This is a genomic window from Streptomyces sp. NPDC085866, assembly GCF_044541035.1.
Lineage (GTDB): Bacteria > Actinomycetota > Actinomycetes > Streptomycetales > Streptomycetaceae > Streptomyces.
Map to the genome: position 1 here is coordinate 177,613 of NZ_JBITSQ010000006.1, position 114,366 is coordinate 291,978.

A 114,366-nucleotide genomic window follows, 5' to 3' on the forward strand; every position below is an offset into this window, starting at 1 on the left:
CCCTGACCACCCGCAACAACCTCGCCTCCTGGCGGGGGGAGGCGGGAGACGCGGCCGGCGCCGCAGCCGCGTTCGAGGAGCTGCTGGCCGACCGAGTCCGGGTGCTGGGTGAAGACCACCCCGAAACCCTGGCCGCCCGCCACAACCTCGCCTCGTGGCGGGGGGAGGCGGGAGACGCGGCCGGCGCCGCAGCCGCCTACGAGCAGCTGCTGGCCGACCAGGTTCGGGTGCAGGGTGAGAACCACCCCGCCACCCTGACCACCCGCAACAACCTCGCCTCCTGGCGGGGGGAGGCGGGAGACGCGGCCGGCGCCGCAGCCGCGTTCGAGGAGCTGCTGGCCGACCGAGTTCAGGTGCAGGGTGAGAACCACCCTGCCACGCTGGGCACCCGCAACAACCTCGCCTACTGGCGGGGGGAGGCGGGAGACGCGGCCGGCGCCGCAGCCGCATTTGAGGAGCTGCTGGCCGACCGGCTGCGGGTGCAGGGTGAGGACCACCCCGACACCCTGACCACCCGCCGCAACCTCGCCTACTGGCGGGGGAAGACGGGAGAGACAGCCCTCGCCTGAAGGCCGACGGGATCCAACGCCGTCCCCGAGCATGACGGGCTGGTCCCATGGGTTGCCGGGTATCGGCGTACGCCTACGGTCCCGTTGCCCTCCACGGATGCCACTCCTCACCGTTCTGGCGGTGCCTTGCGCTACGACGGTTTTCAAGAGCGTTTGCGGTATCGGACTGCAGGCTTTGAGGTCTGGACGCCGGTAGCCGCCTACATGCGCCGCCGTTGGTGTCAGCCGCTGATGTCACCCGAGTGATCTCACTGGCGCGTCTGGTTCGCGCGCTCCTGGGCGAACTCCTCTTCGGTCTTGCTGAGCGCATAGGCCCGCTTGGCGAGGTGCACCAGTTCCTTCGCCTTTGGTTTGACCTCGTCCGGAGTCGTCTCGATCAACAGATCTGTGACCTTGAGCAGCCTCTCAAAGCCAAGCATCAGCGCCCGTACGTTGTCCTGGAGGGAGTCGATTCGCTGCTGCATGGCCTGCTCTTTGGAGCTTCGCATGGCGAGATCGTAGGCAGCCGCTGGAGATGCAAGGTCGGTGAAGTTCGACCACAGGTTCGCCCACGGGGAGCTGTAGGAGCGCCGTAGAAGGCCCGGTACCCACCCCCACGGCCGGGAAGGCCCCGGAAGGCACTCGCCTCGACGCGGCTCACGGTTTGTGTCTACCGAGCCGCTTGAGCGGAGCGCGCGGCCCCACGACGGTGCCGTGCCCGCGCAACGACGTCACCGGACTCTCAGCCTTCAGGGCTTTGCAGGCCTGATGAACCGTGGACTTCGAGCCTTCCACAGCCTCGTGACACGGCCATGACGGCTCGGCCGACGTGTGAGCCGTCATGGCCGTTTTGTCGTTCCGGCGTGGCGCCGCCGCGCGGGACTGCTACTGGCCGCTGCCGCCGGTGTACGTCGCGATCAGCTTGCCCAGCAGCTTGCCCAGAACGCTGTCGCTGAGCGCCTTCTTGTGGACCTTGAACCGCCACTTCCCGGAGGTGGTGCGCTCCAACTCCAGGTCGGTCTGCAAGGCCAGCACCACCAGCGCGCCCACCCCGACCGTCACCGGGTCGAACCGCGACGGGGCACTGATGCCCTGCCGCGTCATCGCGATCGCCCGCTCCACCACCGGGGCCACGTCAGGCCTCTCGGCGACCAGATACACCAGGGTGTCCCGCGCCAACTCGCCCGGGGCCACTGCCCCGTCGGCCGCGGCGATGCTCGGCCCGGTCGCCCCCTCGACCTCGACGGGTTCCCCGGCGGCCTCGCTGATCTGGGCGTCCAGCTGCCGTGCCCGGGGCAGGTCGGGCAGGCGCCGGTCGCGGTCCAGGACCAGGGCGAGCACGGCAATCGCCTGCTCGTCGGTGAGTGCGTCAACCTCGGACACGTGCATCGGGGTCCTCCTGTGCGGGGGTTCAGGGCTTGGATCTGGAACTGATCAAGGAGAGAGGGCGGGACGCAGCGGCTCAGTCCGCCAGCGTCGACAGCACTGCATCGACCAGCGGACGCACGTCAGGGTCCAGTCCGGCGGTCAGCGTCGGGCTGCGATCACCATCGAGGATCGCCCGCAGGGCACCGACCAACGCCGCCCACTCGGGATGCTCGCTCATCTGATCAAGGATCGGGCCGACGATCTCCGCGGCCTGCTCATTTCCCTGGGCGGCGGCCACCACGGTAGCGAGGAACTCCTGCGTCGCCGCGCCGTCGCTCTCGTCGGCGGTGTCGCGGTTTCCGGAAGTGGCCCAGAGCGTGGGGTCGATCGGGTCGGTGCCGTCCAGCGCGGCCAGGGTCCGGGTCAGGATCGCGGTGTCGATGCCATCCAGGCCCGCGGCCAGCGCGGCCCGATCGCGGTCCCCGGCCCGCACTCCCCGCAGAACGGCGGCCAGACCGGCCCAGTCGCGGGTGTTCGCGAAGTGCCCCAAAACGTGATCCAAGAACACGGCGGCCTGCTGGTGTTGGTCGCCCTCGGCGCCGCCCGATTCGCCGTCCGTATTCCCGCGAGTGTCGGAGGTGGCGACCAAAGCTGAGATGACCGGCTCCCACATCCGCAGGTACCGAGGCAGGCCGAGCACCACCTGCTCGACTGGGATGGCACGGGCCAGGGCCAGCACTTCGTCCAGCGCGACCTGCTCACCCGATGCGCGACGGGGAAGCCGAGCCAACAGGGCAGCCAGGTGCACCCCGTCGATCTGGTCCACGATCGCACATACCTGGTCGAAGGAGGCAGGCGGTGGTGGCGCATCGGGCATGTGCAACAGGCTCGCGATGGCGGAGAGCTGTCCGTGCAACAGGCCCGAGTTGGTCTGGTAGGAAATAATGGCGGCGGCGAGTCGGTGCGCCCACACCTGGTCGGCCTGTTGGGTGTATCTGTAGAGGTAGTTGGCCAGGTTGTGGTGACTGACCGCGATATTGGTGATGTCATCGGCCGTGTATGTCAAGCGCAGAGCGTCGCGTTGCAGGGCGATTGAGGCTTGACCGCGGCCCAGGTTGTCTTCGATGTCGGCCAAGGCGCCGAGGTCCCTGGCGAGGCCGGAGATGTCGTGGTGTGCCTCGTCGACGTCCCGGCGCCACAGCAGCAGAACACGGGCCTCGTTCAAGCGATCGAGGGACCTTAGCGGGGCGTAGTCATTGAATGCGGTATGGGCCACTTCCCATTCGGTGGCGCCTCGTTCCTTCATGACGCGCAACTGTTCGGCGTTGAGGTCCAGGGCCAGCTGCCACTCCTTCAGGTCGCTGGCTGCGGCGCGGCCGGTGTCAAGGATGGCCTCGCGGATGTTCCATGGCTGGGCAGTCTCGGTTTGGTCAGACGGGTCGGGCAGGGTGGCCATGTGGGCCCGGATGCGGTCGACGGCGTCCAGAACCCGCCGACTGTGCCCCTGCAGCATATGGATCTGCAGCTGCCGACCCTCAATGGATAGTTGACTCCACGGCCCGTATCCGGCGGCGCGGCTGTCTTCCTGCATCTGATCGAGCAGGGTGAGCGCCTCCTCGAACCGGGCTGTATTCCGATACCGGTTGGCCAGTTCGCCCGCGATGACCGCAGCGACGGAGTGGTCGCCGCGTTTGCGGGCCAGGTCGATCAGGCGACGCAGCTCGGGTTCGGCATCGGCCGGCCGTAGCCGGACCAGGGCGCGGGCATGGATGAACCCACACCGGATCTCCAGGTCATGGGCGGTGCCGGTGGCGGCCTCGGCCGCGGCCTGCAAGTACGGCAGCAGCGCAGCCGCAGTGTCCGGTGATGAGTCGCGTATCAGCACCTCGTCCAGGACTTCGGCGAGAGTGCCCCAGTCGCTCTGGCGGGCCAGGTACGGGGCTGCGGCCTTGGCCGCGTGCAGGATCAGCTCCCCCATTCCCTCCCGCTCCCGCTCCCGGCCCCCGTCGAGAACGGCCTGCCAGAGCAGGGCGGCGTGGCTGTCGATCAGGCGGATGGTGTCGGGTGGGGTGTGGCTGCGGGCGGTTTCGGCGACCCCGGGATGGATCCGATACCGCGCCACCTCGTTCGTGTCGGGGTTGGTGTCGACGACGACCAGGGCCTGCTCCAGCAAGGGACCCACCGCCACGTCGATGGGCGGGGGCGGGTCGGGATGCCCCAGCTCACTCCAGAGGAGCGGCCACAAGACGTCGACGACGACCGGGTTCCGGTCGTCGTCCTCCAGCCCGGCCAACAGCGTGAACAACGCCCCCGACGCGGCCGGCAGCCGCTGAGCGGTGGCCCGGGTCCAGGTGGACAACACCTGGTAGTAGTCCTGATCACTGCCCTGGGGTTGGCCGGTGTCCAGGAAGTCCTGCAGCCGGACACCGCGGGTCAGCCAGGCGGTATCGATCTCGTCCAGCCGGGCCGCCAACGCTTCCGGGTCGGCGGCCTGCCCGTCGGCCAGTTCGATCAGCTTCGGGTGCCCCTGCACCACCGCCAGGACCCGAGCGGCCAGGCCGCGCCCGGACCTCGGGTCGTGCCGGCCCCGGCCGGGGGTGTCGATCAGGGCTTTGAGGTGGGGCCACTCGCGGGCCAGAAGTACCGACTCCTGCAACGCCAGCGCATGCACCGGCTCGGTCCGCACTCCCGCCGGCAGGCTGGCAGGGCAGGTCCGGGAGGTCAGGATCACCCGGGACAGGCCGCTCGGGACCGTGGCCGCCTCGATGAGCAGGCGCCACCGCTCGTCCCGCCATTTCCCATCGCTGGTGAGCAGGGACTCCAGGTTGTCCAACACCAGCAACACCCGGTTCCGTTCGAGGAACTCGGTCAGCGTGGGCAGGAACGCCGTCAGGCGGGGAATGCTGTCGGCCAGGTGCAGCAGCTGCAGGCCGGGGATCTGCGCCTCCAGGTCCGCCGCCAGGGTGGTGAACGCCGCCGCGATGTCCTGATCCTGCTGTGGGGCCTGATGCCAGACCAGCACACCGAAGGTGTCCTGGTGGGCGTAGGCCAACTCCACCGCACAGGCGGTCTTGCCCGCTCCGGCCATCCCGTGGAACAACACCCCCGCCACCTGCGAGCGCGGGGCCAGGGCGGTGGAGGCCCGGGTCATCGGCCCGACCCGGCCCACGAACCGGGCAGGCTGGCCCGGGAACCGCGCCAGCTTTTCCCGCTCTGCCTGGAACACCAGCGGCTCGCCCTCGGGGGCGATCAGCTCCAGGCCCAGCGCACGGTTCCCGAACAACGCCGGAGTGGCCGCCGACAACGCCGGCGCTCCAGCCGTCGGTTCCCGGGGCACCACTCGGGTCAGGGTCAGCCCGAGCGCCCGATCGACCGGCTGGCCCTTGCCCAGAACCAGGTCGTAGAACTTCTCCGCCAGTCCGATCGCGAAGTCGTCCACGACCGGGTAGCGCATCGCCAACACCGCGGCATCGACCCGGTCCACCAACGAGGTGGCCAGCACCGACAACCCCGCGCCTTCACCATGCCAGGGGTTCTCCCCAGGACCCTCGGCGGGAGGCGTCGGGGGCACGGACCCGGTCAGACCATGTCCGGGGACACCCCAACTACGCTCCGCACCGCCACCCGAAGGCGTCCCGTCCGAGCCCCGCCCCGGCTCGTCACCCGCAGGGGGCGTCAGGCCGAGGAGGCGCAGATGATCCTCAGCGGTCAGCGCCGCCGACTCGCACGCCGACAAGGTGATCAACTTCAGATGGTCACTCGCCGCGTCGATCAGATCGACCAGGTCGTCCGTGTCGATCACATCACGGCGGCCGGTGTCGTCTTCGAGCACCAGCCCGGCGGGCAGGCCGTGCCCGGACATGTGCAGGACGTCCCACCCTTCCGCTTCGAGCAGGGCCTCCTCCAGCCGGTGACGGGTGGCGCCGTACTGCAGCACCCGTAACTCAACCGCCCGGTTGTTCACCTTCGCGATGTCGTTGACCAACCGAGCCAGGGCATGCCGCTCCCGCCGCAGATTCAACGCGGTGGTGTCCTCGGGCAGGCTGAACACGGCCAGCATCCGCAGCTTCTCCCCGACGGGGCGCTTCATCGTCGGCGGCCGTCCGAGCGGATCGGTCACGAACGTCACCTTCGACTCCGCCAACGTCCGACCGTGCAGCCGGGCGGCCTGCCACGGCCGATACGCCAGCATCTGCCCCGGCCCCTGCGGCACCACCAGGTGCACCGGTCCCGGACGCCGCGCCAGCTCCTGTGCCACGCTTCGGCCGAGTGCCCACTCCGTGATCCACTCCCCGACCTCGGTCAGCAGCTCGGCCTCGTGCTCCAGCCGCCGATCGATCGCGGCCCGCCACCGCAGGAACCACTCCAGGTCCGTGAACCCCTCCCACCCCGGCGCATCCCGCCCTCCCGGCGCATCCAGATCCACCTCGTGGTCCGCCAGGAACTCGCCCCCCGGTCCCGACAGCAGCCACCGCCACCGCGACGGCCCCGCCCAGTCCTTGACCTCCAGCCGCAGGGCCTGCCAGCCCCTGGCACCCGATGCCGGCATGTGCCACCCCTCCCTCACCCCCGGCGCGTCCGACATCACAGAGCTGACGGTTCGCCACTTCGTATTGTCTCGTGGCGATTCGTCCCTGAGCAAGGAGCGCGCCCCCATGGACCCATGAGAGCCGATCCTGCGGGTTGACCATGTCCTGTAGCTGCATACGCCGGGTTTCGCCACCCCACCGCCTCCACCGCCTGGGGCTTTGCGATTCGCCGCTCGAACGCAAGCACGTCCGCCAACGTCTCCGTTCGGACAACAATCGGCAACTCCGGCCACAGGAGCCCCGCAGCCGCCTACAGTTCCTCTACGACGCATTTTTGAACGCGTTCAACGGGGAAAACGGGGAGGAATCGCGCGATGCGCAGGGGAGTCAAGGGTGCCGTCATAGGCGGCGTGTGTGCGGTCATGCTGGGCGGGGCCGGGTACGGCGCGTACAACTTCGTGTCCGCGCTGAACGGCGACGGGGGGACGGGCGGCGGCCCGGCCGTCGTGAAGAGCGGTCCGCCCAGTGGCGCAGAGGCCAAGGAGACGGCCGTGAAGTTCTTCGCCGCCTGGGAGAAGGGGGACGCCTCCACCGCGGCGGCGTACACCAACTTTCCGGAGGCGGCGCGGGAGTTGCTGACGGCGTACGGGGGCGACGCGCACATCACCAAGGTGCACATCACGCCCGGTACGGCCACCGGCACGACCGTGCCTTTCACGGTCAAGGCAACGGTGTCGTACGGAGGGAAGTCCCAACCGCTCAACTACGAGAGCCGCTTGAGCGTCGTGCGCGGGGAGACTTCGTACCGGCCGCTGGTCGACTGGCAGCCCTCCGTCGTGCATCCGCGGCTGCAGAAGGGGGACACGCTGATGACGGGCGAGTCCGCGACCCCGCCGATCGAGGCCGTCGACCGGGACGGGAAGGTGCTGACGCCGGAGAAGTACCCGTCCCTCGGCCCGATCCTGGACGAGCTGCGCAAACGGTACGGCGACAAGGCGGGCGGCCGGGCCGGCGTGGAGCTGGTGATACGCCATGGCGGCGCGGAAGCGGGAGGAACGGCGGACACGGGGGATGACGCTGCCGACACCACCCTCCTGACTCTCGCAAAGGGCCGGCCCGGCAAGCTGCACACGACGCTCAGCGCGAGCGCGCAGACGGCGGCCGAGGCCGCTGTGGGGAAGTACGCCGATTCGTCCCTCGTGGCCGTCAAGCCGAGCACGGGCGAGATCCTGGCCGTCGCCAACCACCGCGACGACGGATTCGACGCGGCCCTCCTGGGTGAGCGCCCGCCCGGCTCCACCATGAAGATCATCAGCGCGGCGGCCCTGATCGACAACGGCCTGACCACCGCGAACGGCCCGGCGCCCTGTCCGCCGTCCGCCGTCTCCGAGAGCCAGACCTTCCACAACCTCAAGGACCTCACCCCGGACGAGCACGCCACCCTCTCCGACAGCTTCGCGCGCTCCTGCAACACGGCGTTCGTGAAGTTCGCGGACGAGGTCAAGGTGGACACCCTCACCAAGGAGGCCCAGGAGCGGTTCGGGCTGGGGCAGAACAACTGGCAGATCGGCGTCCCGTCCTTCGACGGCCGGGTCCCCGCCGCCGGCGGCCCGGACACCGCCGCCGCCCTGATCGGCCAGGGCCAGGTCCAGATGAGCCCGCTGAACATGGCCTCCGTGACGGCCACCGCGATGACCGGCGCCTTCCGGCAGCCGGTGATCGTGCCGCTGGGCCTGGACCACCGCGAACCGGCACGCGCGCGCGGGCTGTCCCAGAGCACCGTCCAGCAGCTGCGCGCCATGATGAATCGCACAGCGACCAGTGGCACCGCGGCCGGGGTCATGTCCGGGCTCGGCGTGAACATCGGCGCGAAGACCGGCTCGGCGGAGGCCGACGGGCAGGCGAAGTCGGACAGTTGGTTCACCGGGTACCGGGGCGACGTCGCCGCCGCGGCCATGGTCCAGGACGGCGGACACGGCATCGACGCGGCCGGGCCGATTGTCGCAAGCGTGCTACGGAGTGTGGGCTGACATCACCCGCAAAGGCGGGGACCTTAGTGTGGGTGCCGTCGTTGGGGAGTGTGAGGGCTGCGGGGACCCTGCGGAAGGTGCGGAGGAACTGAGGCTGTGGGCAAGAGAAGGCGCGTCGCCGAGCGACGGAAGACCAACCCCGCCGTGGTGGGCGGGATGATCGCCGTGGTCGTCGGCGGCGCCGGGTTCGGCGTCTACGCGCTCACCGACGGCGGCGCGGCCGCCGACGAGCGGACGTCCACGTCCGACCACAAGGCCGTCAAGACCGGCCCGCTCACCGCCGCCGAGGTCCGCACGGCCTCCACCCGCTTCCTCACCGCCTGGCGGCAGGGCCGGACCACCGAGGCGGCGGCCGCCACCGACGACCCGTCCGCCGCCGCCGCACTGCTCACCGGCTACACCAAGGACGCCCACCTGAAGGACGTCACACTCACCGCCGGCACCGCCACCGGCGCCAAGGTGCCGTTCTCCGTCAAGGCGACGGTGTCGTACCAGAGCCTCAGCAAGCCGCTCGCGTACGGCAGTACCCTCACCGTGGTGCGGCGGGCGAGCGACGGGAAGCCGCTGGTCGACTGGCACTCCTCGGTGGTCCACCCGGACCTGAAGGACGGCGACACGCTCGTCACCGGGGAGTCCGGCACCCCGCCGATCAAGGCGCTGGACCGCGACGGCGGGGAGGTGACGACCGCCGAGTACCCGTCGCTGGGCACGGTCCTGGACGGGCTGCGGGAGAAGTACGGCAAGAAGGCGGGCGGCAAGGCGGGCGTGGAGCTGCGCGTGGTGCGCGGCAAGGCGTCGGAGGCGGCCAAGCTGTCCGACAAGACGCTCGTGGAGCTGAGCAAGGGCACGCCGGGCACGGTGAGGACGACGCTGAGCCCGAAGCTTCAGGCGGCCGCCGAGCAGCAGGTCGGCAAGCGGCCGCGGGCCTCGGTGGTGGTCCTGCGGCCGTCGACCGGTGAGATCCTCGCGGTCGCCAACAGCGGGCACGGCTTCAACACCGCCTTCCAGGGTTCCCTGGCGCCCGGCTCCACGATGAAGATCGTGACGTCGACGATGCTGTTCGAGAAGAAGCTCGTCACGCCCGACGCGTCGCACCCCTGCCCCAAGACGTACAAGCTCGCCGGCTGGACGTTCCACAACGACGCCGACTCCGAGATCAAGAAGGGCACGTTCAAGCTGAGCTTCGGGGCCTCCTGCAACAACGCCTTCATCAATTTCGCGCCGAAGCTGTCCAACAGCGACCTGACGAAGGAGGCCCAGGAGGTCTACGGTCTCGGCCTGAACAACTGGGCCATCGGCGTCCCGTCGTTCGACGGCTCCGTCCCGGTGCAGAGCGGCGCGCAGATGGGCGCCTCGCTGATCGGGCAGGGCGGGGTGCGCATGAACCCGCTGAACATGGCGTCGGTGGCGGCGACTGTGGAGTCGGGCGTCTTCCGCCAGCCGTACCTGGTGGCCCCGACGGTGGACCACCGCACCCTGGCGAAGGCCTCGCGCACCATGTCGTCGAAGACGCAGGCCCAGCTGAAGGACGTCATGCAGTACACGGCGGCGTACGGCACGGCGGCCAAGGCGATGTCGGGCCTCGGCCCGAACTACGGTGCGAAGACGGGCTCCGCCGAGGTCGACGGCCAGAAGAAGCCGAACGGCTGGCTCACCGCGTACCGGGGCGACCTCGCCGCGGCGGGCGTGGTCCAGGCGGGCGGCCACGGCGGCGACACGGCGGGGCCTATCGTCGCTGCGCTGCTGAAGATGGGCGGCTGAGGCAAGGCGGTCGAGCAGGACGGCTGAGCTGGACGGCTGAGCTGGACGGCTGAGCGGTCCGGGAGGGGTCAGCGGCCGATGGGCTCGGCGGTGTACGTCCGGCGCAGGAACCGGAGCAGCGCCTTCGACTCGAACTGCACCACCTCCACGCCGTGTGCGGAGTGGAACTCCACGACGGCCTGGACGCGCCCGCAGGGCCACACGCGTACGTCGCCGCTCTCGGCCGGCGTCCGCAGTCCCTGTTCGAGCAGCGCGCGCGAGAAGGTCCACTCGTGGTGCGGTCCGGGCAGGTCGACCCGGACCGATCGTGGATCGGTGTCGGGGTCGTACCGCAGCATTACGGGTACGGCCCCCGGGTCCTCCTCGTCCGTGACGATGTGGGCGCGCGCGTACTGCTCGACTACAGACATCGGACCGCCCTCTCACGTTCTGTGACCTACACGAAAGCTGTGAATCCGCTTTCCATCCAATGTGCCATATTTTTCGGTTCCTGCCCGGCGAGGAAGCGAGACCACCTCTCTCTTGCAAAAGGTTCGCAACAAGCCTCTAAAATCGTACGGTGCATGTACCTGACGGATTCATCAACGCCCCCGCCTCCGCGGTCACCGGAGTGGTCGCCGCCGGCGCCCTCGCAGTGAGCCTGCGCGGCGCCCGCCGCGAACTCGACGAGCGGACTGCCCCGCTGGCCGGCCTGGTGGCGGCGTTCATCTTCGCCGTACAGATGCTGAACTTCCCGGTGGCGGCCGGCACCAGCGGCCACCTGCTGGGCGGTGCGCTCGCCGCGATCCTGGTCGGCCCGTACACGGGCGTGCTGTGCGTGTCGGTCGTGCTGCTCATGCAGGGCGTGCTGTTCGCCGACGGCGGGCTGACCGCGCTCGGCGTGAACATCACCGACATGGCGATCGTCACGACCGTGGTGTCGTACGCCGTCTTCCGCGCGCTGCTCGCCGTGCTGCCCCGCAAGCGGCGCTCGGTCACCATCGCCTCCTTCGTCGCCGCGCTGGTCTCCGTGCCGGCCGCCGCCGTCGCCTTCACGCTCATGTACACGATCGGCGGCACCACGGACGTGGCCATCGGCAAGGTGGCGACCGCGATGATCGGCGTCCATGTGCTGATCGGCATCGGCGAGGCCGTGATCACCGCGCTCACGGTCGGCGCCGTCATCGCCGTACGCCCGGACCTGGTGCACGGCGCGCGCGGCCTGCAGCAGCGGCTCAAGCTGCGCGTGAACGGCACGCTCGTGGACGCCCCAGCTCCCCCACGCTCGAATGCGCTCGCGCGGGAGGTACCCCCATCGGCACCCGTCGCGGCGCGCACCTCCCGGCGCACTCTGTGGATCTCCGGACTGGTCGCGTCGCTGGTGCTCGCCGGCTTCGTGAGCTTCTACGCCTCCGCCGACCCCGACGGCCTGGAGAAGATCGCGCACGACCAGGGCATCGACAAGAAGACCGAGCAGCACGCTGCGGCCGACTCCCCGCTCGCCGACTACGGCGTCAAGGACGTCTCGAACGCCCGGCTGTCCGGCGGCCTCGCGGGCGTGATCGGCGTCGGCGTCACGGTCGTCGCGGGCAGCGCGGTGTTCTGGGCCGTGCGCAGACGCCGCGGCGCGGACGTCTCGCCCGTGAACACGGGCGTGTGACGTGGGAGCGGGACACGCGCACCGGCTCTACCGGCACGGGCACTCCCCCGTGCACGCCCTGCCGCCGCACACCAAACTGGCGGCCGCGTTCGCCTTCGTCGTGGTCGTGGTGTCCACCCCGCGCGAGGCGATGTGGGCGTTCGCGGCTTACGCCGTCCTGCTCGCGTACGTCGCGTACCGCGCGCGCGTGCCCGCCGGTTTCCTGCTCGGACGGCTGCTGATCGAGGTGCCGTTCGTGGCGTTCGCGGTCCTCATGCCGTTCGTGGCGGAGGGCGAGCGGGTGCACGTGCTGGGCCTCTCGCTCAGCGTGAACGGGCTGTGGGGTGCCTGGAACGTGCTCGCCAAGGGCACGCTCGGCGTCGCAGCCTCCGTGCTGCTGGCCGCCACCACCGAGCTGCGCGAGCTGCTGCTCGGGCTGCAGCGGCTGAAGCTGCCGCCGCTGCTCGTGCAGATCGCCTCGTTCATGATCCGTTACGGCGACGTCATCACCGACGAGATGCGCCGGATGCGGATCGCCCGCGAGTCGCGCGGCTTCGAGGCGCGGGGCGTCCGGCACTGGGGCGTGCTCGCCAAGTCCGCCGGCGCGCTGTTCATCCGCTCCTACGAGCGCGGGGAGCGCGTCCACCTGGCCATGGTGAGCCGGGGGTACGCCGGCTCGATGCCGGTCATCGACGAGGTGACCGCGTCCCGGGCGCAGTGGTCGTACGCCCTCGCACTCCCCTGCGCCGCCCTCGTCGTCCGTCTGCTGGGATGGGTCCTGTGAGTACTGCTTCCCTGGAGGTCTCCGGCCTCGCCTTCGCCTATCCCGACGGCCATCAGGCCCTGTTCGGCGTGGACTTCTCGATCGGGCGCGGCGAACGGGTCGCGCTGCTCGGCCCGAACGGCGCCGGCAAGACCACCCTCGTCCTGCATCTGAACGGCATCCTGGGCGGCGGCACCGGCACGGTGACCGTGGCCGGACTGCCGGTCGGCAGGCAGCACATGGCGGCGATCCGGCAGAAGGTCGGCATCGTCTTCCAGGACCCCGACGACCAGCTGTTCATGCCGACCGTGCGGGAGGACGTGGCGTTCGGGCCGGCCGCCGCCGGGATCAAGGGCGCGGCGCTGGAGGAGCGGGTGCGCACGGCCCTGGAGCGGGTCGGCATGCAGGACTTCGCCGACCGGCCACCGCACCATCTGTCCTTCGGGCAGCGCCGCCGGGTCGCCGTCGCGACCGTGCTCGCGATGGAGCCGGAGATCCTGGTCCTGGACGAGCCGTCCTCCAATCTCGACCCGGCCTCCCGGCGCGAACTCGCCGACATCCTGCGCTCCCTGGACGTGACGGTCCTCATGGTCACGCACGACCTGCCGTACGCCCTGGAGCTGTGCCCGCGCTCGCTGATCCTGAGCGACGGCGTGATCGCGGCGGACGGCCCGACCGGCGAGTTGCTCTCCGACGACGCCCTGATGCGGGCGCACCGTCTGGAGCTGCCGTTCGGCTTCGACCCGAAGTCCGTGACAATGGGCGCGTGACGCGTCAAGACGACCGAGACGACAAAGGGGCCGCCGGGTCGCTGCTGCTGGACGACCAGCTGTGCTTCGCGCTGTACGCGGCACAGCGCGCCGTGACCGCCGCGTACCGCCCGCTCCTCGACGACCTGGGGCTCACCTACCCGCAGTACCTCGTGCTGCTGGTCCTCTGGGAGCGCGGTGAGACCAGCGTGAAGGAGCTGGCGGGCGCCCTGCGCCTGGACTACGGCACCGTCTCGCCGCTGCTGAAGCGGCTGGAGGGGGCGGGTCTGGTGCGCAGGGAGCGTGCGGCGGACGACGAGCGCTCGGTGCTCGTCGCGTGCACCGGGCGCGGGGAGCAGCTCAGGGAGCGCGCGGCTCGCGTACCCGGCGCACTGCTCACGACCACGGGGCTGGAAACGCAGGAGATCGCGCGGTTGCGCGAGGAGCTGTGGAAGCTCACCGAGCGCGCCGACGCAGCGGCCGACCGGCGCTGATCTCGCGTTACCGGCGGTTGCCACCCCTGCCGCAGCAGGCTGACGTACCGGCCAGTACCTTGTGCACAATGTACTTGTGCGCCACTTGTCCCGGGGGAGGCCACCCTTGACCGATGTCACCGCTGACGCCGCTGTCGACACCCGTCCGACGAAGATCATGTACGTCGCCGAGGCCACCGCCCACGGTGGCCGGGACGGCTTTGTCACCAGCCAGGACGGCCGGATCGAGCTGAAGGTCGCGATGCCCCCGGAGCTGGGCGGAGACGGCAACGGCACCAACCCGGAGCAGCTGTTCGCGGCCGGCTACAGCTCCTGCTTCCACAACGCGCTGATCCTGGTCGGCAACCGCGCGGGCTACGACCTGACCGGTTCCACGGTGGCCGCGAAGGTCGGCATCGGCCCGAACAAGCATCGCGGGTACGGCCTCGCGGTCGCCCTCAGCGTCTCCCTGCCGGTCCTGGACCGGGAGATGGCGGAGAAGCTGGTGGACGCGGCGCACGAGGTGTGCCCGTACTCGAACGCGACGCGCGGGAACATCGACGTGACGATCCTGCTGGGCTGAGCCCCACGCCCGGGTGACGGCACCCCGTCCCGGGTGCAACGCCGGTGTCGCCCGTCCGGGCGGGGCAGGGGGGTGCCGTGCACTGGTTGATGCCGCGCAAGGTGACCGCACTCGCCTGGAACCGGGGCGCGCTCTACCGATTCCGCCGGGGCGTCGTGCTTCTGGTCCTACCGCGCCTACACCTGGGCCGAGCTGACCACCGAGACACACGGGTACTGGACGGACGAGGGCGACAGGTTCGAGTACCGGGTCTGGCGCGAGGAGCTGGAGCTGCGCACCCTCGACGGGTCCGTGTCCACCGGTACGAACGGAACCCGTCCGGGGTCGAGGAGCTCATCCGGTCGGCGTGCGAGCCGCAGGACGCGGTCCCGGCCGGGTACGAGGACGGGCCGGAGGGCGCCGGACCGTAGCGGATATCACCATCTACCGAGGAATCCAAGGCCACACGCCCGTGTTTCACTCATGGTCGCAAGCGAGTGGAGGGACCGGGCGTGGATGTGGATGTGAACGGCACGGTGGCCGAGGGCTTCGAGCCGGTCAGGGAGGCGTTCGCAGCGAACTTCGCGCTGCTCGGGGAGCGTGGTGCGGCCGTCGCCGTGTACCGGGACGGCCGGAAGGTCGTCGACCTCTGGGGCGGCACCAGGGATGTGGACGGTACGGCCCCCTGGGAGCACGGCACCGCGCAGATCGTGCGCTCCGCGACCAAGGGTGTCGCCGCGGCCGCGCTCCTGCTGCTGCACCAGCGCGGCGAACTGGACCTGGACGCCCCGGTCGGCACGTACTGGCCCGAGTACAAGGCCGCCGGCAAGGAGCGCACGCTCGTCCGGCACCTGCTCGCGCACCGGGCCGGCGTGCCCGTGCTGGACCGCCCGCTGACCCCCGAGGAGGCGACCGACCCCGACCTCGGGGCCGCGGCCGTCGCCGCGCAGGCGCCGGTGTGGGAGCCGGGCACGGACCACGGTTACCACGCGCAGACCTACAGCTGGCTCACCGGCGAGCTGGTCCGGCGGATCACCGGGCGGCCGGTGGGCGCGTGGGTGGCCGACGAGATGGCCGCGCCGGCCGGCGCCGACCTGTGGCTCGGCCTGCCCGCGGCGGAGCAGGCGCGCGTGGGCCGCGTCGGACCCGTGGAGACACCCCAGGCGTCGGGCGCACTGAAGACCCGCCCGAAGCGGTCCGTGTCCGAGGCCTACGCCGACCCGGACTCCCTCACCCGGCGCGCCTTCGCCGCGATCACCCCGCTCCCGGACGAGAACGCACCCGCCTACCGCGCGGCCGCCCTGCCCGCCTCCAACGGCATCGCCACCGCCGACGGCCTGGCGCGCTTCTACGGCTCGCTCATCGGTGAAGTGGACGGCGGCACACGTCTGTTGACCCCCCGGACCATGGAACTGGCCCGCGCCGAGCAGTCCGCCGGACCGGACCGGATCCTCGTCGTGGGCACCAGGTTCGGCCTCGGCTACATGCTGCACGGCAGCGCGTCCCCGCTGCTCTCCCCCGGTTCCTTCGGCCACCCGGGCCGGGGCGGCGCCCTCGCGTTCGCCGACCCGGAGACGGGCGTCGCGTTCGGTTATGTCACCAACGGTTTCAGGAAGAGCGTGACGGCGGACCCGAGGGCGCAGGCGCTGGTGCGGGCGGTGCGTAGGGCGCTCGCGTAGGGCACTTGCTCAGGGCGCGTGCGTCGCCGCACGCGCCCCTTGGGCGTCACACGTTGATCGGGTGCGAGGTCCGGCCGGACGCCGCGTCGATCTCCCCATGGGCCTTGGTCAGCAACTCCATGGCCAGTTCGTTGAGCGCGCGGGCGCCCGCTATCTCCTCGCCGACCCGTGGCTGGTTCGAGTCGACGCGGTGACGGCTCGCGCTCCCATGGGCCCGGACCTCGCTGCCGTCGGGCAACCGCACCAGGGCGACGGCGCGCGTGTGCGTGTCGTCTTCCCGGAATTCCAGCTCCACGTGCCAACCCACAGCGGTGTGCATCATGTCGACCACCTCCGGAGAACCACTGATACCAGGGTGCTCCCGCGCGCGCGGAACGTCATGCGGAGGCCCGGTCGCGGCCTTTGGGCCGGTTCAGCCGGCCGGCTTCTCGTCGAAGCTGGCGAAGTAGGCGGCGGCCATGTCCTCGTCGGCGTGCCCCTGCGCGGCGGCCCGGGCGAGCCGTTCGGCCGTCGCGGCGGCGACGTCGAGCCGGACCCCGCCCCGCTCGGCCGCCTGCACGATGAGCCGGGCGTCCTTCGCGGCGGTGGCCACGGCGAACGACGCCGGGGTCAGCTTCCCGTCGAGCACCAAAGTGGCCTTGGCCCGCAGGTACCCCATGTCGAGCGGCCCGCCCCGGATCAGTTCGAAGAAGTCCTGCGGGTCGACGCCGAGGGCCTGGGAGAGGGCCAGCACCTCACCCGCCGCCGCGGTGGCCGTGAGGACCCAACTGTTGGCGACCAGCTTCAGCCGGCTGGCGCTGCCCGCCGCCCCGTCCGTACCGGTCCACACGGTCCTGGCGCCGACCGCGTCGAACACGGGCGTGACCGTCTCCCGGCCCTCCTCGGGCCCGGCGGCCAGCACGGTCAGCTGACCGGCCTCGGCGGGCTGGCGGGTGCCGAGGACGGGAGCGTCGTAGAACACCAGCCCGTGCTCGTCGGCGAAGGCGGCCAGGTCGGCGACCAGTTCGACCCCGGCGGTGGTGCACTGCGCCCACACCGTGCCCGGACGCAGCGCCGGGGCGGCCTCGCGCATGACCTCCAGCACGGCGTTGCCGTCGTACAGCATGGTCAGCACGACGTCGGCGCCCTCGACGGCCTCGGCGGGCGTTTCCGTGACCCGGATCGCGTTCGCGGCCAGCGGCTGGGCCTTCTCACGGGTACGGTTCCACGCCCGGACCCCGCATCCGGTGCGAGCGAGGTTGCGGGCCATGGCGGCGCCCATGATGCCGGTGCCCAGGACACTGACGGTCGGCTTGTCGGTCATTGACGGCTCCCTGTCGTACGGTTCCTGCCCTCGTGGTCCGCGATCATCTTCGTACGGACGACCCTCAGGACCGTTCCTTTCCGGCGGCGGCGCGGACCAGTCCGTCGAGCCAGGCCCCGCACGACGGCCTCGTCGGAGACGGATTGTCGCCGGTTCCGGGGAGCCGGCGGTCGGGCCAGTCAATGGCGCTCTGCGTGCTCATGGGCGGTTTCCTTCCTGGTTGTGTCGGATGTCCTCGACCGTAGGCCGCTCGACCATCGGGAAACCAATAGGAGCGCCGATATCCGCCATCGATACTCCGATATGAGTCGCCGCTACGCTGGCCGCATGGACACCCGGACGACGGCCGCCGGCTCCGCGCCCGCCGACCTGAACCTGCTGCGCACGTTCCTGGCGGTGTACCGCGCCGGCTCCCTCACCGCCGCGGCGCCCTTGCTGAGCCTGTCCCAGCCGACCGTGACGGCCCAGATCCGCACCCTGGAGCAACAGACCGGCCGGGAGCTGTTCACCCGGCTGCCCCGCGGGGTCGAGCCCACGCCGTACGCCCATGAGCTGGCCGGCGAGGTCGCGGGTCCGCTCGACGCGCTCGCCGCACTGGAGGGCGGTGCGGGCCCGCTGACCGGCCACACCGCGCCCGTCCACCTGGCGGGCCCCTCCGAGCTGCTGTGCGTACGGGTGCTGCCGGCACTCGCCCCGCTCATCGCGCGGGGCGTGCAGGTACGGGTCGCGCAGGGGCTGACCGAGCCGCTGCTGGAGGAGATGCGGGCGGGCCGGCACGATCTGGTCGTCGCCACGCGCCGCCCCCGGGGCCGCGCGCTCCCCTCCGCACCGCTGGCCGACGAGGAGTACCTGCTCGTGGCCTCGCCGGTCTGGGCCGGCCGGCTCGCCGACGGCGACCCCTGCACGGCCCTGCGCGAGGTCCCGCTGGTCACCTACGCCGAGGATCTGCCCATCGCCCGCCGCTACTGGCGCACGGTCTTCGGCCGACCGCTCACCGCGCGCGCGGCGCTCACCGTCCCGAACCTGTACGCCGTCCTGTCGGCGGTCACCGCGGGCGCCGGGTACAGCGTGCTCCCCCGCTCCCTGTGCCAGGACCACCTGGACACCGGCCGCCTGGCCCTCCTCCACGACCCGCAGGAGCCGCCGCTCAACACCCTTTTCCTGGTGCAGCGTCCGGGAGCGGAGGCCAATCCGGACGTGGTCCGCGTACGGGAGGCGCTCCAGCGGGCGGCGCGCGCCTGGTAGTTGTCAGCTCCGCTGGAAGAACTCCACCTCCGCCATGGCCAGGTGACGGCCCCGGGTCAGACCGACGGGCGAGCGGAGCACCAGGCGTACCGTCTTCGCGTCGCTGATCCCGGTGGAGATCGTCTGCGGGCCCGGTTTGTCGCTCAGGGTGACCTCCTTGTGGTGCTTCTCGCCGTCCTGTGTCGTCACCTCCATGTCCAGCTGGAGTGCGCGTGCCTGGCGGGCGTACTCCTCCGGGGACGAGGACGCGCCGTTGGTGATGATCACGTCGACCAGCCGGAACGGCTTGCCGAAGGTGTAGGTCACCGAGGCGCCCGGCCCGGGCGCGCCCCAGTAGCGGTTGCTCAGCCCGTCCGTGGTGTCCGTCGCCGGATGCCCGCGCACCTCTGCGCTCGCCCTGACGGCGGCCGGGGTCACGGGCCTGGCCTTGCCCAGCTTGTCCCGGGTGTCCTCGAACAGGGCGCGTCCGGCCGGCAGCAGCAGGAAGCCGCCCGCGCACAGCGCCAGCACCACGGCCAGGATCACGAAGAACCGGAACGCGCGGCCCGAGCCCGCCCGGGTCCGGCGGTGGAACGGCCACACCGTCCGCCACCACGGCAGCGGTGCGGGCTTCGCGGCGGGGGTCAGCTCGGCCGCGCAGCGTCGGCAGAACCGGCGTTCCGGCTGGTTGAGGGTCCCGCAGGCGGGGCAGGGCCGCCCCGTCCCCTCGTCCGGCGCCGCGACAGGTCGTACGACGGGGCGGGGGGCCACCGGTTTTGCGGGGCGTACGGGTCCGATCGGGTCCGGTGTCGGCGCCTGCGGCGTGCGGGGCGGGATGGTCGGAGCAGGTGGGGTGGGGGGTACGGCGGCCTCGGCTTCGCCTTCGGCCGGGTTGTTCCCACCCGCACCACCCGTGCGGCTTTCGTCGTCGGGTGCGGGTGGCCCCTGTGGGGCGTCCTCGCCGTCGGCGGCCACCGGTTCGTCCGCCGGGGCAGCGGCAGGGCCGCGGGCTGCGGTCGGTTCGTCCGTAGCGGCCGGGGGCGGAGGGGTCGTCTCGGTCCGGACCGGGTCGGCGCCGGAGCCCGAGCCCGAGCCCCCGGTGTCCGTTGCGCTCGGCTCCCTCGCCTCACCGCGGCCGCGGCCGGTCAGCCGGCCGCGCAACGATGAGGTGCGGGTACGCGCGGCGGGCGCCGGCTCCTGCGCCGAACGCGCGGCGGGCGCCGGGGCGGTGGCGGGCGCGGACGGAGGCTCCGAGGACGGGGCCGACGGCTCCGTCGCCGCAGGTGTGCCCGGGGCCGGCGGCTGTGCTGCCGGAGATGTGCTCGGTGCGGGCCGCCCCGGCACCGGAGACGTGCCCCGCGCCGACAGCCCTGGCGCCGGAGACGTGCCCGGGGCCGACGGCTCCGGGGCCGGAGACGTGCTCGGTGCGGGCGGCTCCGGTGTCGTGGGCGAGGGCGTGTTCGAGGTCGGTGTGGAGTCGGACCAGCCCAGGTACGCGCCGCAGTTGCCGCAGAAGTCGTCCGTGGGGTCGTTGGACGCCCCGCAGGCGGGACACGCGCGCATGACGTCACCTCCCTTCGTCGGCGGGCGGGGCGGGCAGGACCTCCACCCGGAAGGCCGTGTGCACCGGGCACATCGCCCGGACGATCTCGCGGACCCTGACCACGTCCACCCGCACCTCGCGGGCCGGCCACACCCGGACCAGGAACTCGGCGCCCGGCTCCGGAGGCAGCTCGGCACCCGCGGTGCTCGACCACGTCGCGCCGCCGTCACCGGTCACCTCCGCGTGCACGCCCAGCGCGAGGTGCAGGGCCTCGACCAGGCCACGCCTGGTGCCGCGCCACCGGTGCAGTTCCACCGCGCGGAGGACCGCCTCGCGGCGCAGTTCCACGGGCCACTTCGGGTCGTCCGCGACGCCCACCCACGACGCCAGCCAGGCCAGGAAGTCGGTCGGGGTCACCCGGGGGTCGAGGTAGGCGGGCAGGTTGTCGAGGGTCGCGAACACCGGGGCGAGGACGGTGTCGAGACCGGCGGTGAAGCGTTGCGCGAAGTCGTCGTCGGCGTACAGGGCGGGCAGCTGCTCGCCGATCGGGTACCTGCTCGGCAGGCCGGGCACGGCGGCGCGGCTCATCCCCGCGCCTCCGGATCGACGGCCGTGACGACCACCTGGTGCTGGTAGGAGAAGACCAGCGCGCCCGGGGCCACGTCGATACGGTCCGACGGGGCACCGCGCCGGCCGGTGATCGGGTCGGCGGGGAACAGCCGGATCTCCTCCACCAGCGCGTTGCCGGTGGCGCGCTGCAGGACGCCGAAGACGTCGCCGTACTGCACCGGCCGCCCGAACGGCCAACCGGTGCCGTCCGGACCGCCGTTCAGCGGGTTGAGGTGCCGGAACAGCGCGTCGAGCGCCGCGTCGCGCACCCGGTCGGTGTCGCCCGGCGCCGCCGCGAGCCGGGCCACCACGGTGACGCCCTGGTACACCGGCGGCTCCACCACGAGGCGGGTGCCGATCAGGCGCCGCTCGTCGAGGCTCGTGGTGATCGCTTCGAGCACCTGGTCCGAGGGGATCAGCTGCTCGAAGCGGAGCCGGTCGTCGCCCTCGTCGGCCACCGCGTCCGGCACCACCAGAACCCGTACCGTGCCCGGACCGTCCGCGGCGGGCAGACAGCGGACCCGGCGTACCGAGGGCGCGGCCTGGCGGCTGATGATCTCGTAGTCCTCGGCGGTCACCGCGCGCTCCTGCATCCGCAGCACCTCCGGCGCCCGCAACTTGGCGTTGGCGACGGTCTCCCCGGCGACGCCGCCCCGGGCCGCCTCCCGGTTGGTGACCCGGGCGACGTACGGGACGGAACTGCGCAGCACCGAGATCGCGCCGCGGGCGACGTTGCCCGCCGGACCGCCTCCGGTGCGGTAGCGGGCCACCCGTATCTGGGCGCCCTTGGGCGGTACGGCACCGCACTGCCGCAGCGTGCCGTCCGGTTCCCGCAGCGCCGGAGGGAAGGTGAACTCCCCGGTCGTGGCGTCCACACGGACGTGCGGGTCGGTGGGACCGGAGCGGCCGAAGTGCTCCACCGCCTCCCAGCGCTGCCACCCCTCGGCCGAGGACACCTCGACCACGGGGGGCTCGCCGTCGAGGAGTACCGGCGGGCGGCCGATCCGGAACGTCTGCCCCGAGACCCCTTCCGAGGTGCCGAGCGGCACATCGGTCACGGTCTCCGCGTGCTCGACGGACATGGTGCCGCCCACGGTGAACACCGCCGCCTCGCGCACCGTCGGGGACTCCGAGTAGAACGGCTGCCCCGGCTCCGCCTCGGTCACCCGGCAGCGCAGCCAGCCGGCCCGGATTCCGCCGATCACCGACGCCGTGTGCCCGGCCGGTACGTACACGACGACCTCGCCGGGCCGGTTCAGCCCGCCGGTGGTGTCGGTGCCGGTCTCGCACCGCTGCCAGCCGCCGCCGTCCCAGGCCTCCCACACGAGCGGGGGCTGGCGCGGGTCCACGCCGACGCCCTCCACGCGGCTGTCCAGGCGCACCGCGACGACACAGCGCGGCACCGCCGTCGGCAGGCCGAACAGCACCGCGTCGCCCGGCTCCGGTGCCGCCTGGAAGCAGGGGATGTCGTGGCCCTCGGTGAGCACGGCCGTCCGGTCGGTCTGCTGACCGGACCGGGATGCGGTCAGCAGGCGCATCAACTCGCTGGGGACGATGCGCAGTTCGTCCGTGGTCGTGAACACCACGGCCTCGTCGTTCTCGCCGCGCGCGGTGGTCACCTCGGTGCCCGCAGGCAGCGCGACCGTGTCGGGCTGCGGCGCCGAGAGCCAGAAGTCGACGTCGGCGTGGGCCGCGGTCGGCGGGAACAGCCGGATGTCCAACAGGTCGAGGAACGCGGAGTAGTTCTTGTCCGGAACCCGGTTCAGCCGGTACAGCAGCTGGTCCACGAGGTAGGCGAACGTCTCGATCAGGGTGACGCCCGGGTCGGAGACGTTGTGGTCGGTCCACTCCGGGGCGCGTTGCTGCACGTACCGCTTCGCCTCGTCGACGAGTTGCTGGAACCGCCGGTCGTCCAGGTTCGGGGAGGGCAGGGCCATCAGTGAGCGCCCGCTTCCTCGGCCCCCTCCTCGGAGGGGATCGTGTAGAAGGGAAAGACCAGGTTGCGCCGGTCGTTGGTGGAACGCACCGTGTAGTGCACGTCGATGTAGAGGGTGCCGTCCTCGACCGCGTCGAAGGCGACCACCACGTCGTCCACCGCGATCCGCGGCTCCCACCGCTCCAGGGCCTCGCGCACCTGCTGCGCGATGCGTCCGGCGGTGGCGCCGTCACCGGGGGCGAAGACGTAGTCGTGGATGCCGCAGCCGAACTCGGGGCGCATGGGGCGCTCGCCGGGCGCGGTGCCGAGCACCAGGCGGATCGCCTCCTCGATCTCCCGCTCCCGTTCGACCATGGCGATCCCGCCGGTCGGCCCGACCCGCAGCGGGAACGCCCAGCCACGGCCGATGAACCGCTCGCTCATCACACACCGCCGATCAGGACGTTCGGGGCGCCGGTCACGATCATGGCGCCGCACGCCGTCTGATCGCGTGCCTTGGCTGCGGGCAACCCGCCGATCAGGACGGTGCCGGCCGCGAGCCCGGCCGGGTTGGGCACGACCACGTTGGCCGGTCCCAGGGCGGCGTGCGGTGGCATCGGGCAGGCGTGCAGGCTGCCCACGACGGCGGCGGGTCGGCCGCCGATCAGCACTGTCGCCACCGCCGTGGCGGCGCCGGGCGGCGGGGTGGCGATCACCCCGCCGTGGTTGGTGGGGTCGCCGGTACGGGCTGCGGCGGGCATGCGGCGCTCCTTTCGAAATCCCGGGGGACGGGGGTCAGTTGATCCGGATGAGCTTGGCCTTGAGGACGCCCAGGAGACCGCCGTCGACGGTGACGTCCGACTTGCCGTTGACGCCCACCGAACGGCCGTCGATCTGCACCTTGTTCGTCCCGGTGATGTCCACCTGCCGGCCCTTCACGGTCACGTTGCCCTGCTTCGCGTCCAGCGTGATGCCGCTCCCATCGAGCACGACGGAGGTGACGGGTCTGGCCTTCCCGGCGTACACCGTCAGCTCGATCCGGTTCTGCCGGTCGTCGAGGAACACTTCGAGGCGCTCGTCGCCGGTCATCAGCCGCACCCCGGAGCGTCCCGGGGCCCGCGCGTCCAGCAGCTCCACCCGGTGCCCCGAACGCGACACGATGGAACGGCGGTTGACCTTTCCGCTGGTCTTGTCGATCAGTGGCACGTCGTGCTTCGACGGCTTGTCGACCCCGTTGTAGAGCCCTCCGATGACGTACGGGCTGTCCAGCAGGCCTTGTTCGAAGCCCACCAGGACCTCGTCGTTGACCTCCGGGCTCACCACGCCACCGCCGCCCTTGCCGCCCCACTGCACGGTGCGCACCCAGTCGGTGACGTAGGTGTCGTCCAGCCAGGGGAACTTGAGTTTCACCGCGCCGCGCTCGGAGCCGCCCGGTTCACGTACGTCCGTCACCACGCCGATCGCCAGTCCCGGCATGCGCGGGCCGCGGGACGGCGCGTTGGCGCCGGTCACCAGGCCGGTGAGCGAGCGGTCCGGGCTGGCGCTGACCCACACCGTGGTCCGGTACCCGCCCTGCGGTTCGAGGACGTGCTGCACCGCCGTCGCCGTGTACTTGCCGGAGAACGCCTGCCCGACGTTGCCGAGCGCCACGGGTTTGCCCGCCCGCAGCCTGGGGTTGCCCTCGGCCACCACTTCCAGCTCGCCGAAGCCCGCACTGACCTGGGCGGCCACCGCGTCGGCGACCGCGGTCGTCTCGGCCTGGGTGCGGTACGGGGTGTCGGTGACGGTCAGCTTCGACGACTTGCCGAGCCGGGCGGCGGACGCCGGGCTCAGGCCGGGTACCACCGTGTCACTGTTCACCGACGGCTGCCGGGACACCAGCGGCCGCTTCGTGGTGACGTCCCAGCCGCGCACCTCCACCTGCTGCGCGCCGTCCGCGGCCGACAGCGAGGCCCGCAGCGCCAGCAGGTTCCGCCCGTACTCCAGCACCATCGGGTTCCGGGTGGCCGAGGTCGACGGCGCGGGCGCGCCGGAGGCCTTCTCCGGCTTGGTGAACTGGAGCAGACCCTTGTCGTCGACGCGCACCCGCGCGCCGCTCTCGGCCGCCAGGAACTGCAGGAAGTCCCAGTCGGACACGTTCGCCTGCGAGAGCTGCTGGTACGTGACGGGCGCGGCCTGCACGGTTCCGCAGGCCAGCCCGGCCCCGGCGGCCACCTTGCGGACGATCGCCGCCGCCGTCATGTTCCGGTACGCCACCACCTTCCGGCCGCGCTGCAGGCGGTGCGCCTTGGAATAGGCGCGCACCACCGTGAACGAGCCCGTGCGGTCCCGGTCCACCTCCAGGGCCGTCACCTCGCCGTCGAAGAGCCGCTCGCGTGCCTGTCCGCTCACGGTCACGACCGACACCCTCAGCGGGGTGCCGATGGTGATGCCGGTCGCCGTCAGGAACTCGTGGTCGGGGTCGCGGAAGGTGAGCACCGCCGCGTCCGGCAGGCCCACGTTCTCGTCCACCACGCAACTGACCAGCTGGGCGGCCCAGATCGGCGGAAGTTCGCCGGGTGCCTCCACGATCGGGTCCGCCGCGAACGACCGGCCGCCCTGTTCCCCGGATGTGCTCACCGCTCCTCCTCACCGCCCGCGTCCCGCAGCGCCGGCACCACCAGTTCGGTGCCGGGTACGAGCGCCATCGGGTCGTCGATCTCGTTCGCCTCCGCTATGGCCCGCCAGGCCGTCGCGTCGCCGTACTCCCGCCAGGCCAGCAGGGCCAGGCTGTCGCCCGCCACGACGGTGTGCGTACTGCGGGCGGTGCGCGCGCCGGACGTCGGGTTCTGGCCCGGCGGGTCGACGCTCGCCTCCTCGATCGACAGCGCGCAGGTGGCCCGCAGCGGCTTGCCGTCCACGTCGAAGAGCGTGTACGTCACCGACAGGCTGGAGAGCACCCCGTCGAACGAGGTCGTCCGCGCGGTGCCCCACTCGAACCGCACCCACGGACTGGCCGGCTTCTTGCGGCCCAGGCTGGCCGGAGTCGGCACGCACGCCTTCATCAGCTTCTCCACCGCCAGTTCCACGGAGTTGTCGTGGGTGGCGGTGGCGTCCAGGAACACCTCGAGGCTCAGCTCGCGCGGGCCGCTGCCGACGAACTCGGGCAGCGCCGACTGCCCCGCCATCCGGGACGGGGAGCGCCGCCACTCGGTGGTCTTGCGCAGCTCCAGGGTGGAGGGGTTGAACTGGAGGTTCAGCTGCGCGATCGTCCCGCCGGGCTTCGCGCCGACGGAGGCCGGGGGCTCCTTCAGCGTCAGCTGGGCCCTGGCCCGACTGGAGCGGGACGCTGGGGACATGCCGGGACTTCCTTTCCGGGACGAAGGGCGAAAACCGAGGAGCGGGGCGGTGGTCGAGGGTGGGTCAGGAAGGGCGAAGCCCCTCGTGGGCGATCTCCAGGGTCTCCACCGCGGCCTGCGAGCTGTTGGGGTCGAAGGAGGGGCCCTGCCAGCGCACCGGGACGATCCCGAACACCTGCCAGCTGATGATCCGGCTCAGGTCCGGCCTCAGCGCCACGATCTCGCCGTCCTTGGGCTCCACCCGCCTCAGCGTCTCGTCGAGCCAGCGGGCGATCTTCGCCGTGTCGGCGGTGACCGGCCGGGTGAGCGTGATGTTCGACCAGGTCACGCGGCCGGGGAGCTGCCAGGTGAAGTCGTTGTTGCCGCCCTCCGCGTAGCTCTCCATCTCGACCTCGGCGCCCATGCCGGAGCAGGTGTGGAAGGCGCCCAGGTCGTTGCCGCCGATCGCGAGCCGGAAGAACACGCTCGTCGCGAAGATGTTGTCCGTCATTCGTCCGTCATCCGTCCGATCCGTTCCGTGCCCTCAGCGGCGTCCGTCGTAGGGGCGGCCCGTGCGTTCCCGGCCGCGCCGCAGTTCGGTGCGCAGCAGCCGGGCCATCGGGTCCAGCAGGCGGCGCGCCAGGTCGTCCAGGTCGAGGCCGGGGTCCTGCGGTGCCTCGGTGCGGTGGGGCGTGCGCTTGCCCGAGGCGGAGGACGCAGTGGACGTCGAGGACGTGGTGGACGTGCCGGACGGCTGCTGCCTGCCGCGCGCCGGCGACGCCTTGCCCGGTACGCCCTTGGGCACGGTCTTCCCGGCGCCGGAGACCTCGCGCTGGACCGGGGGTGCCGCCGGGCCGGTCCCGCCGCCGCCCGCCGTCGATCGGGGGCCCGGCGCGACGTTCCTCGGCCGGACCACGGGAACGGTCCCGTCCGGTGCCGGTGCCGACGTGGCCGACGGGCGGTCCGTGAGCGGCGGCGCCAGCGGGGCGCTCACCGGCAGCGGGCGCCCCGGTACCGCGGCGGCCCGGGCGAACGCCCCGGAGGTCTCCGGCCCCGGCGGTGCAGGGCGTACGACCGGGACGCGCTGGACGTTCCCCGGGGAACCGGTGCCTCGTACCCCCGAGTTCTCCGGTCCGTACGCGGTCACGGCCCGCTGTACCTGAGGCGTCGCCGGGGAACCGGTGCTTCGTGCCCCCGAGTTGTCCGGTCCGTACGCGGTCACGGCCCGCTGTACCTGCGGCGTTGCCGGGGCGCCTGCGGACGGGCTCGGGTTCCGGGACGGCCGCGCGGACGCCCCGGTGGGCGGCGCGGGCTCGCCCTGCGGGGCGGCCGCCGCGCCCGGCCAGCGCGCGGCCACCACGGGACGGCCGCCGGTGCGCGAGGCAGCGGGCTGTGCCACCCCCTCCGGAGCGCGGGTGTTCACGGTGAGCGGGCGCGCGTGGAGCAACTGGAGTGTGCGGGGTGCCGCAGGGACGGCGTGCGCTCCGGAGCCGGTCGCGGTGAGCACGCGCGGGTCGGCCGCGCCGCGGGGCCGGTCGCCCGCGGTGCCGAGGGAGCGGGGTGCCGTCGGTGCGGACGGCGGGGCGGCGGCAGGGGTCCGGCTGCGCTCGGTGCGCTCGGTGTGTTCGGTGCGTTCGGTGCCTGCTTCGGCCAGGGCCCGGGCCACGACGACCGGGCCCGGGGCGCCGGGGGCCTGGGGCCGTTGCCCGCTCGGGCCCGGCCCACCGGGGGTCCCATCGGAGCGTGACGCATTCCCTCCCGGGCCTGCCGGGCCCGCCGCGCTTTCCGGCGCTGCGACCGGAGACGGCGTCACCAGCGGTGTGGCCGGCCCGTCTCCATGGCCCGTGGAGCCCGGTGACGTGGTGCCCGCGGTGGTGGGCCGGCCCGCGAGGCTGCGCTGGACGTCGACGGCCCCCAGCAGCGGCGCGTCCGCTCCGCCCTCATCCCGCCGGAGGGGCGCGGCCTCGCCGGGCGTCCGGTCGCGACCCGTCGCGAACGGTGCCGGAGCGGCTCCGGCACCCCGGTCCTGGTGGGCCGGGGCGCGCTGGATGTCCGGGCCGGCCGTACGAGCGGCGCGGGAGCCGGACGCGGCTGAACCGGGCAGGTCGGCGCTCGCCGGCAACGCGGGCAGCGGCGCGCCCAGGCCGCCTCGCACACGTGCGCCGCTCCGGCCCGGGCCGTGGGTCCGGCGTGACTTGTCGGTGCCGTCCGGGGTGCCGGGGGCCGCCCCCTTCCCGCCGCCGTCGGCCGGGCGCGGGGCGCCAAGCCTCGTCCCGCTCACACCGCCGTCGGCCGGGCGCGGGGCGCCATGCCCAGTCCCGCTCGCACCGCCGTCAGCCGACCGCGAGGCACCAAGCCTCGTCCCGCTCGCACCACCATCGGCCGGGCGCGGGGCGCCATGCCCAGTCCCGCTCGCACCGCCGTCGGCCGACCGCGAGACGCCAACTCCGCCTGCCGCTGTGCCTTCGGCGTGCCGCTGGACGACGGGAAGCGCCCGACCGGACCCGGATCCGGCGCCGGGCGGGGACTGCGGGGCGGGGGCTGCCTGCGTCGGCGCGACGGCCGTGGCGGGCAGCTCGCTCAGGGGGGCGCCGAGAGGTGCGCGGCTCCCCGTGCGGGTGGCGGCACGTTGTTCGGGGGCGGTCGAGGGCACCGCCGTACCGGCCGGTTCGGTCGTGGCGGGGGCGGGACCGCGTGCCTCAGGGGCGGTGCCGCCTGCGGTCGCCGGGGTGGCGGCGGGCCGCAGGGCGGGGATGCGGCGCGCGGGTCCGGCCGGGCGCCGGGCGACGGTCAGCCGAGCCCCGACCGGTCGGAGTCGGACGGCAGGGTGGGACGCCTCGGGGCCGGAGGCGCGGGATGCCTGCGGCTGTCCGCCTCCCCGGGCGGACTGTGACCCTGTCGTGCCCGTCGCGCCGGGCCGGGCGACGGGGCCGGAGGGCGTACGGCCTCCTGAACCTGCCGTCGGCCGGGATGCGTTTGCCGAGTCCCGCTCGGGCGCGCCGGCCCGTGTCGCCGGGGCGGACCCTTCGGACGCGGAGCGGGCCATGCCCCCGCCGGCTGCCGTGCCCGGGAGCACCGCCACACGTCGTACCAGCGGAATCTCCCGAGCGGCCGGCGGCCTGCCGGTGTCGGTGGGAGTCACGACCGGGGCCGTGCCCGGCGCCGTGGCGCGTTGGACCGGGGGAGGTGACGAGGAGAGCACGGCCGGGGAATCGCCGGGCGTGAGGCCACGGGTCCGCGGAGCGCCGCTCGAACGCCCCTTCCTCGCCATGCTGTTGCCGCCGGCGGTGGGCCGTACGGCGGAGGCGGAGGGCGTCGGGCCGGACGGGACCGGACCGGACGGCGCTGAACCGGACAGCGCTGAACCGGACGGTTCCGAGACGGACGGCGCGGGACCTGACGCCCGCTCCCCCGTACGCGCCCGGCGCCGGACCGGCGGTGTCCGGCCGTCCGGCGTCCGGGCCGTGCCGTCCGGGGTCCTGGCATCCGGAGCCCCCTCGCCCTGCGGCCCCTCCGCCCCTTCAGGGCGCAGCGCCCGGAGCAGCAGCGGCCCCCCGCCGGTGTGGGTGGGCCGGGCGGCGGCCGGCCGCGCAACACCCCGCACGAGGCCGGTCGGGGCGGTGGGCTGCAGGGCGTGCCCGAGGCCGTTGTCGAACGACGGGTTCTGCCAGGCGGCGAGGCCCGCGCGGAAGGCGAGGCCGTCACTGACGCCGAGCGGACCGCGGGAGAGGGTCAGTTCGGGCGCGGCGGTACGGCGCCAGCCGCCGTCCCAGTCGTGCGGCACGGCGGGAACCGGCGCGGCGGAACCCGAGCCGCCGGGCGCGCTCGGGACCGGGCCCTCGCCGGACGGACCGGCCGTCGGGGCGCCGGTGCGCCCCGCACGCCGCGGACGCTCCGCGGTGTCCGGTCCTCCGGCGGCCCGGCGGCGCAGCCTGTCCCGCCATGCCATGTGCTCAACCGCCTTCGTTCATGCGGGTGTTGATGCGGGCGATCTCGGCCACCCACTGCCGGCGCTCGCCGTGGGTCAGGTCGAGGATCTCCTTGCGTTGCCAGTGGAAGTGGTAGGCGATGTACGCGATCTCCTCCCGGAGCCGGGGAAGGGCGTACGTCACGATTCCCCCAGGCGCCCACCCGAGAGGTCGACCTCGAAGCCGCCGTCGCAGTGCGGGCAGGTCACCGCCGCACGGGTGTGGCCCTCGCTGTTGACGCGGCGGTAGAAGTCCTGGAGGAAGGCGACGTCGGTGGCGTACATCCGTTCCACGATCCCGGCGTGCACGTCGGTGATGTTCCCGAGCCTGGTGATCACCTGGCTCAGCAGCACGACGCTCAGGTAGGCCGGGTTCTCCTTGACCCGCAGATCGATCTGGGGCCGCAGCTCGTCCCGGGCCGTGGCCAGGCGCATCGTGCCGTGGCGATGCACCGTGCCCGCCTCGTCGACGTACCCGCGCGGCAGCTCGAACTCGAACTCGGTGCGCAGCCCGTGGTCCTCCCGGGGCGCCGGGGCGGCGGCCGGGGCGGCCACCGCCTGTTCCGGCGCCGCGGCGGGTGCCGTCGCCTGGAGGATCTCCTCCAGGTTGCCCGCCGTGACCGTACGACGCCTCATTCGACGACGATCTCCTCGAACACGATCGTGACGGACTCGGTGGCCGGAGACGACTCGCCCGCCTTCAGGGACGGGCCCTCCCACCTGGAGGCCCAGCCCTGCATCAGTTGGATGCGGCGGACCGTGCTGCCCTCGGAGTCCTTGATCTCGATGGTGAGGTTCTGCCGCGCGGAGTTCACGGCGCCCTTGTTCAGCGTCTCCTTGATCCACTTGGTGAACTCGCTGCTCTTGTCGAGTCCCCGGGTGATCGTGATCTCGCCGGCCTGCCGGGCGCCGGGCTGCTTGCGGATGATCTGCTTGCCGTCCGAGCTGACCTGCTTGACCTCGACGACCTCCTCCTCGACGGTCAGTCCGCTGATCTCCTGGATCGATTCGACCAGGTAGCCGCCGAGCTGCACGCCGAAGACGTGGGTGGAAAGAGCATCGCCCGTTGCCATGACTGTCTGTCACCTTTTCCTTGCGGACCCGCGGGTCACTCGTCGATGAGGCTGGTGCTGTCGGAGAACTGGGCCAGCCGGAACACCACGAACTCGGCAGGCTTGACCGGCGCGACGCCGATCTCACAGATGACCCGGCCCTGGTCGATGGATTCCTGCGGGTTGTTGTCGCGGTCGCACTTCACGTAGAAGGCCTCTTCGGCGGTACGGCCGAACAGCGCGCCCTGGCGCCACTCCTCGCTGAGGAACGCCGTGACGTTGCGCCGGATGCTCGACCACAGCCGGTCGTCGTTCGGCTCGAAGACGACCCACTGGGTGCCCAGGAGGATCGATTCCTCCAGGTAGTTGAAGAGACGGCGCACGTTCAGGTAGCGCCAGGCCGGGTCGGAGGAGAGGGTGCGTGCACCCCAGATCCGGATGCCCCGGCCGGGGAAGGCCCGAATGCAGTTCACGCCGATCGGGTTCAGCAGGTCCTGCTCGCCCTTGCTGAGCCGGAGTTCCAGGTCCACCGCGCCACGGATCACTTCGTTGGCGGGCGCCTTGTGCACGCCGCGCTCGACGTCGCTGCGCGCCCACACACCGGCGACGTGACCGCTCGGCGGAACGACGGTGTTGCGTCCCGCGGCCGGGTCGAAGACCCGCACCCACGGGTAGTAGAGGGTGGCGTACCGGGAGTCGTAGCCCGCCTCGTCGTTGCGCCAGGCGCGCACCTGCTGGGCGGAGAGCCCGGGCGGGGCGTCCAGGACGGCGACCCGGTCGCCCATCTGCTCGCAGTGCGAGATCACGGCGAGCTGCACGGTGCGCACGCCCTCGGCGTCGATGTCGCCGCGCTGGTAGGCGCTCATCAGGTCCGGCACCGCGACCATGGTGATCTCGTCGATGGTCTCCAGGCCGCCGAACCCGGTGCGGGCCCCGGCGTCACCGACGTACTCGGCCGGGTCGAGGCGGGACACCGCGCCGGAGCCGGGCACGGCCGGCGCGGCCGGGGCGTCGGCCAGCGCCACGGTCTGGTTGGCGGGCCTGCTCTGGGTGGCACCGCGCTGCTCGGTGACCTCGATCAGCTTGGAGGCCCGGGCCTGGCTGACCAGGTACCCCTTGACGTTCTTGCGGGCGGAGGCCTCGTACGTCTCCGCCACCTGGTCGCCCTGGCGGACCAGGATCTTGAAGCGGTCCTCCGGCGGGTTCTCGCCGTCCGCGTCGGCGACCTCCACCGACACCCCGGAGACACCCGGCCTGGCCGCGAGCAGGAAACCGCCGAGCTCCGCCGGCTCCACGGCCTTGGTGTCCTGGCGCTTGGCGCCCTGGGCCGCCGGCGCGGAGGCGTCCTCGGCGGATCCGCCGATCCGCACGATGTACGCGGCGCCGCCGCCGTTGGCGAAGTAGCCGTAAACCGCGTGCGGCAGGTAGGCGCCCTCGGTGAAGCCACCGAACAGCTGGGTGTACTGGTCCCATCCGGTGACCAGCGTCGGCGCGTGGAACGGGCCGTTCTCGGCGAAGCCCACGAACGCGGCGACGGCGGTGCCGACCCCTTCGATCGGGCGGGCACCGGACTGCACCTCCTCCACGTACACGCCCGGGGTGAGGTACGTCGGCATGCTCGCTCCTTCGCGTCCTTACGGGTCAGTCACCTGTGTCCAGGCCGAGTCTGGGCGGCGGCCGAACGGGACGACAGGGACCCACGGACCTGGGCAAGGGCAAGGCCGCTGCCCTTTGCGGACGCCTGCGCGGACCGCCCGGGCGTCGCCCGGTGTTGCCCTCACGCTGCCCGCACGGACCTGGACTCGACGGCTGCCCGCGCGGTCCACTGGGCGGCCCAGGGGTGCGCCGACGAGGAGGCAACAGGTGCAGACAGGCAAGCCGCGCACCGAGCGGACCGAGACCCGGCAGCCGACGCGGCACCAGGCCGCCGCCCGACGGGAGACGTCCGGGGGCGGTGCCGCCGCGCCGCCTCCGCTCACCGCCGACGTGCTCCGGGCGGCACAGAGCGGGGCGGGCAACGCCGCGGTGACCGGCATGATCGCCCGCCGTGCGCGCACCACGGACGCCACGGACGCCCCGGAGCAGTCCGACACCGGAGTGCACGAGGACCCTCGCTCGGAGCATCAGCACGGCGCGGAACACGGCCGGGAAGCCGCGGCGCAGCCACACGCCGCCGACGCGGTGAACTCCGTGGTGCGGTCCACCGGCAGCCGACTGCCCGCCTCGCTGCAGCGGGAGATGGAAGCCCGCTTCTCGGGCGAGGACTTCTCCGACGTCGCGGTCCACACCGGCACCGCTGCCCGGCGTTCCGCCGAGGCGGTCGGGGCCGAGGCGTACACCACCGGCGCCCGTCACATCGTGTTCCGCGGCGCGATCGACAAGAAGACCCTCGCGCACGAACTGGAGCACGTCCGCCAGCAGCGTGCGGGGGCTGTGGCCGGTACCGACGACGGCAGCGGCCTGAGAATCAGCGACCCTTCCGACCGGTTCGAAAGGTCGGCCGAGCGCAAGGCCGAGCAGGTGATGCGGGACGGAACGGACTCCCGGCGGTCGGTCGCGGACCACACCGCCGACGCCGCACACCAGGCGACCGGGGCGTCGGCCGGGGTGCAGCGCATGCCCAAGAAGAAGCCGACGAAGAAGTCCGGGCAGGACAACCCTCCCGCAGCGGCGCCCGCTGCCTCGAAGACCACTTTTGAGGAAATAATGGAGTACTTCGAGGGGTGCAGCGAAGAGTTCAAGGCGAAGAAGCAGAACGAGAAGGAGTTCATCCTCGAACAGATCGGAATCGTGCCCGACAGCGATCTTTACACGCTCGACGACGTGAAAAGCGACGACTCGATGCTGAGCAACCTCCTCGAGGAGATCGAGATTGCGAAGCACGCATCCGGGTTCGCGGGTCCGGGCGGTGGCAGCAGTGACTGGGCGGCGAGCGCGGTCACTTCGGCACATGCGGGGATGCGGGCGGACTATCCGTTCTGGGGCGACAAGACAACCCTCCATCACAAGATATCCCGTAGCGAGTTGGACGCTGTACTCGCCTCGGCCGAGAAGGACGGGGCGAACGCGAAACCGCTGTTCGAGTTCCTGGACGACATACGGACGGTACTCGGCTCGACCGCGGCGAACAAAAAAGCCCTGCACAACATGCCGGCCAACCTGGAAATGGGACCGGCGAGTGACACGAGGACGGGCGACCCGGGATCCGGAACCGACTTCAACTACACGTCTTCGGGCGCGATGACGCCACGGTCGAGCGATCTGAAGGAAGCACTGAGCTTGGCGAACGCGCCCACCGTCGACTGGGAGGCCGTCGCGGACAAGCTGAGGGAGGCGCAGCGCCTTCACGAAGAGAAGTACGGAGGCGCGATACTCTCCCCGCCCGCCCTCGAACGGTGGAAGCAAGTGGGCGCCAAGTGGAAGAAGGCCTCCGACTGAGGTCTTCCGTGTCGAGACCCGGGGGGAAAAACGGTTGCGTCGTCCGCGGGCCGCGCCGCCCGCGTCTCAGGCGTCGAAGACGTCCGCCAGGTAGGGCCCGAACTCGCCCTCCAGAACCAGCCGTCCCAGCTTGCGGTACTCCTGCGCGACCGCCGTCACCAGTTGCCGCATGGTGAGCGGGCTTCCGGACTCGGCCGCGAGGTAGGCCGCGGTCACCGCGCAGGCGCGGATGGAGCCGCCGGCGAGTTCGAAGCGGTCGGCGCAGAAGGCGAGGTCCAGGTCCTCGGCGCGGGGCAGCCGGTCGCCCAGGCAGCGCTCCCACAGGGCGAGGCGCTGGCCGGAGTCGGGCACCGGGAAGTCGGCGACCACGTCCAGCCGTCGGGTGAACGCCTCGTCGAGGTTGGCCCGCAGGTTGGTGGTCAGCACCGCGATCCCGTCGAAGGACTCCATGCGCTGCAGCAGGTACGCCGACTCGATGTTGGCGTGCCGGTCGTGCGCGTCCTTCACCTCCGAGCGCTTGCCGAAGATGGCGTCGGCCTCGTCGAAGAGCAGCACCGCGTTGACCGCCGACGCCTCGGTGAAGATCCGCTCCAGGTTCTTCTCGGTCTCCCCCACGTACTTGTCCACAACTGTGGACAGGTCGACCACGTACAGGTCCATGCCCAGCTCGGCGGCGACGACCTCGGCGGACATGGTCTTGCCGGTGCCCGACTCCCCTGCGAAGAGCGCGATCACGCCGCGTCCCCGGCCGCCGCCGGGCCGCATCCCCCACTGCCCGAGCACCTGCTCGCGGTGGCGGGCGCGCAGCGCGAGTTCGCGCAGCCGCCGGTGGGTGGCCGGCGGCAGCACCAGGTCGTCCCAGCCGACGCCCGGCTCCACCCGGCGGGCGAGCCGCTCGAGCCCCGCGCCGTTCTGGGCCCGTACGGCCGTGCGCAGGTCGTCGGGGCGGACCGGACGCCCCGCGAGGGCGGCCGTGCGCACCGCCACGTCGGCAGCGCGGTGCAACTGCCCGGAGTCCAGGCGGTGCGCGGCGACCGCCTCGGCGAGCGCTTCCACGTCACCGGTCGCGAGGTCGTCACCCGAGATGTTGTCGGCCGCCCCTTCGAGGGCGTGCCGCCAGCGCGCGGCCTGCCGTTCGGGCGAAGGCGCCGGCACGGTCAGGGCGACGGGGGTGTCGGCTGCCCACTCCGGGGCCCAGCCGACCGTGCCGTGTGTGATCAGGGGGATCCCCCGCAGCGTCGCGCACAACGCCCCCAGTGTGCCGGCCCGTTCGGCGGGTTCCCCGGGGAGCGCCTCCAGGGGGCCGAGGACGACTCCGGCGCCGGTGAGGCGGGCTTCGAGGGCGGCGATCCGGGCGAGTTCCGGTACGTCGGCCGAGCGCCGGGCGAGGGCCGCCGCGTCCAGGACGAGCGGTTGCAGCCCGGCCGCGCGCAGGGCGGCGACGGCGAGACCCGCCGCATCGCCGCCCCGGCTGCGCAGATGGACGAGGCCGACGCCGGTGCCGGCCGCGGCCGCCGTGCGGTGGACGTCGGCCGCCTCGGCGGTCGGGTCCACGCGGGCCTCGCCGAGCATCCCGGCGAGCCGGGCATCGGGCCGAGCACTGCCCAGCAGATGCCCGGTGACCCGATCGGAGACCGCCAACCCCCTTGACAGTGGCGGCCGTTCGGGCTCGGTGACCTCCACCAGACCCCCCGCGATCAGCGGGGCGCCCGGAGCGAGCCGGAACCGGGCGGACGCCGCCCCGGCGAGCCCGCACAGTTCCAGGGCGAGCCCGACGGTGGGGCGCCGTCGTGTCAGGTCGTCGTTGAGGTAGCCGTAGAGCCGCTCGAACCGTGCGTCGAGGTCGGGTGCCAGCGCGACCAGGAGCAGGTCCAGGTCGAGCGGGGACAGCCCGAACCGCCGGGCGAGGCCGTCGAGGACGGAACCGGCGGGCGACTGCCTCGGCTCGTGCGCGGGTACGTCGAGACCGCCCGGCTCGTCCAGGATGCGGGCCGCCGCCTCGGGGGTGAGGTACTGGCCCCGGTACGGGTCGTCGGGGTCGGGGTCGCCGGCCCGGCGGGCCGCCACCGCGTGCCGCACGCGCTCCTCGACCACGCGAAGCCGCGTCCACAGGTGGTCCACGTCGGCAAGGACGGCTTCGGCATCGGGGCGGACGTCCGTTCGGGCGGCCGTCGCAGGTTCGGCGGTGTGCTCCAAGTCGTCCGGGACGGCCTCGGCGCCGAGTCGGACAGCGCTTCGGGCAGCCACGTCGGCTTCGGTGCCGGAGGGGCCGGCCACCTCGGCCTCGCTTTCGGCTCGGGCGTCCGCGACGTCTTCGGCGGTGTGCGTCATGGCTGGCGGTCTCCCCTGCGGCGGCGTCGGGCGGGGGCGGGCGGCCGTTCACGCGGGCCGGTGAAGCCCTCCGGGCCAGGATCGTCGAGCTCCGTGTAGCGCAGCCGGCGCCCGGACGTCACGGCTTCGCCCTCGCGCCCGGCCGCGGAACGGACGACCAGGCCTTCGGTGACCGGTGGTGCGGCGGCCGTGGTCACACCGGCGAGCGGTGCCCGCACCCGAACCCCGAGGGAGGCCTTCATCTCCCCGCCGAGTGCCGACCACACGTCGGAGGCGGCCGGTGCGTCGAGCGCGGCCCCGGCGGTGTCCAGCCCCACGGTCAGGCCGAGTTCGGCGAGCGTGCCGGTGAGCAGCCGCGCGGGAAGCGTGTCGTGGGCCACCAGACGGGTGAGCACCTGCGAGAGCAGCCGGTGTTCGTCCTGCGGGCGGTTCGCCCACGCCGTGACCAGGTACGTCAGCTCGAACCAGCGCGGCGGGCTGCGCCGCGCCACGAGGTACCCGTCCTCGTCGTACACCTCTCCGGCGCCGCTGCCGCGCCGGGTGGCGTCCTCGCGGATGTGGTACAGGAAGACGCACACCGTCGGGGCGCTGCGGCGCGACGCCCAGTCCCGGGTGGGGGCGTCGAAGACCACGTCGACGCCCGATGCCTCCAGGCCCGACTCGCCGAGCAGGCGGCGCAGCCCCTCGTCGACCTCGTGGATCACCGGCGGGTCACCTCGTCGGGCGGCTGCACGCTGCCGCTGACCACCAGGAAGTCGGTGGTCACCGGTGAGAACCCGGGGCCCCTGGCGGTGATGATGCGCGGGCCCGTCTGGTCCTTGGCGAGGATGAGCAGCTGGCCGATGAACGTGCCGTCCGGCTTCGGAACGGTCGGCGCCGCCGCCGCGGTGATCCCCGGCTTCCAGGTGAACCGCACCGGCACGCCCGGCGGGAAGTCTTTGCCGCGCACCGAGGTGACGAACCCGGGCTTGCCGATGTCCGGGACCGCGACGATGCGCGGCTGCAGGATGCGCAGCCGCTGCCGTGCGGTGTTGTCGCTCTTGTCGGCGTCCGTCCCGGTGGTGGTGAGGACGCCGGTGACACGGCCGGTCAGCGCCTTGTCGGGGCTGAGCACGACGCGTACGACGGTGCTCGCGCCCGGCGTCAGGTCCGCCAGCGCGCACACCCAGGAGCGGTCGCAGCCCTCCGGCGGCCCGCTGTTCGGGATGCCCTCGGGCAGGCCGATGTGCAGCCGCAGACCGGTCGCCAGCGCGTTGCGGCCGTTGCGCACCGTGTACGTCACGACCACGCGCCCGCCGACGTAGCCGGGGTTCGGCTGGGCCGTGACGCGCACCCCGGGCCCGGCCTTGGGCTCCTGCGGCTTCGGCGGCACGGTGGGCGGCGGCGTCGGGGTCGGAGTGGGGGTCGGGGGCGGCGTGGCCTCGCGCACCGGCACCACGGTCCGGCCCGCGTTGTCGCTGGGCCGCGGATCCAGGACCGTGCCGGTGACCGACCAGTCGACGGGCGCGTCGCCGGCGGTGACCCCGGTGAGGGTGACGTCCACCGGAACGGTCGTGCCGGGCGGCACCACGCCGACGTCGCACTGGAGGGAGGCGGCGTCGCAGGTGCCCCCGGACCAGGTGATCCGGGTGACGCGCACGCCGGACGGCGGGGCGACGGTCAGCCGGGTGCCGGGGGAGGCGGCGGGGCCGTTGTTCACGACGTCGACGCGGACCGTGGTGGAGTCGCCGACGGTCACCTCCGGGACGGTGCCGGGCGCCTTGACAGCGAGGTCCACGGACTGCTGGACGCTGGGTTCCTTCTGCCGGCCCGGGAGCTCGGTCGTGAGCTTCGTGAGCTTGCCGGACGCGATGTCCAGGAGCTTGAGTTTCTCGGGGGTGTCGACCGGACGACCGGGGCGGGCGCTGATCACCAGCCCCTTGCCGTCGGCCGTCCAGGCGGCGTCCCGGGGCTGGAATGGGCCGGTGTTCTGCGGCAGTTCCCGGCCGCAGGCGCCGGGCAGGCCGCGGGCGGCGGTGGGCAGCAGCACCCGGCAGTCGTCGCCCGACAGCGACGTCAGGAGGATGCCGTTCCGCTCGTCGATCCGGCCGGCGCCGTTCTTGCGGTTGAAGGCGATGCCGAGACCGTCCGGGGAGAACGCCGGGCTGTCGTCGATGACCTCGCAGCTGCCCGGGCAGATCGTGGCGCTCAGGTCGCGCTGCCGGGACAGGCTGTGCACGGGCACGGTCCAGATGTGCTTGTTGCCGCCGCCCCCGTTGATCTCCATGTTGCGGGTGAAGGCCAGGGTGGTGCCGTCGGAGGACCAGGTGGGCTGGGCGTCCTGGCCCTGGAGCTGCCCGGCCGGCGGGGTGATCGCGCCGGTGATCGCGCCGGTGGCGACCTCCGCGATCAGGATGCGGCTGGGTCCGGCGGCGTCGCCGACACCGCCCGGCGAAGTCCGGGTGAAGGCGAGGTACTTGCCGTCCGGGGAGAACGTCGGGTCGGTGTCCCAGTCGTTCGCCCCGCGTCCCGCCAGCGGCAGGGGGGCCGCGTGGGAGCCGTCGGCGTCCGTCATCCAGATCCGCTCGATCCGCCGGCCGTCGGCGTCGTTCTCGAAGCGGGTGACGACGATCCGGCGGCCGTCGGGCGTGTAGTTCTGCCGCTCGGTCCACGGGTCGTACCCGGCCGCGGGCTGGAACAGCGGGTCCTTGGCGGGATCGGTGTTGGTGTCGGCCGCCGGGTCCTCGTCGAGGATCGTCAGCCCCAGGTCGCGGGGGTCGGCCCCGTCCATCCGGATGTCCTGCAGGGTCACCGCGTGCGGGGTGGCCGCCGAGGTGCGCTCCACGACCACACCGCCGCCGTTCAGCGGGCCGAGCCAGGTGGGCGAGAGGACCTCGCGGTTCTCGTTGAGCTCCAGCTTGGGGACCTGGTCGGCGTGGGCGGTCGCCCGGAACACGTGGTCCCAGTCGCCCTCGCACTCACAGGTGATTTCCGGGCTCAGGAACAGCACACCGTCCCCGTCGGGCAGCCACGCTGCCCCGTGGGCACGCCACTGTGCCCGCGCGCCCCCGAGGAGCGGCTCGTCACCGGTGCCGTCCGCGTTCGTCACCCGCAGCCGGGGCACGGACTGCCCGTCGACGGTGGTCGTGGCGGTGTACGCGATCCAGTTCCGGTTCTCGTCGTCGTTCACCGGGTTCCACGCCGGTTCGGTGGCCGTGCCGTTCGCCGGGTCGGTGACCCGGGTGACATTGCCACCGTTCAGGGGCCGGACGTAGATCTGCCGGCCGGCCGCCGGGTCGCCGTCGCTGGAGTACGCCAGGCGCTGCCCGTCCGGGGACACCGTCGGGCACTCCTCGTCGGCGGGCGTGTCGGTCAGCCGGGTCAGGCCGGTGCCGTCGGTGCGCACCAGCCACAGGTCGCGCTGCGTTTTGCCGCCCGGGCCGCCGGGCTGGGCCGAGTCGAACACCACGGCCCGGCCGTCCGGCGTCAGCCGGGGGTGTGCCGCGTCCATGCCCCTGGTGAGCCGGCGTACCGAACCGTCGGCGGACCGCAGGTAGATCTGCGGCTTCTTCTCGTCGCGACGGCTGGCGAAGACCATCTGGTCGCCGAGGGCGGACGGCTGGACGTCGTTGTGGGCCGGGCCGGCGCCGAACAGCGGTGTGCTGGAGGTGGTGGTGGCGACCCGGCCGAGACTGCGGTGCCGGGTACCGGCGTACGCGACCCGGGTGGCCGCGGCGTCGGCCGGCCTCGCCCGGGGTTCGGCGCTGCCCGGCCCGGCGGCCGCGGCGACCCCGAGCAGCGGGACGAGCAGCAGCAATGCCGAGCCGAGTCTCCCCAGGCGGTACCGCCCGCCGGAGCCAGCGGTTTCCATCGCGGTCCCCTTCGCAGTGTGGTGCGGCATCCGGATGTGCCCCCGCCACCCTGCACCGGCCGTGCGCGGCGCGGCAGGGCGGCGGGGCCGTATCCGGGGGAAGCACGCGGTGCGCTTTCGGGCAGTGCCGGGTTCCCGGCCGTCGCCGGGCCGGCCGTCCGACCGGCCCCCGGCCCGGCCCGACGGCGCCGTCCGTCAGATCAGCCCGTTGCGCAGCGCATAACCGACCGCGTGGGCCCGGTTGCGCAGTTGCAGCCGGGTGATGATCTCGTGCAGGACGTTCTTGACGGTTCGTTCGGAGTACGCGGTCTTGCGGGCTATCTCCGCGGTGTCCAGACCCTCCGACACCAGGCGCAGCATGTCCGCCTCGCGCGTCGTCAGGGTGGACAGGGACAGGCTCCCGTGGTCGAGCGCCGAACGCTGCAGGCTGCCGACGTGGGAGAGCAGCTTGCCGAGCAGGTCGCCGGGCAGCATTCCCTCGCCGTTGGCCAGCGCCAGGACCAGGCGGAGGAGCTGGTCCTGATCGGCCTCGGCGCGGCGCAGCACCGCCGCTACGCCGCACTCGATGACGCGTTGCAGGCCGCCGGCCCCGAGGGTGCCGACCACGAGACCCGTGTGCGTGGCGTTGTTGTGCCGCAGCCGGTTGAGCAGGGCGGCGACGTCGTCGTCGACGCTGTCCACGACCACCAGGGACACCTGGGCCCGGTCCGCATCCATCTCGTCCACCAGGTCGACCTCGGGGCGCTGGCGCAGCTGCTGGACGACGCCGATGCGCAGGACGGGATCGGCGGCGTAGAGGGCCACGGTCACCCGGTTCGGGCGAGCTGGGCGGGAGGTCCGTTGGGTCGAGTCGATCCGAGCGGCAGCATGTGACATGGCGTCGGACATAACAGGGCCGTTCTCCTCAACACGGGACATGGTGTACCTGCTTCATGAGTTCGTGGGGGTAAGAAGTGCGAATCGAGGCGACCACGCGAGGGCGGCGCCCGGGAGGCGGCGCGCCACATCAACGACCCGCTGTCACAAAGGCGTTCGATCTGACTTCCCGGGCACCGCGACTGCCCGGGTGTTGCCCTCGCGTTCCTCGCCGCGCTCCGGAGCGCTCTCCTACCGTGCTGGCGTGACGCCTTCCGCAGCCTCTTCCGGACCCGGTGCGCCCGGCCTCGACATCCCGGCCGTGACGGTGATGCCGGGTGACATCGCCACCACCACCCTGACCGTGCGCAACGACAGCGACATCGTCGAGGCGTACAGCCTGGAGGTCGTCGGGGACTGCGCCCCCTGGACCACGGTGGAACCCGCGCGTGTCTCGCTGTATCCCGGCACGTCCGAGACGGTGACGATCCGTCTGACGCCGCCGCGCTCCCCGGAGATCCGGGCCGGCGACAAGCCGCTCGGCGTGCGGGTGCTGCCGACGGAACACCCCGAGTCGGTGCGGGTCCTCGAAACCACCGTGCATGTCGGGGAGTTCCACGAGCTGCAGACCGAGCTGGCCCCGCGCCGCCGGCGCGGCTGGCTGCGCGGCCGCTACCGGCTGGCCGTGCGCAACCAGGGCAACACCCCGGTGCAGGTTCGTTTCACGCCCGGCCAGGCCGGCGAGGAGCTGGGGTTCGCCTTCACCCCGGCGGAGCCGAAGCTGGAGCCCGGTGAGTCGACGGAGGTCGTGCTGCGGGTCCGCACGGCCAAGCCGGTGTGGTTCGGCAATCCCGTGGTGTGGCCGTTCACCGTGGACACCGCCGAGACCGGGGACCAGGAGGAGGGGGCGGAGGCCAGGCGGGACGAGCCCGCCGTACGGGCGCCGCTGGACGCGGAGTTCGTCCAGATACCCATCTTCCCGAAGTGGCTGCTCGCGCTGCTCGCCGCGCTGCTCGCTCTGCTGCTCGCCTGGTTCACGCTGGTCCGTCCGGCGGTGCGCAGCGCCGCCAAGGAAGCGGCCCACGAAGCGGTCCAGCCCCGTCCCACGCCCGCCGCGGACCGGGGTGCCGGGGACTCTCCGGGCACCGGTGCGAACAACAAGCCCGGCGGCAAGGCGTCGGGGGCGCCGTCCGGAACCGGCGGTGACGGCACCTCGGGTGACGGCGGCTCGGGCGGTGACGGCGCCTCCGGCGGCGGCCGGCAGAGCTCGGCGACCATCGATCTGAAGACGTCCGGCGGGCAGACCAGGACCGGTACCTACAAGGTGCCCAAGGACAGCGTCTTCGGGGTCACGGACATCGTCGTCGCCAACTTCCAGGGCGACGAGGGGGTGCTGACGATCACGTTCGGCGAGCGCAAGATCACCACGATCGCGCTGGAGACCTTCCGGAACCAGGACTACCACTGGGTGACCCCCATCAAGATCCCCGCGAACGACACCGTGACCATCAACGTGACGTGCGCGAAGCCGGGTACACCGGCCACCGGCCGTCAGGCACAGGGGTGCCACGAGGTCCTCAACGTCAGCGGAGTGCTCAGCCGTACCCGGGAATGAACCGGGCCTTCCGATTCCGGGCCATTGTCGATCGTTACCGACGGCTTATGTAAAGGGTTGGATTTTGTTCCGGCCGGAAATCGGCAATCCGGGACCAAAAACCACACCCTTACCGAAAGGAACAGGTCGCTGCGGCCTGACGGGGCGCTCGCTACCCCGCGTGCAGCATCAGCCCGATCCCCACGACCAGCAGACCCGCCGCCGCGATCCGCGGTGCGCCGAAACGCTCCTTGAAGAACAGGGCGCCGATGGCCGCGCCCACGATGATCGAGGACTCGCGCAGGGCGGCGATGGGGGCGAGGGCGGCGCGGGTCTGGGCCCACAGGACGAGGGCGTAGGCGGCGACGGACAGGGCGGCGCCGAGGAGTCCGAGGAAGGCGTACGGCCGTAGCTGCCGGACCGTGTCACCGCGCACGCGCGCGTACATGTACGCGGGGACGAAGACACCCTGAACGGCCATCAGCCAGGCGATGTAGCCGAGCGGTGCGTGCGAGGCGCGTACGCCCAGGCCGTCGATCACCGTGTACGCGGCGATGGTCAGACCGGTCGCCAGGGCGGCTCCGATCGCGCCCCAGTTGGGCCGGCGGCCGCGCAGCCCCCACAGGCTGACACCGGTGAGCCCGACGCACGACACGACGATCCCGGCCGCCGCCCACGCGCCGGGCACCTCGTGCGCGAACACCGCCGCCAGCACGGTCACCACCAGCGGTGCGCTGCCGCGCGCGATCGGGTACGTCTGCCCGAAGTCGCCCAGCCGGAACGACGTCATCAGCAGCGCGTAGTAGGCGATGTGCACGCCCGCGGAGGCGAACAGGTACGGCCAGGCCGGCCCCGCCGGAAACGCCACGAACGGCGCCGCCGCGAGCCCGATGAGCATGCCGCCGCCGGAGATCAGCGTGAACCCGACCAGTTTGTCGGTGATGCGGTGCGCGATGGCGTTCCAGCTGGCGTGGGTGACCGCGGCGAGCAGCACCGCCGCGGTGACCAGCGGCGTCACGCGGTCTGCTCGCGGACGTCCACCAGGTCGGCACCGGCGTGGGCCACGAGCGCCTTCGGCTCGATCGGGAAGACCGTGTGCGGTGTCCCGGCCGCCGCCCACACCACGTCGTGCGCGAGCAGCGAGCGGTCGGCGAGGACCCGGGTGCGGGTGCGGTGCCCGAAGGGCGGTACGCCACCGATGGCGTACCCCGTGGTCTCGCGTACGACGTCGGCGTCGGCCCGGGTGACCTTCCCGGCCCTCAGCACCTCCCGCACCCGCTCCACGTCCACCCGCGAGGCCCCGTCCATGAGCACCAGCACCGGTACCCCGTCCGCCGCGAAGACCAGCGACTTGCAGATCCGGCTCAGCTCGCACCCGATCGCAGCGGCGGCCTCGGCGGCGGTGCGGGTGGCCTCCGGGAACCGGCGGGTACGGGCGAGGAGATCCTCCAGCCCGAGCGCGCGCAGGGCTTCGGCGAAACGGGGGTGGGCTCCGGACTCTTCGGCGTCAGTGGCGGCTGTCGTCGTCATGGTGGGCACGCTACGACATCGCCCGAGCAGCGCTCACGGGGTTTTCCGTGCGCCCGCGTCAGCCGACCCGGACCCATGTCCACAGGGCCAGGCCCGTCGGCACCGGGAAGGCGAGGGCACCCAGCAGGAGCAGGCGGGTGAGCGGGGTGAGGCGGCGGACGCCGGGGGCGAAGGCCAGCGCGAGCAGGGCCGCCGCGGCGCCGGCGACGGTCAGGGCGTACGGGAGGGCGAAGGCCCGGGTCTCCGCCCAGGACGCGCCGTCCGCCAGGCCCCACAGTGCCACCATGCCCACGAGGAACGTCAGCCAGCCGACCGAGGCGAGGGTGAGCATCCAGAGCAGGGCGGCCAGCAGGCCCACCACGGTCTCGCCCCGGCGCTGCGGCTGCGCCGGCTGCGCGGGGCCGTACAGGTTCGCGTACGTCTGGGGATTCACCGGCGGTTCCTTTCGTGCCTGTGCGGACGACCACGATCTTCCCCTCGGGGCCGCCGGTGCGGCATGGGCACGGGTACTCAGCCGGTACTCATCCGCCCCGCGCCCGTCTGAGTCACAAAAGAAGCCGGTGAGGGCGCCCCGTCCCCACGGATCCCTCACCGGCGGTCCTTCATCGGCGGTACGTCAGACGCGTACCAGCTCCCGTTCCCCGTCGGGGTCGGCGTCCCTGCGCTCCTCGGCCGTGCGCAGGCCCTCGCCCTCGACATCGACGTTGGGCAGGGCGCGGTCCAGCCACTTCGGCAGCCACCAGGCCTTCTTGCCGAGCAGTGCGAGCACCGCCGGGACGATGGCCATGCGGACGATGAACGCGTCGAAGAAGACGGCGACGGCGAGACCGAAGCCGATCATCTTGACCATCGACTCGCTGGAGCCGATGAAGCCGGAGAAGACGGCGATCATGATGATCGCGGCGGCCGTCACGACCCGTGCGCCGTGCTTGAAGCCGGTCACGACGGCCTGGGCGGGCTTCTCCCCGTGGACGTACGCCTCCCGCATGCGGGTCACGAGGAACACCTCGTAGTCCATGGCGAGACCGAAGACCACGCCGACCATGAAGATCGGCATCATCGACATGACCGGGCCGGTCTCCTCGACGTTCATCAGGCCCGACAGCCAGCCCCACTGGAAGACCGCGACGACGGCGCCGAGGGCGGCCATCACGCTGAGCAGGAAACCGAGGGCCGCCTTCAGCGGGACGAGGATCGAGCGGAAGACCACGATCAGCAGCAGGAAGGCCAGGCCGACCACGAGGGCGAGGTACGGCAGCAGGGCGTCGTTCAGCCGCTGCGAGACGTCGATGTTCATCGCCGTGGAGCCGGTGACCAGCACCTTCGCGTCGGTCGCGGAGGTGATGTCCGCGCCCTTGCCACGGATGGCGTGCACCAGGTCCTCGGTGGTGGTCGAGGACGGCTTGGAGTCCGGGATGACGGTGATCGTCGCGGTGTCGCCCGCCTTGTTGGGCGCGGCCGGGGTGACCGTGACGACGTCCTTCAAGCCCTTGATCTCGTCGCCGACCTTGGTGAAGGCCGTCTTCGGGTCGTCACTGCCCTTGGCGTCGACCACGACCATCAGCGGGCCGTTGAAGCCCGGTCCGAAGCCGTCGGACAGGAGGTCGTAGGCGCGGCGCTGGGTGGTGGAGACCGGCTGGGAGCCGTCGTCCGGCAGGCCCAGTTCGAGGGAGGCGGCCGGGACCGCCGCCGCGCCGAGGCCGATCACACCGAGCAGCAGGACGGCCACCGGGCGCCGTACGACGAAGCTCGCCCAGCGGGTGCCCATGTTGGGGCGGTCCGCCTGCCTGGCCTTGCGGCCGCCGCCGAGCAGCTTGCTCTTCTCGCCGGCCGGCTTGATCCTGCGGCCCGCGTAGCCGAGCAGCGCCGGGATCAGGGTGAGGGCGATGAGGACCGCGATGGCGACCGTGCCGGCGGCCGCGACACCCATCTTGGTCAGCATCGGGATGTTGACCACGGACAGGCCCACCAGGGCGATGACGACGGTCAGGCCGGCGAAGACCACCGCCGAGCCCGCCGTGCCGACGGCCCGACCGGCCGCCTCCTCGCGCTCGCGGCCCTCGGCCAGTTCGGAGCGGTAGCGGGAGACGATGAAGAGGGCGTAGTCGATGCCGACCGCGAGACCGATCATCGACGCCAGGGTGGAGGTGGTGGTGCCCAGGTCCAGGGCGTTCGCCAGCGCCGTGATCGTGGAGACGCCGATGCCGACACCGATGATCGCGGTCAGCAGCGGGAATCCGGCGGCGAGCAGCGAGCCGAAGGTGATGACGAGGACGACCGCGGCGACCGCGAGGCCGATGACCTCGCTGGAGCCGGTCTCGGGCGTCGTCTGCAGCGCGTCACCGCCGATCTCGACCGTGAGCCCGGCGTCCCGCGCGTCCTGGGCGGCCTCCTTCAGCGCGTCGCGCGAGGAGTCCTCCAGCTCCATGCCGGAGACCTTGTACTTCACCGAGGCGTAGGCGATCGTGCCGTCCTTGCTGACGGCGTGCCCGACGTACGGGTCGGCGACGGAGACGACCTCGGAGCCGCTCTGCAGCTCCTTCACCGTCTTCTTGACGGCCGCCTTGTTGCCGGCGTCCGTCATCTTCTCGCCATGCGGCGCCTTGAAGACGACCCGGGCGGTCGCGCCGTCGGCGCTCATCCCGGGGAAGCGCTGTTCCAGCAGGTCGAAGGCCTTCTGGGCCTCCGTACCGGGGATCGAGAAGGAGGAGTTGCCGGCGGCCGGCGCGGAGGCGGCGCCCACCCCGGCGAGGGTGAGCAGCGCGACCCATATGAGGGCGACGAAGTGCCGTCGCCTGAAGGCGAGCCGGCCGATCTTGTAGAGGAACGTGGCCACGAGGGCGTACTCCCGGTCAGGTCGTGGGGTTCATCTGGGCAGGGGTGATCAGCCCGACGACGTGAGCGGTGACGTCAGGTGGTGGGCTTTGCTGGGGAGAGGGTTCGGCCGGTGGGTTCGGCCGAGGGGCTCGGCCGACGGGTTCAGCCGGCGGTGGCGCCGAGGGCGGGGAGGACCACGGCGTCGATGTACGAGATGAGGAAGGCCTGCGTCGGCGGCTTTTCGTCGATCATCGTGCGGGCGGCGAACCCGCCGATCATCATGTGCATCACGAACTCGATCGCCGGGTTGTCCGCACGGACCTCGCCCCGGTCGATCGCCCGCTGCAGCACATCGCGGAACTGGGCCATCTCCGGCTCGATCAGATGGTCCCGGAACGCCCGCAGGAGGTCCGGGTTGCCATGGATCGCCATGGCCAGACCGCGCATCAGCGCGGAGTTCTGCTCCATCTCGCAGTCGTCCGAACGCATCGTCAGGGCGTGCAGGTCGCCCTTGAGCGACCCGGTGTCGATCTCTTCGAGACCGAAGCCGCCCGGCTTGTTGTGCCGCACCGCCTTCGCCACCAGCTCGGCCTTGCCGCCCCACTGGCGGTAGAGCGTCGCCTTGCTGGACCGGGTGCGGGCGGCCACGGCGTCCATGGTGAGGGCGTCGTAGCCGACTTCGCGGAGCAGTTCGAGCACGGCCTCGTACAGCTCGGCCTCGCGTTCGGGCGTGATCCGACTGCGACGCCCCGGTGCGAGCACCGGCTCCACCGGAGCGGCCGGCGCCGCGCCCTTGGATGCCTCAGCCATGTCTCTCACCTTCCCGACGCGGTTGCCCGCTCCGAACGACACGGTTTCGTACGTGACGAATGTAGCGCAGCGACAAGCGAAACGAAACAGTTTCGTACGTGTGCTGGGTCACGCCTGCCGCTTTCCCACAAGTTGCTGGGCCTCCGCCCCCGGAAAAGCATGGGGAGGTGAGCTATCTGCGCCTTCCCCACCTCAACGGCGACCTGCTGTGCTTCGTGGCCGAGGACGACCTGTGGCTGGCCCCCCTCGACTCCCCCGGCCGCGCCTGGCGGCTCACCGTGGACCGCACCAAGGCCGGCCATCCCCGCTTCTCCCCCGACGGCCGCCAGATCGCCTACACGAGCTGGCGCAGCCTCATGCCCGAGATCCATCTCGTCGGCGTCGACGGCGGACCCGCGCGGCAGCTGACCTATTGGGGCAGCGTCGACACGCAGGTCTGCGGCTGGACACCGCCCGACGCGGACGGCCACCGTGACATCCTCGCCGTCGCCTCCCACGGCCAGCCCTTCTCCTACTACACCTGGGCCTACAAGGTGCCCACGGACGGCGACCCGGGCCGCAAGCTGCCCTGGGGCCCGGTCTCCGACATCCAGGTCGCCGACATCGACGACGTGCACATGACCCTGCTGCTCACCGGCACCCCGCCGCACGAACCGGCCTCCTGGAAGCGGTACCGGGGCGGCGCCATGGGCCGGCTGTGGCTGCACGGACAGCGGCTGCTGGAGGGAATCGGCGGGCATCTGGCCTCCCCCATGTTCGTCGGCGGCCGGATCGCCTTCCTCTCCGACCACGAGGGCGTCGGCAACCTCTACTCCTGTGCCCACGACGGCTCCGACCTGCGCCGCCACACCGACCACGACGCCTTCTACGCCCGCAACGCCGCCAGCGACGGCACCCGGGTGGTCTACCAGTGCGCGGGCGACCTGTGGCTGGTGGACGACCTCGCCCCGAACGCCGTACCGCACAAGCTCGACATCCGGCTGAGCGGCCCGCGCGCGGGACGCCGCAGTTACCAGGTGCCGGCCGCACAGCACGTGGACGGCATCTCGGTGGACGAGACCGGGCGGGCCAGCGCCGTCGTCGTGCGCGGCAGCCTGCACTGGCTCACGCACCGGGACGGTCCCGCGCGCACGATCACGGACACGCCCGGCGTGCGGGTCCGGCTGCCGGAGATGCTCGGCTCGACCGGGCAGGTGGCGTACGTGACGGACGCCGAGGGCGACGACGCCATCGAGATCGCCCACCTCCCCCGCGCCAGCGGCGACCGCGCCCCGCGCCGACTGGCCTCGGGCGAGCTGGGCCGGGTGCTGGAGCTGGCGTCCGACCCGCTGGGCGAGCGGCTGGCGATCGCTTCGCACGACGGCCGGTTGCTGCTGATCGACGTGGCGGAGGGCGCGCAGGGAGTAGAGGGGGCGGAGGAACCGGAGACGGCCGACGGGGACGGCGCCGAGGGCTCGGACGGGCAGGTCGCCGAGCTGATTCGCTCCATCAACGGGCCCGTCCGCGACCTCGCCTTCTCCCCGGACGGATCCTGGCTCGCCTGGTCGCAGCCGGGCATCGGCCGCTCGCTGCGGCAGATCAAGCTGGCCCGCATCAAGGACCGGCTGATCGTGGACGTCACCAACGGCCGTTTCGAGGACGAGAACCCCGTCTTCACCCGCGACGGCCGTTACCTCGCCTTCCTCTCCTGGCGCGGCTTCGACCCGGTGTACGACGTCCACACCGGCGACCTTTCCTTCCCGCTGGGCTGCCGCCCGTACCTGGTCCCGCTGTCCTCCGCGACCCCGTCCCCGTTCGCCCTGAACCCCGAGGGCCGACCGGCGGCGGGCGGGCTCGACCCCGTCGAGGACGAGGAGACCGGCGAGGCCGGCACGGTGACCGTGGAAGTGGAGGGCCTGGAGAACCGGGTGACGCCGTTCCCGGTCATCGCCTCCAAGTACTCGGCGCTGCACCCGGTCGCGGGCGGCGGCCTGGTCTGGCTGCGCTGGCCCATCTCCGGCGCGCTCGGCGAGACCTTCGTCAACCCGGCCGACATCAGCGGACGGCCGACGCTGGAGTACTTCAACATCACCAAGGCGAAGAAGTCCGAACTCGTCGACCATCTCGACTGGTTCGCGGTGAGCGGGGACGGGACCCGGCTCGTGGTGGTCGACGAGGGCGATCTGCGGGCGGTGCCGTCGACCGAGTCCGGCGACAGCGACACGACCGTGTGGATCGACCTGCGCCGCATCCTGCACGAGGTCGACCCGGCCGCCGAATGGCGCCAGTCCTACGAGGAGGCCGGCCGTCTCATCCGCTCCTACTTCTGGGACCCGGGCATGAGCGGCATCGACTGGGACGCCGTGCTCGCCCAGTACCGGCCGCTCGTCGAACGGGTCGCCTCCCCCGACGAGTTCGCCGACCTGCTGCGCGAGGTCCTCGGCGAACTGGGCACGTCGCACGCCTACGTGACCGCCGCCCGGCGCAACGAGGGCCCGCCCCACTACCAGCGCTGGCAGGGCCTGCTCGGCGCCAACCTCGTACGCCGGGACGGAGGCTGGACGGTCAAGCGGATCCTGCCCGGCGACTCGTCCGACTCCAAGGCCCGCTCGCCGCTGGCCGGGACCGGCATCCACGAGGGCGCCGTCCTGACCCATGTGGACGGCCGCCCGGTCGATCCGGTGGCGGGACCGTATCCGCTGCTCGCGGGCTCGGGCGGCACGACCGTGGAGCTGACCTTCGCCCAACCCGTCGCCCACCACCCGTCCGAGGAAGGCCCTTCGGGCCCCTCCGATCCGGCGGAGGGCGAGATCGGCGCCGCCCGGCGGGTCGCCGTCGTCCCGCTCGTCGACGAACGGCCGCTGCGCTACCAGGACTGGGTCACCAAGCGCCGTGAGGTCGTACGGGAGTTGAGCGGCGGCAAGTGCGGCTACCTGCACATCCCGGACATGGGCGGCTCCGGCTGGGCCCAGTTCAACCGGGACCTGCGCATGGAGGTGTCCCGGCCCGCGCTGATCGTGGACGTGCGCGGCAACGCCGGCGGGCACATCAGCGAACTCGTCATCGAGAAGCTCACCCGGACGATCCTGGGCTGGGACCTGACCCGGAACGCGCAACCGGTGTCGTACACCTCGAACGCGCCCCGGGGGCCGGTGGTGGCCCTGGCGGACGAGGCGACCTCGTCCGACGGCGACATGATCACCGCCGCCTTCAAACTCCTGAAACTCGGTCCGGTCGTGGGGCAGCGCACCTGGGGCGGAGTCGTCGGCATGACCGGCCGGCACCGCCTCGGCGACGGCACGGTGATCACGGTCCCGATGAACGCCGCCTGGTTCGACGCCTACGGCTGGTCCGTGGAGAACCACGGCGTCGCCCCCGACCTGGAGATCCTGCGCACCCCGCTGGACTGGGCCGAGGGCCGGCACGCCCAGCTCGACGACGCCGTGCAACTGGCCGTGGAGCTGCTGGACACCAACCCCGCGGCGGTTCCCCCGGACTACAGCGACGTACCGGACCGGTCGAGGCCGAAGCTGCCGCCCCGGACTGCGCCCTAGCGCTGCGCCCTAGCGAGAGCAGGGCCCGGGACGGGAGCGGGGCCCCGGAACGACGAAGCGGGGTGCCCGGCGATCACCGGGCACCCCGCCTCAGGGGTGAAGTCGAGGGTGACGACTAGGCGTCGTAGTCCTGGTCGAGCCGGTCCCTCATCTCCTGGTCAGTGTCCGGGATGTGTCGCTCGGACTGCTGGCCACGCTGCTGCTGGCCGCGCTGCGGCTGCTGACCGCGCTGCTGCTGGCCGCGCTGCTGCTGACCCTGCTGCGGCTGGCCCTGCTGACCAGCCTTCTCCTTGGCCTGACCGAGCTTGTTGGACTTGTCCTTCATACCCATGTGGGTTCACTCCCGTGGTGGGTGTGGGTGGGGGGGTGACCCCTTGGAGGGGCCTCGACCAGATTCACACGGGTGGACACGGAGCGCACGTCGATCAGTTACGGTGCGTAGCCCTCGCTGCCTCGTCGGCCGCCCCACCTGCGCCGACGAGCCCGGAACTCATCCCTTGCAGACGGGGCGCGAACCGCCGCATCTCGCGCTGGCCGACGGTGCCGATGAGCGCCGGCAGATATCCGCGCACGCCCTGCATGCCGCGCAGCCACCACTGCCCGTACACGTGCGCCGAGCGCCGCTCGATACCGGCGACGATCCGGTCCACCGCCGGGCCCAGGGGGTACGTCTTGTTCGACGGCCACGGCAGCCGCTGCCTCAGCTCCCGCATGACGTCGTCCTGGTCGGCCCCGCGCACCATGTCGGTGTCGGTCCAGGACAGGTACCCGACGCCGACGCGCACGCCCTGGTGACCGACCTCGGCGCGCAGACTGTGCGCGTACGCCTCCACGCCCGACTTGGAGGCGCAGTACGCCGTCATCATCGGCGCCGGGGTCATCGCGGCGAGCGAGGCGATCTGCAGCAGGTAGCCGCGGCTCTCGGTGAGCACCGGCAGGAAGGCCCGGGCCGTCACCGCCGAACCGATCAGGTTCACCTCGATCACGCGCCGCCAGGCCTGCGGATCGGAGTCGGCGAAGGGCCCGCCGGTCGCCACACCGGCGTTGGCCACGACGATGTCGACCTTGCCGAACCGCTCCTTGACCTCCTGCGCCACCCGGCTCATCGTCTCGTGGTCGGTGACGTCGGCGTACCAGTGCGCACTGTCGCTGTGCAGCCGCTCCGAGACCTCCTTGAGGGCCTCCTCCTCCAGTCCGACGAGCGCCACCTTGGCACCGCGCGCGGACAGCTTGCGCGCGAGCAGCTCGCCGACGCCGCGCGCCGCTCCCGTGACGACGGCGACCTGCCCTTCGAGACTGACCCTGCTCATGCGCCCTCCTTGATCTGCTGCGCGGGGGTGGGGTGGGACTCGGGGGTGTTCCCCTTGACGTACGTGGTGACGAGTTCCCGGATCTTGCCGGTCATCAGCTCCGGGGCCTCGATCGGGGTCATGTGACCGACACCGGGGAGTTCGGTGAGGCCGATGCACCGGGGCAGCGAGGCCACCAGGGCGCGAGCGTGCACGGGGGGCGTCAGCCGGTCGGATGCGCCGTGCACCACCTCGGTGGGCACATGCAACTCCCGTACGCCGCGGTCGAGGTCGAGCGCCGAGAGCACGGCGGCCCAGGCGTGGCGCACGGCGCGCGGGCAGGCGTGCACGATCCGGGCGCACGCCTCCACCATGTGCGGGGCGGAACCGGCGCCCATGGTGGCGTACTTGAGGATGCGCTTCGCGACGGGCGTGACAGGTCCGAGCGGGGCTCGCGAACCGAGAATGTGCCCGGTGATCCAGGTGCGCACGCGCCCGGCACGCAGCGGCACCACCCGCGACTCCGCGACCAGCCGCGAGCTGCCGGTGCTGCACAGCAGTACGGCGGCGGCGTGTTCGCGGAAGCGGGGGCGCGCGGAGGCGGCCATGACCGTCATCCCGCCCATGGAGTGGCCGACGACCACGGCCCTCTCCCCGGGCTCAAGCGTCTGCGCGAGCACCGCTTCGAGGTCGTCCGCCAGGGCGTCGGTGGTGCACGCGGAGCTCGCGGGACTGCGCCCGTGCCCCCGCTGGTCGTACGCGATCACCCGGTGGTCGGCCGCCAACTCCCTTATCTGCGCCGCCCAGAACGCGGTCGAGCAGGTCCAGCCGTGGGAGAGGACGACAGGCGGCGCGCCTTCGGGCCCGTGGACCTCGACGTGCAGCCGTGCGCCGTCGGCGGAGACCACGGTGAGGGTGCGGGCGGGGGCGGGCGGGGCGTAGGGGCCGGAGGTCACGGAGGTGAGACGGCTCATGCGGCGGCCTCGCTCTTCTTCTCGGCCTTCTTCACGGCCTTCTTCTCGGCGGGCGCCGCCTTCGGCTCCTCCTCGGCCTTCCGGACCACCTCTGTCGTCCGGACCGCCTCCGCCTTCCGGATCACCTCGTACTCCGCCAGGTCCACCCGTCGGGTCGCACGCCGGAACTCGGTCGTCGTACCGGGCCAGATGGTGGTGTTGCGGCCGCTCGGGTCGAGGTACCAGCTGGTGCAGCCGCCGGTGTTCCAGACGGTCCGCTTCATGCGCTCCTGGACCTTGTGGTTCCAGTCGTCGACGGCCGCGGGCCGGGCGTCGAGGGCGGTGCGGCCGCCGAGGACGTCGAGCTGGCGCAGGTAGTCGGCCATGTAGTTCAGCTGGGACTCGATCATGAGGATCATGGAGGAGTTCCCGAGCCCGGTGTTGGGCCCGATGATCGTCATCCAGTTCGGGAACCCGGCGGCCGAGGCACCGCGCAGCGCCTGCATGCCGTTCTTCCAGGACTCCGCGAGCGTGCCGCCCTCCGCGCCGACCACGCGCTCGGCGATGGGCATGTCCGTGACGTGGAAGCCCGTACCGAAGATGATCACGTCGACCTCGGCCTCGGTGCCGTCGGCGGCGATCACGGTCGACCCGCGGATCTCGGTGAGCCCGCTCGCGACGACGTCCACATTCGGCTGGGCGAGCGCCGGGTAGTACGCGCTGGACAGCAGGATCCGCTTGCAGCCGATGCGGTAGTCCGGGGTGAGCTTGGCGCGCAGGGCCGGGTCCTTGATGGCGCGGGCCATGTTGCGCTTGGCGAGCTGTTCGACCAGGCCGAGTTCGTCGGGATGCTTGGTGAACGCCTGCACCTGCAGCTCCCGGAGCCCCCACAGCAGCCCGCGCCGCAGCTGGGTGGTGAAGGGCAGCGCCCGGTGCAGTCGGCGCTCGGCGCCGCTGATGGCGCGGTCCACACGGGGCATCACCCAGGGCGGAGTGCGCTGGAAGAGGGTGAGCCGGCCCACCTGGCGCTGGATGGCGGGCACGATCTGGATGGCGGAGGCGCCGGTGCCGACCACGGCGACGCGCTTGCCGCTCAGGTCGTGGTCGTGGTCCCAGCGGGCCGAGTGGAACACCTTGCCGGGGAAGGAGTCGAGCCCCGGGATCCGCGGAGTCTTCGGGTCGGACAGCGGCCCGGTGGCGGAGACGACGACGTCGGCGGTCAGCGTCCCCCGGGTCGTCTCGATCTCCCAGCACAGCCGCCCGCCGTCCCAGGTCATCAGCTTCACCTCGGAGTCGAAGCGGATGTGCGGGCGCAGTCCGTAGACGTCGGTGACGTGCTCCAGGTAGGCGCGGATGTGCCGCTGCCCGGAGAAGGTGCGCGGCCAGTCCGGGTTGGGCGCGAAGGAGAAGGAGTACAGGTGGGAGGGGACGTCGCAGGCGCACCCGGGGTAGCTGTTGTCCCGCCAGGTGCCGCCGACGCTGTCGGCCCGCTCCAGGACGACGAAGTCGGTGATCCCCTCGCGGCGCAGCCGCACAGCGGCTCCCAGTCCGCCGAACCCGGACCCGATCACCGCCACTCGTACATGCTCGTGCTCGGCCATCCCGAAGCCTCCACGCATCGCCTTGGACTCTGCCAGTGAACACTGGCGCAATGGGACTGTAGAGCAGCTCCGTACCGAGCGGTAGGGGGCGGAGAAGGGCAGTTGCATCAGCTGCTCCGCCGCGGGTACCGGCGGTACAACATAGGCTTCGGACGTGGCAGACGACGGCGAACGCAAGGACGAGCAGGGCAGCGGCAAGGTCGGCGCACCGCGCGAGTACCGCATGGAGGAGCTGGCCCGCCTGGCCGGCATCACCGTGCGCACGCTGCGCTTCTACCGCGAGCGCAAGCTGATCCCGCCACCCCGCCGCGAGGGCCGTATCGCCTGGTACGACGACCACCACCTGGCCCGCCTGCGCACGATCTCGGCGCTGCTGGAGCGCGGCCACACCCTCAACGGCATCGCGGAACTCGCGGAGGCCCTCGACCAGGGCCGCGACGTCGCCGACCTGCTCGGCGTCGGCACCCCCACCGAGGAGGAGCCGGTCCACCTCACCCCCGAGGAACTCGCCGCCCGCTTCGAGGGAGAGGTCACCCCCGAGAACCTCGCCGCCGCCATGGAGCTGGGCTACCTGGGCACCGACGGCGACGAGATCGTCCACATCAGCCGGCGCCTGCTGGACGTCTCCTCGGCCCTGGTCCGCGAGGGCATACCCCTCTCCGAGGTCCTGGCGGCCGGCAAACGCGTCCGCGAACACGCCGACGCCCTCGCCGAACTCTTCCGTGACCTGATCCTGCGCCACGCCCCCGAGGAGGACCTGCACCGCCTGCGCCCGCTCGCCCGGAGCGTCGTGGAGGCGGAACTGTCCCTGGCGCTGGACCGGCGGCTCAACAAACGGGACTGAGCGGCGCCCCTACAGGTCGTACACGACGGTCACCGGCGCATGGTCGGACCACCGCTCGGCGTGCGTGGCCGCGCGCTCCACGAACCCCTTGACAGCCTTGGCCGCGAGCCCCGGGGTGGCCATGTGGTAGTCGATGCGCCATCCCGAGTCGTTGTCGAAGGCCCGCCCCCGGTACGACCACCAGGTGTACGGCCCCTCGACGTCCGGGTGCAGGGCGCGTACGACGTCGACGTAGCCACCGTCCTCCGCGGCGAGCACCTGGCCGAGCCACTCCCGCTCCTCGGGCAGGAAGCCCGAGTTCTTGGTGTTGCCGCGCCAGTTCTTGAGGTCGGTCTGCTGGTGGGCGATGTTCCAGTCGCCGCAGACGACCACCTGGCGCCCGTCGGCGGCGGCCCGCTCGCGCAGCTCCTTGAGGTGGACGAGGAACTCGCCCATGAAGCGGATCTTCTCGTCCTGACGCTCGGTGCCGACCTCACCGGAGGGCAGATAGAGCGAGGCGACGGTCACACCGGGCAGGTCGGCCTCGACGTAGCGCCCGCTGCCGTCGAACTCGGCCGACCCGAAGCCGACCCGGACACGGTCGGGCTCGCGCCGCGTGTACAGGGAGACGCCCGCGCGCCCCTTGACCGCCGCCGGGGCGTGCACGACGTGCCAGCCGTCGGGCTGCCGGACCTCCTCCGGCAGCTGGTGCGGCTCGGCGCGCACCTCCTGCAGGCAGACGACGTCCGCGGAGGTCTGGGCGAGCCACTCCACGAAGCCCTTCTTGGCAGCGGCCCGCAGCCCGTTCACGTTCACCGAGGTCACAGTCAGCACCAGGGCACGATACCGGCACACTGGTCGTGGTCCGCGTCCCCCACCCTCTGCATAGAAGTACGATGCCCAGCATGAATATACGTCGTGTTCGCTTCGATCACCCCGACGCCGTCAAGCTCAACGACGAGGTCCAGGCCGAGTACCACCTGCGCTACGGAGACGGCGGCGACGCCACGGTCCTCGACGCCGCCGACTTCACCCCGCCCCGGGGCGCGTACCTGATCGCCTACGACGAGCACGACCGCCCGGTGGCCACGGGCGGCTGGCGCAGCCAGGACCTCAACGAGGAGGGCAACGAGGACGGCGACGCCGAACTCAAGCGCATGTTCGTCGTCGAGGCGATGCGCGGCCGGGGCCTCGCCCGCCGCATCCTCTCGGCCCTGGAGGAGGACGCCCGCGCGGCCGGCCGCGTCCGCATGGTCCTGGAGACCGGCACCAAGCAGCCGGAGGCCGTCGCCCTGTACACCTCGAGCGGTTACGAGCCCTGCGTCAAGTTCGGCTACTACCGCCACTACGCGGAGAGCCTCTGCTACGCGAAGCAGCTGAGATGAGCAATGAAGCCCCGGTCGGCTACTGCCGACCGGGGCTTCATGATGCGTGGACCTGAGGGGATTTGAACCCCTGGCCCCCTCGATGCGAACGAGGTGCGCTACCGGACTGCGCCACAGGCCCTTGCAACGAGTGAAACTCTAGCATCCCCATCGGGGTGCTTGGAAATCCGTTCCCTGACTGGTCAGAGGCGGGCTTCCAGCCGCATGACGGCGGTCACTCGTTGGCCGCGCGCGGCCGGTCCCCGTCCTCGTACTGGTCGAAGAGGGGGGTGCGTCCGCGCTCGCGCGAGCGGCGGGCGGAGGCCGCGCGGCGGGCGTCGCTCCGGTCGTCCGCCGGCTTCTCCTCGGACTCGAGCATCGCGTCGCCCTCCCCGGCCTCCGGCGCGCGGCTCGCCTCCTGCTCCGGCACGACGGAGCTGGAACGCGCCGAACTCCACGTGTCGGGCGCCCCCAGGTCCACGTCCGAAGTGGCCCGTGGCGCGACCGGCGCGGTCACGTACGTCGGCAGAGGCACCGGCACCGGGTCCCAGCTGTCCCCGTGCCCGGGCCGCCGCTGGCGCTCACGCTGCTGCTGGTCGACCCACTCGGCGTGGTCGGTCTGCTCCACGAGGGCGCGGCGGTCAGCGGCGAGCGCGGAGAGGCCGGTGTCGGTCTCGGTCTCTGGTCCCTCGTCCGGTTCGTCGGCGGCGGGGCCCGCGTCGAGAGACGCGCGCCGGCGCGGCTGGCGTTCGCGCAGACGCTGGGCCGCGACCTCGGCGCGCCGGCGATCCATCTGGTAGGCGAACCGGCGGCGCTCCTGGGAGCGCAGGTAGGCGATGTACGTGCTGAGCATGACCGCGGGTACGCCGGGCGCCCACAGGAAGGCGAGGCCTCCGACCGCGGCGACGATCGCACCGAGCGTGAAGGCGAGGAAGAGCATCACGGTGGTGCGCCGACGGCGCGCCAGCACCTTCGAACGCCGGGCACGCGCCGCGGACGCCTGTGCCGAGGGCGCGCGCCGCGCGGCCGGTACGCGCTTCTGCGCGGACGCGGAGGCGGAGGCTGAGGCGCCGACCGAGTGATGCACGGACGCGGGGGGAGACTTGGGCGCCGGGATGACGGGCCGGTCGCGTTCCGGTTCCGCCCGCCCGGGCGCCTCCGCCCCGGCCTCCGGACGCGCCTGACGGCGGGTCGGAGGCATGGCGAAGGCCCGGACGTCCACCGAGTCGGTGGCGGCGTCCGGGTCACTGGCGTCCGGCTCCCCCTCCTGGGCGGAGCGCGCCCGCAGGTCCCTGGCGTACCGGCGCTCCATCCCCGCCCGTCCGGACAGCAGCCGGATGGCGGTGCTGAAGCGTTCCGTCGGACGGGCCTCGTTCAGCTCGTCCTGCCTACGGAGCCACATCGGCACCAAGTAGGCGGCCCAGGCCCCGACAATGACTGCGTAGATGAGGCCGCTGCTGCTCACGCCTCACACGGTAGAGGGGTTTGCGTGAGGCCATCCGCCAATTGGGCCGGTGTGTCGCACGATCTGGCTGATATTTCCAGCTTTTTTTGCGACCGATGCGATCAGTGGACCGTCCGAGCCGCCAATTCAATGTGCCGAGACGGTCATCGGTCGATCAATTTCGAACACGTATTCAATTTCGGGCCTAGACGGGATTCCCCGGGGTGTTCTCCTGCGTGTGCCGCGTCCGCTGAGAGCGTGCCCGCTGCCAGCGCCCGAGCAACCCCTCCGGCACTTCTTCCGCCGTGAGCGCGAAGACGAGGTGGTCGCGCCAGGCCCCGTCGATGTGCAGATAACGCGGCCGCAGCCCCTCCTCGCGGAATCCGAGTTTCTCCACGACCCTGCGGCTGGGCCGGTTCTCGGGGCGAATGCACACCTCGATGCGGTGCAGCCCGACGGTGCGGAAACAGTGGTCCACCACGAGCGCGACGGCCGTCGGCATCACCCCGCGCCCGGCCACCGACTCGTCCACCCAGTAGCCGACGTGGCCCGAGCACATCGACCCCCAGGTGATCCCGGCGACCGTCAACTGCCCGACGAGCTGCCCCTGGTACTCGATGACGAACGGCAGCATCCGGCCCGCGTGGGCCTCGGACCGCAGATGCCGGACCATCTGGCGGTAGGTCGGCCGGTGCGTGATCGGCCCGCTCGGCGTGGGCGGCGGGATGGTCGCCTCCCAGGGGCGCAGCCAGTCCCTGTTGCGCCGGTTCACCTCACGCCAGACCCGCTGGTCGCGCAGCTTTATCGGCCGGAGGACGACATCTCCGTCCGCCAGCACGACGGGCCAGGAAGGGCTGTTCAGCTCGCACCCCCACTACTGGGTCTCGGGTGGTCGCCGCCGCGGATCTGGTCGACGGCGTGGACCAGCAGCGGCTCCAGGACGGCGAGGCCGTCCCGCACCCCGCCGGTGGAGCCCGGCAGATTCACGATCAGGGTCCGCCCGGCCACCCCGGCCAGGCCCCGGGACAGCGCCGCGGTCGGCACCTTCTCCCGTCCGAACGCCCGGACGGCCTCCGCGATGCCCGGCACCTCGTAGTCGATCACGGCGCGGGTCGCCTCGGGCGTGCGGTCGGTGGGCGAGATGCCGGTGCCGCCGGTGGTGACGACGACGTCGTAGCCGGCGTCTGCACCGGCGCGCAGGGCCGCCTCCACCGGATCCCCGTCCGGGACGACCCGAGGGCCGTCGACCTCGAAGCCGAAGCCCCGCAGGCCGTCGGCGATCAGGGGGCCGCCCTTGTCCTCGTAGACCCCCGCGGCGGCCCGGTTGGACGCGGTGACCACCAGCGCGCGGTACGTCATGACCGGCTCCAGTCGCCCGACTTGCCGCCCGTCTTCTCCTCCACCCGCACGTCCGTGATGACCGCTCCCTTGTCGACCGCCTTGACCATGTCGATCACGGTGAGCGCGGCGACCGTCACCGCGGTGAGGGCCTCCATCTCGACGCCCGTGCGGTCCGTCGTCTTCACGGTGGCCCGGATCTCCACGGCGTCGTCCGCGACCGACAGATCCAGTTTCACACCGGACACCGACAACGGGTGGCACAGCGGGATCAGGTCCGGGGTGCGCTTGGCGCCCATGATGCCCGCGATGCGCGCGGTCGCCAGGGCGTCCCCCTTGGGCACCCCCTCACCGCGCAGCAGCTCGATCACCCGCGGTGACACCAGGACCCGGCCGCTCGCGCGGGCGGTGCGCGCGGTCACGTCCTTCCCGGATACGTCGACCATGCGGGCCGCGCCCGCGTCGTCGATGTGCGTCAGTCGGTCCTGCACGGGGGGTCCGGGGGTCTCCCCCCGGGAAGGCACAGTCATGGTGTGGCGCTCCTGGTCCGGGCCCGTCGCAGTGCGGTGCACGGGCCTGTTGTGCGCGACACGGTACCGCCCGCTCGTCAGCCGAGCAGCACGACCTCCAGGTCCGTACCGGGCTCGACGGACTCCACGTCCTCGGGGACGACGATCAGCGCGTCGGCCTGCGCCAGCGCCGCGATCAGGTGGGAGCCCGAGCCGCCCACAGGAGTCACCTCGCCGTCGGCGTACTTGCCGCGCAGGAACTGCCGGCGCCCCTTGGGGGAGCCGAGCGCCTTGTCCGCCTTCAGGGTGGCCCGGGTGCGGGGCCGGTGGACGTCCTCGAGGCCCATCAGGGTGCGGATCGCGGGGCGGACGAACAGCTCGAAGGAGACGTACGACGACACGGGGTTGCCGGGCAGGGCCAGCAGGGGCGTGTGGTCGCGGCCGATGGAGCCGAAACCCTGGGGCTTGCCCGGCTGCATGGCGATCTTGCGGAAGTCGATGCCGCCGCCCGCCTCGTCCTCGTCGCCGACGTGCGACAGCGCCTCCTTGACGACGTCGTACGCCCCGACGCTCACTCCGCCCGTGGTCACCAGCAGGTCGGCGCGGATGAGCTGGTCCTCGATGGTGGAGCGGAGGATGTCGGCGTCGTCGGCGACGGCGCCCACCCGGTAGGCGATGGCGCCCGCGTCGCGGGCGGCCGCGGTGAGGGCGAAGCTGTTGGAGTCGTAGATCTGACCGTTGCCCAGCTCCTCGCCGGGCTGGACGAGTTCGCTGCCCGTGGACACGACGACCACGCGCGGGCGCGGGCGCACCCGTACCGTGCCCCGGCCGATCGCGGCGAGCAGCGCGATCTGCGGCGGGCCGAGGATCGTCCCGGCCTCCAGGGCCAGGTCTCCGGCCTTCACGTCGCTGCCCCTGGCGCGCACGTGCGCGCGTGCCTCGGCGGGGCGGTGCACGCGCACCTGTCCCTCGGCGCCCTCGGGGGCCAGGCTGCGGGCCCGCATCCCGCTCACGGGGCCCTCGCCGAGCCCTCCGTCGGTCCACTCGACGGGGACGACGGCCTCGGCGCCGGGCGGCAGCGGGGCACCGGTCATGATGCGGGCGGCCTGTCCGGGTCCGACCCGGACCAGGTCGGCCGAGCCGGCCGCGACGTCCCCGACGACCTCGAGGACGGCCGGGAACTCCTCGGTGGCGCCGGCGACGTCCGCGACCCGCACCGCGTACCCGTCCATGGAGCTGTTGTCGAACGGTGGCAGGGAGACCGGCACCGTGATGTCGTCGACCAGGACGCAGTCCTGGGCGTCGAGCAGTTGCAGCTCGATGGGTTCGAGGGGACGGACCGTGGTGAGGATGTCCTCCAGGTGCTCGTCCACCGACCAGAGGTGGTCCGGGCCGGCGGGGCTGGTCGCGGTGTTGCTCAACGCTGCTGCATCTCCTCGGCTACGTAACTGCGAAGCCAGGTCCGGAAGTCCGGGCCCAGGTCTTCACGTTCGCACGCCAGTCTGACAATGGCACGCAGGTAGTCGCCACGGTCGCCGGTGTCATAGCGGCGGCCCTTGAAGACGACGCCGTGCACCGGGCCGCCGACCTTCTCGTCCTGGGCCAGCTGCTGGAGGGCGTCGGTCAGTTGGATCTCGCCGCCGCGACCGGGCTCGGTCTTGCGCAGTATGTCGAAGATGTGCGGGTCGAGGACGTAGCGGCCGATGATCGCGTAGTTCGACGGGGCGTCCGCCGGGTCCGGCTTCTCCACCATGCCGGTCACCTTGACCACGTCGCCCTCGGCGGTGGCCTCGACCGCCGCGCAGCCGTAGAGGTGGATCTGCTCGGGCGCGACCTCCATGAGCGCGATCACACTGCCGCCGTGCTGTTCCTGGACCTCGATCATGCGCTGGAGCAGCGGGTCGCGCGGGTCGATCAGGTCGTCACCGAGGAGGACCGCGAAGGGCTCGTGGCCGACGTGCGGGGCCGCGCACAGCACGGCGTGACCGAGGCCCCTGGGGTCGCCCTGGCGCACGTAGTGCATCGTGGCCAGGTCGCTGGACTCCTGGACCTTGGCGAGCCGGCCGGCGTCGCCCTTCTTCTGGAGCGCCGATTCCAGCTCGTAGTTGCGGTCGAAGTGGTCCTCCAGGGGACGCTTGTTGCGTCCGGTGATCATGAGGACGTCGTCGAGCCCCGCCGACACGGCCTCCTCGACCACGTACTGGATCGCCGGCTTGTCGACGACCGGCAGCATCTCCTTGGGAGTGGCCTTGGTCGCCGGAAGGAACCGGGTGCCGAGACCTGCTGCCGGGATGACAGCCTTGCTGATCCTGGGGTGCGACTGAGTCATGTCCGCAACCTTATCCGGTGCCTTTGGTAAGGAATCTGTGGCTCCGGTTAATTGGCCCTCATATGAGCACATTGAGAAGGGTGCAAGAACGACCAGTGGTACACGACGGACGCACGAGCGAGCCTGACAAGCGAATGTTGCGACGGGAGCTCCTCGCGGTGAGGAACAGGTTGCCGGAGGATGTCGTACGGGAGGCGGGCGACACGCTGGCCGAGCGCGCCCTTGAGCTGCCCGAACTGGCGCGTGCGCGCACGGTGGCGGCGTACGTCTCCGTCGGGAGCGAGCCCGGCACGCTCGCCCTGCTGGACGCGCTGCGCGCGCGGGGCGTACGCGTCCTGCTCCCCGCGCTCCTGCCCGACAACGACCTGGACTGGGGCGAGTACGCCGGTCCGGGCTCCCTCGCGCGGATCCAACATGGCGGAAAAATGGCCCTGTTCGAGCCCTCCGGCGAGCGCCTCGGCCCGGACGCCGTGATCGCGGCGGACGTCGTCCTGCTGCCCGGGCTCGCGGTGGACGCGCGCGGGATGCGCCTGGGGCGCGGCGGAGGGTCGTACGACCGGGTGCTCGCGCGTCTGGAGCGGGCGGGCGCGCGCCCCGCGCTCGTGGTGCTCCTGTACGACACGGAAGTCGTCGCACGCGTGCCGGAGGAGGCGCACGATCAGCCGGTGCACGCGGTGGTGACTCCGTCGGGTGTGCGCCGCTTCACGGACGCCTGACCGGGCGAGGCCCCTGGTCCGGATACGGGACGGGCCCCCTCCACGCGCGCGTGGAGGGGGCCCGTCCGGTCGGTCTGCCGTCAGCCGATCACGGCTTGAGGACGAGTGTGTCGCTCGTGCTCGCGTCGACCGCCTTGTCCGAGAACGACCAGGGCAGCAGCTCGCCCTTGACCCACTTGCTGGTCTGGTCGGTGTAGTGGGCGCTGTAGGCGTGTCCGGAGGCTCCGGTCAGGTTGATCCACTTGGACTTGTCGAGGTCCTTGAGGTTGACCACCATGCGCATCGACGGCACCCAGACGACGCCGTAGCCGCCGGCGGCGTTCCAGCCGGTCGCGTTGACGGTGGCCTCGCCGCCGCTGAGCTTCCAGGGACCGCGGTTGAGGACGTACTGGAGGAACTCGGGGCCCTCGGTGCCGAGCGTCTGGTTCTTCAGGAACAGGCGGTGCAGCCGGCCCCAGCTCCAGGTGTCGATGTCCTTGCCGAGCTTGGCGGTCAGCTCCCAGCGGGCGTCGGTCATCGCGCGGGCGAAGAGCTGGTCCCGGTTGTTCGCCTCCGGACGGGTGCCCGACTTGGGCGTCTTCCACCAGTCGCTGTCCGGCTTGTCCATCAGCGTGCGCACGACCTCGAACCAGCGGTCGCCGCCGTCCGGCTGCGCCTGGTCGGCGTCGCGCTGGCCGCACTCGCGGACCTTCGTGTCGTCGTCCACCGGGCCGGTGCTGTCGATCTTGTCGACCCACAGGCACTGGCCCTTGACGCGCAGCTCCTTGGGGAGCTTGTTGCCGAAGGCGAGCTTGAGGATGTTGCGCCACACGGAGTTGAAGTAGGCGGCCGCCGCGGAGTCGGCGTCCTGGGTGTAGTCCCAGCCCTCCAGCAGCTTCTGCGCCTCCCGGACGTTCTTGTCGTCGAGGTTGATCTTCAGCAGCTTGGGCACCAGCAGCTTGGCGATCTCGCTGCTGTTGTCCAGCTGCATCTGGCGCATGTCGTCGGTGGAGATCTTGCCCGTGCCCTTGATCTTGGACTCGATCAGGTCGGTGATGCGCTGGCTGCGGGCGCCGTAGCCCCAGTCGGTGGTGAGCGTGTACGGGTACTTGTCCTTGTCGACCACGGCCTGGTTGGCGGTGACGATGTAGCCCCGCGCGGGGTCGTACTCGTAGGGCAGCTCGTCCTGCTTGATGAAGCCGGTCCAGCGGTACTTCGAGTTCCAGCCCGGCGCCGGGATGGAGCCGTCGTCCACCGAGGAGCGGGTGGGGATCCTGCCGGGCAGGGTGTAGCCGATGTGGTTGTCCGTGCTGGCGTAGACCAGGTTCTGCGAGGGCACGTCGAACAGGGCGGCGGCGGAGCGGAAGTCGCTCCAGTTCGCCGCCTTGTCGAGGGCGAACACGGCGTCCATGGAGGTGCCCGGGTCGAGCGCCGTCCACCTCAGGGCGATGCCGTAGCCGTCACCGCGGTCGGGCGCGGCCGTGTTGACGGCGGCCTTCCTGCCGACCTGGACGAGTTCGTCGTCGCGGTCGGACAGCAGCGGCATCCCGTCGGCGGTCTGGCGCACGACGATGGTCTTGGACTTGCCGCCGGCGACCTTGATGGTCTCCTCGCGGCTCTTGAAGGGCCTGACCTTGCCGTCGTACAGATAGCCGTTGCCGCTGAGCTTCTCCAGGTACAGGTCGGTGACGTCGACCCCGGAGTTGGTCATGCCCCAGGCGATGTCCGCGTTGTGGCCGATTATCACGCCGGGCATACCGGCGAAGGTGTAGCCGGTCACGTCGTACTGGCACTTGCTGGAGACGGTGCGGCAGTGCAGGCCCATCTGGTACCAGACGGACGGCAGCGACGCAGACAGGTGCGGGTCGTTGGCGAGCAGTGGCTTACCGGTGATGGTGTACTTCCCGGCGACGACCCAGGAGTTGGAGCCGATGCCCTGACCGTTCACGCCGACCGCGGTGGGCACGTCGTCCAGGACCTTGTAGAGGCCCGCCAGCTGGCTCGTGAGGGCCGAACCGGCCGTGGACGAGGTGGAGGAGCCGGTCGTACCGGTCGCGCCCTGAGAGCCGTTCGTGGCACCGCCCTGCTGGAAGGTCTTGGCCACGTCGCTGTACTGGCCCTCCTGCACGATCGGCTTGTTGCGGCTGTAGGGGTACTCCGGGTACAGGTCCTCGATCTGCTGCGGGCCGAGACGGCTGGTCATCAGGGCGCGGTCGATCTCGTCCTGCATGTTGCCGCGCAGGTCCCAGGCCATCGCCTTCAGCCAGGAGACGGAGTCGACCGGGGTCCACTTCGCCGGCTCGTAGTCGTTGGTGAAGCCCAGGGCCGCGTACTCCAGGGAGATGTCCTTGCCGTCCTTGCCCTGGAGGTAGGCGTTGACGCCCTTGGCGTACGCGTCGAGGTACTTCTTCGTGGAGTCCGACAGCTTGGTGTCGTACTCCTCCTTGGCGATCCGGTCCCAGCCGAGGGTGCGCAGGAACTCGTCGTTCTTGACCTGCCCCTTGCCGAACATCTCCGACAGGCGCCCGGAGGTCATGTGCCGGCGCACGTCCATCTCGTAGAACCGGTCCTGCGCCTGGACGAAGCCCTGCGCCATGAAGAGGTCCTCGTCGGACGAGGCGTAGATCTGCGGGATGCCGTTCCCGTCCCGCTTGACGTCGACGGGCCCCGACAGGCCCTGGAGCGTGATCGTTCCCGTGGTCTGCGGGAAGGAGGCGCGGACGGTGCTGATCGACCAGTACGCCCCGTAGGCGACGCCTCCGATGATGGCCAGGACGAGCACCAGCACGATAAGTCGGGCTTTGCGCCCCTTCTTCCTGCCGGACTTGCCGGGCTTGTCACCCGTTGTGGCGGTGGTGTTGGGGGGCATCGCTGTCCTTGCTGTCCTAACGCGAGCGGCAGGTCGGGCTGTGACTTTGAATGAGCGCTGGAGCAACCATAGGCGCAGGGCCCCGAGCCGCTTGACGCGGAGTCGGGAACCGGCGCGCACGGACGTTCGATCTTGCCCTGGCGAGTGTCAAGAAAGCGTCAAGAGTTAGGTAAGGTAACGAAGTACTTGGGTGCGGTGCGCCGCAGCCTCGGGTCTTGTGTACGCGAGCTCACGCGCCCCCCGCGCGAGCCAAGGAAGGGAACCGCTGCTGACTGTTCACCACCTCGACCAGCTCCTGCTCGTCTGCTCCCTGGTCCTCCTGGTCGCCGTCGCGGCCGTCCGGATCTCCTCACGCAGCGGGCTCCCCAGCCTGCTCGTCTACCTGGGGATCGGCATCCTCATGGGCCAGGACGGCATCGGGAACATCCACTTCAACAACGCCGAGCTGACCCAGGTCATCGGGTACGCGGCCCTGGTCGTGATCCTCGCCGAGGGTGGTCTGGGCACGAAGTGGAAGGAGATCCGGCCGATCCTGGGGTCCGCCTCCATGCTGGCGCTGGTGGGGGTCGCGATCAGCGTCGGCGCGACCGCGGCGGGCGCGCACTATCTGGTCGGGCTGGACTGGCGGCAGGCGCTCATCATCGGCGCGGTGGTCTCCTCGACGGACGCGGCGGCGGTCTTCTCGGTCCTGCGCAGGATCCCCCTCCCCGCGCGCGTGGCGGGCACGCTGGAGGCGGAGTCCGGCTTCAACGACGCCCCGGTGGTCATCCTGGTCGTCGCCTTCTCCACAGCCGGCCCGGTCGAGCACTGGTACGTCCTGGTGAGCGAGATAGCGCTGGAACTGGCCATCGGCGCGGCCGTGGGTCTCACGGTGGGCTGGCTCGGGGCCTGGACCCTCAAGCGCGTCGCCCTGCCCGCCTCCGGCCTCTACCCGATCGCCGTGCTGGCGATCGCCGTCACGGCCTATGCCGCCGGCGCACTGGATCACGGCAGCGGCTTCCTCGCCGTCTACCTGGCGTCGATGGTGCTGGGCAACGCCAAGCTCCCGCACTGGCCCGCCACGCGCGGCTTCGCCGAGGGGCTCGGCTGGATCGCCCAGATCGGCATGTTCGTCCTGCTCGGCCTGCTCGTCACCCCGCACGAGCTGGGCGACGACATCTGGCCGGCCCTCGTCATCGGGCTCGCGCTGACCATGGTGGCCCGTCCACTGAGCGTCGTACTCAGCCTGGCCCCGTTCCGGGTGCCGTGGCGGGAGCAGGCGCTGATGTCCTGGGCGGGACTGCGCGGCGCCGTGCCCATCATCCTGGCGACGATCCCCATGGTGAACGGCGTCGCGGGCAGCCAGCGGATCTTCAACATCGTCTTCGTGCTGGTCGTCGTCTACACCCTCGTGCAGGGGCCGACCCTGCCCTGGCTGGCGGGCAGGCTGCGCCTCGGCGAGCCGGGCGAGGCGTCCGACCTCGGCATCGAGTCGGCACCCCTGGAGCGGCTGCGCGGGCATCTGCTGTCCGTCTCGATCCCCGACGGCTCCCGGATGCACGGCGTCGAGGTCAACGAGCTGCGGTTGCCGCCCGGCGCCGCCGTCACCCTCGTCGTCCGGGATGGAAAATCGTTTGTTCCTCTGCCCACGACGGTGCTGCGGCACGGGGACGAACTCCTCGTGGTCGCCACCGACCCCGTGCGCGACGCGGCGGAACGGCGCCTGCGCGCGGTCGCCCACGGCGGCAAGCTGGCCGGCTGGCTGGGCACGGACGGGGCGGGCAGCTCGCGTTAAGGGGGCGTTTCGTACGGTTCACACGTCCGGTAATCACAGGTGACCGTCCCGGTGGTGCTCATTTTCACAGGTGGGCGAGGCAGCGCCCCCTGTACGATGAAGGCGCACCCTGATCGAACCAACTCTGCCTGACGCAGAGCTGGCGCGACCGTATGGCGGCCGGGCCACCCCCACCCACAGTGGGCGCCGGTATCTACCGCAGTCCGCGCAAGAGGACAGCTCTCGGCGCCCGGGCCCGCAACGGGGCCCGCGCTACCAGGCGGCAGAAAGGCACGGCCGTGGGATCCACGGTCACCACCACCGCACCGGAGACGATCTCGCCGGCCCCTTCCCGCCCCGGATACGGACAGCTGCTGCGCACCCGCGGCGCCTGGACGTTCCTGCTCCCCGGCTTCGCGGCGCGCCAGCCGTTCGCGATGCTCACCATCTCCATCGTGCTGCTCGTGCAGCACACCACCGGCTCGTACGGCGCCGCGGGCGCCGCCGCAGCCGCCACCGGTGTCTCCATGGCGCTGTTCGCGCCGTACAGCGGCCGCCTCGCCGACCGTTACGGGCAGCGCGCCGTCCTGATCCCGGGTGTCCTGGTGCACGCGCTGTCGGGCCTGACGCTGACGGCGCTGGCGCTGACACACGCGCCCCTGTGGGCGCTGTTCGTGGCGGCCGTGCCGACCGGCGCCTCGGTCCCGCAGGTCGGCCCCATGGTGCGTGCGCGCTGGGGCGTGAAGCTCCAGGGCTCGCCCCTGATGACCACCGCGGCGGCCTTCGAGTCCGTCACGGACGAGCTGACCTTCGTCTTCGGGCCTCTGCTGGCGACCGCGCTGTGCACCGCCGTCACCCCTTCCGCGGGCCTGGTGACCGAGGCCGCGCTGACGCTCGTCGGCGGTCTGCTGTTCGCCGCGCAGAAGAGCACGCAGCCGCCGGTGTTCGGCGAGAGCGGGCACGCACGCGAGCAGCACGCCTCCGCCCTGCGCGTCCCGGGCGTCCGGGTGCTGGTCGTGACCTTCCTGGGCATCGGGTCGGTCTTCGGCGGCATGCAGGTGTCGCTGGCGGCGTTCACCGAGTCGATCGGCGAGCCCGGCCTCAACGGTGTCCTCTACGGCACCTTCGCCGCGGGCAACATGCTCTCCGGCATCGTCTGCGGCGCGATCGCCTGGAAGGCCGCCCCGCAGCGACGCCTGGTCCTCGGCTATGCCGCGCTCGCGCTGACCGCGTCCGCGCTGTGGACGGCGCACTCGGTGCCACTGCTGGCCGGCCTCGGCCTGCTGGTCGGCATGTGCATCGCCCCGGCCCTGATCACCGGCTACACGCTGGTCGAGGGCCTGGTGCCGGCCGAGGCCCGCACCGAGGCGTTCACCTGGCTGACCGGCGCCGTCGCGCTCGGCCAGGCGGCCGCCGTCACGGTCGCCGGACAGCTGGAGGACCGCCTGTGGGGCGGTGCCGGTTTCCTGGTGCCGATGGCCGGCACCGTGCTCGCGCTGGCCACCCTGGTCGCCCTGCGTTCGCGGCTGATCGCCCGGATCCAGACCCGCACGGTCGCACGTGGCGTCGGTCACCGCGTGCCGGTGACGGTGGACTGATCCCCGGGAATACGTCACTATGGACCGTCGTTAGCACTCATTGAGTGAGAGTGCCAGGAGGAAGACAGTGCCGACCTACCAGTACCAGTGCACCGAGTGCGGCGAGGGCCTCGAGGCGGTTCAGAAGTTCACCGATGACGCCCTGACCGAGTGCCCCAACTGCGGTGGCCGCCTGAAGAAGGTGTTCTCCGCGGTCGGCATCGTCTTCAAGGGCTCCGGCTTCTACCGCAACGACTCCCGCGGCTCCACGTCGAGCAGCAGCCCGGCGACGAAGTCGTCCGGCTCCTCGTCGTCGTCCGACTCGAAGTCGTCCTCGTCGGCGTCTTCGTCCTCTTCGTCGTCCTCTTCGTCCTCGTCTTCGTCGGGCTCCTCGAGCAGCAGCTCCGCGGCCTGAGATCTCATTCGCCGGGCCCTGCCGTCGCGAGACGACAGGGCCTCAGGTGTACCCGGGCACCGGCTCCCCCGCCTTTTCGCAGCCAGCTAGTGTGCTCGTCATGGCGAACGCAGAGATCGGTGTAATCGGCGGGTCGGGCTTCTACTCGTTCCTCGACGACGTGACCGAGGTCCAGGTGGACACCCCCTACGGGCAGCCCAGCGACTCCCTCTTCCTCGGCGAGATCGCCGGCCGACGGGTCGCGTTCCTGCCCCGGCACGGCCGCGGCCACCACCTGCCACCGCACCGGATCAACTACCGCGCCAACCTCTGGGCCCTGCGCTCGGTAGGCGTCCGGCAGGTCCTCGGCCCGTGCGCGGTCGGCGGGCTGCGCCCCGAGTACGGCCCCGGCACCCTGCTCGTACCGGACCAGCTGGTGGACCGTACGAAGGCCAGGGTCCAGACGTACTTCGACGGGTTGCCGCTGCCCGACGGCTCGGTGCCCAACGTGGTGCACGTGTCCATGGCCGACCCCTACTGCCCCGCCGGCCGGGCCGCCGCATTGAAGGCGGCGCACGGACGGGACTGGGAGCCGGTGGACGGCGGCACGCTCGTCGTGGTCGAGGGGCCGCGCTTCTCGACCCGCGCCGAATCGTTGTGGCACCAGGCGCAGGGCTGGTCGGTGGTGGGCATGACCGGCCACCCCGAGGCGGCGCTCGCCCGTGAACTGGAGCTCTGCTACACGTCGCTGACCCTGGTCACCGACCTGGACGCCGGTGCCGAGACCGGCGAGGGGGTCTCCCACGAGGAGGTGCTGCAGGTGTTCGCGGCCAACGTGGACCGGTTGCGGGGCGTGCTGTTCGACGCGGTGGCGGCACTGCCGGAGACCGGGGCGCGGGACTGCCTCTGCAAGAACGCGCTCGGCGGGATGGATCCGGGCTTCGAACTGCCGTAGCGGGAGGAACGGGGCGACGCGAGGGACGGGGCGACGCGAGGGACGGGGCGACGCGAGGGACGGGGCGACGCGAGGGACGGGGCGACGCGAGGGACGGGGCGACGCGAGGGACGGATCGAGCGGAAGTCCCCGTTCGGGTGGGCGAGTTGTCCACAACCGGTCGGTAGTCCACCGGCTCCGGCGGGCTTCGGCGCGAGGCGTCATCGTGGCAGGGCAAGCCGAAATCCCCTCGTCGCAGGCGGTGATCCCCATGCCCTTGACCTCGTCGTCCCCCAGTCCGTCCGCGCCTCCCCTCCGCCTCCCGCGCCCCCTCGGCACCGACGCCCCGGCGACCTGCGAGGTCCCGCCCTTCACCCCGGTGCGCGTGCACGGCGGGCGGTATCAGCTGCAACGGCTCGTTCGGCATCGCAGGCGGGCTCTCGCGGCCGGCCTCGCCGTGACCGCGGCCGCGCTCGTGGCGGCGGGGCCACGGACCGCGACCGAACCCCACCGCACCGAACGGGTCCGCGGGCATCCGGTCGCGGAACCCCCACGACGGCACGGAGGGGTGGACATGGTGACGGCGCCGGTGCGGATCTCGGACGCCGCCACCGTCCGGCTGCTCCGGCCCAGTGACCGCGTCGACGTCATCGCGGCCGAGGACCCGTCGGCCGGAGGCGGTGCCCGGGTGCTGGCGCGGGGGGTGCGGGTGACGCGGGTGCCGGAGCCGCTGGAGGGTGCGTCCGAGAGCGGGGCGCTGGTCGTGCTGTCGGTGCCCCGCAGCACGGCGGCGCGGCTCGTGGGCGCGAGCGCCACCGCACGGCTGGCGGTGACGTTGTGCTGAGCCACGTCGACCGATGTCTCTGCGGCCCGCCGTCAAGTCGTTCGATCGAGCTGCGGAATTGGACACAACGGCCGCACCGTGCCGTAGGTTGCGGAGCGTTTCGTTCCACACCCTGTGCACGTGAGGAGAGTCCCCGAGGTGAACGCGAAGAAGGAACCGAGCATATGGCAGGGCTTCAAGGCCTTCCTGATGCGCGGCAACGTCGTCGATCTGGCGGTCGCGGTGGTCATCGGCGCCGCCTTCACCAACATCGTCAACTCGGTGGTGAAGGGGCTCATCAACCCGCTGGTGGGCGCGATCGGCACGCAGAACCTGGACCACTACAGCTCGTGCCTGAGCAGCAGCTGCAAGGGCGACCAGGGCATCCATCTGATGTGGGGCTCGGTCCTCGGCGCGACGCTGAGCTTCGTGATCACCGCGGCCGTCGTGTACTTCCTGATGGTCCTGCCGATGGCGAAGTACCTGGCCCGGGTGGAGGCCCGCCGGAAGGCGAGGGAAGGCACGCACGAGATCATCGAGGTGACCGAGCTGGAGGTCCTCAAGGAGATCCGCGACGCGCTGGTCGCCCAGCGCGTGTCGGTGCACGACGAGCGCTAGCGGCGCTCCCGCGGGCGGCTCAGAGGTGGTGGGGCGGCTTCTCGTCGAGGAAGCGCTTCAGATCGGCGGCACTGTCGCCGTCCGGGCGCTCGCCCCACCCGCGGTCGGTGTCGTCCGAGGACTGCTGGCTCAACGGGTCGTCGAAGATCAGCGCGGGCTTCGGGTCGCGCGGCTCGGGTTCGCGGGCAGTGCTCATGCCCCAAGGGTACGGCCCCGGCCCGGGCGGCCCCGCGAAGCCTCTGACCTGGAGATTCCTCCCGGACTTGGGACCCCCGCACGCTTGTGAATCACTTCACAAGATTTTGTCGCGGTTTTCTGCTGTCCTGGGAGGCATGACGTCCAGTTCCGCTCCGGCGCCCGCCTCGGGTGCGCACAAGTCCCAAGGGCCCCTGCGGCGGCTCACCGCGCGCAGGCGCGACGAGGCGCACCGGGTCTCCTCCCCTCTGGAGCTCTTCTTCGACCTGTGTTTCGTGGTGGCCATCGCACAGGCGGGCGTGCAACTCGTGCACGCCGTGGCCGCGGGGCACGCGGGCAGCGGGATCCTGAACTACGCGATGGTGTTCTTCGCCATCTGGTGGGCCTGGATGAACTTCACCTGGTTCGCCTCGGCGTACGACAACGACGACGCGCTCTACCGGGTGGTCACCCTGGTCCAGATCGCCGGTGTGCTGGTACTGGCGGCGGGCGTCTCCCGGGCCTTCGAGCACCACGACTACCTGGTCGTCTGGCTCGGCTACGTGATCATGCGGCTGGCGATGGTCGCGCAGTGGCTGAGAGCGGCGCGATCGGCCGAGGGGCCGGAGCGGAGCACTGCGCTCAGATACGCGTGCGGTGTGCTGTTGTGCCAGGTCGGCTGGCTGGGGCTGATCCTGCTGCCGGAGCCGGCCCGGCCCTGGGTGTTCCTGGTGATGGTGATCGCGGAGCTGTCCGTGCCCTTGTACGCGGAGAAGGCCCGTGTGACGTCCTGGCATCCGCACCACATCGCCGAGCGGTACGGCCTGTTCACGATCATCGTGCTCGGCGAGACGATCGCCGCGGCCACGGTCGCCGTGAAGTCGGCGCTGGACGAGCACGACGCGCTGGGCGAGCTGCTGCCGATCGCGGCGGGCGGCCTGCTGATCGTCTTCGCCGCGTGGTGGATCTACTTCGTGGTGCCCATCCACGGTCACCTGCGCTCCAGCAGGCAGGCCTTCCTCTGGGGCTACGGCCACTACCTGATCTTCGCCTCGGCCGCGGCGATCGGCGCCGGCCTGGAGGTGGCGGTGGAGCAGGCGGTCGGCAAGGCGCACATCTCGACGCTGTCCGCCTCGGCGGCCGTGACCCTGCCGACGGCGCTGTACCTGCTGACCGTGTGGGCGCTGCACTCGCGGCACTTCAAGGTCGGCATCAGCCAGCAGCTGGTGCTGCCGGTCACGGCGCTGCTGGTCGTCTGCTGCACCTTCCTGCGCGAGTGGGCGGTGCTCGCCGCGGGGCTCGTGTCCGCGGCCGCGGTGGTGGTCGGGGTGACGCTCACGACGCGCATGGTCGCCCGCGAGCGGCGCGCGAACGCGACGGCACCGGCCGCCTGAACCCCCGCGGACGCGCCCTGGAGCTGGGCCAGACTGGCCCCATGACAGTTGACGCATTGACGGATGTCGCCGGGCTGCGGGTGGGACACGCCACCCGCAGCGGGGACGGCCGGCTCACCGGTACCACGGTCGTCCTCGCGCCCGAGGGCGGCGCCGTCGCCGCCGTGGACGTGCGCGGAGGCGGTCCCGGCACCAAGGAGACCGACGCCCTCGACCCGCGCAACGTGGTGCAGAAGGTCGACGCCGTCGTGCTGACCGGAGGCAGCGCCTACGGGCTCGACGCCGCGTCCGGGGTGATGGCCTGGCTCGAGGAGCAGGGGCGTGGGGTGCGGGTCGGGCCGGACCCGCGGCACGTCGTGCCGGTGGTGCCGGCCGCGTGCGTCTTCGATCTGGGGCGCGGCGGGGACTTCCGCGCCCGGCCGGACGCGGCGACGGGGCGCGCGGCGGTGGAGGCGGCCGCCGCGAGCGCGCAGGGCGCGGCCGTGCACGAGGGGTGTGTGGGCGCCGGTACGGGCGCCGTGGCGGGGCAGCTCAAGGGCGGGGTGGGCACCGCGAGTGCCGTACTGGACTCGGGGATCACGGTGGCCGCCCTGGTGGTGGTGAACGCGGCGGGGTCGGTGCTGGATCCGGAAACGGGTGTCCTGTACGGGGAGTTGTTCCAGGGGCGCGTGCAGTATCCGGAGGAGCGCGTGCACGAGGCCGCGCGTCGGCGTCTCACCGAGGTGGCCTCGAAGAACGCGCCGCCGCCACTGAACACGACGCTCGCGGTGGTCGCGACCGACGCGGACCTCACCAAGGCACAGGCGCAGAAGATGGCGGGCACGGCGCACGACGGCATCGCACGCGCCGTGCGGCCGGTGCACCTGCTGCACGACGGCGACACGGTGTTCGCACTGGCGACCGGCACCCGCACGCTCGACAGCGCCGGCCCGTTGGCGCTCAACGACGTCCTCGCGGCCGCCGCCGACGTCGTGACGCGCGCGATCGTGCGCGCCGTGCGCGCCGCCGGGCCGGTCGACGGGCCGGGTGGAGTGTGGCCGTCGTACAGGGAGTTGTACGGGGAGCGATGAGCCCCGGCGGCCGTCGGGCCGCGGGTCGAGCCATGGAATGTCGCGGTTCTGTCACGTGATGACGTCAACGGGCTCCGGAGGGAACCTCCCCCGGACCCGGGTCCTCTTTCCTCACGCACTGGAACGGATCACGCACATCACACGAACATGGAGCAGCCCGTGACAACGCCGGACATTGCAGCGCGGCGCGTACTGGGGGCCTGTGCCGCCTTGGTGGTCGGCGCCCTGACCCTGACCGCCTGCGGTGGCAGCGCCAACGCCTCGAACGACGACGGCAAGGGGGGCAAGGACTCGCCCAAGACGTCGACGGCGAAGGTCGTGATCTCGGCCAAGGACGGTTCGACCGGCGCGTCGATCAACGCGACCGGCGTGAAGGTCAGCGGCGGCAAGCTGACGGACGTGAAGATGACCGTGGCCGGGTCGGGCCAGGCGGTGCAGGGGGCGATATCGGCGGACGGCAGCAGCTGGAAGCCGAAGGGACAGCTGGAGCGCGGCACGAAGTACGAGATCGACGCGACCGCGAAGGACGCGAGCGGGCGTACGGCGGCGGCCAACTCCATCTTCACCACCGTCAGCTCGGCCAACAGCTTCATCGGCACCTACACGCCGGACGACGGCTCGACGGTCGGTGTGGGCATGCCGGTGTCGTTCACCTTCGACAAGGCCATCACCGACAAGAAGGCCGTGCAGTCGCACATCACGGTCAACTCCAGCAGCGGTCAGCAGGTCGTCGGGCACTGGTTCGGGAACCAGCGGCTCGACTTCCGGCCGCAGGAGTACTGGAAGGCCGGCTCCAAGGTCACGATGAAGATCGACCTGGACGGGGTGCAGGGCGCGAGCGGCGTCTCCGGCGTACAGAAGAAGACGGTGTCCTTCACGGTCGGGCGCTCGCAGGTCTCCACGGTCGACGTCAACACGCAGACCATGACGGTGGTGCGGGACGGCAAGACGTTCAAGTCGGTGCCGATCTCCGCGGGCAGCCCGCAGCACACCACGTACAACGGGCAGATGGTCATCTCCGAGAAGTTCGTGCAGACCCGTATGAACGGCTCGACGGTCGGCTTCGGCGGGGAGTACGACATCTCCGACGTGCCGCACGCGATGCGTCTGACGACGTCCGGCACGTTCATCCACGGCAACTACTGGTACAACAAGGGCAACCCGCCGTTCGGCCGGGAGGGCACCAGCCACGGCTGCGTCGGTCTGGCGGACGTGCAGGGCGCGCAGGGTGACACGACGGCCAAGTGGTTCTACGACAACTCGCTCATCGGTGACGTCGTGATCGTGAAGAACTCCCCGGACAAGACGGTGGCCCCGGACAACGGTCTCAACGGCTGGAACATGTCGTGGAGCGCCTGGACCGCCGGAAGCGCCGCCTGACCGGCAGGTTCTGACGGTTCGTGAGGCCGCGCGGGAACTTCTCGCGCGGCCTTCGCGTTTTCCCGGCATACGTTTTCTCGGTTCCCGGACATGATGTCCGACCGAGGGGCTACGGTATGCACCCACAAGGTGACATGCAGCAACGCCGGGAGAAGCCTTGAGCGTTCCGTACGAGACGGCAGCGTACGAACCAGCCGAGTCGCCCGAGTCTCCGGAGGAGCATCTCGAGCGGCTCCTCGGCCGTGCCCTGAACTCCTTCGAGCTGCCCGACGAGGTCTTGCGGCGGCTCGACTGCGCCCTGGCGCAGGACAGTTCCCTGCACTCCGCCCACCACAGCGCGGGGCTGCACCGCGAGACGTACCGGCACACCTGGCTGCTCGCCGACGGCTCGGCGGTGACCCTGTGGGAGCTGGTCCACAACACCGTGCCGGGCGGCGACGCACAGCACGAGGTGTATGTCGACGAGGAGGAGCTGTACACCGCCACCGCCCGGCTCGCGCTGCCGCCGGACACTCCGGACTTCGAGCTGCCGGTGCTGATGCAGCTGTCGGCGATCCCCGAGCCCCGGCACGTGTACACGCCGGACGACTCGGCGGACCACGCGCGCCGGCTGCTGCGCCGCGCGGAGAACCCCGACCGTCCGGACGCGGAGACGGCGGCGCTGCTGGCGACGGCAGCCGCGCATCAGATCACCCAGGCGTTCGGGCGGCCCGGACGGACCGGCCGCGCGGGCCTGAGCTTCGCGCTGTACGAGCACGCGTTCCTGCTGCCGGACGGCCGGGAGGTCTCCCTGTGGGAGGTCGAGCACACGGCGACGCCCGACGGCCGGCACATGTGCGAGGTCTATACGTCGCAGGACGCGGCCCGGGAGGCCATGGAACGGCGCGCGGCGCGGCAGGCCTAGGGCCTGTCGGCGGCCTCGGTGCCCGCTTCCGTCAGCGGCTTCCGAGTCGTCGTACCAGGCCCGCGAAGGCGTCCTGTTCCGCCGCGCTCAGTTCGACGTACTCCTGCGGCGGAGGACCGAAGCGCTGGTGCGGGAAGGCCGCCAGAACGGCCTCGACGCGGGCGCGGCGCATGATGCGCGTCACCGCGACGGCCCAGACGACGCCCGCCAGCGTGAGGACGGTCACGCCGATCACTTGAAGAGTCGAGACTTGCTCAGGCATGCCGTCCAGTAGACACCACGGTCCGGGACTTTGGCCCCGGACCGTGACGTATCTCGCAGGTGGCGTGAACAACTCACAGCTCACCAAAGGGACAAGAGGTGGCGGTACCCCGTCAGGCGGCGACGGGCTGCTTCGCCTCCTTCGGCGTCGTGGCCGGGTTCGCGGCGGGGTCCGTGGCCGTGGGCTCCGGGGCCTGCTTGCGCATGCCCTTGAGGAGGACGACCAGGGCCGCGCTGACGCACACGCCGACCGCGATGGCGATCAGGTAGAGGAACGGGTTGCCGATCAGCGGGACCACGAAGATGCCGCCGTGCGGGGCGCGCAGGGTGGCGCCGAAGCCCATCGACAGGGCGCCGGTGATCGCGCCGCCCACCATGGCGGACGGGATCACCCGCAGCGGGTCCGCAGCGGCGAACGGGATCGCGCCCTCGGAGATGAAGGAGGCGCCCAGCACCCAGGCGGCCTTGCCGTTCTCGCGCTCGGTCTGGGTGAAGAGCTTGCCGCGCACCGTCGTGGCCAGGGCCATCGCCAGCGGCGGGACCATGCCGGCCGCCATCACCGCGGCCATGATCTTCATCGCGGAGTCGCTCGGGCTGGCGACCGCGATGCCCGCCGTGGCGAAGGTGTAGGCCACCTTGTTGACCGGGCCGCCCAGGTCGAAGCACATCATCAGGCCGAGCAGGGCGCCGAGCAGGACGGCGTTGGTGCCGGTGAGGCCGCCCAGCCAGTCGGTCAGGCCCTTCTGGGCGGTCGCGATGGGCTTGCCGATGACGACGAACATCAGGAACCCGACGATCGCCGAGGAGATCAGCGGGATCACCACCACCGGCATGATGCCGCGCAACGCCGCAGGGATGTTGATCTTCTGGATCGCCATCACCACGCCACCGGCGATCAGACCGGCCGCCAGACCGCCGAGGAAGCCGGCGTTGATGGTGAGGGCGATCGAGCCGCCTACGAAGCCGGGGACGAGACCGGGCCGGTCCGCCATGCCATAGGCGATGTAGCCGGCCAGGACCGGGACGAGGAAGCCGAAGGACACCACGCCGATCTGGAAGAGCAGCGCGCCCCAGCTGCCCGTCTGGGTCCACACGAAGTGCTCCATGACCGACGGCGCCTTGTTGACCTTCCAGCCGCCGATCGCGAAGCCGAGGGCGATGAGCAGACCGCCGGCCGCGACGAACGGGACCATGTAGCTGACGCCGGACATCAGCCACTTGCGGAGCTTGGTGCCGTAGCCCTCGGTGGAGTCGCCCGCGCGCTCGACCGGCGTTCCCGCAGCGGCGCCCGCGGTGACCTCGCCGCGCTCGGCCTTGCCGCGCACCTCGGAGATCAGCTCGGCGGGGCGGTTGATGCCCGCCTTCACACCGACGTCGACCGTCGGCTTGCCCGCGAAGCGGTCCTTGTCGCGTACGGGGACGTCGTGCGCGAAGATCACGCCGTCCGCCGCCGCGATCACCGCCGGGTCGAGCCGGGTGAAGCCGGCCGAGCCCTGTGTCTCGACGACGACCTCGACGCCCGCCTCGTGGCCCGCGTTCTCCAGGGACTCGGCCGCCATGTAGGTGTGGGCGATACCGGTCGGGCAGGAGGTGACCGCGACGATACGGAAGGGGCGTTCGCCCGTTCCCGTGGCGCCCGGCGCCGGGGCGGAGCCACTCTCGGTGGCCGCACCCGGCGCCGGGGCCGTGCTGCCCGCTGCGGCGCCGGCGGAGGCCGCCACCGGCGTCGCAGCGGAGTCTTCGGAGGCGTCCTCGGACGCCGGTGCAGCGGCGGACGCGCTGTCCGCGGTCGCCGGTGCCTCGTCCCCGCGGATCAGCGCCGCCGCCGTCCCCACGTCGCCCGCCGACCGCAGCGCGTCCGTGAACTCGGTGTTCATCAGCTGCCGGGCCAGGGCGGAGAGGATCGTCAGGTGGGCGTCGTCGGCGCCGGCCGGGGCCGCGATCAGGAAGATCAGGTCGGCCGGGCCGTCCGGGGCGCCGAAGTCGATCCCTGCGGCACTGCGGCCGAAGGCGAGCGTCGGCTCGGTGACATGGGCGCTGCGGCAGTGCGGGATGCCGATGCCGCCGTCGAGGCCGGTCGGCATCTGGGCCTCACGGGCGGCCACGTCGGCGAGGAAGCCCTCCAGGTCGGTCACCCGGCCCTGGGCCACCATGCGCTCGGCGAGGGCACGCGCCGCCGCTTCCTTGGTGTCGGCGGACAGGTCGAGGTCGACCAGGTCCGCGGTGATCATGTCGCTCATCGCGGGCTCCTATGCACGCGTATCGCCCGGGGGTGAGGTGGGCGGAGGTGGGGACGGGGGTGCTGTGGGGGGGGAGGCGGCGGGGTGGGCGGCGGAGGCGGGGCCGGGGAGAGCCCGCCTCCTGGGGGTGGCAGGGCGGATCGGGGTGTCCTGCCGGCCCGCCGAGGCGGCGGGTAACGGGGAGTCCCGCCGCTTCAGGGCCGGTGGCCGGAGCGGCGCCGACGCCAGGGCCGACATGATCGGCATGGCCGTACGGGGCCTGCGGACGTTCATGACACCGGCTCCGTCAGTTCGCGGTCGACCGGGATGTCGGCCGTGACCGTCACCGCGGCCGGGTCCAGGTCGGCGGGGGTAGGCATCACGCTGCCGGGGAGCTGGACGGCGGCGGCGCCGTGGGCGACGGCGGAGGCGAGGGCCTCCGGGCCGCGGCCGCCGGCGATCAGGAAGCCGGCGAGGGAGGAGTCGCCGGCGCCCACGTTGCTGCGTACGGCGTCCACGTGCGCGCTGCCGAACCAGGCGCCCGCGTCGTCCACGAGCAACTGCCCGTCGGCGCCCAGGCTCGCGAGTACGGCGCGTGCGCCCATCTCGCGCAGCTCCTCGGCCGCCTTCACCGCGTCCCCCACCGTCGCCAGGGGGCGCCCGACGGCTTCCGCCAGCTCCTCGGCGTTCGGCTTCACCACGTCGGGCCGGGCGCGCAGCGCCTCCAGGAGCGCGCGCCCCGAGGTGTCGAGGGCGATGCGCGCCCCGCCGGCGTGCGCCCGCGTGACGACGTCGGCGTACCAGGAGGGTGCGAGCCCCCGGGGCAGGCTCCCGCAGCACGCGATCCAGTCCGCGTCGCGGGACTGCTCGCGGACGGTGTCCAGGAGCAGCTCCTGTTCGGCCGGGGACAGGTCGGGGCCGGGTGCGTTGATCTTCGTGAGCACCCCGTCCGCCTCCGCGAGCGCGATGTTCGAGCGGGTGGCTCCGGCGACCGGGACCGGCGCGACCTCGATGCCCTGCGCGTCGAGCAGATCGGCGACGAGCGTGCCCGGCGCACCGCCCAGGGGCAGTACCGCGACCGTACGCCGTCCGGCGGCCGCAACCGCGCGCGAGACGTTCACGCCCTTGCCGCCGGGGTCCATACGCTCGGTCTCGGCCCGGATGACCTCGCCGCGCTTCAGTTTCTGGACCTCGTAGGTGCGGTCGAGGGACGGGTTGGGGGTGACGGTGAGGATCATGCGCGCACTACTTCCGTGCCGCCGCGCTCGATCACGGCGGCGTCTTCGGGGCTCAGCCCGCTGTCGGTGATCAGCAGGTCCACGTCGCTCAGGTCGCCGAAGCGGGCGAAGTGCTCCTGGCCGTGCTTGGAGGAGTCGGCGAGGAGGACGACACGGCGGGCGGCGGCGACGGCCGCCCGCTTGACCGCGGCCTCGGCGAGGTCCGGGGTGGTCAGACCGTGCTCGGCGGAGAAGCCGTTGGCGGCGACGAACAGGACGTCGGCGCGGATCTCGCCGTACGCGCGCAGTGCCCAGGCGTCCACGGCGGCGCGTGTGCGGTGCCGGACGCGGCCTCCGACCAGGTGGAGCTGGATGCCCGGGTGGTCGGCGAGGCGGGCGGCGATCGGCAGGCTGTGCGTGACGACGGTGAGGGAGGCCTCCAGCGGGATGGCCGCGGCCATGCGCGCCACCGTCGTGCCGGCGTCGAGGACCATCGTGCCCTCGACGGGCAGTTCGGCGAGGGCCGCCTTGGCGATGCGGTCCTTCTCGTCGGCGGCGGTGGACTCGCGCTCGGCGAGGTCCGGCTCGAAGTCGAGGCGGCCGACCGGGATGGCACCGCCGTGCACCCGCCGGACGAGACCCGCTCGGTCGAGGGCCTTCAGGTCACGGCGGATCGTCTCCGCCGTGACCTGGAACTCCTCGGCCAGCGACAGCACGTCCACCCGGCCGCCGTCACGGGCGATCCGGAGGATCTCCTGCTGCCGCTCCGGTGCGTACATGTCCGTTGCCCTCCGACTCATGCCCGAACGTGTGGTTTAACTGCGAGAGTACGCCCTGATTTCCGGGAAGTAAACAGGTTCGGGCTGCAATCGGGCATGAACGGACTTCCGGTTCTGTCCGGGCAGCGGAAAGGCCCGGTACCTGGTCGGTACCGGGCCCCCTCCTGCCTGGTCAGGACACCAGCTCGGGTTCCCTCTCCACCGCCGGAGCGTCGGACGCGCCCTCCACGTGCTGCGCCGGACGCTTCGGCAGAGCGGACATCAGCAGGAAGATCACGCCCATCACGCCGGCCACCCACCACAGCGCGTGCTGGAAGCCGTGGACGAAGGCCGGGCCCACCTCGGCGCGGGTCAGCCGGTCGCCGATCACGCCGAAGAACACCACCGAGACCAGCCCGAGGCCGAGCGCGTTGCCCATCTGCTGCACGGTGTTGATCAGGCCGGACGCGGAACCGGCGTGCTCGCGCGGCACCTCCGAGAGCACCGCGTCCGTCAGCGGGGCCACGATCAGGCCCATGCCGGCGCCCATCACGACCAGCGGGAGGGCCATCTGCCAGGAGGCGATGCCGAGGCCGTAGCGGTTCGACTCCCAGATGTAGACGAGGACGCCCGCGGCCATCACCAGCGCGCCCGCCTGGAGCACCTTGCGGCCGAAGCGCGGCACCAGCTTCTGCACGGACATGCCGGCCGCCGTCGAGACAGCGAGCGAGAACGGCACGCCCGTCAGGCCGGCCCGCAGCGGGCTCCAGCCCAGCCCGACCTGCATGTACAGCGTCCAGACCAGGAAGAAGATGCCGAGCGCGACACCGAAGACGGTCTGCACGGCGATGCCCGCGGCGAAGCTCTTCACGCGGAACAGCGACAGCTCGATCAGCGGGGAGCCGTCCTGGGCCGCCTTGCGCCGCTCGTACGCCACCAGCGCCGCGAAGACACCGAACGCGCCGGCCATCGAGACGTACCCCCACAGCGGCCAGCCCAGCTCGCGGCCGCGGGTGAGCGGGTAGAGCAGCATCAGCAGGCCCAGGGTCACCAGGGCGACGCCGACGAGGTCCAGCTTCAGCGCCTTCGGGGCGCGGGACTCGCTGATGTAACGGCGGCCGAGGAGGAAGGCGACGACACCCACGGGGAGGTTGATCAGGAAGATCGGGCGCCACTCGAGCCCGAACAGGTTCCACTCCGTCAGCAGGGCGCCGAGCAGTGGGCCGGAGACCGCACCCAGGCCGACGATCGCGCCGAAGAGACCGAAGACCTTGCCGCGCTCGTGGGCGGGGAAGGTGGCGTGCACGATCGACAGGACCTGCGGAACCATCATCGCCGCCATGCCGCCCTGCAGGATGCGGGAGGCGACCAGCATCTCCGGGTTCGCGGCGAAGCCGCACAGGGCCGAGGCCAGGGTGAAGCCGCCGATGCCGAGGAGGAACAGCCGACGGCGGCCGTGGATGTCGCCGAGGCGGCCGCCGGTGATCAGGCCGGCGGCGAAGGCCAGGGCGTAGCCCGCGGTTATCCACTGGATCTGGCTGAAGGAGGCGCCCTCGTCGTGCCGGATCGAGGGGATCGCGATGTTGACGATCGTGACGTCGACGAGGTCCATGAAGGTCGCGGTCATCACGATCGCGAGCGCGAACCACCGGCGCCGGTCGCCCGGGCTCTGCTGTGCGCTGAGGGTCTGTTCCGTGGAGGTCATGCGTACAAGCTAGGACCGCATTAGGTCAGATCGTGTCCTAGTTGTACGGCATTCTCGAACACATGACGACGGACACTCCGGCTCGGCTCCTCCAGCTGCTCTCCCTCCTCCAGACCCCGCGCGAGTGGCCCGGCGGCGAGCTGGCCGACCGGCTCGGGGTGTCCCGCCGTACCGTGCGGCGGGACATCGACCGGCTGCGGGAGCTGGGCTATCCCGTGCAGGCCAGCAAAGGCGCTGATGGCGGCTACCGCCTTGTCGCGGGCAAGGCCATGCCTCCGCTGGTGCTCGACGACGAGGAGGCGGTGGCGATCGCGGTCGGACTGCGGGCCGGCGCCGGGCACGCGGTGGAGGGGGTGGAGGAGGCGTCGGTGCGGGCGCTGGCGAAGCTGGAGCAGGTGCTGCCGTCGCGGCTGCGGCACCGGGTCTCGACGCTTCAGGCCGCGACGACGGCGCTGACCAGTGGGGACGGGGCGAGTATCGCGCCGGAGACACTGACCGTGATGGCGTCGACGGTGGCCGGGCACGAACGGCTGCGGTTCGCCTACCGGGACAAGGACGGCAGCGAGTCGCGGCGGCTGGCCGAGCCGCATCAGCTGGTGTCCACCGGGCGGCGGTGGTACCTCGTCGCGTACGACCTCGGGCGCGAGGACTGGCGGACGTTCCGGGTGGACCGGGTACGGGAGCCGTTCGCCACCGGTGTGCGCTTCGCTCCGCGGGAGTTGCCGATGGGGAGTGCGGCGGAGTACCTGCGGCGCTCCATTCAGCGGCGGCCCGATACCGGGACGTACGAGTTCGAGGTGCGGTTCGCCGGGTCCGTGGAAGAGGTGTCGTCGCGGGTGCCCGGGTGGGTCGGGGTACCGGAGGCGGACGGGGAGGGCTGGTGCGTGGTGCGGGGCAGCAGCGGGGATCCGGTGGAGTGGCTGGCGGTGCGGTTGGCGATGGTGGGGTGTGAGTTCGCGGTTAGGGGTCCGGTCGAACTGGCGGTGTGTGTGAGGGAGTTGGGTGAGCGGTTGAGTCGGGCCGGGGGAGCCGGGGCGGCCTAGGCGGGTTTCGGGTGGCCGGTGCCGAACTGCAACTCCCCCAGGGACGTTGCTGAGCTGCAACTCGCCCAGGCACTCAAGAGGCGTCGGCTAAGCCTCGCCCCACTCGAACTCCCCCACCGCCTCCAGGTTCTGGAGGGCCAGGGCTGCCGGGCCGGTGGGGCCGGTGGGTGGGGACGTGGTGGCGGACCAGGATTCGACGGCTACGCGGACCGCCGCTCCGGCCACCGCCGCCGCGAAGTGCAGGTGCGGGGGGATCGGAGCCGGGCGGGCAACGTTGTCGCCGGACTCGGGCTCAGCGGAGACTGCCCGCCCTCGGGACACCGACGAACGCTCCGCCAGAATCTCCGCGAGCGTCTTCTCCGAGGACTGGCAGACCTCCGCCCAGACCTTGCGCAGGGCGGGACTCGCGTCGGCCAGGCGGATCAGGGTGCGGACCCATTCCCAGGACGACGCCGAGACGCCGACGCCCGGGGTGAGGGTCTGGTGGACCGCGTGGCGCAGGGCCTCCGGGACGGTGAGGGCGGGCGGGGCCTCGCGGACCGCCTGCGTCCAGCGCTGGGCACCCGCGGCGTAGAGAGGGGCCACCGCCTCCTCCTTCGAGGCGAAGTAGCGGTAGAACGTCCGCGGGGCGATGCCCGCCGCCTGGGCGATGTCCTCCGCGCGGGTGGCACGCAGCCCCTGGCGGACGAAGAGGGCGGCCGCCGCACGGGCGATCTCCATGCGGGTCTCTGCCTTGCGGCGCTCGGTGAGGGACGCCGACGCGGGGGCGGAGGCGGAAAAAGGCTGGTGCGCGGTGTTGCCGGTGGTGCTGGGGGTGCTCACCTCGGCAGGCTATGCCGATGTGGCAGAATCTGCCATCCGGCGGGCCACCCCGGGGTTCAGGTACGGGGTGGCCCGCCGCTCCAGCGTGTCCGCACCGCCGGCCTTCGGCGAGCCCACGCCCTCCCCGTTCTCCCTGTTCTCCCTGCGCTTCACCCCTCCGGCCCTCCGTCCCGCAGCAAGAAGCCGGGCCCCGGCGCCTGGGGGGGGTAGGCGCCGAAGCCCGGCTCTGGGAAGGTCCCGGCGCCGGGGGGGGATAGCGCGGGGACGTGGCTCACATGTCGAGCGGGAACTGACGACCAAGACCTACGACGTGCTCGTCATGGCAGGTGTGGGGTGCCTGCGAAAGGCGGGAGTGCGGGCCCTGGGGTCCAACTCCTGGGCCCTGAAGGGTTGTTCCCTCGGACCCCGGGGTTGAAGCGATGGGACCACGCCATGTTTGCGCCGTCTTTCGCCACCGGGCGTACGCCCGGTTTCGTCATGAGCTGTAACACCCCGTCCGTCACGCCGCCGCGTCGAAGCCGGTGCTGCGGGCCAGCTTCTTCAGTTCGAGCAGCGCATGCTTCTCGATCTGACGGATGCGCTCGCGGGTCAGGCCGTGCTCCTTGCCGACCTCGGTCAGCGTGCGCTCGCGGCCGTCCTCGATGCCGTACCGCATCTTGATGATGGAGGCCGTGCGCTGGTCCAGGCGGCCGATCAGGTCGTCCAGCTCCTCGCTGCGCAGCAGCGTCAGCACCGACTGCTCCGGCGACACCGCCGAGGTGTCCTCCAGGAGGTCGCCGAACTGGGTCTCGCCCTCGTCGTCCACGGACATGTTGAGGGAGACCGGGTCACGGGACCAGTCGAGCACGTCGGTCACGCGCTCCGGCGTCGAGCCCAGCTCGGCGGCGATCTCCGCGGGCTCAGGGTCGCGCCCGTGCTCGCGGTTGAACTCGCGCTGCACGCGGCGGATACGGCCCAGCTCCTCCACCAGGTGGACGGGGAGCCGGATCGTGCGGGACTGGTCGGCGATGGAACGGGTGATGGCCTGACGGATCCACCAGGTGGCGTACGTCGAGAACTTGAAGCCCTTGCGGTAGTCGAACTTCTCGACGGCGCGCACCAGACCGGCGTTGCCCTCCTGGACCAGGTCGAGGAGGGGCAGACCGCTGCGCGGGTAGCGCCGGGCCACCGCCACGACCAGGCGGAGGTTGGAGCGGATGAAGACGTCCTTGGCCCGCTCGCCCGCGGCGACCAGGGCCTCCAACTCCTCGCGGGAGGCGTCCGTCTGAGACTCCTCCTCGCCGTCGAGGACCTGCCGCGCGAACACACCCGCCTCGATGGTCTGGGACAGCTCGACTTCCTTGGCCGCGTCGAGCAACGGCGTACGCGCGATCTCGTCGAGATACATACCGACCAGGTCGCGATCGGCGATCTCGCCGCCATGGGCGCGAACACTGCTTGCCGAGTCGGCCGTCTCGCCGGTGGCGGACTGACGACGGGCGACGGCACGGGTTGCCATGCGTGCTCCCTTGCGATGGTGGGCGGGCGGTGGTCCTTAAGGGATGCTCAGCACTCCTGGAACTCCTGGGACTCTCCACGAGTGCCCGGCATCCGAAGGAAACAACGACTGGAATCCGGACAGAATTCCCAACCCGCCCCTCAATTTTTCTGATCTTGCAGTACCCTGTCCGACCACAGGGAGGCCAGATGTCGTCGGCACATGCAGAAGTGCAGGTCAGGCCGGGAGTCGAGAGCGACCTCGAAGCCCTCACGGACATCTACAACCACTACGTACGCGAGACGCCCATCACGTTCGACACCGCGATCTTCACACCGGAAGAGCGCCGCCCTTGGCTGCTCTCCCACCCGGAAGACGGGCCGTACCGCCTGATGGTTGCCGCGGACGGACAATCTCAGCAGATTCTGGGGTACGCCACATCCAGCCCTTACCGGGTGAAGCCCGCCTACGCGACATCCGTGGAGACTTCGGTGTACGTCGCCCCGGACGCCGGCCGCCGCGGGATCGGCACCCTGCTCTACGACACCCTCTTCAAGACGCTGGCCGACGAGGACATCCACCGCGCCTACGCCGGCATCGCCCAGCCCAACGAGGCCTCCGAGCGGCTGCACACGCGCTTCGGCTTCCGGTACGTCGGCACCTACCGGGAGGTCGGGCGCAAGTTCGGCCGCTACTGGGACGTGGCCTGGTACGAGAAGGACCTGTAGGTCAGCCGAACTGCACCGACCGCTTCGCCATTCCCATCCAGAAGCCGTCGATCACGGACTTCTGCGCGTCCGGCTCGCCGCCCGCCTCCGCCGCGCCCATGGTGACGAAGAGCGGGGCGAAGTGCTCGGTGCGCGGGTGGGCGTAGCGGCCGGCCGGGGCCTTGTGGAGGAAGTCCAGCAACGCGTCCCAGTCACGGGTCTCCAGGGCCCGCCGGCCCCAGTCGTCGAACTCGGAGGACCAGCTGGGCACGCCGCCGCCCGTGTGGCGCAGGGCGGCCAGGTTGTGGGTGAAGAACCCGGAGCCGACGATCAGCACGCCCTCGTCGCGCAGCGGGGCGAGCTTGCGGCCGATGTCCATCAGACGCCGGGGATCGAGGGTGGGCAGCGAGACCTGCAGGACGGGAATGTCGGCGGCCGGGAACATCTCGACGAGGGGGACGTAGGCGCCGTGGTCGAGGCCGCGGTCGGGGATGTCCTGGACGGGGGTGCCGGGGGCGCGCAGCAGCTTGCGGACGGACTCGGCGAGTTCGGGCGCGCCGGGGGCGGCGTACCGGACCCGGTAGTAGTGCTCGGGGAAGCCCCAGAAGTCGTAGACCAGCGGGATGGTCTCGGTCGCGCCGAGGGCGAGGGGGGCCTCCTCCCAGTGCGCGGAGACCATGAGGATCGCCTTGGGGCGCGGCAGGTCCGCGGACCAGGCGGCGAGCTGTCCGGGCCAGATCGGGTCGTCGGCGAGCGGCGGGGCGCCGTGGCTGAGGTACAGGGCGGGCATGCGCTCCTGGGTGGCGGCGGACATGACGGCGGCTCCCAATGCTTCGGTCGAGTACTGCGGTTACTGCGATCCGGCTGCTGACGGACTGGATGTTTTAACTCTCAAGCTCTCACCAACAGAGTACGCCCGACTTGTTCAAGTTTCAAGGAGATGCCCCGTACAGTGGGATACATGAACACGGCAACGGACTCCGCCGGCCGACACCGCTGGCTCACCGACGAGGAGCAGCGCGTCTGGCGCGCCTATCTGCACGCCACCACCCTGCTGGAGGACCACCTCGACCGGCAGCTGCAGCGTGACGCGGGCATGCCGCACATCTACTACGGCCTGCTCGTCGGTCTCGCCGAGGCGCCGCGCCGCCGGCTGCGGATGACCGAGCTGGCGATGAGGGCGAAGATCACCCGTTCCCGGCTGTCGCACGCCATCGCGCGCCTGGAGAAGAACGGGTGGGTCCGCCGTGAGGACTGCCCCTCGGACAAGCGCGGCCAGTTCGCGGTGCTCACCGACGAGGGCGCCGAGGTGCTGCGCCGGACCGCGCCGGGCCATGTGACCGCCGTACGGCAGGCGCTGTTCGAGCGGCTGACCCCGGAACAGCAGAAGACCCTCGGCGAGATCATGGAGATCGTCGCCGAGGGCCTTCAGCCCAACGAAGCGGGTGCGGACCTGCCCTGGCTCCGCTAGGTGGACCGAGTCGACCGGTTCACCGTACGGGCGCTCAGTGGGCGACCACCGGCACCGGCACCTCGTCCGCGGCGCCCTCGCCGGACGCCACCGTGGTGGCGCCCGGACGGCCGGCGTTGACGAAGGTGAAGGCGATCAGCGAGGCGAGGCCCAGGATGCCGACGGCGAACCAGATCGCCGCGCTGTAGCCGTGCACCATGCCCTGCAGCTGGACCAGCTGCTGCTGCGGCTTGGAGGCCGCACCGGCGATGTGGTCCTTGACGTACGACGTCGTCGCGGAGGCGGCGATCGTGTTCAGCAGGGCGGTGCCGATCGCGCCGCCCACCTGCTGCGAGGTGTTGACCATCGCGGAGGCGACACCGGCGTCCCGGGGCTCGACGCCCGAGGTGGCCAGGGACATGGCCGGCATGAACGCCGTACCCATGCCGAGGCCGAGCAGCAGCATCGCGGGCAGCAGCAGGGTGGTGTACGAGGAGCCGACCTCCAGCTGGGTCAGCAGCAGCATGCCGAGACCGGCGACCAGGAAGCCGGGGCCCATCAGGAAGCGGGCCGGGACCCGGGTCATCAGGCGGGTGCCGATCTGGGTGGAGCCGGTGATCATGCCGGCGATCATCGGCAGGAACGCGAAGCCGGTCTTGACCGGCGAGTAGCCCTTCACGACCTGCAGGTAGTAGGTCAGGAAGAGGAACAGGCCGAACATGCCGATGATCGCGAGGCCCAGGGAGAGGTAGATCCCGCCGCGGTTGCGGTCGGTGACCACGCGCAGCGGCAGCAGCGGAGCCTTGACCCTGGACTCGACCAGCGCGAAGGCGGTCAGCAGCACCACGGACGCGACGAACATCGAGACGGTCACGGCGTCGCTCCAGCCGTCGGACTCGGCGCGGGTGAAGCCGTAGACGAGGGCGACGAGGCCGAGCGTGGACAGGATCACGCCGGGAATGTCGAGCGGGGAGCGGTTGCGGCCGCCCTCCGGCTCACGGATGACGAAGTTGGCGCCGAGAGCGGCGACGACGGCGAACGGGACGTTCACGAAGAAGGTCCAGCGCCAGTCCAGGTACTCGGTGAGGAAGCCGCCGAGGATCAGACCGACGGCACCACCGCCACCGGCGATCGCACCGTAGATGCCGAACGCCTTGGCGCGCTCCTTGGCGTCCGTGAACATCACGGCGAGCAGGGACAGCGCGGCCGGGGCGAGCAGGGCGCCGAAGGCACCCTGGAGCGCGCGGGCGCCGAACATCATCGCGCCGGTGGTGGCGACACCGCCGAGCACGGAGGCGGCGGCGAAGCCGGTCAGGCCGAGAACGAACGCGCGCTTGCGGCCCCACAGGTCGGCGATGCGGCCGCCGAAGAGCAGCAGACCACCGAAGGCGAGGGCGTAGGCGGTGACGACCCACTGCCGGTTGCCGTCGGATATGCCGAGGTCCTGCTGGGCGGAGGGCAGGGCGATGTTCACGATGGTGGCGTCGAGGACGACCATCAGCTGGGCCAGCGCGATGAAGACGAGCGCTTTCCAGCGGTTGGCGTCACCGCTCGGTGCGGCGGCGCCGGGAGCCTTGAGGGCTGTTTCGGACATGGGGGTACCCACTTCGGGACTTCGTGACGGAAAAAGATCAGAAATCAGAAAACGGAAGACGGTCGGGCGTGCTGGAGGGGCCGGCTCGTCGTCGCTGACGACCGGGGTGCTGGTGTGTGGGAGACCGCCGGCGCGGCCGGAACTAATCGCTCAGCACCGGCGCAGCTCCTTGATGGTCACGGCCGTCCCCGGCAGGGCGGAGCGGGCGGGGGCCCGCAGCCCGTCCAGGAACAGCTGCAGATGGCGGTGGACGAAGCGGTCGCTGCTGAGGCAGTCGGTGCCGGCCGGCGGCCGGCTGAGCTGAGCGGCGACGATCATCAGGTCGCCGACGCCCACGTCGGCGCGGAGCTGACCCGCCTCCTTGGCCCGGCCCATGACCTCCTCGACCAGCTGCTCGACCCGTTCCCGGGACGCCACCAGGTCGGGGTGGTCCTTGTCGAAGGTGCTGGAGACCATCGGGCACAGCGCGCTGATCCGCTCGTCGGCGGCGGCGTGCACGAAACGCTCCAGGGCGGCGAAGGCGTCCCCGGTCTCCGCGAGGGCCTGCTCGGCCGCTTCGGCCGTACGGTCCATGACGGAGCAGACGACCTCGCGGACGAGGGCGTCACGGTCCGGGAAGTTGCGGTACAGGGTGGCGTTGCCGACACCGGCCCGGCGGGCGATCTCGTCCAGCGGCACGTCCGGGCCGTGCTCGACGAACATCTCCCGGGCGGCGGTGACGATCCGCTCCCGGTTGCGCAGGGCGTCGGCGCGGGGCCGGGGCGCCTTACGTGTCGGGGTTGCGGTCTGCACGGCGTACTCCCTGAGTCGTTGACGGTGATCCGAGTCTGCGGGGCGATCCGGGGAAGGACTCCCCGTTTCACTCGGACACAGGTCTAAACGGGGAGAGGTTCCCCGGTTATTTCCCGCCCCCGGAAAGAATTCCTGTGACCTGAACCACACTTGCCGGGCGCGGTTCCCACCCGCTCGCGCGGGGATTTCCCACGATCGGTCTCCTCCAACGCGCGCCCCCCACCCTGTCCACACAGGGTGAGCGCAAGGGTGCAGCCGGCGACGTGCGGCTGCCGTGGAGCGGAAGGTCCATGCATGCAGCCGCACTCGCCCCGCCGCCGCATACGCCCGCGCCGCGTGGCCGCCCTCGTCGCGGTGACCGTCCTGACCCTCGCGGTCAGCACCTCGGCCGGGACCGGACATCTGACGGCGCCCACCACCGCCGGGCCGATAGGCCTGGCCCGCTCCACCGCCCTCTCGCCGTGCCTGATCCACAGCGGCCTGGACGTCCAGATGACGGAGGGCCTGCCCACCCCGGCCGGTTACTCCCGCTCCACCGGCACGGTCCACGCCCTGACCCTGATGGTCGACTTCTCCGACGCGCCCGGGCAGGGCAGCGCGCTCGACCGCTTCCACGAGTTCTTCCCGCAGACCCGGGAGTGGTTCCGCACGGCGTCGTACGGTCGGCTCGACTACCAGCCCGAGACCCCGATCACGTCCTGGCTGCGCATGCCGAAGCCCTTCAAGGCGTACGGCATAGAGCGCGGCGCGCCCTTCGACCCCGGCTACCGGCAGCTGGTGCAGGACATCGTGGCCGCCGCCGATCCCGAGGTGGACTTCCGCTCGTACGACCTGCTGAACGTGCTGGTCACCCCGAACGCCGGCCCCTCCGCCCTGGACACGGTGCTGTCCGTGACCTTCGCCGGCAACGCCGACGCCCCGGTCGCCGACGGCGTCCACATCGCCAACGCGTCCTTCGTCTACTCCCGCCAGGACGACGGCTCCGGCTCCTACTCCCGCACCGGCTACCGCGTCCTGCCGCACGAGAACGGCCACACCTTCGGGCTGCCCGACCTCTACACCCAGGAGGGTGGGGGCACCGTCGGCCACTGGGACATCATGAGCGAGGACTGGGGGGCCAACAACGACCTGCTCGGCTGGCACAAGTGGAAGCTGGGCTGGCTGGACGGCAACCAGGTCGGCTGCGCGGCAGTCCCGGGCACCGTCGAGTACACGCTGACGCCGCTGTACAAGGAGGGCGGCGGGAAGCTGGTCCTCGTGCCGGTCGACACGCGGACCACGTACGCGCTGGAGCTGCGCGCCCCGGGCGGCAACGACGAGGCGGTGTGCGAGCCGGGCATCCTCGTCTACAAGGTCGACGCCACCGTGGACACCGGACGCGGCCCGGTCACCGTCTACGACGCCCACCGCGGCAGCGGCGGCTGCACCCGCAGCCCCAACGTCCACGCGGAGCTCTCCGACGCTCCCTTCACCACCGGCGAGTCCTTCAAGGACCCACGCCACGGCATCACGATCGAGGTGCTGGGGGCTGACGCCTCCGGGAACTACAAGGTGCGGATCACCCGGAGCTAGCGGGACCGGGGCGGAGGCGGGGTGGCCGCCGCGCGGGCGGGTTTACCGTAGGCGTGCCTGGATGCCGTATCGGAGAGCTGATGCCCGCGAACACCGCACTGGATCCCGAGGTCCGCGCCGGGGTGCCGGCCGAGGCGGTCGCGCCGTTGATGCGTGGGATCGCCGTGCTGCGGCGGCTGACCGAGGCGGGCGGCACACTGAGCCCGAGCGCGCTGGAACGGGCCACCGGGCTCGCCCGGTCCACGGTCGACCGGAGCACCGCCACCCTGGCCCGCATGGGGTACGTCCGCCTCGACGGCCGGGACGTCCTCCTCGCCCCCCGGGTGATGGAGCTGGGCAACGCCTACCTGGCCGCCCTGCGTCTGCCCGCACTGCTCGACGCGCGCGCGGACGCCCTCGCCGACGAGCTGGACGAATCGGTGTCGCTCGCGGTCGCCGACCTGGACGGCATCCGCTTCATCCACCAGGCCACCCGTCGCCGCGCGATGTCCGTGAGCTTCCGCATCGGCGACCTGCTGCCGGCCGAACGCACCGCGCCCGGAGCGCTGTTCGCGGCCGAATGGACGGACGCGGACTGGCAGCGGTGGCGGGCCCGGCGGGCCGAGGACCCCGAGGACGCCTCCTTCCCCGCCGTACCGCCCCGGTCGGCATCCGCCGCGGACGACTTCGAACGGCGGGCGCAGCGGGCCCGCCGGGACGGCTGGGCGCTGGACGACCAGCTGATCGAACCGGGCCTGGTCGCGGTGTCCGTACCGGTACGGGAGCCGGACACCGGCCGGGTGGCGTGCGTGGCGAGCGTGGTCAGCCACACCAGCCGCCACTCGGCGGCCGACCTGCGCAGCTCCCTGCTCCCCCGGCTGCGTACGGCGGTGGCGGCGATGGAGGCCGACCTGCGCGAGGCACCGCAGCCGCTGCCCGGCCCGCCGCCCTCGGGCCTGGCGACCTGGACGACGGCGTCCAAGCACGAGCTGGGCCGGGAGTTCGTCGAGTCCCTGGCCCGGGGCCTGACCGTGCTGACCGCGTTCGGCGCGGACCGCTCCGCACTGCCGCTGACCGAGGTGGCCCGGGCGACCGGCCTGGCCCGCGCCACGGCCCGGCGGGCGCTGATCACGTACGAGCACCTGGGCCTGGTGGCCGCGGGCCCCGGCCGCACCTTCACCCTCACGCCCCGCGTCCTGGACCTGGGCTTCCCGCCACTGTCCCGCACCACGCTCCCCCGCCTCGCCGAGCCCCATCTGCGGGCGCTCACCGACCGGTTGCACGAGCCGACGGCACTCGCCGTCCTGGCGCCGGGCACGGAGGCGGAGATCCAGTACACGGCCGGGGCGGGCGCGAGCCGGGTACTGACGGTGGACATCACGGTGGGCGCGCGGCTGCCGGCAGCGTCGACGTCCCTGGGCCGCGTCCTCCTCGCGGACGGCACCGGCCCCCTGTCCCCCGCCCTCGCCGAGGTCCGCACACAGGGCTACGCCCTCGTCGACGAGGAGCTGGAGTCGGGCCTGCGGTCGATAGCCGTACCGGTACGGGACCGCACGGGCCGGGCGGTCGCCGCGGTGAACGTGGCCACCCATCCGGCCCGCCGCACCCTGGCGGAGTGCGTCGACGCACTCCTCCCCGCCCTCCGCGCGACCGCCGACCGGATCCAGACGGACCTGCACACCGCGTCCCGCTTCACGCGTATCCCGTCGGCCTGAGCGACCGCCGGCCGCCCCTCGGCCCGTTGATAGCCTGGACAAACATCCTTCTACGCCCCTTCTACGCCCCTTTCCACGTCCCTTCTAGGTCGGAAACCGAGACCCTCCATGCTCGACGCCAGCACCATCGACGCACTGTTCCCTGCGGACCTTCCGGAGCCCGCGCACTGGGAGCAGCGCTACCCGGCCCGCGACCTGCCCGCCGACGCGCAGGTCACACGGCTGGCGCCGTCACCGACCGGCTTCGTCCACATCGGCGGGATCTACGCGGGCCTGATCAACCAGGCCGTCGCGCACCGCACCGGTGGCACGTACCTGCTCCGCATCGAGGACACCGACCAGTCGCGCCAAGTCGATGGCGCCGTCGAGCAGTTCAACCGGGCCTTCGACTACTTCGCCCTGCCCGCCGACAACGCCACGGCCGTCGGCGACTACGGTCCCTACCTCCAGTCGGCACGCCAGGAGATCTACCTCAGCTACGTGCGTGCGCTGCTGCGGACGGGACAGGCCTACCTCTGCTTCGCGACCCAGGAGGAGCTGGCCGACATCCGGCAGCGCCAGGAGGACGCCAAGGTGCCGACGGGCTACTACGGCGACTGGGCGATCTGGCGCGACGCCGACTCCGGCGAGGTCGCGGCCAAGCTCGCCGAGGGCGTGCCCTACGTGGTGCGTTTCCGCTCGCCCGCCCTGCGCGGTGCGCGCCGGTCCTTCACGGACGCCATCCGCGGGCGCCTGGAGCACGAGGACAACCGCAACGACGTGGTGATCCTCAAGTCCTCCGACAGCGCAGTGCGGTTGCCCACGTACCACTTCGCGCACGTCGTGGACGACCACCTGATGCGGGTCAACCTCGTCATCAGGGGCGAGGAGTGGATCTCCTCCGTTCCCGTGCACCTCCAGCTCTTCGAGGCGCTCGGTTTCGAGCCGCCCGTGTACGCGCACATCGCGCCGCTGATGAAGCAGATCAAGGGCGGCAAGCGGAAGCTCTCCAAGCGCAAGGACCCCGAGTCCACGGTCGACTTCTATCTCGGCGAGGGCTACCCGGCCGAGCCGGTGCTCTACTACCTCCGCGGTCTCGCGAACGGCCGTCTGGCCGAACTGCCGCTCGCCCAGGCGCTGCAGGAGCCCATCAGGCTCGAGGACTGCGGGGTGGCGGGTCCGCTGGTCGACCTGGTGAAGCTGGAGGGCATCAGCGCGGACCACATCGCCACCCTGAGCAGCGAGCAGATCCTCACCGCCGTACGCGAGTGGGCCCTGTCCCACGACCCCGACCTCGTGCCGGTGCTGGACGCCGAGCGGGCGCTCGCGTCGGCCGCCGTGGACGTGGAGCGCGTGGGCGTGGACAACCCCCGCAAGGATCTCCGCAAGTGGTCGGACTTCCGCGACGCCTACGGCTTCTTCTTCCCGCAGCTGTTCACGCTCGTCGCAGCCGGGGACGAGCGTCTCGGCGGCCTCGACGCGGACCTGGTCCGCGCCTTCGCGCAGGACTTCGCGGCGCAGTACGCGGAACTGGACGACCCCCAGGCCTGGTTCGACCAGATCCGCACCCTCGCCACCAAGCACGGCTTCGCCCCCTCGCCCAAGGAGTACAAGAAGAACCCGGACGCCTACCCCGGCTCGATCCGCGAGGCCTCCCAGCTGATCCGGGTGGCCCTGACCGGCTCGACCCGCAGCCCGGACCTCTTCGCCGTGGCCCGCACACTGGGCCGCGACGAGGTACTCCGCCGCGTGTCGGCACTGACCGCGTAGCCCTCCCCCACCGCCCCCACTCGCCGACCTCCGCAAACGCTCGAACCGCCCGCGACGGCAGCCGCTACACTGTCGGTGCAGATCCTCGCCTTCGTAGCTCAGGGGATAGAGCACCGCTCTCCTAAAGCGGGTGTCGCAGGTTCGAATCCTGCCGGGGGCACAAGGGAAAAGGCCCCGGACCGATCATGGTCCGGGGCCTTTGACATCCAGTTTTGACATCAACACGGGTGGTCACTGGCGACCGGGACGCCTCTTCCTGAGCAGCCGGTCCATGTGGCTCATGGCTTCGCGCTGGGTGTCCTGGACGACGTGGGTGTAGACGTCCATGGTGATGCTGATCTGACTGTGTCCGAGGATCTCCATCACGACACGGGGCGCGACTCCGGCCACCGTGAGGAGTGTGGCCGTCCCGTGGCGAGCGTCGTGCAGCCGGATCACGCGGAGGCCGGCGGACCGGGCGACGCGGGTGAAGGAGCGGTAGACGTTCCGGGGCTCTACCGGGCGGCCGGTGCGCGTGGTGAAGACGTAGTCCGAGTCCGGCCACCGCTCCCCCGCCTTGGCGCGAGCATCCGCCTGGCGCATCCGGTGCCAGCGCAGGGGCGCGATGCAGAGGGCGGGCAGCGGGACGGCGCGACGACGGCGGCTCTTGGGGTCGTCGTCGTAGAGGACGCCACGGCGGGGCTGGGTCTGCTGCCGGACGTACAGGACGCGGTTTTCGAGGTCGAGGTCTGACCAGCGAAGGCCGATGATCTCTCCCCGGCGGAGACCCATGGCGATGGCGAGTACGAAGGCCGCGTAGAGCGGGTCCCCGCGAGTCGCGACACCCGCACGCCCTGGCTCTGCCCGCCACGTGCCCCGCCCCGACGGCCCACGGAGAAGGGGACGACGGTGACCGTAACCGGGCCCGTCCGTGACCACGACACCGGTCACGGTGCTCCCGCTCGGACCCGCCCGTCCCGACCCGCCCCGCGAGGTGTGAGTTGACCAGCACGGCCCACCCGGGATGCTCGCAGTCCTGCGGGGCCCCACGCTGACCTGTCAGGCGGTCGGCGCGCCGGCGACGACGTGTTGGCAGCTTCCTGGCCGGCCTGTTCCGCGACGACCTGCTCGGCGTCTACGGCGACGGACGAACGCGCGGTGTGCGCGTGTCCCGCTGAGGTGCCCCTCCACCACGAACCGGCCGACCTGAAAGCGCTGGTCAGCCCTGCAACCTCGGCATGCGGCCCTACCGGGTCCTCGGGCGTGTCGACAATCGTGTGGACAAGGTTGAGTGCCGGGTAGGGCAGCGCGTTGAGCAGTTCGGCTTCATGGATGGCCACGGCTGGAACGGCCTTACGAACACTAACGAGTGACAGATCGTTCCCTGCACCCCTCGTTGGTGTTTACACGGTGGCGCACAGCTAAACAGATAACGGGCAGGGCAGGGGGGCGGGCGTGGTCGGCAATATGGCGGAAGTCGTGCTGCGGGAGCTGGAGCCGTCGGTCGAGCGACTCCTGGAGTGGCATCTTGCGGCTGCGCGTGACTGGCTGCCGCACCAGTTCGTGCCGTGGAGTGCGGCGCGGGACTTCGACGGGCCGCTGAAGGGTTTGGCCTGGGAATCGGCGCAGTCGAAGCTGTCGCAACCCGTGCAGGACTCGCTGATCATCAATCTCCTCACCGAGGACAACCTGCCCAGTTACCACTTCGAGATCGCGACCCGCTTCGGGCCTACGTCCATGCCCGCCGGGCGGTCGACCCGGTGGCCCTGGAGGGGCTGCGGATGCGGCACGTCAGCACCGGGTACCGCGATGGCCCGGCTCGCGGCGGACGAGAACCTGCACATGCTGTTTACCCGGGCCTGTACGCTGACGCGCTCCAAGGCTTCCCGGACGAGGCCCTGATGGCCCTGGCTGACGTGGTGTGTGGCTTTCGGATGCCAGGGGCCGGGGTCCCCGGGTTCGGGGCGCGGGCGGCGCGGGTCGCGGCGGCCGGCATCTTCAACCTCGATGTCCATCGCGAGTACGTGATGGGGCCGTTGTTGTGTGCGTTTGGCGTGATGTCGACGACCGGGCTGGGTGCGGCCGGGCGACAGGCGCAGGACCGGCTCGGTCAGCACGTGGAGTGGCTTGAGACGCAAGCTTCCCGCGCGTGTGGCCTTTAACGGATAAACGCGGGCAGCCCCGCAGGGCCTCTCGCAGCGAGGAAACAGGAGACCCAGGCATGAGGCAGGCGGCGGAAGGCGCGGCGGAGTCGGCCCTTCCCGAGGAGTTGGTGGCCCTGCTGACCGGCCACCTCAATGTAAAGGCGGATACCGGTGAGTTCTCCGGCAGGACGACGTTCAAGAGTCTCGGCCTGGACTCGCTGTCGCTGATGGAGTTGGTGGTGGCGGCGGAGGAGGAGTACGGGATCGTCCTGCCCGAGAACGCCCTGGACCTGCGCCCGTCTTCGACCCTGGGCGAGGCGGCTCGGGCGTTCGAGCATGCGCGCTGAGATCGCGGTCACTGGGCTGGGGCTGGTGACTCCGGCCGGGCATACGGTGGAGGCGAACTGGGCGGCCTTGTGCCAGGGGCGCTCGCTGGCCGCGACGGATCCCGGTCTGGCGGGCCTGCCCGTCGACTTCTCCTGCCGGGTGACGGACTTCGACGCCGAGACGGAACTCGGCCGGGCGTCGGCGCGGCGCGGGGACCGCTTCATCCAGTTCGCCCTCGTCGCCGCCCGGCGGGCCGTCGCGGACGCGCGCCTCGATCGTCGTACCTGGGAAGCGGAGCGAGTCGGTGTCGTGCTGGGCGTGGGATCGAACAGTTTGAGTACATACGTCACTGAGTTCGGCCACCTCGGCGCCGGGCGGCCGGAGCGGGTCTCGCCGCTCGCGCTCCCGCGCAGCGTTCCGAGCATGGCCGCGGGCGAGGTCGCCATCGACCTGGGCGTGCGCGGCCCCAACTTCACCACCGCCAGCGCCTGCGCGTCGGGCGCCACCGCGATCGGAGTGGCCCGGGACCTGCTGCGATCCGGTACCTGCGACATCGTGCTGGCGGGCGGCAGTGAGTCGGCTCGCTCGCGCATGACGGCCACGTGCTTCACGCGGATGCGGGCGCTGTCCCGGCGCAGGGCGGAACCGGCTCTGGCCAGTCGGCCGTTCGACGCGCAACGTGACGGCTTCGTCCTGGGCGAGGGTGCCGGCATCCTCGTCCTCGAACGCGCCTGCGCGGCTCGGGCCCGCCGGGCTCCCGTCCTGGCGCTGCTGCGGGGTTACGGTGCCGGCGCCGATGCGCACCATCCCATCGCCCCGCACCCGCAGGGCGACGGCGCGGTCCGCGCTATCCACACCGCTCTCGCCGACGCTGGGTGCGGGCCGGGGAGCGTCGGCCACGTCAACGCGCACGGCACCTCCACCCCGCTGAACGACGCGGCCGAGGCACGAGCCCTCGTCCGCGTCTTCGGTGACGATGGGCCGCCGGTCACCGCGTCCAAGGGCGTGATCGGACACGCGCTGGGGGCGGCCGGGGCGATCCAGGCGGCGTACACGGTTCTCGCGCTGCGCCATGGGGCCGTCCCGCCGGTGGCGAACTTCGAGGGCCAGGACGGGGACCACAAGCTGGACATCGTCGCCGGACGTCCCCGCCCCACGCGCGGCGAGGCGGGGATCAGTTGCTCCTTCGGCTTCGGCGGCCAGAACGCCGTTCTGCTGTTCACGGCTTCCTAGTGGGAGCCAGACGAAGCGTCCGGATCGGATGCACGACGGAGGAACACGGATGGATGCGGTGCGGCGCCGGGCCTGGCTGGTGGTGGTGAGCGCCCTGCTGGCGGCGGTGTGCGCGGGGGTGCTGGCCCCGGTTGCCTTCTCGGCGCTGAGCACGGGCGGCGCGGTTGCGACGGACACGGAGGCAACGCGTGTGAGACGGCAGGTAGAGCGGCTCGGCGTGCCCTCGCCCGATCTGCTCCTGGCCGTTTCACAGCGCACCGACGGTGGACGCGAGGCCGCCGTCCGGGACGGCACCACAGCGATCACGGAGACGCTGGCCGGGCAGCGTGACGTCAAGACCGTGTGGTCGGCACAGACCACCGGTGACACGTGGCTGCGCTCCAAGGACGGACGGACCCTGCTGGTCGCCATACGGCTGAAGGGGACGGACAAGGAACGTAAACAGGTGGCGCCCGGTGTGGTGGCGGCGGCCCGCTCGGCCGTCCCGGGGATGCGGGTGGAGCCCAGCGGCGAGGTGTGGGCCAACCGTGAGATCGACGAGACCATCGAGCGCGATCTGAGCCGGGCCGAACTGCTGGCCGCGCCGGTACTCTTCGTCGTCCTGGTCTTCGCCTACGGGTCCGTGGTGTCCGCGCTGCTGCCCGTGGTCGTGGCCGCGCTGGCCATCGGCTGCACCATCCCGGTCCTGGGTCTGCTGGCGCAGGTGGCCGACGTTTCACGGGTCGCGGTGAACGCCGCCTCGGCGATCGGTTTCGGCCTGGCCGTCGACTACAGCCTCTTCCTGCTGGCCCGCGTACGGGAGGAGACCTCGCGGGGCGCGGACCTTCACACGGCGCTGGCGGCCGCCCGCCGCTCCAGCGGCCGTTCGGTGGCATTCTCCGCCGCCGCCGTCACCGTATGCCTCTCCACCGCCTTGCTGGTGCCGGTGCCGATGCTGCGCGCACTGTCCCTGGCGGGCATGATCGTCACCGTGCTGGCGGCGCTGGTCGCCCTGACCGTGCTGCCCGCCTGTCTGCGGCTGCTCGGCCGCCGGGTCCAGGCATGGGACCCGCTGGCGCGGTGGCGGCGTGCCCGTACCGGGGACGGGAGTCGCTTCTGGCATCGCACGACGTCCACGGTCACCGCACGGCCCCTCCTGGCGGGCGTCCTGGCGGTGCTGCTGCTGGCCCTGCTGGCCCTGCCCTTCACCCACGCACGGCTCGGCATTGTGGACGAACGCACGCTGCCTTCGTCGGCTCCGGCTGCCGCAGCGGCCGAGCGTGTGCGCGCCGAGTTCACCGCGCCACCGGAGCGGCTCCTCACAGTGGTCGTCACCGGGCCGCGGGCGACGGACGGTGCACCGGCGTACGGCGACCGACTCGCCCGTGTCCCGGGCATCACTGGTGTCCGCGTGGTGCGTGTGGCTCCGTCCGGTGAGGCGGTCGTGCTGCTGGCGGCCACGTCCGCCGCCCCCGGCACGCCGGAGGCGGACACCGTGGTGCGCAAGGTACGGCAAACCCCCGCCCCGGGAAGCGTGGCGGTGGGCGGGCGAGCCGCGGAGGTCGTCGACACGGCGGACGCCGTCCTCGGCGCCCTCCCGTGGTGCCTGTTTCTGCTGGCTGTGGGGCTCCTGGCCCTCCTCAGCGCCTTCACCCGTACCCTGGTTGCCCCCCTGAAAGCTCTGATCGTGGCCGCCGCCAGCCTCGGGGCGAGCCTCGGCGCGCTCGTCGTTCTCTTCCAGGACGGCCACGGCAGCGCAGTGCTCGGCCACTTCACGGTGACGGGAACGCTGGACGCCTCGACGCTGCTGTTCGTCCTGTTCATCGCGCTCGCCCTGTCGGTGGACTACGAGGTCTTCCTGCTCGGGCGTATCCGGGAGGAGTACGACCGCTGCGGCGACAATCGCACCTCGATCATCGAGGGCGTCGCCCGCACCGGCCGGCTGATGACGTCCGCTGCGGCAGCCGTGGCGATTTCGACCGTGGCCATGGCCACCTCCCACGTCGCCCTGCTCAAGTTCATCGGCGTCGGCGTCGCGCTCGGCGCGCTCGTGGACGCCGTCCTGGTGCGGGGAGTTCTGGTGCCCGCCGTCATGGCGGCCCTTGGTCCGGCGAACTGGTGGGCTCCGGCCCGAACCCGGTCCCCGTTGTTGATCACTACACCTGTGAAGAAGGGCGGAAGCTGATGTCGATGCGTCAGGCGACACGTGATCGCACTCGGCAGTCGGCGGCCGCCGGCCCACAGGTGGTGGCGATCCAGACGGCCTTCCCGCCGTATCGATACCGGCAGGAAGAGATCCTGGCCGCCCTGGCCCGCACGACGCTGCTGGAGTCCGAGATGGGCGCTCTGGTACTCCGTAAGATCCAGTCCAGCTCGGGTGTGGAGACCCGCTCGCTGTCTCTGCCGTTGGAGAAGCTCGTCGATCTCGCCCGCCGGGAGGACTTCACCGAGCAGAACCGCGTCTGGCTCGACACCGCCATGGACCTGGGGGAACGGGCGCTGATCGGCGCGCTGCGCACCGCGGGCGTCCAGCCGGAGGAGGTCGACGCGGTGATCAGCACCACGGTCACCGGGGTGGCCGTGCCGTCGCTGGAGGCTCGGCTCGCCCACCGGGTCGGGCTGCGGCCGGACGTCAAACGTATCCCGCTGTTCGGCAGCGGCTGCGCCGGAGGCGCCGCAGGTCTGGCCCGGCTCCATGACTACCTACTGGCCCACCCCGACCAAGTGGCCGTCCTGCTCGCCGTGGAACTGTGCACACTGGCGTACCAGCTCAAGGACGGCTCCGTGGCGAACATCGTCGCCGGCAGCCTCTTCGGGGACGGCGCGGCCGCCGTCGTGGCCTTGGGAGCCCGGCGGGACGGCGGCCCCGCCGGGCCTGAGCTGGTGGACACCCACAGCCTGCTGGTCCCCGGCACCGAGGACGTCCTTGGCTGGGACATCGGCTCCCACGGCTTCCGGATCCTGCTGTCGCCCGAGGTCCCGACGCTCACGGAGAAGCACTTGCCCACGGCCGTCCAAGGGCTCCTCGCACGGCATGCACTGTCGCCGCACCAGATTGCGAGCTGGATCATCCACGGTGGCGGACCGAAGGTCTTTACCGCTGTACAGCAGGCCCTGGACCTGCAGCCTGGCGCCTTGGAGCTCACCCGGCGCTCCGTGGCCGAGTGGGGCAACCTCTCGTCCGTCTCCGTACTGGACATCCTGCACGCGGCCATGGAAACACCGCCACCCGCGAACGCGCCCGGCCTGGTCGCCGCCATGGGGCCGGGGTTCGCCATCGAACTGGTCCTCCTCCGCTGGTAGGGGGCCGCCGGCCGCCACCGAAACCTGCCGACCGCATGACAAGAAAGGTGTCACGGACCGTGCCCGCCATCCCCGCAGACGTACGCATCCTGATCGACCTCGAACCGGTGGTCACCGACGCCCTCGACACGCACTTCCGGACTACCGTCGACTGGTACCCGCACCAGTACGTCCCGTGGAGCCAGGGCCGTGACTACGACGGTCTCCTCGAAGGGGAGCCATGGGACCCCTCCCAGCAGAAACTGAAGGCGGCCGCTCGGGACGGCCTCCTCTACAGTCTGCTCACCGAAGAAAACCTGCCCAGTTACCACCGGGTGATCGGGGAAATGCTGTCGCTCGACGGCCCTTGGGGTGTCTGGGTCAATCGATGGACCGTGGAGGAGGCCAGGCACGGCACCGCCATCCGTGACTACCTCGTGGTCACCCGCAGTGCCGATCCGGTGCTTTTGGAGGACGCCCGCGCCGCGCATGTGCAGCACGGCTACGAGATCGACTACCGCGGCGACCTCATCGCCTCGCTGGTCTACGTCACCATCCAGGAGCTCGGCACCCGCGTCAGCTACCAGGGAATCCGCCGACTGTGCGACGAACCGGCGTGCGGGGCTCTGATGCAGCGCATCGCCCACGACGAGAACCGGCATATGCTCTTCTACCGGACCACCCTCCAGGCGTGTATGCGTATGCACCCCGACCGAACGCTTCAGGCTGTGGCCAAAGTCCTCAAGACATTCCGCCCCCCCGGCCACGCCGCACCCGGCTTCGGCCGGCTGATCAGCTCCATGGCCAGGTCGGGCATCCTCTCACCGGAGATCTACTACAAGGACATCGCCCTTCCCTTCGTCCGCATGCTCGGCGCCCTCGACACCACCGGACTTACACCGGTCGGACAGCACGCCCAGGAGGAGATCGCCGCCCACGTGGAGGAATCAGCGGACCGTGCCGGCAGATACCGCGCCCTGGCCGAACGCCTCAACCGACTCGCGACCGCGTAAGACGAGGATTCCGCCGTCCGGGAGTGAGAAGGACGATCCGACATGTCCCTGGGCTGGGTGACAATCCCCGTAAGTCTCTTCGTTCTCATGACCGCGGTGGCCGTCGTGCGCCTGGTCGAACTGACGACCGCCCGTCGCAACGCGCGATGGGCCATCGACCGCGACGGCATCGAGTACGGGCAACGCCACCACCCCGTCATGATCACCCTTCATGTCTGCCTGCTCGTTGGGACCGTTGCAGAGGTCGCCCTCACCGACCGCGCCTTCGTCCCTTTGATCGGCTGGCCAGCGCTGGCCGTCCTCATCCTCGTGCAGGCAGGCCGCGCCTGGTGCATGAGGGCGCTCGGCCCCCGATGGAACACCCGCGTCATCGTCGTGCCCGGGCTACCGCTGGTCACCACCGGGCCCTACCGTTGGATGCGGCACCCCAACTACCTCATCGTCCTGTTCGAAGGCATCGCCCTGCCCCTCGTCCACACCGCATGGATTACTGCCATGCTCTTCACCATCGCCAACACGCCTTGGCTCGTCGTCCGCGTCCGCACGGAGAACGCGGTGCTATGGCCTGCGGTGGGACCAGCGGCGCGGGGCAGTTCGTGGAGCTGTTCGCCGACCTCGTCGACGGACCCCTGCTGTTCGCGCTGCGCGTCTCCTACCCGCACATCGTCGTGAGCGTTGATCGGCGAGGCCCCCCCCCCGCGTGGACCTGCGGGATGCGGTCGGCCGCTGCGCGCAGGCCGAACGGACGGGGCGCAAGTCGGGGCACGGGCTCGGGGAGCAGGCCATCCTTCGGGCGGAAGAAGCCGGAACGTGGAGTCGGGGACGGGCCGCCGCGGATCGAGGGCAGTGGGCCCCAGTGCCTGTCGACTTCATCAGCCCGTCCGGCAGGCACCGAAGGCTGGCGTATGGCTACCACTTCAAGAGACTGGTGGACGGCCAGGCCGGGCGAAGTGTACATCGCGTGCCCTGCGGGACCTCTTCGCCCCGACGGCGCTCGCGAACGGCGTTCCCATATGCGACGTCTCCCGCCAGCTCGGCCACCGGTCCATCAAGGTAACCGTCGACATCTACGGACACCCTGTGCCCTGCGCCTGGCATCGCTGCCAGCAGGTCCTGCAGAACGCCATGCGGTCCGAGCCCCTCGACATGGCGGCTCGACCCTCGTCGGAGGCAGGCGCGGGTACCTGCGCGCAAGCCGTGTAGGCGCTGACCTGTTCGACCCGTGCTGATTCTGTGCTGACCCGAATCTCTTAGATGCCTGTTTTCGCAGGTGGGAGCGCTATGGCGCACGTTCCGGTTCAACAGCAGGCCCAGGCTGTCCGTGATGACGTGCCGGCGCCTGCCGTTGATCTTCTTCCCGCCGTCATAGCCGCGTGAGCAGGCGGGCACCGAGGCGGCGTCCTTGTCCGACTGCGAGTCGATGATCGCCGCCGTCGGCTCCGCGTGGCGCCCCTCGACCTCCCGGGTCCGAGCGCGAAGCCGGTCGTGGAACTCGGCCGCGTTCCCGAACCGGTGAGCAAGGCAATCGCACTCCCGCGTCTGGGAGTTGGACGGCACGGCAGTGATCTGCAGTAACAGGGTCTCCTTCATGCTCGAGTAGGTGTCGCAAACCCGCTACCAAGGGCCCTGTTCCCATACGCCCACCCAGCCAAGATCACCCGACCAGGCATCCTGTTCGATCAGAACCGCCCTCATGATCGAAAGGACAACGGCTCCTCAGAACCAGGTCTGGCAGGAGATCGGCCCGCCACTGGCCGTGGGTCGACGTGATCACCAGCGTCTTTACCCGGCTTCAGGCCCTACCGAGCCCCGACTGAGCAACAACCACGACTCACCCCGACGAGCGTCCGAACACCTCCGGAACCGTGGAAACCGGCGACCACCCGACCCGACAGTCGGGCCCTCAGCCCGTCCACTACCGCCCGACTACGTAGCCGAAACGGCCCATCGGCCAAACCGACAGACCGTCACGAAAGATCGAGGCTAAGGCCTCGTCGACCCTGGTGGACGGCTGACGGAGCGTCGGTGACCGGACCAGTCTGAAGTGCTCCGACAGATAACACCAATATCTGCGGTAGCCCGGGAGCCGGCTCAACCGGGAGCGGCCTCGGGTTCCACGAACGGGATCACGAAACGCCAGCAATCCTTTTTCAACAGGGCGAATTGAAGTCGCCTATCTGGGTGGCGCCTTCCGGGTCGGGGTGTGAGTGGGCGTGCGGTTGGCAAGGTCAAGGCACTGGAAGCCCCTGGGGTTCTCTTACGTCCCGTCTGCCTGAGTGCAGGCAAGGGATGGGGAGCTCCGGGGGAGGGTCGGTAATACGAGAGGAAGTCACCCGTCGTGAAGAAGCTGCTTGTCCCCGCCGCTGTGTTCATGGGCCTGATCCCGGCCGTTCTGCTGGGGGGTGCCTCCACTGCATCCGCTACAGGCCACTACAGCTGCAGCAACGGCCTCGCCAACGTAGTCACCTGCAATGCCACGGGCGTCGGTCCGGTGATCGTGAAGATCACGGGGAGCCGGACGCTGACCGACAACGAGCTCAGGGTGCTGGAGAACAGCCTCAACAACGCCGCCGTCAACGTGACAGCTCTGAAGAACGTGACGGTCGACACCTACAAGTCCTTCAACCCCAGCGTCACGATCAAGAACATCAATGTCTGCATCGCCTCGGTCTGTAGCTAGCATCGCGCTGCCACGAAGCGGGCTGTCCGGCCAGTGATCAAGAAAGCAGAAAGTACCTCTGACCAGCGAGAATGAGGATTGCTGAGGTCCTTGTTCCCGCCACCGTCGGAGGCACTTCCCAGGTGAAGAAGCGTATCGGGTCCTACCCGCGTGTCCGCGTCGAGGGCGGCGGCGGGGCGGTGGTCTCACAGGCGGGGCCGTGCTGCTGGTCGACACTGTCCGCAAGACCGGGCTGGATCAGGCGATATCGGCGGCGCTGTCGCCGTGGCGCAGGCCCCGTGCGGTGCACGACCCGGGCAAAGTCCTGTTGGATGTGGCGCTCGCGGTCGCACTCGGCGGGGACTGCCTCGCGGACGTGGGAATACTGCGGGCCGAACCGGGCCTGTTCGGGCCGGTGGCCTCTGACCCGACCGTCTCCCGTCTCATCGACACCCTCGCCACGGCGGGAGACAAGGCCCTGGCGGCAATCCGCTCGGCACGCGCCGAGGCCCGTGAATACGTGTGGAAGCTGGCCGGTGCCTCGGCGCCGAACGCCGGCGGACAGGTGATCGTCGACCTGGACGGGGTGCTCGTTCTTGCGCACTCTGAGAAGCTGGACGCAGCCGCGACCTGGAAGAAGACGTTCGGGCACCACCCGCTGATGGGCGTCGTCGACCACGGAGCGGGCGGCAGCGGAGAGCCGGTCGCGGGCCTGCTGCGGCCGGGCAGCGCGGGCAGCAACACCGCCGCCGACCACATCACCACCGCCCAGCTCGCGCTGGCCCAGCTGCCGAAGAAGTACCGGCGCGGACGCCAGACGTGATCCGTTGTGATTCCGGCGGCGGCACCCATGAGTTCGTGGCCTGGCTGACGAAACGTGGCCGGTGGCTGTCGTACTCGGTCGGCATGACCATCACCGACGCCATCCACCAGGCCGTCCTCAAGGTTCCCGCCTCCGCCTGGACGGTGGCCGTCGAGCCGGGCGGCGAGATCCGCGACGGCGCCTGGGCGGCCGAGCTGGACGGCGACGTACTGAAGGACTGGCCGAAGGGCATGCGGCTGATCGTCCGTAAGGAACGCCCTCATCCCGGCGCCCAGTTGCGCTTCACCGACGCTGACGGGATGCAGCTGACCTGCTTCGCCACCAACACCAAGAACACCCCGATCGCCGCACTGGAGCTACGGCACCGCCAACGCGCCCGCGCCGAGGACCGCATCCGGGCCGCCCGCGCCACCGGCCTGCGCAACCTCCCCCTCCACGACAGTGCGCAGAACCGGATCTGGCTGGAGATCGTCCAGATCGCCCTCGACCTGCTCGCCTGGATGCCGATGCTCGCCCTGACGGGACAAACCCGCAGATGGGAGCCCCGCCGCCTACGACTGCGGCTGTTCTCCGCCGCGGCCCAACTCGTCACCACCGCCCGCCGCCGGCACCTGAGATTCGCGGCCCACTGGCCCTGGACCGACCTCATCACGGACGCAATCGAACGGCTCCACACCCTCCCGAACCCCGGCTGACCAGCAGATCCACCCGTCCCGACGAGCCTGGACCACCCCTCCGGAGCCGTGGAACCCGGCGCCCACCCGATGCGACAGCCGGGCCCTCACCCTGCCCAACAAGCCGAAACGGTCCGCCAGGTGAACCAACGAGCCGTCACGAAAGATCGAGTCTAGATCCAACAGTGTGGGTACGGTCCCTACTCGATCGCATCAGCATCTGGGGGAGCATTGGGCGTTGCAATCATTGGCCTTCTCGGTGCTCTAGTGGGCGCCGCAGCCGCCGTGATCGGATCGATCCTCACGGCTCGTCTGCAGCACCGCCACGAGCAAGCTCGTTGGCGCCGTGACCGTCGGCAAGCGGCATACGATGGCGCGCTCAAATACCTGTTGAGAGCGTCTAACCGCAGGTCAGAGTTTGCCGCCGGCCCAGGTGGTCGACTTGTGGCTGTCCTCGATGAGGCTCACATGCGGGAGATGTTCGACGACCTGGTTGAAGCCCAGTTCTGGCTTCGGTCATTGGTTTCCATCTGTGGCAGAGGCCAGGCCGGCCGACTTGGCCAGGCTGCGGACGAACTGGATGCCGCTGTTGCTGCCATTGCCTGGTCAGAGCAAGCAACAGCGTCCAGCGCACGACTGGACCTGCCGGAGACGATTCGCGTCGTCGGTGCTTGTGCACGGGAAGACTTGGGCGGGCTCCCGTCTCAGCTAGCCGGTGGCTCCAACTGAGACTGGTCTCGACATGCGTTCAGCCCATGTGACGAGCGAGGTGCAGAGAAGCCAGGGTCTGACGGTGCGCTACGGGAAGAACGCTCAGCTCGTGTGTCCTCGTTGCCGGGCGGTCGAGCGTCTGGGCCACTAGCCTGTCCTCAGCGGCCCGGACAGGGCATGCGCAGACGGCCGAAGGCCCCGACCCCCTGACGTGGCGGGGCCTTTGTCGCCCCCAAGGGGTCTGCGGTGCTCACCGCTTCGGTGACCCCAGCTGGCCTCAGCCGACTCCCCCACCCCCGCTCCCAGGGACCTCCGAGGGCCCCTCATGGGAACGTCATGGGAACGGAAGGCCGAGTAAAGACAGGGAACGATCAGACAGATACGGAAGACTGCACCGCGCTGACCAGCCTGAACAGCGAAGTCAGGGAAAGGCCATCACAGACAGGGCAAGCTATAGACCCTCTCCTGAAGCGGGTGTCGCAGGTTCGAATCCTGCCGGGGGCACACGATAAAGGGCCAGTTCAGAGAATTGATCCTCTCGAACTGGCCCTTTGCTGTGATCACGGCCGTGCCACGCCCAGCGCACGGCGGCCGCTTCTGATCCCGCCGGCAACCCGCCCCTACGCGAGGTCGACCGCCAGACGCCGTCCTCCGTCGATATCGGGCTGGACCTCCAAGGTGAAGGCAGCGTTCCGGGCGGAGCCCTCCCAACCGCGCCACACATGCACGTGAGCGAGCCCGACGTCTCGGACGCCGCGGATGTCCCAATCGACGATCAGGTCGCGGGCAACGAGGGACGCGACATACTCGGCGCCCTGGTCCGGGCTGTCAGTGGTGATCCTGCCGCGCCACTGATTGGGGTGGACGCCCAAGCTGCGACACCCGTCGAAACCGTGCGGTTCGTCCACCCGGTACGCCCAGTGCATCACACCACTCTTGGTCCCGGTCTTCCCAAGAAGCGCCATGCGCTGGTGGAGGGGGGTGCCGTTGCGCGGAAGGTCAACCGGATGGCCGTCGGTACCGACCAGGTGCCGTGCGATGACCTCCCCCGCAAGCTGCCCGTAGAGCTCGATGACCCGAAGCTCGCGTTCGGTCGGCCGGCCGGGCTCTGACATGTGAGTCGAGATCACCCCGATCAGCTGCCCGCTGCGATCGACCAGCGGCGTGGACTGAACCGAGCGGACACCTGCGCCACGGAAGATCTTCTGGTGCGGTGTGAAGGCAGGCTCGTCGCGGACGTCGGCCGTCACTTCCTGTGCGCCTTGCCAGGCTGCTCGTCCACAGACGGAGCGGTTGTCGTGAACCACCGCGAAGTGATCGAGGAACTCGTGGCTGAAGCCGGACTGGGTGACGAGGACCAACGAGTCGTCAAGAGGGTCCAGAAACTGGATGTTCCCGAACTCGGCGCCCATGAGAGCCATCGCTCCCCCGGCAACCCGAGCAAGGACAGCGTTCAGAGAAGGGACGTCACGCAGCTCCGTCGCCGCATCCTGCAAGCTCTTGAGGGCGGACGGCTCGTCCAGGCTGAGGTCCACCCACGCGGCGGACTGGTCGGCTCTCTGCGTAACGGCGACCTTCCGCGCCGACCCCGGCCGCGCAGAACGATAGGAGGCGGTCACCCGCTCGAGCGGCCTCATGAGGTTGTGGGAGTGGTTCATGCGCACCACACCGCCGATCGGAGTTCTGTGCGACCAATTTACGTCTGTTTGGCCGATCGGGACAGCGGTCCGAATCCTCCTGAGCCGGGATTGGCGAGCTCAGGGGACTCGGAGAGCGTCATTCGACGGCGTGATCGGCGTGCCGGACTCTTCCAAGTCCGGGAATCTGCAGGCCACGCTCGTGATCGCCCGACCTCACTCCTGGAGCGGGTGTCGCAGGTTCGAATCCTGCCGCGGGCACCGGCGCAAAGGCCCCGGACCGATCATGGTCCGGGGCCTTGGGCATCCCCTTCCGCATCGCTGCCCTCAGCTGCGCGAAGTGGCACGCAGGTGCAAGCCGACCGTTGCGAGACCTTCGAAGGTGGCGACCTGGAAGCCGGGCTCCGGCCCGGGCGGCTCGCTCAAGTCGTAGCAGCGGGCGGTGTGCGCGGTCAGGAGCGTCAGCATCGCCATGGCCAGAGCGGCTCCCTCGCAGGCGTGCGGGCCGGTACCGAAGGAGAGGAAGACCCCGGGTTTCGCCGGCGAGCCCGCGTCGTCGAGCCAGCGCTCGGGCTGGAACCGGTCCGGCTCGGAGTGTTCCCGTGCGTCGCGGTGGGCCGTGTAGGGGCAGACGAGGACGGTGGAACCGGCGTCGATGGTGTAGCCGGCGAGCTGAGTCCGTCGCGTGGCGCGCCGGGTCAGTAGCCAGCTCGGGGGGTGCAGTCGGAGCACCTCGTTCACCAGTGCCCGGGTGTATCGCAGGCTGTCGAGGTGGGTGCTGGTCGTCTCGGCCGGGTCCGCGGGCAGCAAGGCGGCTTCGGCCGCGACGCGGTCCGCTGCCCGGGGGTACCGGGCCAGGTGGAGCAGGATCCATCCGGCTGCCCGGGAGGGTGTCTCGAAGGTGGCGACGGTGATTCCGGGAAGAGTGTCGAGGACGGCCTCTTCCGGCAGTAGGCCGTAGTGGGAGGAGGGCAGGAGCATCTGTCCCAGCAGGTCGTCACCGAGCCGGCCCGAGGAACGGCGCCGGCGGACGATGGGCCGCAGAGCGTTCGTGAAGGCGACTTGTTGCCGTGTGCGGAATCGCCGTGCCGGTGTGGGGATCCAGCCCGGCCATACCCAGCGCGAGGGGCGTACGAGCACCTCCCGGGCCAGGAAGAGCTGTGCGGCGAAGGGCAGCAGGGTGGGCGCGTCTTCGGAGAAGAGGTAGTGCACGCCGATCTCTGCCAGGGCGTGCCGGACCTGGGGCAGAATCTCGACCTCCTGGCCCGTGGGCCACTGGTCGGCGAATCGAGCGGCCTTGGGCGCGATCTCACCGATCCGGCCTGCAACCGCATGTGCGCGCAGTCCGCGCATGCGGGCGGCGTGAGCGTGGGCGCGCTCCTCGAGGGTCGGTGTTCCGCTCGACCTCTTCAACGGCGGGAAGAGCGGCGAGGGCGCCTTGAGGAAGTCCTGCGCGCGGTGCAGGACGTCTTCACACGGCCCGGCCGTGGCGGCTACGTAGACACCCGGCTCCAGCTGCCAGACGTCCCCGCACTCGTCAGCGCCACGGCGCGCCAGTGCCAGCCGGTCGCGGCTCCAGGCCGCGAAGCCGCCGTCGGACAACTGCGGCGGCTCGTTCATTCGGCCCATGAGATCGTCCCTGGCTCTCGTACCTGTCCAGGCCGATGTCGTCGGCAGTGTGGCTGGGGGTCGGCGGGCGCCCGGGGGCGTCCGCCGGTAGTGCGGTCAGGCCTAGTCGCCGGCGTAAGCGTTCCAGTCGTGTTCCCCGTACGCACCGTAGTGGCGGGTGAAGGACAGCTTGCCGAGCAGCTTGGCGATCATGATGCACTCCTCTCGCCTGTCTGAGACCTCCCAGCTGAGGGGTTCGCTAAAGAAGCTCCCGTCAGCATTAAATGCCACATGCTGCGCATATGCCATATTGCTCCATGCATCATATGTGACATATTTGGACTTTCAGCCGCACGCATGGATATAAGGCGCGCAATCCTGCCGGGGGCGCGTAGGGGGGCAACAGGCACTTGCTGCCGCCGTCCTCCTCGGCCTCGGCTCATGGCACGAGGACAAGCTTCCCCTTCGCCGCCGAGCGCTCGAGCATCTCGTGCGCTCGGCGAGCCTCGGACAGCGGCAGACGTTCGGCCACGACCGGATGGATCTTGTGCTCACGGAGCAGTTCGAGCAACGCGCGGAAGTCCGCCCGGAACCGCTCCGGGTCACGGGGACCTCCACCCACGGCAAGCGCGGGGTGAGCGCCGGCCACGGGAAGCAGTTGGCGGTGACGACCGTGCAGTTTCTGGATCCGGTAGGCGAGCGCCTGCCGTCGGGGCGAGAGCAGGCTCCACAGCCAGACGGCCCCGGTGGCCGCATACCACTCCACCCACGCTCGCCAGTTCTTGTGCCCATGCTCGAGCGTGGCGTAGTGGCCGTACACGACAAGTCGTCCGCCGGGCCTCAGCGCACGGAAGGAGCGCAGCGACACCGCGCCGCCGAGCCCGTCGAGCACGACGTCGACGCCTTTCCCGGGGAACTCGCGCACCCGCTCCAGGAAGTCCTCGTCGCGGTAGTCGATCGCCACCGCGCCGAGCCGTTCGACCGCTGCGCGGTCGCGGGCGGATGCCGTTCCGCAGAGGTGGAGCCCGGCGGCCGCTCCGAGTTCGAGGACCGCGGTGCCCACCCTGCCGGCAGCACCGTGTACGAGCACCGTCTCGCCGCGCCGCACCCTCGCCACACGGTGCAGCAGCTGATAGGCGGTCATATAGGTGAAGACGAGGTTCAGCACCTCCGCCGGGTCGAGGTTTCCGGGCACCTCGACCGCCTCCGCCTCCGGCACGCACACGCGCTCCGC

At 71.4% G+C, this 114,366-nt stretch carries 98 protein-coding genes, 2 tRNA genes and 3 pseudogenes (1 of these 103 only partly in view); 43 read left to right on the top strand and 60 right to left on the bottom strand.

Translation table 11 applies throughout. The annotated features are described in order from the left end of the window. Positions 1-569, top strand: a 569-nt coding sequence (locus tag ACIF83_RS16500; protein ID WP_399727392.1) for a tetratricopeptide repeat protein, incomplete at its 5' end; no start/stop codon positions are given. A gap of 248 nt (positions 570-817) precedes the next feature. On the opposite strand, the gene ACIF83_RS16505 is transcribed toward ACIF83_RS16500, so the two are convergent. The 3 genes from ACIF83_RS16505 to ACIF83_RS16515 all read right to left on the bottom strand — a co-directional run bounded on the left by ACIF83_RS16505 (position 818) and on the right by ACIF83_RS16515 (position 6,465). After that, positions 818-1,057, bottom strand: a complete 240-nt coding sequence (locus tag ACIF83_RS16505; RefSeq protein WP_399727395.1) for a hypothetical protein — start codon at positions 1,055-1,057, stop codon at positions 818-820. Between the two features lie 376 nt (positions 1,058-1,433). Further along, the gene (locus ACIF83_RS16510; protein ID WP_393471724.1) at positions 1,434-1,931 is read right to left on the bottom strand and encodes a hypothetical protein; all 498 of its coding nucleotides are present in this window, start codon (positions 1,929-1,931) and stop codon (positions 1,434-1,436) included. A 79-nt stretch (positions 1,932-2,010) separates the two neighbouring features. Further along, positions 2,011-6,465, bottom strand: coding sequence for a CHAT domain-containing protein (locus ACIF83_RS16515; RefSeq protein ID WP_399727398.1), 4,455 nt, complete (start codon positions 6,463-6,465; stop codon positions 2,011-2,013). Positions 6,466-6,819: 354 nt separating this feature from the next. Here ACIF83_RS16515 and ACIF83_RS16520 point away from each other — a divergent pair, with 354 nt between their 5' ends. Both ACIF83_RS16520 and ACIF83_RS16525 read left to right on the top strand, forming a co-directional pair. After that, positions 6,820-8,475 carry a penicillin-binding transpeptidase domain-containing protein gene (locus ACIF83_RS16520; RefSeq protein ID WP_393471729.1) on the top strand — a complete coding sequence of 552 codons (1,656 nt, stop codon included), beginning with the start codon at positions 6,820-6,822 and terminating at the stop codon, positions 8,473-8,475. 96 nt (positions 8,476-8,571) lie between these two features. Beyond that, positions 8,572-10,236 carry a penicillin-binding transpeptidase domain-containing protein gene (locus ACIF83_RS16525; protein WP_398139396.1) on the top strand — a complete coding sequence of 555 codons (1,665 nt, stop codon included), beginning with the start codon at positions 8,572-8,574 and terminating at the stop codon, positions 10,234-10,236. Between the two features lie 68 nt (positions 10,237-10,304). Here ACIF83_RS16525 and ACIF83_RS16530 read toward each other — a convergent pair whose 3' ends face one another. Next, positions 10,305-10,646 (bottom strand): SsgA family sporulation/cell division regulator, encoded by a 342-nt coding sequence (locus ACIF83_RS16530; protein WP_399727402.1) that lies wholly within the window; start codon positions 10,644-10,646, stop codon positions 10,305-10,307. A gap of 149 nt (positions 10,647-10,795) precedes the next feature. Here ACIF83_RS16530 and ACIF83_RS16535 point away from each other — a divergent pair, with 149 nt between their 5' ends. The 6 genes from ACIF83_RS16535 (at position 10,796) to ACIF83_RS16560 (ending at position 16,080) form a co-directional block, all read left to right on the top strand. Next, entirely contained in the window at positions 10,796-11,875 is a 1,080-nt protein-coding gene (locus ACIF83_RS16535) for an energy-coupling factor ABC transporter permease (protein WP_399727405.1), read from the top strand. A 1-nt stretch (position 11,876) separates the two neighbouring features. After that, a complete protein-coding gene (gene cbiQ / locus ACIF83_RS16540) occupies positions 11,877-12,638 on the top strand; it encodes a cobalt ECF transporter T component CbiQ (RefSeq protein WP_399727408.1) in 762 nt (253 codons plus the stop codon). Further along, positions 12,626-13,387: an energy-coupling factor ABC transporter ATP-binding protein gene (locus ACIF83_RS16545; RefSeq protein ID WP_390852681.1), complete on the top strand. Its 762-nt coding sequence runs from the start codon at positions 12,626-12,628 to the stop codon at positions 13,385-13,387. The genes cbiQ and ACIF83_RS16545 overlap by 13 nt, the downstream gene beginning before the upstream one ends. Beyond that, a complete protein-coding gene (locus ACIF83_RS16550) occupies positions 13,384-13,860 on the top strand; it encodes a MarR family winged helix-turn-helix transcriptional regulator (RefSeq protein WP_393471743.1) in 477 nt (158 codons plus the stop codon). The genes ACIF83_RS16545 and ACIF83_RS16550 overlap by 4 nt, the downstream gene beginning before the upstream one ends. A 157-nt stretch (positions 13,861-14,017) precedes the next feature. Then, positions 14,018-14,422: an organic hydroperoxide resistance protein gene (locus ACIF83_RS16555; protein ID WP_393472689.1), complete on the top strand. Its 405-nt coding sequence runs from the start codon at positions 14,018-14,020 to the stop codon at positions 14,420-14,422. Positions 14,423-14,919: 497 nt separating this feature from the next. Then, on the top strand, positions 14,920-16,080 hold the full coding sequence (locus ACIF83_RS16560; RefSeq protein WP_399727970.1) for a serine hydrolase domain-containing protein: 1,161 nt from the start codon (positions 14,920-14,922) through the stop codon (positions 16,078-16,080). A 46-nt stretch (positions 16,081-16,126) separates the two neighbouring features. Here ACIF83_RS16560 and ACIF83_RS16565 read toward each other — a convergent pair whose 3' ends face one another. From ACIF83_RS16565 to ACIF83_RS16575, 3 genes are all read right to left on the bottom strand, one after another. After that, positions 16,127-16,402 carry a DUF1876 domain-containing protein gene (locus tag ACIF83_RS16565; RefSeq protein WP_393471749.1) on the bottom strand — a complete coding sequence of 92 codons (276 nt, stop codon included), beginning with the start codon at positions 16,400-16,402 and terminating at the stop codon, positions 16,127-16,129. Positions 16,403-16,492: 90 nt separating this feature from the next. Then, a complete protein-coding gene (locus ACIF83_RS16570) occupies positions 16,493-17,383 on the bottom strand; it encodes an NAD(P)-dependent oxidoreductase (protein ID WP_393471752.1) in 891 nt (296 codons plus the stop codon). Between the two features lie 64 nt (positions 17,384-17,447). Then, positions 17,448-17,585 (bottom strand): hypothetical protein, encoded by a 138-nt coding sequence (locus ACIF83_RS16575; protein WP_399727413.1) that lies wholly within the window; start codon positions 17,583-17,585, stop codon positions 17,448-17,450. A 125-nt stretch (positions 17,586-17,710) separates the two neighbouring features. Between ACIF83_RS16575 and ACIF83_RS16580 the strand changes: the two genes are divergently transcribed. Next, entirely contained in the window at positions 17,711-18,628 is a 918-nt protein-coding gene (locus tag ACIF83_RS16580) for a LysR family transcriptional regulator (protein WP_393471757.1), read from the top strand. A gap of 3 nt (positions 18,629-18,631) precedes the next feature. On the opposite strand, the gene ACIF83_RS16585 is transcribed toward ACIF83_RS16580, so the two are convergent. The 14 genes from ACIF83_RS16585 to ACIF83_RS16650 all read right to left on the bottom strand — a co-directional run bounded on the left by ACIF83_RS16585 (position 18,632) and on the right by ACIF83_RS16650 (position 32,626). Continuing rightward, complete coding sequence (locus ACIF83_RS16585) at positions 18,632-19,378, bottom strand: NADase-type glycan-binding domain-containing protein (RefSeq protein ID WP_399727416.1); 747 nt, start codon at positions 19,376-19,378, stop codon at positions 18,632-18,634. A 355-nt stretch (positions 19,379-19,733) separates the two neighbouring features. Further along, positions 19,734-20,162 (bottom strand): hypothetical protein, encoded by a 429-nt coding sequence (locus ACIF83_RS16590; protein ID WP_399727419.1) that lies wholly within the window; start codon positions 20,160-20,162, stop codon positions 19,734-19,736. Positions 20,163-20,174: 12 nt separating this feature from the next. Further along, positions 20,175-20,738: a phage tail protein gene (locus ACIF83_RS16595; protein WP_399727422.1), complete on the bottom strand. Its 564-nt coding sequence runs from the start codon at positions 20,736-20,738 to the stop codon at positions 20,175-20,177. Further along, positions 20,735-22,696 (bottom strand): putative baseplate assembly protein, encoded by a 1,962-nt coding sequence (locus tag ACIF83_RS16600; RefSeq protein ID WP_399727425.1) that lies wholly within the window; start codon positions 22,694-22,696, stop codon positions 20,735-20,737. Before ACIF83_RS16600 ends, ACIF83_RS16595 begins: the two co-directional genes overlap by 4 nt. Further along, positions 22,696-23,118, bottom strand: coding sequence for a GPW/gp25 family protein (locus ACIF83_RS16605; protein WP_097254132.1), 423 nt, complete (start codon positions 23,116-23,118; stop codon positions 22,696-22,698). The genes ACIF83_RS16600 and ACIF83_RS16605 overlap by 1 nt, the downstream gene beginning before the upstream one ends. Beyond that, entirely contained in the window at positions 23,118-23,435 is a 318-nt protein-coding gene (locus ACIF83_RS16610; RefSeq protein ID WP_393471770.1) for a PAAR domain-containing protein, read from the bottom strand. The genes ACIF83_RS16605 and ACIF83_RS16610 overlap by 1 nt, the downstream gene beginning before the upstream one ends. Positions 23,436-23,469: 34 nt before the next feature. Beyond that, a complete protein-coding gene (locus tag ACIF83_RS16615) occupies positions 23,470-25,293 on the bottom strand; it encodes a VgrG-related protein (RefSeq protein ID WP_399727429.1) in 1,824 nt (607 codons plus the stop codon). Continuing rightward, complete coding sequence (locus tag ACIF83_RS16620; RefSeq protein ID WP_393471776.1) at positions 25,290-26,012, bottom strand: LysM peptidoglycan-binding domain-containing protein; 723 nt, start codon at positions 26,010-26,012, stop codon at positions 25,290-25,292. The genes ACIF83_RS16615 and ACIF83_RS16620 overlap by 4 nt, the downstream gene beginning before the upstream one ends. Positions 26,013-26,076: 64 nt before the next feature. Beyond that, entirely contained in the window at positions 26,077-26,502 is a 426-nt protein-coding gene (locus ACIF83_RS16625; protein ID WP_393471779.1) for a phage tail protein, read from the bottom strand. Positions 26,503-26,535: 33 nt separating this feature from the next. Then, positions 26,536-29,940: a hypothetical protein gene (locus tag ACIF83_RS16630; protein ID WP_399727432.1), complete on the bottom strand. Its 3,405-nt coding sequence runs from the start codon at positions 29,938-29,940 to the stop codon at positions 26,536-26,538. A 4-nt stretch (positions 29,941-29,944) separates the two neighbouring features. After that, on the bottom strand, positions 29,945-30,103 hold the full coding sequence (locus tag ACIF83_RS16635) for a DUF6760 family protein (protein ID WP_399727435.1): 159 nt from the start codon (positions 30,101-30,103) through the stop codon (positions 29,945-29,947). Then, a complete protein-coding gene (locus tag ACIF83_RS16640; RefSeq protein WP_393471785.1) occupies positions 30,100-30,594 on the bottom strand; it encodes a hypothetical protein in 495 nt (164 codons plus the stop codon). Before ACIF83_RS16640 ends, ACIF83_RS16635 begins: the two co-directional genes overlap by 4 nt. Then, positions 30,591-31,031, bottom strand: coding sequence for a phage tail protein (locus ACIF83_RS16645; RefSeq protein ID WP_393471788.1), 441 nt, complete (start codon positions 31,029-31,031; stop codon positions 30,591-30,593). Before ACIF83_RS16645 ends, ACIF83_RS16640 begins: the two co-directional genes overlap by 4 nt. A 35-nt stretch (positions 31,032-31,066) precedes the next feature. Then, positions 31,067-32,626, bottom strand: coding sequence for a phage tail sheath family protein (locus ACIF83_RS16650; RefSeq protein ID WP_393471791.1), 1,560 nt, complete (start codon positions 32,624-32,626; stop codon positions 31,067-31,069). A gap of 247 nt (positions 32,627-32,873) precedes the next feature. Here ACIF83_RS16650 and ACIF83_RS16655 point away from each other — a divergent pair, with 247 nt between their 5' ends. Further along, complete coding sequence (locus ACIF83_RS16655) at positions 32,874-34,448, top strand: DUF4157 domain-containing protein (protein WP_399727440.1); 1,575 nt, start codon at positions 32,874-32,876, stop codon at positions 34,446-34,448. A 66-nt stretch (positions 34,449-34,514) separates the two neighbouring features. On the opposite strand, the gene ACIF83_RS16660 is transcribed toward ACIF83_RS16655, so the two are convergent. The 4 genes from ACIF83_RS16660 to ACIF83_RS16675 all read right to left on the bottom strand — a co-directional run bounded on the left by ACIF83_RS16660 (position 34,515) and on the right by ACIF83_RS16675 (position 41,505). Next, entirely contained in the window at positions 34,515-36,779 is a 2,265-nt protein-coding gene (locus ACIF83_RS16660) for an AAA family ATPase (protein WP_399727443.1), read from the bottom strand. Beyond that, complete coding sequence (locus tag ACIF83_RS16665; protein ID WP_393471799.1) at positions 36,776-37,483, bottom strand: DUF4255 domain-containing protein; 708 nt, start codon at positions 37,481-37,483, stop codon at positions 36,776-36,778. The genes ACIF83_RS16660 and ACIF83_RS16665 overlap by 4 nt, the downstream gene beginning before the upstream one ends. Further along, positions 37,480-40,629, bottom strand: coding sequence for a hypothetical protein (locus ACIF83_RS16670; protein ID WP_399727447.1), 3,150 nt, complete (start codon positions 40,627-40,629; stop codon positions 37,480-37,482). The genes ACIF83_RS16665 and ACIF83_RS16670 overlap by 4 nt, the downstream gene beginning before the upstream one ends. Before the next feature lie 195 nt (positions 40,630-40,824). Further along, positions 40,825-41,505, bottom strand: coding sequence for a LuxR C-terminal-related transcriptional regulator (locus tag ACIF83_RS16675; RefSeq protein WP_393471804.1), 681 nt, complete (start codon positions 41,503-41,505; stop codon positions 40,825-40,827). A gap of 244 nt (positions 41,506-41,749) precedes the next feature. Between ACIF83_RS16675 and ACIF83_RS16680 the strand changes: the two genes are divergently transcribed. Continuing rightward, positions 41,750-43,099: a hydrolytic protein gene (locus ACIF83_RS16680; RefSeq protein WP_393471806.1), complete on the top strand. Its 1,350-nt coding sequence runs from the start codon at positions 41,750-41,752 to the stop codon at positions 43,097-43,099. Positions 43,100-43,250: 151 nt separating this feature from the next. Here ACIF83_RS16680 and ACIF83_RS16685 read toward each other — a convergent pair whose 3' ends face one another. The 5 genes from ACIF83_RS16685 to ACIF83_RS16705 all read right to left on the bottom strand — a co-directional run bounded on the left by ACIF83_RS16685 (position 43,251) and on the right by ACIF83_RS16705 (position 48,235). Beyond that, positions 43,251-44,096, bottom strand: a complete 846-nt coding sequence (locus ACIF83_RS16685) for an EamA family transporter (RefSeq protein WP_399727451.1) — start codon at positions 44,094-44,096, stop codon at positions 43,251-43,253. Next, positions 44,093-44,608: a YbaK/EbsC family protein gene (locus ACIF83_RS16690; protein WP_399727454.1), complete on the bottom strand. Its 516-nt coding sequence runs from the start codon at positions 44,606-44,608 to the stop codon at positions 44,093-44,095. Before ACIF83_RS16690 ends, ACIF83_RS16685 begins: the two co-directional genes overlap by 4 nt. Before the next feature lie 58 nt (positions 44,609-44,666). Continuing rightward, positions 44,667-45,041: a hypothetical protein gene (locus ACIF83_RS16695; protein ID WP_399727457.1), complete on the bottom strand. Its 375-nt coding sequence runs from the start codon at positions 45,039-45,041 to the stop codon at positions 44,667-44,669. 183 nt (positions 45,042-45,224) lie between these two features. After that, a complete protein-coding gene (locus ACIF83_RS16700; protein ID WP_393471815.1) occupies positions 45,225-47,444 on the bottom strand; it encodes an MMPL family transporter in 2,220 nt (739 codons plus the stop codon). 143 nt (positions 47,445-47,587) lie between these two features. Continuing rightward, positions 47,588-48,235, bottom strand: coding sequence for a TetR/AcrR family transcriptional regulator (locus ACIF83_RS16705; RefSeq protein ID WP_393471818.1), 648 nt, complete (start codon positions 48,233-48,235; stop codon positions 47,588-47,590). A 167-nt stretch (positions 48,236-48,402) separates the two neighbouring features. Here ACIF83_RS16705 and ACIF83_RS16710 point away from each other — a divergent pair, with 167 nt between their 5' ends. Then, complete coding sequence (locus ACIF83_RS16710; RefSeq protein ID WP_399727461.1) at positions 48,403-51,768, top strand: S41 family peptidase; 3,366 nt, start codon at positions 48,403-48,405, stop codon at positions 51,766-51,768. A gap of 115 nt (positions 51,769-51,883) precedes the next feature. Here the strand turns inward: ACIF83_RS16710 and ACIF83_RS16715 are convergent, their stop codons facing one another. The 4 genes from ACIF83_RS16715 to ACIF83_RS16730 form a co-directional block, all read right to left on the bottom strand. Continuing rightward, positions 51,884-52,099 (bottom strand): hypothetical protein, encoded by a 216-nt coding sequence (locus ACIF83_RS16715; RefSeq protein ID WP_393471823.1) that lies wholly within the window; start codon positions 52,097-52,099, stop codon positions 51,884-51,886. Between the two features lie 94 nt (positions 52,100-52,193). Continuing rightward, complete coding sequence (locus tag ACIF83_RS16720; RefSeq protein WP_393471826.1) at positions 52,194-53,078, bottom strand: SDR family oxidoreductase; 885 nt, start codon at positions 53,076-53,078, stop codon at positions 52,194-52,196. Further along, positions 53,075-54,031 (bottom strand): alpha/beta fold hydrolase, encoded by a 957-nt coding sequence (locus ACIF83_RS16725; RefSeq protein WP_399727465.1) that lies wholly within the window; start codon positions 54,029-54,031, stop codon positions 53,075-53,077. Before ACIF83_RS16725 ends, ACIF83_RS16720 begins: the two co-directional genes overlap by 4 nt. Continuing rightward, a complete protein-coding gene (locus ACIF83_RS16730; protein WP_399727468.1) occupies positions 54,028-55,611 on the bottom strand; it encodes a flavin-containing monooxygenase in 1,584 nt (527 codons plus the stop codon). The genes ACIF83_RS16725 and ACIF83_RS16730 overlap by 4 nt, the downstream gene beginning before the upstream one ends. A 223-nt stretch (positions 55,612-55,834) precedes the next feature. Between ACIF83_RS16730 and ACIF83_RS16735 the strand changes: the two genes are divergently transcribed. Beyond that, the gene (locus ACIF83_RS16735; RefSeq protein ID WP_393472695.1) at positions 55,835-56,455 is read left to right on the top strand and encodes a MerR family transcriptional regulator; all 621 of its coding nucleotides are present in this window, start codon (positions 55,835-55,837) and stop codon (positions 56,453-56,455) included. Positions 56,456-56,464: 9 nt separating this feature from the next. Here ACIF83_RS16735 and ACIF83_RS16740 read toward each other — a convergent pair whose 3' ends face one another. Continuing rightward, complete coding sequence (locus ACIF83_RS16740; protein ID WP_399727471.1) at positions 56,465-57,268, bottom strand: exodeoxyribonuclease III; 804 nt, start codon at positions 57,266-57,268, stop codon at positions 56,465-56,467. 71 nt (positions 57,269-57,339) lie between these two features. On the opposite strand from ACIF83_RS16740, the gene ACIF83_RS16745 reads away from it, so the two are divergent. Further along, positions 57,340-57,819, top strand: a complete 480-nt coding sequence (locus tag ACIF83_RS16745) for a GNAT family N-acetyltransferase (RefSeq protein ID WP_393471837.1) — start codon at positions 57,340-57,342, stop codon at positions 57,817-57,819. Between the two features lie 47 nt (positions 57,820-57,866). Here the strand turns inward: ACIF83_RS16745 and ACIF83_RS16750 are convergent. From ACIF83_RS16750 to galU, 7 genes are all read right to left on the bottom strand, one after another. After that, positions 57,867-57,940, bottom strand: a tRNA-Ala gene (locus ACIF83_RS16750). 93 nt (positions 57,941-58,033) lie between these two features. Beyond that, entirely contained in the window at positions 58,034-59,263 is a 1,230-nt protein-coding gene (glpR, locus tag ACIF83_RS16755; RefSeq protein WP_399727474.1) for a gephyrin-like molybdotransferase receptor GlpR, read from the bottom strand. A 184-nt stretch (positions 59,264-59,447) separates the two neighbouring features. Further along, the gene (locus tag ACIF83_RS16760) at positions 59,448-60,080 is read right to left on the bottom strand and encodes a GNAT family N-acetyltransferase (RefSeq protein WP_393471842.1); all 633 of its coding nucleotides are present in this window, start codon (positions 60,078-60,080) and stop codon (positions 59,448-59,450) included. A gap of 20 nt (positions 60,081-60,100) precedes the next feature. Continuing rightward, complete coding sequence (locus ACIF83_RS16765; protein ID WP_393471845.1) at positions 60,101-60,601, bottom strand: molybdenum cofactor biosynthesis protein B; 501 nt, start codon at positions 60,599-60,601, stop codon at positions 60,101-60,103. Continuing rightward, positions 60,598-61,110 (bottom strand): cyclic pyranopterin monophosphate synthase MoaC, encoded by a 513-nt coding sequence (gene moaC, locus ACIF83_RS16770; protein ID WP_393471847.1) that lies wholly within the window; start codon positions 61,108-61,110, stop codon positions 60,598-60,600. Before moaC ends, ACIF83_RS16765 begins: the two co-directional genes overlap by 4 nt. Positions 61,111-61,187: 77 nt before the next feature. After that, entirely contained in the window at positions 61,188-62,510 is a 1,323-nt protein-coding gene (glp, locus tag ACIF83_RS16775) for a gephyrin-like molybdotransferase Glp (RefSeq protein WP_393471850.1), read from the bottom strand. Continuing rightward, positions 62,507-63,418: a UTP--glucose-1-phosphate uridylyltransferase GalU gene (galU, locus tag ACIF83_RS16780; protein ID WP_393471853.1), complete on the bottom strand. Its 912-nt coding sequence runs from the start codon at positions 63,416-63,418 to the stop codon at positions 62,507-62,509. The genes glp and galU overlap by 4 nt, the downstream gene beginning before the upstream one ends. Positions 63,419-63,552: 134 nt before the next feature. On the opposite strand from galU, the gene ACIF83_RS16785 reads away from it, so the two are divergent. Then, complete coding sequence (locus ACIF83_RS16785; RefSeq protein WP_393471855.1) at positions 63,553-64,134, top strand: 5-formyltetrahydrofolate cyclo-ligase; 582 nt, start codon at positions 63,553-63,555, stop codon at positions 64,132-64,134. A gap of 88 nt (positions 64,135-64,222) precedes the next feature. Here ACIF83_RS16785 and ACIF83_RS16790 read toward each other — a convergent pair whose 3' ends face one another. After that, positions 64,223-66,982 (bottom strand): penicillin acylase family protein, encoded by a 2,760-nt coding sequence (locus ACIF83_RS16790; RefSeq protein WP_393471858.1) that lies wholly within the window; start codon positions 66,980-66,982, stop codon positions 64,223-64,225. A gap of 217 nt (positions 66,983-67,199) precedes the next feature. Between ACIF83_RS16790 and ACIF83_RS16795 the strand changes: the two genes are divergently transcribed. From ACIF83_RS16795 to mscL, 6 genes are all read left to right on the top strand, one after another. Further along, positions 67,200-68,756 (top strand): potassium/proton antiporter, encoded by a 1,557-nt coding sequence (locus ACIF83_RS16795; RefSeq protein WP_399727481.1) that lies wholly within the window; start codon positions 67,200-67,202, stop codon positions 68,754-68,756. Positions 68,757-69,034: 278 nt separating this feature from the next. Continuing rightward, complete coding sequence (locus tag ACIF83_RS16800) at positions 69,035-70,333, top strand: MFS transporter (RefSeq protein ID WP_399727484.1); 1,299 nt, start codon at positions 69,035-69,037, stop codon at positions 70,331-70,333. Positions 70,334-70,400: 67 nt separating this feature from the next. Further along, positions 70,401-70,727, top strand: a complete 327-nt coding sequence (locus ACIF83_RS16805) for an FmdB family zinc ribbon protein (RefSeq protein WP_398139372.1) — start codon at positions 70,401-70,403, stop codon at positions 70,725-70,727. Between the two features lie 100 nt (positions 70,728-70,827). Next, the gene (locus ACIF83_RS16810; RefSeq protein WP_393471868.1) at positions 70,828-71,661 is read left to right on the top strand and encodes an S-methyl-5'-thioadenosine phosphorylase; all 834 of its coding nucleotides are present in this window, start codon (positions 70,828-70,830) and stop codon (positions 71,659-71,661) included. Positions 71,662-71,911: 250 nt separating this feature from the next. Further along, a complete protein-coding gene (locus ACIF83_RS16815; protein WP_399727488.1) occupies positions 71,912-72,484 on the top strand; it encodes a hypothetical protein in 573 nt (190 codons plus the stop codon). A gap of 138 nt (positions 72,485-72,622) precedes the next feature. After that, on the top strand, positions 72,623-73,081 hold the full coding sequence (mscL, locus tag ACIF83_RS16820; RefSeq protein WP_393472700.1) for a large conductance mechanosensitive channel protein MscL: 459 nt from the start codon (positions 72,623-72,625) through the stop codon (positions 73,079-73,081). A 19-nt stretch (positions 73,082-73,100) separates the two neighbouring features. On the opposite strand, the gene ACIF83_RS16825 is transcribed toward mscL, so the two are convergent. Beyond that, the gene (locus tag ACIF83_RS16825) at positions 73,101-73,277 is read right to left on the bottom strand and encodes a hypothetical protein (RefSeq protein ID WP_393471873.1); all 177 of its coding nucleotides are present in this window, start codon (positions 73,275-73,277) and stop codon (positions 73,101-73,103) included. 136 nt (positions 73,278-73,413) lie between these two features. Here ACIF83_RS16825 and ACIF83_RS16830 point away from each other — a divergent pair, with 136 nt between their 5' ends. The 4 genes from ACIF83_RS16830 to ACIF83_RS16845 all read left to right on the top strand — a co-directional run bounded on the left by ACIF83_RS16830 (position 73,414) and on the right by ACIF83_RS16845 (position 78,003). Further along, complete coding sequence (locus tag ACIF83_RS16830; protein WP_399727492.1) at positions 73,414-74,649, top strand: low temperature requirement protein A; 1,236 nt, start codon at positions 73,414-73,416, stop codon at positions 74,647-74,649. A 41-nt stretch (positions 74,650-74,690) separates the two neighbouring features. Continuing rightward, positions 74,691-75,719: a P1 family peptidase gene (locus ACIF83_RS16835; protein ID WP_399727495.1), complete on the top strand. Its 1,029-nt coding sequence runs from the start codon at positions 74,691-74,693 to the stop codon at positions 75,717-75,719. Between the two features lie 159 nt (positions 75,720-75,878). Further along, positions 75,879-77,099, top strand: coding sequence for an Ig-like domain-containing protein (locus ACIF83_RS16840; RefSeq protein WP_398139367.1), 1,221 nt, complete (start codon positions 75,879-75,881; stop codon positions 77,097-77,099). A 157-nt stretch (positions 77,100-77,256) separates the two neighbouring features. Then, complete coding sequence (locus tag ACIF83_RS16845; protein WP_393471881.1) at positions 77,257-78,003, top strand: DUF6227 family protein; 747 nt, start codon at positions 77,257-77,259, stop codon at positions 78,001-78,003. Between the two features lie 31 nt (positions 78,004-78,034). Here ACIF83_RS16845 and ACIF83_RS16850 read toward each other — a convergent pair whose 3' ends face one another. From ACIF83_RS16850 to ACIF83_RS16870, 5 genes are all read right to left on the bottom strand, one after another. Further along, positions 78,035-78,265, bottom strand: coding sequence for a hypothetical protein (locus ACIF83_RS16850; protein WP_393471883.1), 231 nt, complete (start codon positions 78,263-78,265; stop codon positions 78,035-78,037). Between the two features lie 112 nt (positions 78,266-78,377). Continuing rightward, complete coding sequence (locus ACIF83_RS16855) at positions 78,378-80,504, bottom strand: fructose-specific PTS transporter subunit EIIC (RefSeq protein WP_399727498.1); 2,127 nt, start codon at positions 80,502-80,504, stop codon at positions 78,378-78,380. A gap of 269 nt (positions 80,505-80,773) precedes the next feature. Continuing rightward, on the bottom strand, positions 80,774-81,721 hold the full coding sequence (gene pfkB, locus ACIF83_RS16860) for a 1-phosphofructokinase (RefSeq protein WP_399727501.1): 948 nt from the start codon (positions 81,719-81,721) through the stop codon (positions 80,774-80,776). After that, complete coding sequence (locus ACIF83_RS16865) at positions 81,718-82,479, bottom strand: DeoR/GlpR family DNA-binding transcription regulator (RefSeq protein ID WP_389176155.1); 762 nt, start codon at positions 82,477-82,479, stop codon at positions 81,718-81,720. Before ACIF83_RS16865 ends, pfkB begins: the two co-directional genes overlap by 4 nt. Before the next feature lie 172 nt (positions 82,480-82,651). After that, positions 82,652-84,163: an MFS transporter gene (locus tag ACIF83_RS16870; RefSeq protein ID WP_393471891.1), complete on the bottom strand. Its 1,512-nt coding sequence runs from the start codon at positions 84,161-84,163 to the stop codon at positions 82,652-82,654. 62 nt (positions 84,164-84,225) lie between these two features. On the opposite strand from ACIF83_RS16870, the gene ACIF83_RS16875 reads away from it, so the two are divergent. Continuing rightward, the gene (locus ACIF83_RS16875; RefSeq protein WP_393471894.1) at positions 84,226-85,206 is read left to right on the top strand and encodes a helix-turn-helix transcriptional regulator; all 981 of its coding nucleotides are present in this window, start codon (positions 84,226-84,228) and stop codon (positions 85,204-85,206) included. 87 nt (positions 85,207-85,293) lie between these two features. Here the strand turns inward: ACIF83_RS16875 and ACIF83_RS16880 are convergent, their stop codons facing one another. The 3 genes from ACIF83_RS16880 to ACIF83_RS16890 form a co-directional block, all read right to left on the bottom strand. Then, the gene (locus ACIF83_RS16880) at positions 85,294-85,926 is read right to left on the bottom strand and encodes a TetR/AcrR family transcriptional regulator (RefSeq protein WP_393472703.1); all 633 of its coding nucleotides are present in this window, start codon (positions 85,924-85,926) and stop codon (positions 85,294-85,296) included. Between the two features lie 111 nt (positions 85,927-86,037). Then, a complete protein-coding gene (locus tag ACIF83_RS16885) occupies positions 86,038-86,181 on the bottom strand; it encodes a hypothetical protein (RefSeq protein WP_399727506.1) in 144 nt (47 codons plus the stop codon). A gap of 346 nt (positions 86,182-86,527) precedes the next feature. Further along, positions 86,528-87,526 carry an RNA polymerase sigma factor RpoD/SigA gene (locus ACIF83_RS16890; protein WP_393471896.1) on the bottom strand — a complete coding sequence of 333 codons (999 nt, stop codon included), beginning with the start codon at positions 87,524-87,526 and terminating at the stop codon, positions 86,528-86,530. Between the two features lie 188 nt (positions 87,527-87,714). Between ACIF83_RS16890 and ACIF83_RS16895 the strand changes: the two genes are divergently transcribed. Continuing rightward, the gene (locus ACIF83_RS16895; protein WP_398139363.1) at positions 87,715-88,233 is read left to right on the top strand and encodes a GNAT family N-acetyltransferase; all 519 of its coding nucleotides are present in this window, start codon (positions 87,715-87,717) and stop codon (positions 88,231-88,233) included. Between the two features lies 1 nt (position 88,234). Here the strand turns inward: ACIF83_RS16895 and ACIF83_RS16900 are convergent, their stop codons facing one another. Then, positions 88,235-89,026, bottom strand: a complete 792-nt coding sequence (locus ACIF83_RS16900; RefSeq protein ID WP_393471902.1) for a dioxygenase — start codon at positions 89,024-89,026, stop codon at positions 88,235-88,237. Between the two features lie 147 nt (positions 89,027-89,173). On the opposite strand from ACIF83_RS16900, the gene ACIF83_RS16905 reads away from it, so the two are divergent. Continuing rightward, a complete protein-coding gene (locus ACIF83_RS16905; protein ID WP_393471905.1) occupies positions 89,174-89,683 on the top strand; it encodes a MarR family winged helix-turn-helix transcriptional regulator in 510 nt (169 codons plus the stop codon). Between the two features lie 34 nt (positions 89,684-89,717). Here the strand turns inward: ACIF83_RS16905 and ACIF83_RS16910 are convergent, their stop codons facing one another. Continuing rightward, positions 89,718-91,256 (bottom strand): MFS transporter, encoded by a 1,539-nt coding sequence (locus ACIF83_RS16910; protein WP_398139362.1) that lies wholly within the window; start codon positions 91,254-91,256, stop codon positions 89,718-89,720. Between the two features lie 150 nt (positions 91,257-91,406). Further along, positions 91,407-92,048, bottom strand: coding sequence for a TetR/AcrR family transcriptional regulator (locus ACIF83_RS16915; RefSeq protein WP_393471911.1), 642 nt, complete (start codon positions 92,046-92,048; stop codon positions 91,407-91,409). Between the two features lie 294 nt (positions 92,049-92,342). Between ACIF83_RS16915 and ACIF83_RS16920 the strand changes: the two genes are divergently transcribed. The 4 genes from ACIF83_RS16920 to ACIF83_RS16935 all read left to right on the top strand — a co-directional run bounded on the left by ACIF83_RS16920 (position 92,343) and on the right by ACIF83_RS16935 (position 97,223). Continuing rightward, positions 92,343-93,620 (top strand): M6 family metalloprotease domain-containing protein, encoded by a 1,278-nt coding sequence (locus ACIF83_RS16920; RefSeq protein WP_393471914.1) that lies wholly within the window; start codon positions 92,343-92,345, stop codon positions 93,618-93,620. Positions 93,621-93,700: 80 nt separating this feature from the next. Next, entirely contained in the window at positions 93,701-95,314 is a 1,614-nt protein-coding gene (locus ACIF83_RS16925) for an IclR family transcriptional regulator C-terminal domain-containing protein (protein ID WP_399727512.1), read from the top strand. 108 nt (positions 95,315-95,422) lie between these two features. Continuing rightward, positions 95,423-97,063, top strand: a complete 1,641-nt coding sequence (locus ACIF83_RS16930) for a glutamate--tRNA ligase (protein WP_399727515.1) — start codon at positions 95,423-95,425, stop codon at positions 97,061-97,063. A gap of 87 nt (positions 97,064-97,150) precedes the next feature. Further along, positions 97,151-97,223: transfer RNA gene (locus ACIF83_RS16935), tRNA-Arg, on the top strand. A 71-nt stretch (positions 97,224-97,294) separates the two neighbouring features. Here ACIF83_RS16935 and ACIF83_RS16940 read toward each other — a convergent pair. Then, positions 97,295-97,882: pseudogene (locus ACIF83_RS16940) on the bottom strand (tyrosine-type recombinase/integrase); the annotation flags it as partial. A gap of 615 nt (positions 97,883-98,497) precedes the next feature. Here ACIF83_RS16940 and ACIF83_RS16945 point away from each other — a divergent pair. The 7 genes from ACIF83_RS16945 to ACIF83_RS16975 all read left to right on the top strand — a co-directional run bounded on the left by ACIF83_RS16945 (position 98,498) and on the right by ACIF83_RS16975 (position 105,692). Continuing rightward, positions 98,498-98,944, top strand: a complete 447-nt coding sequence (locus tag ACIF83_RS16945) for an acyl-ACP desaturase (protein WP_399727518.1) — start codon at positions 98,498-98,500, stop codon at positions 98,942-98,944. A 319-nt stretch (positions 98,945-99,263) separates the two neighbouring features. Continuing rightward, the gene (locus ACIF83_RS16950; RefSeq protein WP_399727521.1) at positions 99,264-99,533 is read left to right on the top strand and encodes an acyl carrier protein; all 270 of its coding nucleotides are present in this window, start codon (positions 99,264-99,266) and stop codon (positions 99,531-99,533) included. Continuing rightward, positions 99,523-100,746, top strand: a complete 1,224-nt coding sequence (locus tag ACIF83_RS16955; protein ID WP_399727524.1) for a beta-ketoacyl-[acyl-carrier-protein] synthase family protein — start codon at positions 99,523-99,525, stop codon at positions 100,744-100,746. Before ACIF83_RS16950 ends, ACIF83_RS16955 begins: the two co-directional genes overlap by 11 nt. 49 nt (positions 100,747-100,795) lie before the next feature. Then, positions 100,796-102,910, top strand: coding sequence for an MMPL family transporter (locus ACIF83_RS16960; RefSeq protein ID WP_399727527.1), 2,115 nt, complete (start codon positions 100,796-100,798; stop codon positions 102,908-102,910). Further along, positions 102,910-104,028: a type III polyketide synthase gene (locus ACIF83_RS16965; RefSeq protein ID WP_399727530.1), complete on the top strand. Its 1,119-nt coding sequence runs from the start codon at positions 102,910-102,912 to the stop codon at positions 104,026-104,028. The genes ACIF83_RS16960 and ACIF83_RS16965 overlap by 1 nt, the downstream gene beginning before the upstream one ends. 59 nt (positions 104,029-104,087) lie before the next feature. Then, positions 104,088-105,020: an acyl-ACP desaturase gene (locus ACIF83_RS16970; RefSeq protein ID WP_399727533.1), complete on the top strand. Its 933-nt coding sequence runs from the start codon at positions 104,088-104,090 to the stop codon at positions 105,018-105,020. Between the two features lie 42 nt (positions 105,021-105,062). Then, on the top strand, positions 105,063-105,692 hold the full coding sequence (locus tag ACIF83_RS16975) for an isoprenylcysteine carboxyl methyltransferase family protein (RefSeq protein WP_399727536.1): 630 nt from the start codon (positions 105,063-105,065) through the stop codon (positions 105,690-105,692). Positions 105,693-106,319: 627 nt separating this feature from the next. Here ACIF83_RS16975 and ACIF83_RS16980 read toward each other — a convergent pair. After that, a pseudogene (locus tag ACIF83_RS16980) lies at positions 106,320-106,487 on the bottom strand (IS5/IS1182 family transposase); the annotation flags it as partial. A gap of 871 nt (positions 106,488-107,358) precedes the next feature. Here ACIF83_RS16980 and ACIF83_RS16985 point away from each other — a divergent pair. The 3 genes and pseudogenes from ACIF83_RS16985 (at position 107,359) to ACIF83_RS16995 (ending at position 109,905) form a co-directional block, all read left to right on the top strand. Beyond that, positions 107,359-107,700 (top strand): hypothetical protein, encoded by a 342-nt coding sequence (locus tag ACIF83_RS16985; protein WP_399727539.1) that lies wholly within the window; start codon positions 107,359-107,361, stop codon positions 107,698-107,700. Positions 107,701-107,822: 122 nt separating this feature from the next. After that, a pseudogene (locus ACIF83_RS16990) lies at positions 107,823-109,197 on the top strand (IS1380 family transposase). A 456-nt stretch (positions 109,198-109,653) separates the two neighbouring features. Beyond that, on the top strand, positions 109,654-109,905 hold the full coding sequence (locus ACIF83_RS16995; protein WP_399727542.1) for a hypothetical protein: 252 nt from the start codon (positions 109,654-109,656) through the stop codon (positions 109,903-109,905). Positions 109,906-110,507: 602 nt separating this feature from the next. Here the strand turns inward: ACIF83_RS16995 and ACIF83_RS17000 are convergent. The 3 genes from ACIF83_RS17000 to ACIF83_RS17010 all read right to left on the bottom strand — a co-directional run. Continuing rightward, a complete protein-coding gene (locus ACIF83_RS17000) occupies positions 110,508-111,545 on the bottom strand; it encodes a GAF domain-containing protein (protein ID WP_399727545.1) in 1,038 nt (345 codons plus the stop codon). Between the two features lie 306 nt (positions 111,546-111,851). Further along, entirely contained in the window at positions 111,852-113,144 is a 1,293-nt protein-coding gene (locus ACIF83_RS17005; RefSeq protein ID WP_399727548.1) for a cytochrome P450, read from the bottom strand. 427 nt (positions 113,145-113,571) lie between these two features. After that, on the bottom strand, positions 113,572-114,366 hold the 3' portion of the coding sequence (locus tag ACIF83_RS17010) for a medium chain dehydrogenase/reductase family protein (protein WP_393471964.1). The gene runs 282 nt beyond the window's last position; the window shows 795 of its 1,077 coding nt (coding positions 283-1,077); its start codon lies off the right edge, out of view — the gene reads right to left on this strand; it ends in the stop codon at positions 113,572-113,574.

What these genes read in the sequence shown, in the direction of transcription:
- ACIF83_RS16875 (WP_393471894.1), top strand. Translation starts at nt 84,226, where the DNA reads ATGACGACGGACACTCCGGCTCGGCTCCTCCAGCTGCTCTCCCTCCTC.
- ACIF83_RS16730 (WP_399727468.1), bottom strand. Translation starts at nt 55,611, where the DNA reads ATGGCCGAGCACGAGCATGTACGAGTGGCGGTGATCGGGTCCGGGTTC.
- ACIF83_RS16910 (WP_398139362.1), bottom strand. Translation starts at nt 91,256, where the DNA reads ATGTCCGAAACAGCCCTCAAGGCTCCCGGCGCCGCCGCACCGAGCGGT.
- ACIF83_RS16965 (WP_399727530.1), top strand. Translation starts at nt 102,910, where the DNA reads ATGTCGATGCGTCAGGCGACACGTGATCGCACTCGGCAGTCGGCGGCC.
- ACIF83_RS17000 (WP_399727545.1), bottom strand. Translation starts at nt 111,545, where the DNA reads ATGAACCACTCCCACAACCTCATGAGGCCGCTCGAGCGGGTGACCGCC.
- ACIF83_RS16600 (WP_399727425.1), bottom strand. Translation starts at nt 22,696, where the DNA reads ATGGCCCTGCCCTCCCCGAACCTGGACGACCGGCGGTTCCAGCAACTC.
- ACIF83_RS16920 (WP_393471914.1), top strand. Translation starts at nt 92,343, where the DNA reads ATGCAGCCGCACTCGCCCCGCCGCCGCATACGCCCGCGCCGCGTGGCC.
- ACIF83_RS16835 (WP_399727495.1), top strand. Translation starts at nt 74,691, where the DNA reads ATGACAGTTGACGCATTGACGGATGTCGCCGGGCTGCGGGTGGGACAC.
- ACIF83_RS16955 (WP_399727524.1), top strand. Translation starts at nt 99,523, where the DNA reads ATGCGCGCTGAGATCGCGGTCACTGGGCTGGGGCTGGTGACTCCGGCC.
- ACIF83_RS16880 (WP_393472703.1), bottom strand. Translation starts at nt 85,926, where the DNA reads ATGGAGATCGCCCGTGCGGCGGCCGCCCTCTTCGTCCGCCAGGGGCTG.
- ACIF83_RS16545 (WP_390852681.1), top strand. Translation starts at nt 12,626, where the DNA reads ATGGGTCCTGTGAGTACTGCTTCCCTGGAGGTCTCCGGCCTCGCCTTC.
- ACIF83_RS16765 (WP_393471845.1), bottom strand. Translation starts at nt 60,601, where the DNA reads ATGACGTACCGCGCGCTGGTGGTCACCGCGTCCAACCGGGCCGCCGCG.
- ACIF83_RS16580 (WP_393471757.1), top strand. Translation starts at nt 17,711, where the DNA reads ATGGACACCCGGACGACGGCCGCCGGCTCCGCGCCCGCCGACCTGAAC.
- ACIF83_RS16930 (WP_399727515.1), top strand. Translation starts at nt 95,423, where the DNA reads ATGCTCGACGCCAGCACCATCGACGCACTGTTCCCTGCGGACCTTCCG.
- ACIF83_RS16715 (WP_393471823.1), bottom strand. Translation starts at nt 52,099, where the DNA reads ATGGGTATGAAGGACAAGTCCAACAAGCTCGGTCAGGCCAAGGAGAAG.
- ACIF83_RS16925 (WP_399727512.1), top strand. Translation starts at nt 93,701, where the DNA reads ATGCCCGCGAACACCGCACTGGATCCCGAGGTCCGCGCCGGGGTGCCG.
- ACIF83_RS16605 (WP_097254132.1), bottom strand. Translation starts at nt 23,118, where the DNA reads ATGAGCGAGCGGTTCATCGGCCGTGGCTGGGCGTTCCCGCTGCGGGTC.
- ACIF83_RS16830 (WP_399727492.1), top strand. Translation starts at nt 73,414, where the DNA reads ATGACGTCCAGTTCCGCTCCGGCGCCCGCCTCGGGTGCGCACAAGTCC.
- ACIF83_RS16555 (WP_393472689.1), top strand. Translation starts at nt 14,018, where the DNA reads ATGTACGTCGCCGAGGCCACCGCCCACGGTGGCCGGGACGGCTTTGTC.
- ACIF83_RS16735 (WP_393472695.1), top strand. Translation starts at nt 55,835, where the DNA reads ATGGAGGAGCTGGCCCGCCTGGCCGGCATCACCGTGCGCACGCTGCGC.
- ACIF83_RS16890 (WP_393471896.1), bottom strand. Translation starts at nt 87,526, where the DNA reads ATGGCAACCCGTGCCGTCGCCCGTCGTCAGTCCGCCACCGGCGAGACG.
- ACIF83_RS16630 (WP_399727432.1), bottom strand. Translation starts at nt 29,940, where the DNA reads ATGGCATGGCGGGACAGGCTGCGCCGCCGGGCCGCCGGAGGACCGGAC.
- ACIF83_RS16995 (WP_399727542.1), top strand. Translation starts at nt 109,654, where the DNA reads ATGTTCGACGACCTGGTTGAAGCCCAGTTCTGGCTTCGGTCATTGGTT.
- ACIF83_RS17005 (WP_399727548.1), bottom strand. Translation starts at nt 113,144, where the DNA reads ATGAACGAGCCGCCGCAGTTGTCCGACGGCGGCTTCGCGGCCTGGAGC.
- ACIF83_RS16810 (WP_393471868.1), top strand. Translation starts at nt 70,828, where the DNA reads ATGGCGAACGCAGAGATCGGTGTAATCGGCGGGTCGGGCTTCTACTCG.
- ACIF83_RS16895 (WP_398139363.1), top strand. Translation starts at nt 87,715, where the DNA reads ATGTCGTCGGCACATGCAGAAGTGCAGGTCAGGCCGGGAGTCGAGAGC.
- pfkB (WP_399727501.1), bottom strand. Translation starts at nt 81,721, where the DNA reads ATGATCCTCACCGTCACCCCCAACCCGTCCCTCGACCGCACCTACGAG.
- ACIF83_RS16790 (WP_393471858.1), bottom strand. Translation starts at nt 66,982, where the DNA reads ATGCCCCCCAACACCACCGCCACAACGGGTGACAAGCCCGGCAAGTCC.
- ACIF83_RS16725 (WP_399727465.1), bottom strand. Translation starts at nt 54,031, where the DNA reads ATGAGCCGTCTCACCTCCGTGACCTCCGGCCCCTACGCCCCGCCCGCC.
- ACIF83_RS16660 (WP_399727443.1), bottom strand. Translation starts at nt 36,779, where the DNA reads ATGACGCACACCGCCGAAGACGTCGCGGACGCCCGAGCCGAAAGCGAG.
- ACIF83_RS16850 (WP_393471883.1), bottom strand. Translation starts at nt 78,265, where the DNA reads ATGCCTGAGCAAGTCTCGACTCTTCAAGTGATCGGCGTGACCGTCCTC.
- ACIF83_RS16640 (WP_393471785.1), bottom strand. Translation starts at nt 30,594, where the DNA reads ATGAGGCGTCGTACGGTCACGGCGGGCAACCTGGAGGAGATCCTCCAG.
- ACIF83_RS16595 (WP_399727422.1), bottom strand. Translation starts at nt 20,738, where the DNA reads ATGAGCCGCGCCGCCGTGCCCGGCCTGCCGAGCAGGTACCCGATCGGC.
- ACIF83_RS16610 (WP_393471770.1), bottom strand. Translation starts at nt 23,435, where the DNA reads ATGCCCGCCGCAGCCCGTACCGGCGACCCCACCAACCACGGCGGGGTG.
- ACIF83_RS16960 (WP_399727527.1), top strand. Translation starts at nt 100,796, where the DNA reads ATGGATGCGGTGCGGCGCCGGGCCTGGCTGGTGGTGGTGAGCGCCCTG.
- ACIF83_RS16785 (WP_393471855.1), top strand. Translation starts at nt 63,553, where the DNA reads ATGTTGCGACGGGAGCTCCTCGCGGTGAGGAACAGGTTGCCGGAGGAT.
- ACIF83_RS16905 (WP_393471905.1), top strand. Translation starts at nt 89,174, where the DNA reads ATGAACACGGCAACGGACTCCGCCGGCCGACACCGCTGGCTCACCGAC.
- ACIF83_RS16950 (WP_399727521.1), top strand. Translation starts at nt 99,264, where the DNA reads ATGAGGCAGGCGGCGGAAGGCGCGGCGGAGTCGGCCCTTCCCGAGGAG.
- ACIF83_RS16625 (WP_393471779.1), bottom strand. Translation starts at nt 26,502, where the DNA reads ATGACGGACAACATCTTCGCGACGAGCGTGTTCTTCCGGCTCGCGATC.
- ACIF83_RS16745 (WP_393471837.1), top strand. Translation starts at nt 57,340, where the DNA reads ATGAATATACGTCGTGTTCGCTTCGATCACCCCGACGCCGTCAAGCTC.
- ACIF83_RS16865 (WP_389176155.1), bottom strand. Translation starts at nt 82,479, where the DNA reads ATGTACGCACCGGAGCGGCAGCAGGAGATCCTCCGGATCGCCCGTGAC.
- ACIF83_RS16720 (WP_393471826.1), bottom strand. Translation starts at nt 53,078, where the DNA reads ATGAGCAGGGTCAGTCTCGAAGGGCAGGTCGCCGTCGTCACGGGAGCG.
- ACIF83_RS16975 (WP_399727536.1), top strand. Translation starts at nt 105,063, where the DNA reads ATGTCCCTGGGCTGGGTGACAATCCCCGTAAGTCTCTTCGTTCTCATG.
- ACIF83_RS16825 (WP_393471873.1), bottom strand. Translation starts at nt 73,277, where the DNA reads ATGAGCACTGCCCGCGAACCCGAGCCGCGCGACCCGAAGCCCGCGCTG.
- ACIF83_RS16520 (WP_393471729.1), top strand. Translation starts at nt 6,820, where the DNA reads ATGCGCAGGGGAGTCAAGGGTGCCGTCATAGGCGGCGTGTGTGCGGTC.
- ACIF83_RS16650 (WP_393471791.1), bottom strand. Translation starts at nt 32,626, where the DNA reads ATGCCGACGTACCTCACCCCGGGCGTGTACGTGGAGGAGGTGCAGTCC.
- ACIF83_RS16690 (WP_399727454.1), bottom strand. Translation starts at nt 44,608, where the DNA reads ATGACGACGACAGCCGCCACTGACGCCGAAGAGTCCGGAGCCCACCCC.
- ACIF83_RS16870 (WP_393471891.1), bottom strand. Translation starts at nt 84,163, where the DNA reads ATGACCTCCACGGAACAGACCCTCAGCGCACAGCAGAGCCCGGGCGAC.
- ACIF83_RS16505 (WP_399727395.1), bottom strand. Translation starts at nt 1,057, where the DNA reads ATGCGAAGCTCCAAAGAGCAGGCCATGCAGCAGCGAATCGACTCCCTC.
- ACIF83_RS16575 (WP_399727413.1), bottom strand. Translation starts at nt 17,585, where the DNA reads ATGAGCACGCAGAGCGCCATTGACTGGCCCGACCGCCGGCTCCCCGGA.
- ACIF83_RS16900 (WP_393471902.1), bottom strand. Translation starts at nt 89,026, where the DNA reads ATGTCCGCCGCCACCCAGGAGCGCATGCCCGCCCTGTACCTCAGCCAC.
- galU (WP_393471853.1), bottom strand. Translation starts at nt 63,418, where the DNA reads ATGACTCAGTCGCACCCCAGGATCAGCAAGGCTGTCATCCCGGCAGCA.
- ACIF83_RS16705 (WP_393471818.1), bottom strand. Translation starts at nt 48,235, where the DNA reads ATGGCTGAGGCATCCAAGGGCGCGGCGCCGGCCGCTCCGGTGGAGCCG.
- ACIF83_RS16530 (WP_399727402.1), bottom strand. Translation starts at nt 10,646, where the DNA reads ATGTCTGTAGTCGAGCAGTACGCGCGCGCCCACATCGTCACGGACGAG.
- ACIF83_RS16620 (WP_393471776.1), bottom strand. Translation starts at nt 26,012, where the DNA reads ATGTCCCCAGCGTCCCGCTCCAGTCGGGCCAGGGCCCAGCTGACGCTG.
- ACIF83_RS16570 (WP_393471752.1), bottom strand. Translation starts at nt 17,383, where the DNA reads ATGACCGACAAGCCGACCGTCAGTGTCCTGGGCACCGGCATCATGGGC.
- ACIF83_RS16675 (WP_393471804.1), bottom strand. Translation starts at nt 41,505, where the DNA reads ATGTCACATGCTGCCGCTCGGATCGACTCGACCCAACGGACCTCCCGC.
- ACIF83_RS16515 (WP_399727398.1), bottom strand. Translation starts at nt 6,465, where the DNA reads ATGCCGGCATCGGGTGCCAGGGGCTGGCAGGCCCTGCGGCTGGAGGTC.
- ACIF83_RS16670 (WP_399727447.1), bottom strand. Translation starts at nt 40,629, where the DNA reads ATGGAAACCGCTGGCTCCGGCGGGCGGTACCGCCTGGGGAGACTCGGC.
- ACIF83_RS16565 (WP_393471749.1), bottom strand. Translation starts at nt 16,402, where the DNA reads ATGATGCACACCGCTGTGGGTTGGCACGTGGAGCTGGAATTCCGGGAA.
- ACIF83_RS16855 (WP_399727498.1), bottom strand. Translation starts at nt 80,504, where the DNA reads ATGAGCGACATGATCACCGCGGACCTGGTCGACCTCGACCTGTCCGCC.
- moaC (WP_393471847.1), bottom strand. Translation starts at nt 61,110, where the DNA reads ATGACTGTGCCTTCCCGGGGGGAGACCCCCGGACCCCCCGTGCAGGAC.
- ACIF83_RS16815 (WP_399727488.1), top strand. Translation starts at nt 71,912, where the DNA reads ATGCCCTTGACCTCGTCGTCCCCCAGTCCGTCCGCGCCTCCCCTCCGC.
- ACIF83_RS16645 (WP_393471788.1), bottom strand. Translation starts at nt 31,031, where the DNA reads ATGGCAACGGGCGATGCTCTTTCCACCCACGTCTTCGGCGTGCAGCTC.